The sequence below is a fragment of the Lysinibacillus sp. Y5S-8 genome, assembly GCF_036894365.1.
Classification (GTDB): Bacteria; Bacillota; Bacilli; order Bacillales_A; family Planococcaceae; genus Lysinibacillus; species Lysinibacillus fusiformis_D.
In genome coordinates this window covers 4,272,347-4,387,689 of record NZ_CP145889.1, presented here as the reverse complement: position 1 = coordinate 4,387,689, position 115,343 = coordinate 4,272,347, and the positions used below count along the sequence as shown (strand labels likewise).

At 37.4% G+C, this 115,343-nt stretch carries 120 protein-coding genes, 4 pseudogenes, 2 riboswitches and 2 other annotated features (2 of these 128 running past the window's edge); of the genes and pseudogenes, 86 read left to right on the top strand and 38 right to left on the bottom strand.

Going from position 1 to position 115,343, the window contains the following annotated elements:
* Both V6670_RS21480 and V6670_RS21475 read right to left on the bottom strand, forming a co-directional pair.
* A protein-coding gene (locus V6670_RS21480; RefSeq protein WP_338652088.1) for a hypothetical protein crosses the window boundary here: on the bottom strand, positions 1-192 show its 5' end (the start). Its footprint begins 201 nt before the window's first position; 192 of the gene's 393 nt are visible here — the first part of the coding sequence; the start codon lies at positions 190-192; its stop codon lies off the left edge, out of view.
* A complete protein-coding gene (locus V6670_RS21475) occupies positions 176-859 on the bottom strand; it encodes a DUF2225 domain-containing protein (protein WP_036128736.1) in 684 nt (227 codons plus the stop codon). The genes V6670_RS21480 and V6670_RS21475 overlap by 17 nt, the downstream gene beginning before the upstream one ends.
* Before the next feature lie 335 nt (positions 860-1,194).
* On the opposite strand from V6670_RS21475, the pseudogene V6670_RS21470 reads away from it, so the two are divergent.
* Both V6670_RS21470 and V6670_RS21465 read left to right on the top strand, forming a co-directional pair.
* Positions 1,195-1,967: pseudogene (locus tag V6670_RS21470) on the top strand (Cof-type HAD-IIB family hydrolase).
* A 100-nt stretch (positions 1,968-2,067) separates the two neighbouring features.
* Positions 2,068-2,664: a DedA family protein gene (locus V6670_RS21465; protein ID WP_338652087.1), complete on the top strand. Its 597-nt coding sequence runs from the start codon at positions 2,068-2,070 to the stop codon at positions 2,662-2,664.
* 42 nt (positions 2,665-2,706) lie between these two features.
* On the opposite strand, the gene V6670_RS21460 is transcribed toward V6670_RS21465, so the two are convergent.
* The 5 genes from V6670_RS21460 to V6670_RS21440 all read right to left on the bottom strand — a co-directional run bounded on the left by V6670_RS21460 (position 2,707) and on the right by V6670_RS21440 (position 8,195).
* On the bottom strand, positions 2,707-3,444 hold the full coding sequence (locus tag V6670_RS21460; protein ID WP_036128730.1) for a cyclase family protein: 738 nt from the start codon (positions 3,442-3,444) through the stop codon (positions 2,707-2,709).
* An 88-nt stretch (positions 3,445-3,532) separates the two neighbouring features.
* A riboswitch (SAM riboswitch) is annotated at positions 3,533-3,639 on the bottom strand.
* A 95-nt stretch (positions 3,640-3,734) separates the two neighbouring features.
* A complete protein-coding gene (locus V6670_RS21455) occupies positions 3,735-4,133 on the bottom strand; it encodes a hypothetical protein (protein ID WP_338652086.1) in 399 nt (132 codons plus the stop codon).
* Positions 4,134-4,256: 123 nt separating this feature from the next.
* Positions 4,257-5,825, bottom strand: coding sequence for a helix-turn-helix domain-containing protein (locus tag V6670_RS21450; RefSeq protein WP_338652085.1), 1,569 nt, complete (start codon positions 5,823-5,825; stop codon positions 4,257-4,259).
* A 75-nt stretch (positions 5,826-5,900) separates the two neighbouring features.
* Entirely contained in the window at positions 5,901-6,851 is a 951-nt protein-coding gene (locus V6670_RS21445) for an ABC transporter substrate-binding protein (protein ID WP_338652084.1), read from the bottom strand.
* Positions 6,852-7,010: 159 nt separating this feature from the next.
* The gene (locus tag V6670_RS21440; protein WP_338652083.1) at positions 7,011-8,195 is read right to left on the bottom strand and encodes an MFS transporter; all 1,185 of its coding nucleotides are present in this window, start codon (positions 8,193-8,195) and stop codon (positions 7,011-7,013) included.
* A 109-nt stretch (positions 8,196-8,304) separates the two neighbouring features.
* Between V6670_RS21440 and V6670_RS21435 the strand changes: the two genes are divergently transcribed.
* A complete protein-coding gene (locus tag V6670_RS21435; RefSeq protein WP_036128717.1) occupies positions 8,305-8,688 on the top strand; it encodes a helix-turn-helix domain-containing protein in 384 nt (127 codons plus the stop codon).
* Between the two features lie 55 nt (positions 8,689-8,743).
* Here V6670_RS21435 and V6670_RS21430 read toward each other — a convergent pair whose 3' ends face one another.
* Complete coding sequence (locus V6670_RS21430; protein WP_338652082.1) at positions 8,744-9,589, bottom strand: aldo/keto reductase; 846 nt, start codon at positions 9,587-9,589, stop codon at positions 8,744-8,746.
* A 123-nt stretch (positions 9,590-9,712) separates the two neighbouring features.
* Between V6670_RS21430 and V6670_RS21425 the strand changes: the two genes are divergently transcribed.
* The 10 genes and pseudogenes from V6670_RS21425 to V6670_RS21380 all read left to right on the top strand — a co-directional run bounded on the left by V6670_RS21425 (position 9,713) and on the right by V6670_RS21380 (position 17,736).
* Complete coding sequence (locus V6670_RS21425; protein WP_338652081.1) at positions 9,713-9,856, top strand: hypothetical protein; 144 nt, start codon at positions 9,713-9,715, stop codon at positions 9,854-9,856.
* Between the two features lie 83 nt (positions 9,857-9,939).
* Positions 9,940-10,380, top strand: a complete 441-nt coding sequence (locus tag V6670_RS21420; protein WP_058843868.1) for a VOC family protein — start codon at positions 9,940-9,942, stop codon at positions 10,378-10,380.
* Between the two features lie 295 nt (positions 10,381-10,675).
* The gene (locus tag V6670_RS21415) at positions 10,676-11,344 is read left to right on the top strand and encodes a response regulator transcription factor (protein WP_338652080.1); all 669 of its coding nucleotides are present in this window, start codon (positions 10,676-10,678) and stop codon (positions 11,342-11,344) included.
* Positions 11,341-12,723, top strand: a complete 1,383-nt coding sequence (locus V6670_RS21410; protein ID WP_338652079.1) for a HAMP domain-containing sensor histidine kinase — start codon at positions 11,341-11,343, stop codon at positions 12,721-12,723. Before V6670_RS21415 ends, V6670_RS21410 begins: the two co-directional genes overlap by 4 nt.
* Before the next feature lie 170 nt (positions 12,724-12,893).
* Entirely contained in the window at positions 12,894-13,805 is a 912-nt protein-coding gene (locus V6670_RS21405) for an ABC transporter ATP-binding protein (protein ID WP_338652078.1), read from the top strand.
* A complete protein-coding gene (locus tag V6670_RS21400; RefSeq protein WP_338652077.1) occupies positions 13,802-14,512 on the top strand; it encodes an ABC transporter permease in 711 nt (236 codons plus the stop codon). Before V6670_RS21405 ends, V6670_RS21400 begins: the two co-directional genes overlap by 4 nt.
* Positions 14,512-15,249 (top strand): ABC transporter permease, encoded by a 738-nt coding sequence (locus V6670_RS21395; RefSeq protein WP_338652076.1) that lies wholly within the window; start codon positions 14,512-14,514, stop codon positions 15,247-15,249. The genes V6670_RS21400 and V6670_RS21395 overlap by 1 nt, the downstream gene beginning before the upstream one ends.
* A 20-nt stretch (positions 15,250-15,269) precedes the next feature.
* A complete protein-coding gene (locus V6670_RS21390) occupies positions 15,270-16,532 on the top strand; it encodes an erythromycin esterase family protein (RefSeq protein WP_338652075.1) in 1,263 nt (420 codons plus the stop codon).
* A gap of 69 nt (positions 16,533-16,601) precedes the next feature.
* Positions 16,602-17,487 (top strand): annotated as a pseudogene (locus tag V6670_RS21385) (AraC family transcriptional regulator).
* A gap of 90 nt (positions 17,488-17,577) precedes the next feature.
* Entirely contained in the window at positions 17,578-17,736 is a 159-nt protein-coding gene (locus tag V6670_RS21380) for a DUF1540 domain-containing protein (protein ID WP_004231699.1), read from the top strand.
* A gap of 48 nt (positions 17,737-17,784) precedes the next feature.
* Here the strand turns inward: V6670_RS21380 and V6670_RS21375 are convergent, their stop codons facing one another.
* Positions 17,785-18,030: a hypothetical protein gene (locus tag V6670_RS21375; protein WP_036128699.1), complete on the bottom strand. Its 246-nt coding sequence runs from the start codon at positions 18,028-18,030 to the stop codon at positions 17,785-17,787.
* A 73-nt stretch (positions 18,031-18,103) separates the two neighbouring features.
* Positions 18,104-19,440 (bottom strand): annotated as a pseudogene (locus V6670_RS21370) (PLP-dependent aminotransferase family protein).
* 118 nt (positions 19,441-19,558) lie between these two features.
* Between V6670_RS21370 and V6670_RS21365 the strand changes: the two are divergent.
* Positions 19,559-20,470 carry a DMT family transporter gene (locus V6670_RS21365; protein ID WP_338652074.1) on the top strand — a complete coding sequence of 304 codons (912 nt, stop codon included), beginning with the start codon at positions 19,559-19,561 and terminating at the stop codon, positions 20,468-20,470.
* 14 nt (positions 20,471-20,484) lie between these two features.
* Positions 20,485-21,366 (top strand): DMT family transporter, encoded by an 882-nt coding sequence (locus V6670_RS21360; protein ID WP_338652073.1) that lies wholly within the window; start codon positions 20,485-20,487, stop codon positions 21,364-21,366.
* Positions 21,367-21,457: 91 nt separating this feature from the next.
* Here the strand turns inward: V6670_RS21360 and V6670_RS21355 are convergent, their stop codons facing one another.
* The 4 genes from V6670_RS21355 to V6670_RS21340 are packed head-to-tail and all read right to left on the bottom strand — an operon-like array spanning position 21,458 to position 25,799.
* On the bottom strand, positions 21,458-22,912 hold the full coding sequence (locus V6670_RS21355) for an MFS transporter (protein ID WP_338652072.1): 1,455 nt from the start codon (positions 22,910-22,912) through the stop codon (positions 21,458-21,460).
* 44 nt (positions 22,913-22,956) lie between these two features.
* On the bottom strand, positions 22,957-23,733 hold the full coding sequence (locus V6670_RS21350) for an ABC transporter ATP-binding protein (RefSeq protein WP_338652071.1): 777 nt from the start codon (positions 23,731-23,733) through the stop codon (positions 22,957-22,959).
* 1 nt (position 23,734) lies between these two features.
* Positions 23,735-24,793, bottom strand: coding sequence for an iron ABC transporter permease (locus V6670_RS21345; RefSeq protein WP_141904211.1), 1,059 nt, complete (start codon positions 24,791-24,793; stop codon positions 23,735-23,737).
* The gene (locus V6670_RS21340) at positions 24,780-25,799 is read right to left on the bottom strand and encodes an ABC transporter substrate-binding protein (RefSeq protein ID WP_338652070.1); all 1,020 of its coding nucleotides are present in this window, start codon (positions 25,797-25,799) and stop codon (positions 24,780-24,782) included. The genes V6670_RS21345 and V6670_RS21340 overlap by 14 nt, the downstream gene beginning before the upstream one ends.
* Before the next feature lie 130 nt (positions 25,800-25,929).
* On the opposite strand from V6670_RS21340, the gene V6670_RS21335 reads away from it, so the two are divergent.
* Positions 25,930-26,577, top strand: a complete 648-nt coding sequence (locus tag V6670_RS21335) for a TetR/AcrR family transcriptional regulator (protein ID WP_036128686.1) — start codon at positions 25,930-25,932, stop codon at positions 26,575-26,577.
* A gap of 238 nt (positions 26,578-26,815) precedes the next feature.
* Positions 26,816-27,463 (top strand): phosphoribulokinase, encoded by a 648-nt coding sequence (locus V6670_RS21330; RefSeq protein WP_338652069.1) that lies wholly within the window; start codon positions 26,816-26,818, stop codon positions 27,461-27,463.
* A 42-nt stretch (positions 27,464-27,505) separates the two neighbouring features.
* Here V6670_RS21330 and V6670_RS21325 read toward each other — a convergent pair whose 3' ends face one another.
* From V6670_RS21325 to V6670_RS21310, 4 genes are all read right to left on the bottom strand, one after another.
* On the bottom strand, positions 27,506-28,150 hold the full coding sequence (locus V6670_RS21325) for an SIMPL domain-containing protein (protein WP_338652068.1): 645 nt from the start codon (positions 28,148-28,150) through the stop codon (positions 27,506-27,508).
* A gap of 47 nt (positions 28,151-28,197) precedes the next feature.
* Entirely contained in the window at positions 28,198-28,824 is a 627-nt protein-coding gene (locus tag V6670_RS21320) for a DUF2238 domain-containing protein (RefSeq protein WP_338652067.1), read from the bottom strand.
* A gap of 109 nt (positions 28,825-28,933) precedes the next feature.
* A complete protein-coding gene (locus tag V6670_RS21315; protein WP_036128672.1) occupies positions 28,934-29,236 on the bottom strand; it encodes a DUF1805 domain-containing protein in 303 nt (100 codons plus the stop codon).
* Positions 29,237-29,410: 174 nt separating this feature from the next.
* Positions 29,411-29,542: a hypothetical protein gene (locus V6670_RS21310; protein WP_338654734.1), complete on the bottom strand. Its 132-nt coding sequence runs from the start codon at positions 29,540-29,542 to the stop codon at positions 29,411-29,413.
* Between the two features lie 241 nt (positions 29,543-29,783).
* On the opposite strand from V6670_RS21310, the gene V6670_RS21305 reads away from it, so the two are divergent.
* The gene (locus tag V6670_RS21305) at positions 29,784-30,521 is read left to right on the top strand and encodes a polysaccharide deacetylase family protein (RefSeq protein WP_338652066.1); all 738 of its coding nucleotides are present in this window, start codon (positions 29,784-29,786) and stop codon (positions 30,519-30,521) included.
* A gap of 65 nt (positions 30,522-30,586) precedes the next feature.
* On the opposite strand, the gene V6670_RS21300 is transcribed toward V6670_RS21305, so the two are convergent.
* The gene (locus V6670_RS21300; RefSeq protein ID WP_036128668.1) at positions 30,587-30,847 is read right to left on the bottom strand and encodes a hypothetical protein; all 261 of its coding nucleotides are present in this window, start codon (positions 30,845-30,847) and stop codon (positions 30,587-30,589) included.
* A gap of 105 nt (positions 30,848-30,952) precedes the next feature.
* Here V6670_RS21300 and V6670_RS21295 point away from each other — a divergent pair, with 105 nt between their 5' ends.
* Positions 30,953-31,747, top strand: coding sequence for a DUF2268 domain-containing putative Zn-dependent protease (locus tag V6670_RS21295; RefSeq protein WP_338652065.1), 795 nt, complete (start codon positions 30,953-30,955; stop codon positions 31,745-31,747).
* Between the two features lie 18 nt (positions 31,748-31,765).
* Entirely contained in the window at positions 31,766-32,278 is a 513-nt protein-coding gene (locus V6670_RS21290; RefSeq protein WP_338652064.1) for a DNA-deoxyinosine glycosylase, read from the top strand.
* A gap of 6 nt (positions 32,279-32,284) precedes the next feature.
* On the opposite strand, the gene V6670_RS21285 is transcribed toward V6670_RS21290, so the two are convergent.
* From V6670_RS21285 to V6670_RS21275, 3 genes are all read right to left on the bottom strand, one after another.
* The gene (locus V6670_RS21285; RefSeq protein WP_338652063.1) at positions 32,285-33,079 is read right to left on the bottom strand and encodes a cytochrome c oxidase assembly protein; all 795 of its coding nucleotides are present in this window, start codon (positions 33,077-33,079) and stop codon (positions 32,285-32,287) included.
* A gap of 13 nt (positions 33,080-33,092) precedes the next feature.
* Positions 33,093-33,566 (bottom strand): DUF2243 domain-containing protein, encoded by a 474-nt coding sequence (locus tag V6670_RS21280; protein WP_338654720.1) that lies wholly within the window; start codon positions 33,564-33,566, stop codon positions 33,093-33,095.
* Positions 33,567-33,682: 116 nt separating this feature from the next.
* The gene (locus tag V6670_RS21275) at positions 33,683-34,540 is read right to left on the bottom strand and encodes an endo alpha-1,4 polygalactosaminidase (protein ID WP_338652062.1); all 858 of its coding nucleotides are present in this window, start codon (positions 34,538-34,540) and stop codon (positions 33,683-33,685) included.
* A gap of 132 nt (positions 34,541-34,672) precedes the next feature.
* On the opposite strand from V6670_RS21275, the gene V6670_RS21270 reads away from it, so the two are divergent.
* The 3 genes from V6670_RS21270 to V6670_RS21260 all read left to right on the top strand — a co-directional run bounded on the left by V6670_RS21270 (position 34,673) and on the right by V6670_RS21260 (position 37,841).
* Positions 34,673-35,035 carry a hypothetical protein gene (locus tag V6670_RS21270; RefSeq protein ID WP_080717174.1) on the top strand — a complete coding sequence of 121 codons (363 nt, stop codon included), beginning with the start codon at positions 34,673-34,675 and terminating at the stop codon, positions 35,033-35,035.
* A gap of 345 nt (positions 35,036-35,380) precedes the next feature.
* The gene (abc-f, locus tag V6670_RS21265; RefSeq protein WP_338652061.1) at positions 35,381-37,012 is read left to right on the top strand and encodes an ABC-F type ribosomal protection protein; all 1,632 of its coding nucleotides are present in this window, start codon (positions 35,381-35,383) and stop codon (positions 37,010-37,012) included.
* Between the two features lie 73 nt (positions 37,013-37,085).
* On the top strand, positions 37,086-37,841 hold the full coding sequence (locus V6670_RS21260) for a hypothetical protein (protein WP_338652060.1): 756 nt from the start codon (positions 37,086-37,088) through the stop codon (positions 37,839-37,841).
* A gap of 20 nt (positions 37,842-37,861) precedes the next feature.
* Here the strand turns inward: V6670_RS21260 and V6670_RS21255 are convergent, their stop codons facing one another.
* Complete coding sequence (locus V6670_RS21255; protein ID WP_338652059.1) at positions 37,862-38,359, bottom strand: SRPBCC family protein; 498 nt, start codon at positions 38,357-38,359, stop codon at positions 37,862-37,864.
* A 120-nt stretch (positions 38,360-38,479) separates the two neighbouring features.
* On the opposite strand from V6670_RS21255, the gene V6670_RS21250 reads away from it, so the two are divergent.
* Entirely contained in the window at positions 38,480-38,845 is a 366-nt protein-coding gene (locus V6670_RS21250; protein ID WP_338652058.1) for a nuclear transport factor 2 family protein, read from the top strand.
* Here V6670_RS21250 and V6670_RS21245 read toward each other — a convergent pair.
* Positions 38,842-39,024: pseudogene (locus V6670_RS21245) on the bottom strand (sulfite exporter TauE/SafE family protein); the annotation flags it as partial. The gene V6670_RS21250 and the pseudogene V6670_RS21245 sit on opposite strands and share 4 nt — an antisense overlap.
* 24 nt (positions 39,025-39,048) lie before the next feature.
* Here V6670_RS21245 and V6670_RS21240 point away from each other — a divergent pair.
* The 11 genes from V6670_RS21240 to V6670_RS21190 all read left to right on the top strand — a co-directional run bounded on the left by V6670_RS21240 (position 39,049) and on the right by V6670_RS21190 (position 49,312).
* A complete protein-coding gene (locus V6670_RS21240) occupies positions 39,049-39,618 on the top strand; it encodes a nucleotidyltransferase family protein (protein ID WP_338652057.1) in 570 nt (189 codons plus the stop codon).
* 18 nt (positions 39,619-39,636) lie between these two features.
* Positions 39,637-40,101 (top strand): DinB family protein, encoded by a 465-nt coding sequence (locus tag V6670_RS21235; protein WP_338652056.1) that lies wholly within the window; start codon positions 39,637-39,639, stop codon positions 40,099-40,101.
* A 10-nt stretch (positions 40,102-40,111) separates the two neighbouring features.
* Positions 40,112-40,942, top strand: a complete 831-nt coding sequence (locus V6670_RS21230) for an AraC family transcriptional regulator (protein ID WP_338652055.1) — start codon at positions 40,112-40,114, stop codon at positions 40,940-40,942.
* Between the two features lie 203 nt (positions 40,943-41,145).
* Positions 41,146-42,126: an ABC transporter substrate-binding protein gene (locus V6670_RS21225; protein ID WP_338652054.1), complete on the top strand. Its 981-nt coding sequence runs from the start codon at positions 41,146-41,148 to the stop codon at positions 42,124-42,126.
* Positions 42,127-42,287: 161 nt separating this feature from the next.
* Positions 42,288-43,295, top strand: a complete 1,008-nt coding sequence (locus V6670_RS21220) for an iron ABC transporter permease (RefSeq protein WP_338652053.1) — start codon at positions 42,288-42,290, stop codon at positions 43,293-43,295.
* Positions 43,288-44,319 (top strand): iron ABC transporter permease, encoded by a 1,032-nt coding sequence (locus V6670_RS21215; protein WP_338652052.1) that lies wholly within the window; start codon positions 43,288-43,290, stop codon positions 44,317-44,319. The genes V6670_RS21220 and V6670_RS21215 overlap by 8 nt, the downstream gene beginning before the upstream one ends.
* Positions 44,320-44,348: 29 nt before the next feature.
* A complete protein-coding gene (locus V6670_RS21210; protein ID WP_338654717.1) occupies positions 44,349-45,131 on the top strand; it encodes an ABC transporter ATP-binding protein in 783 nt (260 codons plus the stop codon).
* Complete coding sequence (locus V6670_RS21205) at positions 45,128-45,898, top strand: alpha/beta hydrolase-fold protein (protein ID WP_338652051.1); 771 nt, start codon at positions 45,128-45,130, stop codon at positions 45,896-45,898. Before V6670_RS21210 ends, V6670_RS21205 begins: the two co-directional genes overlap by 4 nt.
* A gap of 117 nt (positions 45,899-46,015) precedes the next feature.
* Entirely contained in the window at positions 46,016-47,581 is a 1,566-nt protein-coding gene (locus V6670_RS21200; protein WP_338652050.1) for a BCCT family transporter, read from the top strand.
* A 482-nt stretch (positions 47,582-48,063) separates the two neighbouring features.
* Positions 48,064-48,720 carry a hypothetical protein gene (locus V6670_RS21195; RefSeq protein ID WP_338652049.1) on the top strand — a complete coding sequence of 219 codons (657 nt, stop codon included), beginning with the start codon at positions 48,064-48,066 and terminating at the stop codon, positions 48,718-48,720.
* Between the two features lie 79 nt (positions 48,721-48,799).
* Positions 48,800-49,312, top strand: a complete 513-nt coding sequence (locus V6670_RS21190) for a YfiT family bacillithiol transferase (protein ID WP_338652048.1) — start codon at positions 48,800-48,802, stop codon at positions 49,310-49,312.
* Between the two features lie 82 nt (positions 49,313-49,394).
* On the opposite strand, the gene V6670_RS21185 is transcribed toward V6670_RS21190, so the two are convergent.
* Positions 49,395-50,009 (bottom strand): exosporium glycoprotein BclB-related protein, encoded by a 615-nt coding sequence (locus V6670_RS21185; protein ID WP_141904227.1) that lies wholly within the window; start codon positions 50,007-50,009, stop codon positions 49,395-49,397.
* Positions 50,010-50,178: 169 nt separating this feature from the next.
* A complete protein-coding gene (locus V6670_RS21180; protein WP_338652047.1) occupies positions 50,179-51,357 on the bottom strand; it encodes a hypothetical protein in 1,179 nt (392 codons plus the stop codon).
* 235 nt (positions 51,358-51,592) lie between these two features.
* Here V6670_RS21180 and V6670_RS21175 point away from each other — a divergent pair, with 235 nt between their 5' ends.
* The 4 genes from V6670_RS21175 (at position 51,593) to V6670_RS21160 (ending at position 53,977) form a co-directional block, all read left to right on the top strand.
* Entirely contained in the window at positions 51,593-52,231 is a 639-nt protein-coding gene (locus V6670_RS21175; protein WP_036128625.1) for a hypothetical protein, read from the top strand.
* A 153-nt stretch (positions 52,232-52,384) separates the two neighbouring features.
* Positions 52,385-52,957: a hypothetical protein gene (locus tag V6670_RS21170; RefSeq protein WP_338652046.1), complete on the top strand. Its 573-nt coding sequence runs from the start codon at positions 52,385-52,387 to the stop codon at positions 52,955-52,957.
* Entirely contained in the window at positions 52,950-53,231 is a 282-nt protein-coding gene (locus V6670_RS21165) for a hypothetical protein (protein ID WP_338652045.1), read from the top strand. The genes V6670_RS21170 and V6670_RS21165 overlap by 8 nt, the downstream gene beginning before the upstream one ends.
* Positions 53,232-53,239: 8 nt before the next feature.
* Entirely contained in the window at positions 53,240-53,977 is a 738-nt protein-coding gene (locus V6670_RS21160) for a hypothetical protein (RefSeq protein ID WP_338652044.1), read from the top strand.
* Positions 53,978-54,302: 325 nt separating this feature from the next.
* Here the strand turns inward: V6670_RS21160 and rpmG are convergent, their stop codons facing one another.
* The gene (gene rpmG, locus V6670_RS21155; RefSeq protein ID WP_036128616.1) at positions 54,303-54,452 is read right to left on the bottom strand and encodes a 50S ribosomal protein L33; all 150 of its coding nucleotides are present in this window, start codon (positions 54,450-54,452) and stop codon (positions 54,303-54,305) included.
* Positions 54,453-54,621: 169 nt separating this feature from the next.
* Between rpmG and V6670_RS21150 the strand changes: the two genes are divergently transcribed.
* A complete protein-coding gene (locus V6670_RS21150) occupies positions 54,622-55,815 on the top strand; it encodes a GTP-binding protein (protein WP_338652043.1) in 1,194 nt (397 codons plus the stop codon).
* A gap of 20 nt (positions 55,816-55,835) precedes the next feature.
* Here the strand turns inward: V6670_RS21150 and V6670_RS21145 are convergent, their stop codons facing one another.
* Both V6670_RS21145 and V6670_RS21140 read right to left on the bottom strand, forming a co-directional pair.
* On the bottom strand, positions 55,836-56,378 hold the full coding sequence (locus tag V6670_RS21145; protein WP_058843897.1) for an isoprenylcysteine carboxyl methyltransferase family protein: 543 nt from the start codon (positions 56,376-56,378) through the stop codon (positions 55,836-55,838).
* Position 56,379: 1 nt separating this feature from the next.
* Positions 56,380-57,462 (bottom strand): 3-oxoacyl-[acyl-carrier-protein] synthase III C-terminal domain-containing protein, encoded by a 1,083-nt coding sequence (locus V6670_RS21140; RefSeq protein ID WP_338652042.1) that lies wholly within the window; start codon positions 57,460-57,462, stop codon positions 56,380-56,382.
* Positions 57,463-57,864: 402 nt separating this feature from the next.
* Here V6670_RS21140 and rsgA point away from each other — a divergent pair, with 402 nt between their 5' ends.
* The 4 genes from rsgA (at position 57,865) to metG (ending at position 62,090) form a co-directional block, all read left to right on the top strand.
* Positions 57,865-58,935 (top strand): ribosome small subunit-dependent GTPase A, encoded by a 1,071-nt coding sequence (gene rsgA, locus V6670_RS21135; RefSeq protein ID WP_338652041.1) that lies wholly within the window; start codon positions 57,865-57,867, stop codon positions 58,933-58,935.
* Between the two features lie 17 nt (positions 58,936-58,952).
* The gene (gene fosM / locus V6670_RS21130) at positions 58,953-59,378 is read left to right on the top strand and encodes a FosM family fosfomycin resistance protein (RefSeq protein ID WP_338652040.1); all 426 of its coding nucleotides are present in this window, start codon (positions 58,953-58,955) and stop codon (positions 59,376-59,378) included.
* A gap of 15 nt (positions 59,379-59,393) precedes the next feature.
* Positions 59,394-60,041: an HAD hydrolase-like protein gene (locus V6670_RS21125; RefSeq protein ID WP_338652039.1), complete on the top strand. Its 648-nt coding sequence runs from the start codon at positions 59,394-59,396 to the stop codon at positions 60,039-60,041.
* Positions 60,042-60,137: 96 nt separating this feature from the next.
* Positions 60,138-60,399, top strand: a binding site (T-box leader).
* Between the two features lie 56 nt (positions 60,400-60,455).
* Positions 60,456-62,090, top strand: a complete 1,635-nt coding sequence (gene metG, locus V6670_RS21120) for a methionine--tRNA ligase (RefSeq protein ID WP_338652038.1) — start codon at positions 60,456-60,458, stop codon at positions 62,088-62,090.
* 107 nt (positions 62,091-62,197) lie between these two features.
* Here the strand turns inward: metG and V6670_RS21115 are convergent, their stop codons facing one another.
* Positions 62,198-63,769 carry a 2-isopropylmalate synthase gene (locus tag V6670_RS21115; RefSeq protein WP_141904235.1) on the bottom strand — a complete coding sequence of 524 codons (1,572 nt, stop codon included), beginning with the start codon at positions 63,767-63,769 and terminating at the stop codon, positions 62,198-62,200.
* 91 nt (positions 63,770-63,860) lie between these two features.
* Positions 63,861-64,099 (bottom strand) — a binding site (T-box leader).
* Positions 64,100-64,297: 198 nt separating this feature from the next.
* Between V6670_RS21115 and V6670_RS21110 the strand changes: the two genes are divergently transcribed.
* Positions 64,298-65,050, top strand: a complete 753-nt coding sequence (locus V6670_RS21110) for an HAD-IIB family hydrolase (protein ID WP_338652037.1) — start codon at positions 64,298-64,300, stop codon at positions 65,048-65,050.
* A gap of 68 nt (positions 65,051-65,118) precedes the next feature.
* Here V6670_RS21110 and V6670_RS21105 read toward each other — a convergent pair whose 3' ends face one another.
* The gene (locus V6670_RS21105) at positions 65,119-66,813 is read right to left on the bottom strand and encodes a methyl-accepting chemotaxis protein (protein WP_036128588.1); all 1,695 of its coding nucleotides are present in this window, start codon (positions 66,811-66,813) and stop codon (positions 65,119-65,121) included.
* Between the two features lie 311 nt (positions 66,814-67,124).
* Between V6670_RS21105 and V6670_RS21100 the strand changes: the two genes are divergently transcribed.
* The 4 genes from V6670_RS21100 (at position 67,125) to V6670_RS21085 (ending at position 69,849) form a co-directional block, all read left to right on the top strand.
* Positions 67,125-67,619, top strand: a complete 495-nt coding sequence (locus V6670_RS21100; RefSeq protein ID WP_036128585.1) for a DUF1648 domain-containing protein — start codon at positions 67,125-67,127, stop codon at positions 67,617-67,619.
* A gap of 374 nt (positions 67,620-67,993) precedes the next feature.
* Positions 67,994-68,428 carry a DUF1801 domain-containing protein gene (locus V6670_RS21095; RefSeq protein WP_338652036.1) on the top strand — a complete coding sequence of 145 codons (435 nt, stop codon included), beginning with the start codon at positions 67,994-67,996 and terminating at the stop codon, positions 68,426-68,428.
* Positions 68,429-68,806, top strand: a complete 378-nt coding sequence (locus V6670_RS21090) for a VOC family protein (RefSeq protein ID WP_036128583.1) — start codon at positions 68,429-68,431, stop codon at positions 68,804-68,806.
* 62 nt (positions 68,807-68,868) lie between these two features.
* A complete protein-coding gene (locus V6670_RS21085; RefSeq protein ID WP_338652035.1) occupies positions 68,869-69,849 on the top strand; it encodes a GNAT family N-acetyltransferase in 981 nt (326 codons plus the stop codon).
* Between the two features lie 48 nt (positions 69,850-69,897).
* Here the strand turns inward: V6670_RS21085 and V6670_RS21080 are convergent, their stop codons facing one another.
* Positions 69,898-70,335, bottom strand: coding sequence for an Rrf2 family transcriptional regulator (locus V6670_RS21080; protein WP_036128579.1), 438 nt, complete (start codon positions 70,333-70,335; stop codon positions 69,898-69,900).
* Positions 70,336-70,525: 190 nt separating this feature from the next.
* On the opposite strand from V6670_RS21080, the gene hmpA reads away from it, so the two are divergent.
* The 11 genes from hmpA (at position 70,526) to V6670_RS21025 (ending at position 78,233) form a co-directional block, all read left to right on the top strand.
* Positions 70,526-71,692: an NO-inducible flavohemoprotein gene (gene hmpA / locus V6670_RS21075; protein WP_338652033.1), complete on the top strand. Its 1,167-nt coding sequence runs from the start codon at positions 70,526-70,528 to the stop codon at positions 71,690-71,692.
* Positions 71,693-71,920: 228 nt separating this feature from the next.
* A complete protein-coding gene (locus V6670_RS21070; RefSeq protein WP_338652031.1) occupies positions 71,921-72,181 on the top strand; it encodes a metal-sensitive transcriptional regulator in 261 nt (86 codons plus the stop codon).
* 42 nt (positions 72,182-72,223) lie between these two features.
* Positions 72,224-72,565 (top strand): rhodanese-like domain-containing protein, encoded by a 342-nt coding sequence (locus V6670_RS21065; RefSeq protein ID WP_338652030.1) that lies wholly within the window; start codon positions 72,224-72,226, stop codon positions 72,563-72,565.
* Positions 72,566-72,576: 11 nt separating this feature from the next.
* Positions 72,577-72,876: a rhodanese-like domain-containing protein gene (locus V6670_RS21060; RefSeq protein WP_338652029.1), complete on the top strand. Its 300-nt coding sequence runs from the start codon at positions 72,577-72,579 to the stop codon at positions 72,874-72,876.
* Positions 72,877-72,939: 63 nt separating this feature from the next.
* Positions 72,940-73,488 (top strand): sulfurtransferase TusA family protein, encoded by a 549-nt coding sequence (locus V6670_RS21055; protein WP_338652028.1) that lies wholly within the window; start codon positions 72,940-72,942, stop codon positions 73,486-73,488.
* A gap of 16 nt (positions 73,489-73,504) precedes the next feature.
* Positions 73,505-73,900, top strand: coding sequence for a DsrE/DsrF/DrsH-like family protein (locus tag V6670_RS21050; protein ID WP_338652027.1), 396 nt, complete (start codon positions 73,505-73,507; stop codon positions 73,898-73,900).
* A gap of 81 nt (positions 73,901-73,981) precedes the next feature.
* Complete coding sequence (locus V6670_RS21045) at positions 73,982-75,109, top strand: MBL fold metallo-hydrolase (RefSeq protein ID WP_338652026.1); 1,128 nt, start codon at positions 73,982-73,984, stop codon at positions 75,107-75,109.
* A gap of 141 nt (positions 75,110-75,250) precedes the next feature.
* On the top strand, positions 75,251-75,478 hold the full coding sequence (locus V6670_RS21040; protein ID WP_036128590.1) for a sulfurtransferase TusA family protein: 228 nt from the start codon (positions 75,251-75,253) through the stop codon (positions 75,476-75,478).
* 85 nt (positions 75,479-75,563) lie between these two features.
* Positions 75,564-76,349, top strand: coding sequence for a sulfite exporter TauE/SafE family protein (locus tag V6670_RS21035; RefSeq protein WP_141904247.1), 786 nt, complete (start codon positions 75,564-75,566; stop codon positions 76,347-76,349).
* Positions 76,350-76,351: 2 nt separating this feature from the next.
* A complete protein-coding gene (locus V6670_RS21030; protein WP_141904248.1) occupies positions 76,352-77,056 on the top strand; it encodes a DsbA family oxidoreductase in 705 nt (234 codons plus the stop codon).
* 226 nt (positions 77,057-77,282) lie between these two features.
* A complete protein-coding gene (locus tag V6670_RS21025) occupies positions 77,283-78,233 on the top strand; it encodes a c-type cytochrome (RefSeq protein WP_141904249.1) in 951 nt (316 codons plus the stop codon).
* A 174-nt stretch (positions 78,234-78,407) separates the two neighbouring features.
* Here the strand turns inward: V6670_RS21025 and V6670_RS21020 are convergent, their stop codons facing one another.
* Positions 78,408-80,102, bottom strand: coding sequence for an FAD-dependent oxidoreductase (locus V6670_RS21020; protein WP_338652025.1), 1,695 nt, complete (start codon positions 80,100-80,102; stop codon positions 78,408-78,410).
* A 245-nt stretch (positions 80,103-80,347) separates the two neighbouring features.
* Between V6670_RS21020 and V6670_RS21015 the strand changes: the two genes are divergently transcribed.
* On the top strand, positions 80,348-82,336 hold the full coding sequence (locus V6670_RS21015) for an AarF/UbiB family protein (protein WP_338652024.1): 1,989 nt from the start codon (positions 80,348-80,350) through the stop codon (positions 82,334-82,336).
* A 345-nt stretch (positions 82,337-82,681) separates the two neighbouring features.
* A complete protein-coding gene (locus tag V6670_RS21010) occupies positions 82,682-83,815 on the top strand; it encodes an NlpC/P60 family protein (protein WP_338652023.1) in 1,134 nt (377 codons plus the stop codon).
* Positions 83,816-84,008: 193 nt separating this feature from the next.
* Here the strand turns inward: V6670_RS21010 and ytvI are convergent, their stop codons facing one another.
* Positions 84,009-85,067, bottom strand: a complete 1,059-nt coding sequence (gene ytvI / locus V6670_RS21005; RefSeq protein ID WP_036128518.1) for a sporulation integral membrane protein YtvI — start codon at positions 85,065-85,067, stop codon at positions 84,009-84,011.
* A 90-nt stretch (positions 85,068-85,157) separates the two neighbouring features.
* Between ytvI and V6670_RS21000 the strand changes: the two genes are divergently transcribed.
* The 20 genes from V6670_RS21000 to V6670_RS20905 all read left to right on the top strand — a co-directional run bounded on the left by V6670_RS21000 (position 85,158) and on the right by V6670_RS20905 (position 104,691).
* Positions 85,158-85,706 (top strand): hypothetical protein, encoded by a 549-nt coding sequence (locus V6670_RS21000; RefSeq protein WP_036128516.1) that lies wholly within the window; start codon positions 85,158-85,160, stop codon positions 85,704-85,706.
* An 84-nt stretch (positions 85,707-85,790) separates the two neighbouring features.
* Positions 85,791-86,336, top strand: coding sequence for a glutathione peroxidase (locus tag V6670_RS20995; protein ID WP_338652022.1), 546 nt, complete (start codon positions 85,791-85,793; stop codon positions 86,334-86,336).
* A 100-nt stretch (positions 86,337-86,436) separates the two neighbouring features.
* Positions 86,437-86,637: riboswitch (cobalamin riboswitch) on the top strand.
* Between the two features lie 152 nt (positions 86,638-86,789).
* Positions 86,790-87,347 (top strand): hypothetical protein, encoded by a 558-nt coding sequence (locus V6670_RS20990; RefSeq protein ID WP_338652021.1) that lies wholly within the window; start codon positions 86,790-86,792, stop codon positions 87,345-87,347.
* The gene (locus tag V6670_RS20985) at positions 87,331-88,281 is read left to right on the top strand and encodes an ABC transporter substrate-binding protein (protein ID WP_141904252.1); all 951 of its coding nucleotides are present in this window, start codon (positions 87,331-87,333) and stop codon (positions 88,279-88,281) included. The genes V6670_RS20990 and V6670_RS20985 overlap by 17 nt, the downstream gene beginning before the upstream one ends.
* A 142-nt stretch (positions 88,282-88,423) precedes the next feature.
* On the top strand, positions 88,424-89,191 hold the full coding sequence (locus tag V6670_RS20980) for a tyrosine-protein phosphatase (protein WP_141904253.1): 768 nt from the start codon (positions 88,424-88,426) through the stop codon (positions 89,189-89,191).
* Between the two features lie 150 nt (positions 89,192-89,341).
* Positions 89,342-90,697 carry an MATE family efflux transporter gene (locus tag V6670_RS20975; protein WP_186436155.1) on the top strand — a complete coding sequence of 452 codons (1,356 nt, stop codon included), beginning with the start codon at positions 89,342-89,344 and terminating at the stop codon, positions 90,695-90,697.
* A 2-nt stretch (positions 90,698-90,699) separates the two neighbouring features.
* The gene (locus tag V6670_RS20970) at positions 90,700-91,533 is read left to right on the top strand and encodes a putative RNA methyltransferase (protein WP_141904255.1); all 834 of its coding nucleotides are present in this window, start codon (positions 90,700-90,702) and stop codon (positions 91,531-91,533) included.
* 79 nt (positions 91,534-91,612) lie between these two features.
* Complete coding sequence (locus V6670_RS20965; protein WP_036128502.1) at positions 91,613-92,215, top strand: 1-acyl-sn-glycerol-3-phosphate acyltransferase; 603 nt, start codon at positions 91,613-91,615, stop codon at positions 92,213-92,215.
* Between the two features lie 58 nt (positions 92,216-92,273).
* Complete coding sequence (locus V6670_RS20960; RefSeq protein WP_141904256.1) at positions 92,274-92,735, top strand: low molecular weight protein-tyrosine-phosphatase; 462 nt, start codon at positions 92,274-92,276, stop codon at positions 92,733-92,735.
* 200 nt (positions 92,736-92,935) lie between these two features.
* Positions 92,936-93,655 (top strand): YebC/PmpR family DNA-binding transcriptional regulator, encoded by a 720-nt coding sequence (locus V6670_RS20955; protein ID WP_141904257.1) that lies wholly within the window; start codon positions 92,936-92,938, stop codon positions 93,653-93,655.
* Positions 93,656-93,721: 66 nt separating this feature from the next.
* The gene (locus V6670_RS20950) at positions 93,722-95,017 is read left to right on the top strand and encodes an arsenic transporter (RefSeq protein ID WP_141904258.1); all 1,296 of its coding nucleotides are present in this window, start codon (positions 93,722-93,724) and stop codon (positions 95,015-95,017) included.
* 82 nt (positions 95,018-95,099) lie between these two features.
* On the top strand, positions 95,100-96,848 hold the full coding sequence (locus V6670_RS20945) for a methyl-accepting chemotaxis protein (RefSeq protein WP_141904259.1): 1,749 nt from the start codon (positions 95,100-95,102) through the stop codon (positions 96,846-96,848).
* Between the two features lie 200 nt (positions 96,849-97,048).
* Complete coding sequence (locus V6670_RS20940; RefSeq protein WP_141904260.1) at positions 97,049-98,791, top strand: methyl-accepting chemotaxis protein; 1,743 nt, start codon at positions 97,049-97,051, stop codon at positions 98,789-98,791.
* 90 nt (positions 98,792-98,881) lie between these two features.
* Positions 98,882-99,442: a YdcF family protein gene (locus V6670_RS20935; protein WP_141904325.1), complete on the top strand. Its 561-nt coding sequence runs from the start codon at positions 98,882-98,884 to the stop codon at positions 99,440-99,442.
* 142 nt (positions 99,443-99,584) lie between these two features.
* A complete protein-coding gene (locus V6670_RS20930; protein WP_141904261.1) occupies positions 99,585-101,282 on the top strand; it encodes a M3 family oligoendopeptidase in 1,698 nt (565 codons plus the stop codon).
* Positions 101,283-101,524: 242 nt separating this feature from the next.
* Positions 101,525-102,616 (top strand): AI-2E family transporter, encoded by a 1,092-nt coding sequence (locus tag V6670_RS20925; protein WP_141904262.1) that lies wholly within the window; start codon positions 101,525-101,527, stop codon positions 102,614-102,616.
* Positions 102,617-102,627: 11 nt separating this feature from the next.
* Positions 102,628-103,251: an NUDIX domain-containing protein gene (locus tag V6670_RS20920; RefSeq protein ID WP_141904263.1), complete on the top strand. Its 624-nt coding sequence runs from the start codon at positions 102,628-102,630 to the stop codon at positions 103,249-103,251.
* 136 nt (positions 103,252-103,387) lie between these two features.
* Positions 103,388-103,852, top strand: a complete 465-nt coding sequence (locus V6670_RS20915) for a hypothetical protein (RefSeq protein ID WP_036128470.1) — start codon at positions 103,388-103,390, stop codon at positions 103,850-103,852.
* A 21-nt stretch (positions 103,853-103,873) separates the two neighbouring features.
* Positions 103,874-104,065 (top strand): hypothetical protein, encoded by a 192-nt coding sequence (locus V6670_RS20910; RefSeq protein ID WP_036128468.1) that lies wholly within the window; start codon positions 103,874-103,876, stop codon positions 104,063-104,065.
* Between the two features lie 17 nt (positions 104,066-104,082).
* Entirely contained in the window at positions 104,083-104,691 is a 609-nt protein-coding gene (locus V6670_RS20905; RefSeq protein ID WP_036128466.1) for an alpha/beta hydrolase, read from the top strand.
* A 46-nt stretch (positions 104,692-104,737) separates the two neighbouring features.
* Here the strand turns inward: V6670_RS20905 and V6670_RS20900 are convergent, their stop codons facing one another.
* The 3 genes from V6670_RS20900 to V6670_RS20890 all read right to left on the bottom strand — a co-directional run bounded on the left by V6670_RS20900 (position 104,738) and on the right by V6670_RS20890 (position 109,172).
* The gene (locus V6670_RS20900; protein ID WP_338652020.1) at positions 104,738-106,849 is read right to left on the bottom strand and encodes an MMPL family transporter; all 2,112 of its coding nucleotides are present in this window, start codon (positions 106,847-106,849) and stop codon (positions 104,738-104,740) included.
* Positions 106,850-107,513: 664 nt separating this feature from the next.
* Positions 107,514-108,530, bottom strand: coding sequence for an inorganic phosphate transporter (locus V6670_RS20895; RefSeq protein WP_058844748.1), 1,017 nt, complete (start codon positions 108,528-108,530; stop codon positions 107,514-107,516).
* A 21-nt stretch (positions 108,531-108,551) separates the two neighbouring features.
* Entirely contained in the window at positions 108,552-109,172 is a 621-nt protein-coding gene (locus V6670_RS20890) for a DUF47 domain-containing protein (RefSeq protein WP_036128422.1), read from the bottom strand.
* 423 nt (positions 109,173-109,595) lie between these two features.
* Here V6670_RS20890 and V6670_RS20885 point away from each other — a divergent pair, with 423 nt between their 5' ends.
* Both V6670_RS20885 and V6670_RS20880 read left to right on the top strand, forming a co-directional pair.
* Complete coding sequence (locus tag V6670_RS20885) at positions 109,596-110,282, top strand: ABC transporter ATP-binding protein (protein ID WP_141904265.1); 687 nt, start codon at positions 109,596-109,598, stop codon at positions 110,280-110,282.
* Between the two features lies 1 nt (position 110,283).
* Positions 110,284-111,603: an FtsX-like permease family protein gene (locus V6670_RS20880; RefSeq protein WP_338652019.1), complete on the top strand. Its 1,320-nt coding sequence runs from the start codon at positions 110,284-110,286 to the stop codon at positions 111,601-111,603.
* A gap of 62 nt (positions 111,604-111,665) precedes the next feature.
* Here V6670_RS20880 and V6670_RS20875 read toward each other — a convergent pair whose 3' ends face one another.
* Positions 111,666-112,826, bottom strand: a complete 1,161-nt coding sequence (locus tag V6670_RS20875; protein ID WP_141904267.1) for an SAM-dependent methyltransferase — start codon at positions 112,824-112,826, stop codon at positions 111,666-111,668.
* A 199-nt stretch (positions 112,827-113,025) separates the two neighbouring features.
* Between V6670_RS20875 and putP the strand changes: the two genes are divergently transcribed.
* Entirely contained in the window at positions 113,026-114,513 is a 1,488-nt protein-coding gene (putP, locus tag V6670_RS20870; protein WP_036128414.1) for a sodium/proline symporter PutP, read from the top strand.
* Positions 114,514-114,648: 135 nt separating this feature from the next.
* Positions 114,649-115,343 carry the 5' portion of a GTPase HflX gene (gene hflX / locus V6670_RS20865; protein ID WP_338652018.1) on the top strand. 592 nt of this gene lie beyond the right edge of the window, so the window shows 695 of its 1,287 coding nt (coding positions 1-695); the start codon lies at positions 114,649-114,651; its stop codon lies beyond the right edge, outside the window.

The following is a 115,343-nucleotide window of genomic DNA, read 5'->3' as shown; positions in this document are numbered from 1 at the left end:
TACCCATTTATAGAGGAGCTCGGGTGACACTCCTGTTAAAGCGACTATCTCATCGTTTGTTAAGTAGCGATTATTTTTTCTTAATAAAAAATGATGTAACTCTGAAAATATATCCTCTTCTCTCACATCAATTCTTTTATGGAATAGCAACATAACTAGTCCTCTCCTCGTCAAATCAATTAATGATTTCATTAACTGTTATAGGTTGTTCGTCATATTTATAATTTTCCCAACGATTACGCGCAAGCTTTCGATATTTTGGTGATACATTTCGATCGGCAATTAAGCGTGAGAATCCTTTTTTAGCTTCTACAATATCACCGAGTCGAAGGCTTAATTCAGCATGTAAAAACTGGATTCTTTCTCCACCCTCCTGATTGGATGCAAAGGATTTACTATAAAAGTCTCTAGCTGCAAAAAGGTAACGCTTTTCGGATTCCTCATCGGTTTTTAAACGATAAAGCCAAGCAATTTTCAAGGCGAAATTCGCCATTAAAAGGGATTCCTCCATGGAAGCACGTGATACCAAATAAGCAAGCTTAAAACTGACAATGGCATCATCGATTGTACGTTCCTGACAAATATCCATCGGCTTCTGGAGCTCTTTAATGTAAATTTCATCAATGAGCTGCATGAAAGGTCCATATGTCCGTGTCATAGACTTATGGTAGGCATAGCCGCAATGGGGACAAACAGCAACCTCATACAGCAAAGGATTTAAGCCATCATAAACAGGCATGAAATCTGTTTGCTCCTCGATGATTTTATATCGATTAGGGCGTACTTTATAAGTTGTAAAATGCTTTTTGCAAAATTTACAATCTACACTACTTTCATAGTAGTAAATGTTAAATGCCATAAGAATCAACTCCTTTGCAGGCTCTAAAATTTTGTTTCTTTTGCTCTATTTATACGTAAATGCTTATCGTTCAATGTGTTTAAGTGGATATCTTTTATTTTAACAATTCTGTGTTCTTTGGTATACTCCTTTAGAATTATTAAAATAAAAATATTCATCTATTTTATAGTTAATTGTCATTAAATCTATGCTTGTAATAGTATTTATCGGTGCTGTTAATGTAAGTTATAGAGTTTGCTGAAAGTTTGTCAAAATACTTTCATACTTTTCATTGAGTATAAGGAATGAATTAAATGTTTGTGATTCTAAAGTACTGTTTTATAAAGGGGCTTAAGATGAATTATAATATCATATTTTTTGATGTGGATGGAACACTGATTAATTACGAGGATGGCTGTGTGGAAGAAAGCACAAAGCAGGCCATTCAACTTTTGCAGGAGAGAGGAATTCACCTTGAGCAGCTACAGGAAGACCTTTATCGATGTGTCAGGAGATACAAGCGCTGGGAATTGAAACCTTTATAACAGCAAATGGGGCATATGTGAAACACAAGGATTTAATCATACATAAAACACCTATTGCTAAAGATATTGTTCAAAATGTACAAGCTTTTGCTCGTGAACAGCAGCATAGCCTCACATTTTTTACAGAGCAACTATCGATGAATGGCATCCAGCATCCAGCTGCTTTCAATGCGATGCAGGCAACTCTATCTTTACGAGATTTTCCGGTTGTGAATGAAAAAATTGTGGATGAAGAAGTTTTTCTCATGTGTCTATATGCAGATGAGGAGGCTGAAAAAAGATATGCTAGCCAATTTCCGCATATATTTTGGCAGCGATGGCATCCTTATATTGTGAATGTATTACAGCAGGATGTTGCCAAATCTATAGCTGTTAAAGCGGTACTAGACCATTTTAACATTGGTCCTGAGAATGCTATTGCTTTTGGAGATGGGAATAATGATATTGATATGTTAGAGCATGTAGGACTAGGTATTGCTATGGGAAATGGTAGCGCAGCTCTAAAAGCGGTTGCGAATTTTGTTACAAAGAGTTCCACTGAAGGTGGTATTGACTTTGCTTTACGGCAGTTTCAAATGATATAAAGCTGCTGAAGGTCTTAAAGTCGATGCTTCAGGTTCTCTTAGATATATTGAAGGAACTTGTTAATCAATGAGTTTTAATAAATTTTGGGTGGGATGTTATATGGCACATCATGTGCAATCTCTAATTGAACATTACGGGTATTTGGGTATTATCGTGATCCTAATTGGAGGCGTTGTTGGGTTGCCACTTCCTGATGAAGTCTTTCTAACATATGTTGGCTACAGTGTTTATATAGAAAGCCTTGAACACATTCCCGCTTTAGTAAGTGCAATGATTGGTGCAGTTGGCGGTATTACCTTAAGCTACTATATCGGCTATCGTTTTGGCTTACCATTATTGCAGAAATATGGACCCAAAATTCATATTACGGAGCAAAAAATTGATTTTACAAAACAACTGTTTACTAAAATTGGGCCAACTTTATTATTAATAGGCTATTTTATACCTGGTGTACGGCATCTGACAGCCTATATTGCGGCAATTAATAATTATCCATATAGAAAGTTTGCTTTTTTTGCCTATACAGGGGCATTTATCTGGACTTTCACATTTATAACGTTAGGGAGGATGCTTGGGGAGAAGTGGCGGTTTGTTGGTTATTATTTATCCCATTATAGTATTTATCTCATCCTATTGTTTGGCCTCGTAATGCTCATCGTTTACTATCTATTCAAAAAAAGAAATATACGAAAATAAAGGTCTGTATGATTCAACACATGAATCGTACAGACCTTTGTGTTATGGCAAAATAGCAAATGAGCGTACAGGGAATCCAGATGCCTTTTCAGGCTTAGGGACGATATTGAAGATAATTGCCCCCTTCGCAGGTAGCTTGTCCAAGTTAGTCATCAACTCAATTTGATAGATGTTTTGTTCAAGCACGAAGTATTCGCCATCTAGCTTACCATTTTTGTGAAAATCAGCGGCTGAATCAGTATCAAATGTTTCATGGCCAAGTGCACTTATTTGACGTTCCTTCAATAAAAATTGTAAAGCCTCTAAGCCCCAGCCTGGTATATGGTTATGTCCATCCATATCTTGGTTACTAAATGCCTCTTTATCTGGCCAGCGCTTACTCCAATCCGTACGTAGCGCTACAAAGGTACCTGCTTCAATTACTCCATGTTGTGCTTCAAAATCAAAAATATCTTGCACACTTAGCGAGAAGTCATGATTGCTAGCAGCTTCTCGTGATTTATCAATGACGACAAGAGGAAGAACTAGTTCTTTTAGTTCTAATTCTTCTAGATAGCGGGAGTCTCGCACAAAATGAATGGGTGGGTCGATATGTGTGCCATATTGTCCTGGGAACGTGAATTGTTGTGCGAAGAACCCGTCATCATGAGAGAATAATGTTTCAAATTTAGCATCTTCAAACATAAAAAAATGTGGGGAATTAGGGCCGAATGTATGTGTTAAATCAACCCATTGTTTTGATTTTAATAATTGTAATGCTTGTAAAAGTTGGTTTGACATTGATTTCACTGCTTTCTGTTAAAATTAGTAGAAAATAAAAAAGAGTCCCCTTAGAAGAGGACTCCAAAATAAGCAACGGTAGTTCTTCTTCTCATCTTTAAGGCTTAAAATTTTGCCAATTGGAATTAGCACCATACTGTTGAGCTGGTTGCTGAGACTTCATCGGGCCAATCCCTCCGTCTCTCTCGATAAGAAAAGTGATATAAGAATTTTCAGAAATAATAATAAAAACACTTTAGCATAGAATTTTATAGTTTACAAGTTCGATAGAGATATAAGGGTAAATTTTTTTACCAACTTAAATTTATGGTTATGCCACAACAACCATTATCCATAAGACGTATTCTGAAATTGTCTGGTGTATAATTTGCATCAAATTTCATCGTAATGCCTGTTGATGTGATTAATTTATCAACCTCTGTTTTATTTGAAAGCTGTGCAGCATTCATTAGATCATGTGCAAATTGTTGGGAGCTATCAATTTTATCCGTAAGCAATTGAGCCTGTTGCATTATCGCCTTTATCCGTGTAGCTGAAATTTTTAATTTATGTGTGTCGACAGGTGGAAAGGGGTTAGTGTTCGGCATTGCTAAATGTTGAGGAATAGGTCTAACGGCAAGCTGCTGGGCAAGTGGCGACGTTGGGTAATGATAAGGATGAACAAAGTACGGATAAGGATTGTAATACAATGTAATTCCTCCTATCCTATAGCTGATATCTTATCTTATGTAGCTAGACGTCTTTAGGTGTTATTTTGCAGTGCAATGTCTGTCCTAATCATTTAAAAAGGAAGCCAAAGTGAGCTTCCTCTTTTAGCCGAGAACATGTAAGACATCATCAATTTTTTTACTATGAGACAGTATACCGTAATTCATCCATGTTAAAAAATCCACTTCATATACACAGTTGGTTTTGACTGCAGCTAGATTTTTCCACATAGAAGTTTTTAAAATCGTACGCTCCTCGTTCTCGTAAATGGAATGTTGTTTATCAAAAGTAATAAATAAATGATCCGCATCTAATTGCAGCAATTGATCAAATGTCAGTGGTGCTTTACGTTGATTGTGCGGAATACTCCAGACAAGTGGATGTGGCATTAAACCTAGGTCACGATATAAAATTGGCCCCGTATAGCCACATTCAGGACCCGCATATAGAGTAATGCCAATAGCTGAAATGCGGAGAAATGCCACACTTTGCCCATAAACGGATTTACTAAGAATTCCTTTTGCTTGCCGTACCTTATCCTCATATTGTAGGATCACATCTTGCATCAAGGAGGTTTTTCCCGTTAAATCAGCAATCTTAAACAAAGTAGACTGCCAGTTCTCTCCAGGATGTGAGATATGACAGATGGGAGCTACTTCATTTAAATGATGACAGGATTCCCATCGCTCTATACCTGCATCTAGCATAATTAATGTTGGTTTATAGTGAAGGAGTCGATCCATTTCTCCATTTTGTACATCGATATCAGGCACTTCTTGTAGACCTAAATAGTCTTGTTTTCCCCATTTTGGATGACTGAATTGAGCAATTGGTGTAATCCCAAGGGCGACAAAGAAATCTTCTAAGAATGGTGCAAATACACGTAGATTGCTGCTTTGGTTTCTTCGGTATTGTCCTGGAGAGATGCCGACATGTTCTTTAAAACGACGATTGAAATAATACTCATTATTAAATCCGATAGACTGACTAATTTCAAATACCCGATCATTTGTTGTCATTAATAATTGCTTGGCTTTTTCAATGCGAATATTATTTAAATAGTGAAGAGGGATTTGCCCTGTAATCTCTTTGAACATACGGGTATAATTCCATCTTGGAACATCAGCTAGCTCTGCCAACTGCTCGACAGTCCACTCTTTTTCAAAATGTTTATGCAAATAGTTAATGGATTGCTCAACTGATTGACGATCATTTTTTTGCACCAGCTTGGGTATTGTTTGATGTAAGAGCAATAACATCAGCTCTTGAAAGTGTACATGCTGCTCAAAGATGGTGTGCTCATCCTCCGCTAGACGGTTCTGATAAATGGCTTCTAACAGTCTACGACATTGCGAAAAGGGGAGGAGACGTTGCTCTTTGACACGCTTAAAAGGGCTAGTAGTCTGTTTATTGCTAAGATGGACAATGTTGAACTGTAATTGATAAAAACAAAGGTGCTCGTTTTGAATGTGTATACTAACCGTGTTATTAGGAGGAATCGATATGCACTTTTCTTCACTAAGATGAATGGTGTTATGATCTATTTCTAGCTTTCCGCTGCCACTCATTACGATGAAAAGTGTATAGAAATCACTATTAAACTGTTGCTTGTTCGTTGATTGAATCACATAAGAAATAGTTTGTAACGTATAGACATGTGTTAAGTTACCCATTGATGATTCCCCCTTTTATAATTGAATTTGGAGAACAACACAAAGAAAGCTCTCTGAAGAGCTTTCTTTTGAAAATTATTTCACGAACCATTTCTCAAGATCATCATATTTCAGCAGGTTAGCTGTGATAGCTCCAGACTGCCAATATGTTCGATCTGCAATATAGACATGCCCATTTTTAACAGCAGGTACTGTTTTCCATAGTGTACTATCTAACCATTTAATCGCTTCTTGATTTTCTTCCGAATCCCAAGTGCCATTTGAAGGGAAAAGGATGATATGATCCGCATCTAGCTCTGGAATAGCCTCTTCTGATAAGACCTCTTGGAACTCTGTCATATCACGTGCTAACGGATGCGGTGTTAAGCCAGTTTCTGTGTAGATATAACCAGTATAGCGATTTTTGATACCGAATAATGCTAATGTTTGATCTGCTGTATTTAGACGTACAACAGCAACTGTTTCGTCTCCAATTGATTCATCTAATTTTGCTTTTAAATCGGATACACGTTGCTCATATTTATCAACGATTTCCTTTGCTTTATCAGGAATATTTAAAACATCCGCTATTGTTTTTACAATTTCACGTGGGTCTTGTAGAATATCTTCTTTTATGCGGTAAGTAGGTGCAATCTTTGAGTATTCTTCATATTTTGCCTTATCAGCAGCGCCATCCACAATGATTAAATCAGGCTTAGCTTGTAGTAATGTTTCCATACTACCAGTAATGTCGAACTCAGGAACATCTAATCCTAAATAGTCCTGTTTACCCCAGGATGGGTGATACCATTGCACAACAGGTTTTACATCCAAGGCAGTTAAATAATCTTCCATATAGATAGCAGCTACACGCTGTGGGTTTGTAGGGATTTCTACCTTTCCAAACTCATCTTCTACAATTCTTGTATCTTTAGTTGATTGATCTTCTTTCGCTGTATCCTCTTTTACTTCATTTGAGCCACAGGCACCTAACACGAACATTAGTGCAAGTAAAAGGACAAATGAAAAATATCGACCTCTACGCATTGCTATTCACTCCTATTAATTTACTAAAACAGTAAGAATGTCACCTTAACCTAGAATGATAATCATTCTCGTTTGATTCTAGTAAATTATAGGACACAACATATCAACAAACAATACACATTCTCTACTTCTTTTTTATACAAAATGAAATTTGACTTCCTATTGTTTTTTATTATCGAAAATGTACCAGACTAATGTAACAATTGCTGCAAGCATAACCATTAAAAATCCATACAAGGGAGTATGCGCTAATGATTGATGGCGAATAATGAAGCCCCCAATATAGGACCCTAAAAATATACCAATGTTGAAGGCAGAAATATTTAATGCTGAGGCCATAGAAATAGCTGAAGGTACATATTTTTCAGACAGTAGAACAGCATATAGCTGCAATCCTGGGACATTCATAAACATAAATAAGCCCATTACTAATACCATGATTAATCCGATAATAGGTGATTCGAGCATGAAGCCAATGCCGAGCAACGCCAAGGCAAGTCCTACAAAAATAATAAAGATAGAACGTAGCGGATTATGATTAGCAAAATGACCACCTAATGTATTACCGATCGCAACGCAAATACCATAGACCACTAAAATAATGACTACTGCATGAGGAGAATACCCCATATATTGCTCTAAAATAGGTGAAATATATGTGTAGACAACAAAGGCACCACCGTATCCAATTGCGGTAATGAACAATATTAAAATCATGCGAATATTGCCTAATACTTTGCCAATATCACGAATAGAAATAGGATTGCCTTTCGACAATTGGTTAGGTACTAAGATCGCATTACTAATTAAACCGATAATCCCAATGACGACGATAAAGATGAACGACATCCGCCAGTCTGTTACTTGACCAATAAATGTACCAAGTGGAACACCTGTTACAGTAGCCAAAGTTAAGCCTGTAAACATAAAGGCAATAGCACTGGCACGTTTATTTGGTTCCACTACATCAGCCGCTATAACGGAAGCGATGGACATAAACACACCATGTGCTAATGCTGAAATAATACGTCCGATTAATAATAAAGAGAAATTAGGTGCTAAAGCGACTGCTAAGTTACCTACTATAAAGATGGTCATGACAAGCAATAATACGGTTTTTCGACTAAGGCGTGATGTTAAGGCTGTTAATAATGGAGCTCCAACAGTTACCCCTAGTGCATATATAGAAACGGTTAAGCCAGCTGTGCTTAGAGAGATACCAAAGTCATCTGTAATTAATGGTAGAAGTCCAACGCTGATAAATTCAGTGGAACCTATACCGAATGCACTGATTGCAAGAGCTAGTAAGGTTAATTTAGCACTTGGCTCTTTTGATTTTGACATACTATTAAAATCTCCTTTGATTTTTTTTAGTGTGTGTAGTACTATTCATACATACCTAAAAGATATGTACGGTACTTTTAGTTACTTTTGAATATTACAGGGGGTCACAATGCAAAAAGTTTATAATATTGGTGTTGAAGCTACGCTTGAAGTTATCGGTGGTAAATGGAAACCAGTCATTCTTTGTCATTTAAACCACCATGGTAAAATTCGAACAAATGAGTTTCGCCGATTAATTCCGGGTATTTCTCAAAAAATGCTTACAAGTCAGTTAAGAGAGTTAGAGCAGGCTGGATTAATTCATCGAAAGGTCTTCAATCAAGTACCACCAAAAGTCGAATATTCATTAACGACCTATGGACAAGGGATGGAACCTATTCTGAACATGCTTTGCACTTGGGGCGAAAAGCATGTTGAATTATTACAGGATAAAGGTGAAGATGTACTGTTAAAACAACGTGATGAAGATATCGCAATGCAGCAAACATCGTAATGAGGGGAGAAAGAGACTGTCACATGCAAGACAGTCTCTTTTCCTCTTTTTATGCTTATAGAGCAAAGTCGAATTCATTTGGATTCGGTCCGACACGCTGTTCAAGATTCATCGCATTGATTGTAGCCATTTCTTCGTCTGTTAGATGGAAGTCGAAGATATCAGCATTTTGTATCATGCGTTCTCGACGCACCGATTTTGGAATCGTAATAATGCCGTTTTGTACATCCCAGCGCAAAATAACTTGAGCATTAGATTTTCCATATTTTATGGCGATTTTCGAAATCGTTTCATCTTTAAGAAGCCCACCTTGCATTAAAGGTGCCCAAGCCTCCAGTTGAATTTGGTGGTTATTACAGAATGAATGAAGCTCAGCTTGCTGTAAGCGTGGATGAAATTCCACTTGATTGATAACAGGCTTAATGCGAGCAAATGATAGTAAGTTTTGTAAGTGTGAGGCTGTGAAATTACATACGCCAATTGCTTTTATCTTACCTTGATCATATAAGTCTTCTAGAGCTTTCCAAGAGTCAGTATATTTATCTTTACCTGGCCAATGAATAAGATAAAGATCTATATAATCTAAACCAAGTTTTTCTAAACTCTTTTCATAGGCTGTAACAGTTTCCTCATAGCTTAATCCATCGTTCCACACTTTTGATGTAATAAACAGGTCTTCACGTTGTAAACTAGTGGATGTTAGTGCCTGTTTAATACCTTCTCCTACACCTTCTTCATTGCCATAAATAGCAGCTGTATCGATGCTTCGATAGCCGACCTCGATGGCGTTTTTGACCATTTCTGCAGTAGCGCCATTCTCTACTTGGAAAACACCTAAACCCATACCAGGCATTTGTAAGCCGTTATTTAATGTGATTGTATCTTGTAAATGAGTAATCATTTTTATTCCTCCAATATGTGTGTTTGCTAGATTGCTTTTTCATTATGATGTTCCGATAAGCTAAAAAAAAGTACGCACATTTTTGTTTCATAGAAACGTCGAGGTAACTTTTGTGAGCTGACAATGGTTAGAGGAATAAAAAATTTTGCTATTAAACAAAATGGTAAGCCCCTAATTGGTCACGCATCTTCTAATCAGAAAAATATGGGGCGCTATGGAATGACAATTGCCTGCACAAAAAGTATTTGGACTGAAGTAAACGAATGACTTTTTTCTGTAATAAAGGGAATTTTTGTTGGATAGCGAATTTAAATTAAAAATAGTAAAACTTTATAAAGGGGAATTGGAAGATGAATCGGTTAAATTTAATCACATTAGGTGTTATAGATATGGTGGAATCACTAGCATTTTATCGAGAGGGGCTTGGCTTTGAGATAGTCGTGTACGGAGACGAAACGAATCCAGATGTGATGTTCTTTAATAATGGAGGAACGAAAATATCGCTTTTTCCAATTGAACGCTTAGTCAAAGACATCAATGAAGCCAACCCACCAGAAATTGGCCGTGGCTTTGGCGGAATTACACTTGCCTATAATGGTAAAACAAAAGAAGAAGTGGATCGTGTATTTGCATTAGCAAAAGAGGCTGGAGCGACAATTGTGAAAGAGCCAGAAACTGTGTTTTGGGGAGGCTATAGTGGCTATTTCCAAGATCCAAATGGCTACTACTGGGAAGTAGCCTATGGTGACATGTGGCAGTTTGATGAAAATGATATGCTGATTATTCAATAATGATCCAAAAAGAGAGCAAACTAGAAACATTAGTTTGCTCTCTTTTGCATGAACTGTTAAATATCCTAAGTTTTGAGCAGCTTTAGACAAGTAAAGAGTTTTTTCATCCACGGGGCAGTAGAAAATTATGTTGTTGGGATTTTGTATGTATACCTGCCTATTCCCACAATTAATAAGATTTTACCCTATAATAACCATGTATGGGATTTATATTGTTTTTAATTTCTAATTAAATGTATAATGCAAAATATGGTATTTTAATATAATTTTTAATTAGTAATAAGGAGGGTGACCATTGATTCGTATATTGTACATAGAAGATGAAAAAGAAATAGGGCAATGGGTCAGTAAGGAATTAACTGAAAGAGGCTATGAAGTAACCTGGTTAGAGTCTGGAGAAGGTCTTGAGCAACATATTGCCGCAAAGGATATTGCTATATTGGATGTGATGCTACCTGGCTTAGATGGTTTTTCCATTGGTAAAAGAATTAAACGAGAAAATAAGGACTTACCAATATTAATGTTATCAGCTCGAACGGCTATTGAGGATAAAATTGAAGGGCTCCACTTCGCTGATGATTATGTAACAAAGCCATTCCACCCCGATGAACTAGTAGCAAGGCTTGAAGTATTACTGAGAAGATATCAAAAAAATGATGATGTCCTAGCATTGCAGCACCTAAAAATTTATACGAAAGATATGCGAATTATCAATACATTGGATGAAGAAGAAATTCTTTTGACTGGTAAACAATTTTATTTATTGCAGTATTTTATACGTCACCTCAATCAAATTTTAACGAAGGAACAACTCTATGAGGGTGTTTGGGGTGAGAGTTATATAGAAGGTGATAAAACATTGATGGTACATATCCGTTACTTAAGAGAAAAGATTGAAGTAAATCCTGCAAAGCCTCTGATTATCGAAACAATTCGAGGTATAGGCTATAGGGTGAAGCTATGAAATTTTTCCGATCACTATTAGCAAAATATATGCTAATTATTTTATTAGCCATATCAATTGTGCAAATATCCTATCTGGGTGTTGCGATTTTCGTGTTAGGCATTACAAAAACAGCATCCGGAGAATTTTCAAGTGATGTTCTTCTGGAAAGTGAAATCGAGGAGCAATGGCATACAGAGGCCAACAGCATAAAACAAGCTTCAGATAATACTATTGCCGAGTTTTTTCAAAAATGGCAAGAGCAATATCCTACAGCCTCTATGTTTTGGGTAAGTGAAGAAGGCAATTTCCTGACTTCTGTCAATGTGAAGGAGCAGTTACCAACAAAATGGACACCAGCCTATACAACTCAATTTATAAAGGAACGCTATGGAGGTAATCCATTTACTGTTATTGCTTTCTTAGGCGGTGATGTATCAAATGGCTTTATTGTATTAGAGATTTCAAGGGAAGCCTTTAATCCACCGCTTATTAAGGTCTATGATAACTATGGTAGCTTCTTACTTTTTGGTGTAATTGCCGTTATTTTATTTTTTATTGTCGTTTCGCTTTTATTTTTCAAAGGAATCCGAAAAAGATTATTACATCTCCAAGAGGCCATGGAGATACGTGATGTGGACGGTCTACCTATTGAGATTCATGTGAAAAAGCGGGATGAAATTGGGCAATTAGAGTATAGCTTTAACAGAATGGTTTGCGAGCTGAGAGATAGTAAACAGCGTCAACAGAAGGAAGAACAGCTAAGACGGGAACTGATTGCCAATTTATCACATGATTTACGGACACCGTTAACAAAAGTAAGAGCCCAGTCCTATACGATTAGCAAAGAAACCTTGTCAGAGGAAGGCAAACAAGCTTTGAAGGCAATGGAAACATCGATAGTGAATATTGATGCTTTAATCGAAAATCTAATGTCCTATACATTGTTAATGGCAAGTAAATATAATTTCGAACCGAAAAACATCAATGTTATTCGGTTTGTGCGGGAACATCTAACAACCTGGTATCCAGTTTTTGAGAGAGAAGGTTTTACGATCGACATTGAACTGCAAGCATTTGAACCTAATGAATGGCGTGTTGATCCATTATGGTTAGGACGAATATTTGATAATATATTCCAAAATGTATTGCGTCACGCTAACAGTGGGAAGTATATAAAGGTGACAACGGAATCAACGGAGAGCTACAGAGCATTTCTGATTGAGGACCATGGTCAAGGGATGAAAAATGAATCGAATGCTAAGGGGGCAGGAGTTGGTTTATCCATTGTCGATGTAATGGTAAAGGGTATGGGCTTAGAATGGGACATAAACTCCAATCACTTGGGCACAAAAATTATTATAAAAAATGTGATTCAATCTGCGAAGCTTGGGAAGTAAAAGCTCGCAGATTTTTTTATGTTGATGCAACAATTTTTTTGTATCGAAAGCGTTACGGCAGAAAAAGAAAGGCTCTTATAAAAAGGTAGAAGTTTTTTAAACAAAATTTAAACTTGGTCCATACCTGTTTTTAACCTTTTCTTCTTATGATAGTAAATGAGGTGAGAACATTGGAATATATCGTACAAACACAAAACTTATCAAAACACTTTGGGAAAGAGCAAGCTGTATCAAATATGAATTTACAAATACAAAAAGGTGAAATATACGGATTTTTAGGGCCAAATGGAGCAGGGAAAACGACTACGATTCGTATGCTTCTTGGTTTAATGAAGCCTTCCACAGGTACCATTAAAATTTTTCAAAAAGACATTACGAAGGAGCGTATTCAAATCTTAGCCAATGTAGGTTCATTAGTAGAGAATCCTTCCTACTACCCACACTTAACGGCATACGAGAATTTGGAGGCACTAAGAAAAATAGTAGGTGTACCGAAATCTCGAATCGATGAAGTTCTCGAAATTGTCCGTTTGAAGGAAGCTGCTAATAAAAAGGTAAAGGGCTTTTCGTTAGGGATGAAGCAACGTCTAGGTATTGCTGCTTCTCTACTGCATAATCCTGAATTACTTATTTTAGATGAACCAACGAATGGTCTAGATCCTTCAGGAATTATTGAAATTCGCAATTTAATTAAAAGGCTACCAAAGGAATACGGCATGACCATTATTATTTCCAGCCATTTATTATCAGAGATCGATCAAATGGCGACTCAAGTAGGGATTGTTTCTAAGGGGAAATTGATTTTCCAAGATTCTATTGAGGCGATGCGTAGATTTGCTCAACCAAAAGTTCTATTTAAAGTGAACAATGGTGAAAAAGGATGGCGCTCTCTATTAGCCCATGGCATTAAAGCAGATTATCAAGATAGGGTTATTTTCTTAGAGGAATGCTCAGATGAAAAAGTCGCTCATATTGTCCATGTTCTTGTTCAGGAGGGTATTTCAGTATTCCGAGTGGAGGAAGAGAAACGCTCATTGGAGGATATATTCCTGCAAATGACGATGGGAGAGCAGGCGATATGATGGGCAAGCTGTTAACTGCTGATTTTTTAAAAATCAAACGCAAAGGATTATGGTTTTTAACGCTCTTAGGTCCTTTAGGTGTTGTCGCTCTACAAATGGGCAATTATGGAGTAAGAAAGGATTACCTCTTACAGCAAAGTGAAGATGATTGGGGCTATTATTTACTAAATGTTCATTCATTTACACCGCTTGCCATTGTGTTGGGCATTGCCATTTTAACGTCCTTCATGGCGAGTATTGAAAACGAGACTAACGCTTGGAAGCAGCTTATCGCATTACCTGTATCCAAATTAACCGTGTATTTATCTAAATATACTGTGTTAGCTATCCTACTATTTTTGTCTTCAACACTACTCATGATTTTTACGCTGAGTTATGGGCTGTTTTTAAATCTAGATGAACCTATTCCTTATATGGAGTTAGTTAAATTTAGTTACTTTCCTGCACTTGCAGCATTGCCTATTTTGGCACTTCAATTGTGGATTGCGAGTGTAAGCCATAATCAAGGGATTCCTATTACAATAGGCATTTTTGGGGTGATATTTGCTTATTCCTCCTATGTTCTACCTGACTGGATGATATGGAAATGGCCATCATTGATGAACCACTGGGATGAGCCGATAATCAATGTCATGCTAGGTGTAGGGATTGGTATTTTACTCTATATTGCTGGCATGGTCGATTTTGCAAGAAGGGACGTGAAATAATGAACGCTTTACTGCAAGCTGAATGGTTTAAATTGCGTAAATCAAAAATGGTACCTATTATTTTGGCGGGGCCCATGATTGGGCTTTTCATTGGACTATCAGCAAATTTAGAGGACAATATGCAGGGAATGGAAATAAATGAATGGTATATTGCCTTATTTTCAATGAATTTAACATACGCATTATTATTTTTACCTCTTATTACGGGTGTTTTTGCGAGTCTCATCTGTAGATATGAACATCAGTCTGGCGGATGGAAGCAGCTTTTAGCATTACCAATAACGAGGGGGAAAGTATTTGTAGCCAAGTATGTATTAATTATGCTGCTCGTTCTAGCGATGCAGCTCTTGTATTTAGGCTCCATCTTTGCTGTAGGTATGCTGAAGGGCTATACAGACCCTTTTCCAATGGGAATCATATGGAAAAGTATTGTTGGAGGCTGGGTAGCAACATTGCCTTTAGTGGCCCTTCAATTATGGTTATCTATAATGTTTAAAAGCTTTGCTGCTCCATTTGCTGTCAATGTCATATTTACGTTGCCATCAATTTTAGCGGTGAACTCTGAACGAATTGGTCCATATTATCCCTGGGCACAGCCTTTTTCAATGATGTACATAGGTGGCAATACAGAGGATATATTCTTTGTGCCATGGGAGCAATTATTAACAGTAGTAGGTGGTGGGTTCATCCTATTTTTCCTCGGAGGATATTACTATTTCCAACGAAAAGCCATTTAACACCTTAAAGGAGAATTGACATGAGAATAATGAAACGAAGCTTCCGATTTTTAACTGCATCAATGCTATTAGTAGCTTTAGCTGGATGTGGGCAGGGGGAGTCTATAAAAGTTGCCTCGCAGTATACTAGTGAAATAAAAGATATCAATATCCCTGATGATGTAAAAATTATTGGGTTTGGAGAAGCAACACATGGCAATATCGAATTTCAAACATTAAAAAAAGACCTATTTGAAGCGATGATTAAGAATGAAAATGTCCATGTTTTTGTCTTAGAAGGAGATTTTGGTGGAGCCCAGCAGATTAATCAATTTATTTTAAACGGTGTTGGAACGGCGGAGGAAGCTATAAAGGCTCTTGATTATGGCATCTATAAAACAGAACAAATGATTGAACTTGTACAATGGATGCATGATTATAACTTAACAGTCGATGAACAAGATAAAATTTATTTTTACGGAAATGATATGCAACGCTATGATTATAGCAAAAAGGGATTGCTTGATTATTACGCACAGGTACATGCTGACAATGCTAAGAAATTTACGACTGAGCTAGAGCATGTTTCCAACAAAACGATGAGAGATTTATCGAATAATCAGCTAATAGAGCTTGATAAAACGATTGATACAATAATCAACGATTTACAATCAAACAAGGCGATATATGAGAAAAAATCATCAAAGGATGCCTTCTCCTTTGCTGCTCAATATGCACAAATTATGAAGCAACGTACGCAATTATTTTTAAATGATGGCAACTATATGAATTTACGGGATGAATATTTGGCTGAAAATTTACAATGGATTGTGGAGTACGAAGCAACGCAAGGGCATGATAAAGTGTTAATGTCTGCTCATAATGGTCATATTGAGAAAACCTCTGCTTCGATGGCAGGCTATCAATCAATGGGACATTACTTAAATGAGCAATATAAAGAACACTATTTTGCGATTGGTACAGACTTTGTCAATAATACATTTCAAGCACAAAACGGGTCTGGTGAACGAAAGGAATATTCGATTGAACATCATAATGTGTTAGTGGATGCTTTTAGTAACATCGATAGCAACATCTTTTATGTGGATTTTGAAACGGCCAAACAATCGAAGGAGCTGGCGGATATCCTTTCCCAAAAGCAAAGAATGGGCAATATTGGTGATGATTTCCGTCCGTGGTATAAGCTAACACAAATGCTGTATACCATTAAAATGACACCTGAAGAGGCTTATGATGGTCTCATTGTTGTGCAAGAAGCAACACCAACAAAAATAATTGATTAAGTTAAATTTAGCAACCTCCATCAAAAAATCTCTTTCCTTCTCCAGTATGATAAAGATGAGGTGAGTAACATGGAGTATAGTCAGGCAACACAAAGAACTATTGCCTACATCGAGGAGCAATTGATGGAAGAAATTTCACTTGAATGTCTTCCTAATACTGCTGGCTACTCGAAGTACCATCTAAGTCGTATTTTTAAGCAGGAAACGGGGATTACGATTGGTGAATATATTCGTATACGTCGACTAGCCATGGCTGCGAGTTATTTGATGTACTCTAATGTATCGATACTAACCATTGCATTTACACTTCAGTTTCAATCACAAGAAGCTTTTACAAGAGCCTTTAAAGAAGTTTATGCTTTACCACCAGGGAAATATCGAAAATTGATGCAAACACTTAAATATGTTGGAGGAGGAAAATTACATGGAAACAGTTGAACAGGTTAAAGGTTGGATGTTGAGTGGAGCGAATCCAGAATTATATAAATGTCATACAGATGACAAGGTGTTTCATTCAGGGAAGCGTTCAGGCGTATTGTATTCCACAGCTGCATCAGCAAATCAGGGACAATTTGCTACGATGATGCAGGGCTTTCAGGCTACTGACTATAAAGGAAAGCGTTTGAAAATGTCTTGCTATTTAAAGACGGCAGATGCCATAAAGTGTGGTGCATGGATGCGTATTGACAATGGTACGGGTGATACTATTCAATTTGATAATATGAATCAGCGTTCTGTGACTGGTTCTATTGAATGGAATCATTATTCGATTGTCTTAGACGTACCTGAAGAAGGTGACTCCATTTATTTTGGTGTGTTATTAATTGGTTATGGGAAAGTATGGGCAGATGGTTTCCGATTTGAAGAGGTAGATGACAAAGTTCCAACAACGAATATGCTTTCACAGGAGCATTTACCAACCCATCCAGCCAATCTAGACTTTAGTATGGCTTAATGGAGGCAATGTAATCATCGATTGACTTTGTTTAACAACGTATTGTTTACCTCTAATTTGTTAAAACTAACAAAGAGGAGGTGTGAGACAATGGCACAAGAAATTCTTTGTGAAGTCAATAACTGCACATTTTGGGATTCTGGTAACAAATGTACAGCCGAAAAAATTTATGTTGTCAGCCAAAAGGGACAACATGCTTCCAACAGCGAGGAAACAGACTGTAAAACATTCGAACCTGAAACGCATTAATGCCAAAAGGGTAGCCATGTATATGGTTACCCTTTTTCCCTGTCTTTATTAATAAAAAATATCCACCTTTTCTTTACTAAATAAAAGTGCATGTGCATTGCTCACTTTTTCTTCCACATAATCTAACGAGTATTTACCAACGGAATCTGTTAAATCACCAATGGCCCGAGATAAATTATCGATAATTGGAATGAGTTTGTGCAATTCAGTACGGTCTTTGTCTTTGTGCATCTCATCCATGATTTCATATGCAAGACGCTGAATTTTCCTTAATCGCAATTTTTCAGATTGCATTGAATCCTCCTTATTAAGCAATTTAAGATGTCTCATTATATGAGCTACAATAAGGTTTCATGAATTTTTTTCTTTAGAAGTAATTGCTAGGACTTTGAAGGGCTGATGCAATTTCCCTTATGCCAACGTCGATTTTAGATTCCTCCACATTGGACACATTTAGCTTTAATATTCGCTCATGATCAAATGCATCTAAATAATTGCGGTTAATCGTATCTAGATAAATTTTATGTTGCATCAAATGCTGAATAAGCTTTTGAGTATTGACCTGTCTTGGTAGAACGATATGGCTATGCATACAGACTTCTGTTGATGCCTGATATTGGGCTAAATGCGTTGCTATGGATTGCTGAAGGCTATTCGCTCGGCTTGCATAAGCTTCGGTGACTTTCTTTTGATAACGCTCAAACATACCACTTTTCAAGTAAAGCTCTAAGGCAGCCTGTGAAATCATGGAGCTATCAATATCAGTGGTATTTTTGTACTGCTGAAATGTGTCAGTAAAGACATCTGGTAAACGGCAAGTCCAATACGTAAGCCAGGAAACATGATTTTAGAAAAGCTTTTTAAATAGATAACATACTGCTGTGTATCATCTGTATAAATAGGATCTATTTTCGAATTTTGCTCAAAATCTGCCAAATAATCATCTTCAACAATGTAAACATTATATTGATAAGCAAGTTTACGGATTAGATCTTTTGTCTTTTTACTATAAGAAGTACCTAGAGGATTGTGCAGACGTGGCATCGTGTAAAAAAACTTTATGTCATGTTTACTAAAAATGCTTTCTAATTCATGTAAATCAATGCCATCCGTTGTTCTTTTGATGCCGATTGCCGAAACTCCATAGGTTTTTAAATAATCCATATATAAATGGTAACTAGGTTGTTCCACTAAAATGGTTGAACGACCATTTGGAAATGGCATAATACTTAGCAAAGACAGGGATTGCTGGACGCCAGAAGTAATAAAAATATTTTCTTTTTTTGCGAATACTTGATAGTTTGCTAATAATTTTTTCGCTTCTGTTATTAAAGATGGTAAGCCTTTTGGTGTTCCATATCTAAATAGATCTGTTTGGTATGTATCAATAGCTTTGTTTATACAATGTTGAAAATCCTGATATGGGAAAGCATGCCAACTGGGTGAAGATGTAGCAAAATCTATGTGATCTCTTTCCTGAGGTTGTAAGGGTAACTGATGGTCAACTACATAGTAACCGCTTTTCGGTAATGCATAGATAAGATGCTGATCCTCAAGTTTTTTTAAAGCAGTTAAAATAGTACTTTTACTACAGGAAAATTGCTGTGATAACTGGCGGATAGAAGGTAGCTTTGCCCCTGATTGAAGAGTACCTGCTTGTATTTGAGTCAGCAACTGAGAATAAATCCATTCATATTTAAGCATAGACAGCCTCCAGCACATCTGTATCGGTACAGATGTGTTTTTTTCATATCGTCAATAGGTTCTCTTTTTAATACGATAACTATACCGGCCGGAATGATTTGAGAAGGAGCATTATCGTATGTCAGAAAAAAGAAAAGCCTATATAGCAGCGATTTCGTATGCATTTATCATTGGCCTTTCATTCATGTTTGTGAAAGTTACATTAACGGTGGCGAGTCCAACTGATATATTAGCCCATCGCTTTACGTTTGCCTTCATCGGTATTGTTATTTTAATGGTATTTACGAAAAATAAGCTAACAATAAAAAAATATGATTTACTAAAAATTTTACCGTTAGCCATATTGTATCCCATTGTTTTTTTCACTTTTCAAGTGCTTGGGCTTGCTAAAATTTCCTCTTCAGAAGCTGGAATTATTCAAGCAACGATTCCTATTTTTACATTAGCACTAGCAGGTTTATTGTTAAAGGAAAAAGCTACTCGTGGACAGCTCGTCTTCATTAGTTTATCTGTACTTGGAGTTATCTACATGCTAATTATGAATGGAGCCAATGCAACTACAGGAAATATCATCGGCAGTGGACTTATTTTACTTTCAGCCCTTGCTGCGTCGCTTTATAATGTGTTTGCACGAAGGCTTACAAAGCAATATTCATTACTGATTTTAACGTATGTGATGACATTATGTGGATTTGTCATTTTTAATGGGGTGGCTCTTGGAAATCATCTGATGAATGGTACAATCAATGAATTTTTTCAGCCATTAACACATGTTGATTTTGTCATCGCGATTTTATATTTAGGGCTATTATCCTCGCTCGGTACGTCCTATTTATCCAATTATGCGTTATCTAAATTAGAGGCTTCCAAAATGAGTGTTTTTAGTAACTTTGCTACGCTCATTACAATACTTGCAGGCGTTTTGTTTTTACAGGAAGTCTTTCACCTTTATCACTTTATTGGTGGAATCATCATCATTATTGGCGTCATAGGAACAAATTATTTTGGGCAGAGGCAGGTAGTGCAATGAGAAAATACAGCCTTTTGCTATTAATAAGTTGTATATGGGGCTCTCAATTTTTCTTCGTAGCATTAGTTACGAATGATGTGGGAGCTGTCACTTTATCTTTGTTAAAAGCTTTAATCGGTGCAATCTGCTTAAGTATTATGAGCTTATTTTTGAAAAAGGAAAACTACTTAGCAAATAGTAAATTATACATTGGGATTGCCATTTTTGAAGTAGTGATTCCCTTCGTCCTCATTGCGCAAGGTCAAAAATATGTATCCAGTAGTATTGCGTCTATGCTCATAGCAATGGTCCCGATTATCACGTTAGTTCTCTTTGTTTTTTTCTTTAATAAAAAAGTTAGTTCGTTTCAAACGATTAGCATTCTATTAGGCTTTTTGGGGATCATCATTCTTTCTTGGCCAATACAAGGGGTGAGTGGTTCAGGGACAGTATTAGGGAATGTGCTGCTACTATTAGCAGCACTGAGCTTTGCATTTTCGTTAATTTTAATGGAGAAGTTAGAGGGTGGTTCACCAATCGTTCATATGAGAAATGTTTTAGGAATGGCCACTGTGATTTTATTACCAATGGCATTTATCCTTGAACAACCATTACGATTAAGCATAAATGGGATTCAGGTCGTCTCCATTGTTATATTAGGCATTTTCCACGCAGGGATTGTGTATATGCTTTATAATCTTTTAATTAAAAGTGAGGGTGCTTTATTTGCCTCTTTTAGTAATTATATCGTTCCTGTAGTAGGTGTTCTACTTGGGTATTTGATATTGAAAGAACCATTATTAATCAAACATTTCATAGGGATATGTATTATTCTTTGTGCTCTTTTGTTGTCGAAAGAGCGGGTTGTTGAAAAGAAACACGAAGTGAACGTTGGTTATAAAAAATCACCTCGATAGTGTACGAGGTGATTTCAGACTGTAGACAAGCTCGAAATAATGAAGAGCTTGTCATACATTATTTGAAAAATCTATAAATCAAAATAGTAATTTATTGTTGCTTTATTTTTATTCTTAAAATCATTTTATGATAAAGTGACAAAATCATATAGGCTATCATAGAAAACAGTCCAATGACAATTAAACTTACAGTAAAAGCATGTATATAATTGAACAAAGAAGCGCTCTCTAAACTTGTTCCTAAATAATAAGAAAATAGTATACTAATACCTGCGACTGCTAAGGAATTTGCTAAGTACATAAAGGTTGTAAATAGACCAGCAGCAACCCCCATATGAATCTTTGGAATGTTACCCAATATGGCATTTGCTAAAGGTGTTGTAGCAAGACCAAGTCCAAGACCATAGACGAATAAAAGGATTATCGCATCAGTTCTGAGTAAATTATATTGCTTCATCCATAAAAAGAAGACAAGTAAAAAAGTACACATACTCATACATAATGCACCCATTTTTAAAACAATAAAACCATACTTATTAATAATTTTTGAAGAAATAATAGACGTTAAAAAAAATCCAATTCCTATTGGTAGAAAAACTAAACTCGTTTCTCCTGTATCATACTTTAGACCATATTGTAAAAAGTAACTAAGGATAAAGAAAAAGGCAAACATACTTAAGTAAATAGCTAGCACAGAACAAATGCCAAATACAAAAGGGCGATGCTTAAATAAACTTAGGTCTACCAGAGGTGATTGTTGAAGTTTTTGCTTAAATCGCTCAAGATAAATGAACAGAATAAGTACAACAAATGAAAGCAGTAGACAGCTAAAAATCCATGTTTGCCATCCCTGTTGTTGGACTTCGGATAAAGGATAAATAAGTAGAAATATACTAACCATTAATAAAATTGAACCCATCCAATCAATATGATTGGATTTCTTATCCGTTGACTCCGGTATAAAAGGGAGCAAAAGGAGTACTAGTATGCCAATTGGAACATTGAAAAAAAATACAGTTCGCCAACCGCCGTTAAATATATTCCATTGAACTAATAACCCCCCTAATATTAAGCCAAAGGTAAAGGCTATTCCAATGACAGCACCATACAAGCCGAAAGCTAAATTTTTTTCTCTAGGCGGAAAAATTTCCTGGATTGTTGATAAAACTTGAGGCTGAATAAGGGCTGCGGCTAAGCCTTGAACAAATCGAATCCCAACTAATAGCAATGGGCTTGAAAGTATTCCTCCTAAGAAAGCAGTAAGGGTAAAGAACAATACGCCAATCCATAATACTTTTTTCCTACCGTAAATATCGCCTAGTTTACCCCCAATTATTAGAGCAGTTGCAAGCCCAACCGAATATCCTGAAAATAGTAATTGAGCGTGAGAAAAGGATATATGCAAGTCGTTTTGAATGGCAGGTAATGCAATTTGTATCATGTAAGTATTTAAGGAGATTAATAATGTTGGAAGTAATATCACCGCTAATGCCAACCATCTATATGAATAGAACGTACTTGATTTTTCTGATGAAATTGGATTCATAGATACTCCTCCTTTTATTGATTGGTTGTCAGTCAAAAATAGCTTTAGTGATTAGGTAAAGCTGGATGATACGCAACGACTATATTATTCGTATCATTATTTTGATAGATACAACAGTCAACTTCATAAACCTCTTTTACTAATGAAGGTGTTAGTAGCTTCTCAGGCTTGCCATGTGTTAGTATGCGACCATTTTTTAGTACATATAAATATTCACAATACATGGCAGCAATAGATAGATCATGCAATGCGGCTAGTGTACCAATCTGTAATGATTGCACTAGTGATAAAATTTGAATTTGATATTTAATATCTAGGTGATTTGTAGGTTCATCTAAAATTAAAAACTGTGGTTCTTGAGCTAAGGCACGTGCGAGAATGACACGTTGCTTTTCACCACCAGAAAGATAAGAGAAATGTTTTGAAGCATAATGCTCTAAGTTTACTTTTCGTAATATGTTATCCACAAGTTCACTATCATTTTTTGTATCTGATTCTAATATTCTTTTATGTGGTGTTCTTCCCATCATCACCATATCACGGACAGTAAAGTCAAAATTCGAGTTGTTAAATTGTCCAACAACCCCCATTTTTTTTGCGATTTCTTTTGCAGAGGATTTAACAATATCTATATCATCTAAAAAAATCTTGCCACTAGTGGGTTTTATGACTTTATAAATGTTTTTTAATAGTGTCGATTTTCCACAACCATTCGGTCCAATAATGCCAACAAATTGTCCTTCTTTCACCTTTAGCGAAATACTTTTGATAATTTCAATATCTGATACTGCGAATGAAACATTTTCTACATCTAATTCCATATTAGTTACCCCCAAAACCATATTTCTTTTTTATTAACATGTGCATAAATACTGGGGCACCTAATAATGAGGTTACGATGCCAATTGGTAATTCGCTGTTAGGAATGATTGACCTTGCTAATAAATCTGTCCAGATTAAAAAGATAGCCCCTACTAAAATAACAATAGGTAATAGTTGTTGATGATTTGACCCTGTAAAGATGCGTACAATATGTGGAATGATAAGCCCAACAAAGCCAATGATTCCACATGTTGAAACTATAATGCCTGTCAAAGCGGCAGAAATAACTAAAAATACTTTCCGATAAGTATTTATATTAATACCTAATGTCATAGCAGCATCATCTCCCATAAGCATTGCATTCATAATCCGCCATTGGGAGAGGAAAAATACAGCTATAATAATAATAGTAGTAGCGATTAAAGGCAGGTCATCCCAATCAGCAGTGGCCAAACTCCCCATTGTCCAAAATGATACTGAACGTACACCTTCCGCATCTTTCGCAAAATATATAAATAGATTAGATAGAGCTGTAAATAGTGCATTGACAACAGTTCCGGCTAGAATAAGTTTAATAACAGACATTTTTTCCCCAATACTTGATAGCAACAATACTAGAAATGTTGCCAATAACGCACCTAGAAATGCCCAAATCATTAAATTTGATTCTCCAAAAAGGCTGAGCTGATATCCTAATATGATAGAGAATGTTGCACCTAGTGAAGCACCTGAGGAGATACCAAGTAAATAAGGATCTGCAAGTGGATTCTGAATGGTTGCTTGCATCACACTACCACAAAGTGCCAAACCACTCCCAACGAATAGTGCTAATAAAACTCTGGGAAAACGAATTTGCCATATGATTTCAAGTGTCATGTTAGAAATAGTTGTATCTATATGACCTATATTTATTCCTGTAATTTGATATAAAATAATTTTGCAAGAATCAAGAAAGGGTATACTGACTTGTCCTATGGAAACAGAAGCAATTATAGAAATGAAAACTAGCACTATCAAAAATAGAAGTAGGGTAAAAAAAGAAAATTTACTTTTGAGCATTTTTTTTCACTCCATTAACTATTTCAGGGTTGATAAATGCAGCTACTTCCTCATATAAATCAGCAATCTCAATACCACCATTTATAGCTCCTGTATATTCTACGGCCATAACTTCATTATTTTGAATGGCTTTTACAGTTCGAAGCTTTTTATCATTCATTAAATTATTTTTTGTTTTTTCTTGATCAGGCTCTTGGAATTCTGTGATGATAATTTTATCTGGATTTGCTGCAATAATTGCCTCTGTTGAAAGCTCAATATAGTCTTCTTTCGAAAGTTCTAAATATGTAGCGCCTGCACCTTCAATCATCTCGTCAATCATGGCCCATTTTGGTGAGAAGTAGAAATACTTTCCTCTAGCTCCACTTATCAATAGAACAGTAGGCTTTTCTTTAGAATCCTTAACTTTAGAAGTAATGGCATCTATGCGTGTTTGTTGTTCAGTTAGATATTTGTTCGTTTTATCTTCTATATTAAAAACCTTCCCAAATGTTTGAAGTTCCTCAAAGTAAATATCTATGCTACGTCCTATTGTAAAGTTGGTGGAAGAAACAACAGGCAGTCCACGGTTGTTCCAAGAAGGAATACTTCCAATTAACTCCTCTCTAAATGCAGAAGCAATAGAGTAGATTAAATCAGGTTCTAGAGCCATGATAGCCTCCTTAGCTGGCCACATTTCACTAACTAAAGGTAGTTTTTCAATGTCATCTTTGTAGTCTGAATTTGTTAAATCACTATATGCAAATCCAACGACTTTTTCTTGCTGTCCAAACTTAACTATTAACTCTGCGACAGCTGAACCGATGACCATCACTTTCTCGGGAGCATTGGGGATAGTCTGAGAGATTTTCTGTCCTTCATAAGTGTAGGTATCTAGTGTTAATGGATAGTTTCCATTAATAGTTGTATTGTCTTTTTTCTCAGAAATAGTTTCCTGTGATTGTGCACAACCTAAAATCAGCAATAGAAGTGTGAAACCTAATAGAGAAAGGGTTTTTTTTAACATTTAAATCCTCCTAAAAATTAATATTTGACTGACAGTCACTCAATAATGTTTCGCAATATTTCTTCTCACTCTGATCATTTGACTAGTTATTAGTCAAATGCTTAAATGAAAAAAGGGGGTAGTTCAGAAAATGATTAGAGTAACAAAAAGTGCATCAGAACGACGAAATGAGATTTTAGATACAGCAGAGTCTCTTTTTAGTGAAAAAGGTTATGAAAAAACCTCAACTACTGATATAACTAAAAAGATGGGAGTAGCACAGGGAACGCTGTACTATTACTTTAAATCCAAAGAAGCATTGGCAAATGCATTAATTGATAGGCAACTTAAAGGAATAAAGCAAGAATTTACAGAAGTCATCTATAATGAGACACTTACGGCGTATGAGAAAATTGCATGGATTTTTGTTTATGAGCTTGATGATCCAACAGGCCATGTCGAAATCTTTAAATATTTACAACATGATAGTAATGCTACTCTGCGTCAAATATTACATGTACAAACCATTTGTCAGTTTACGCCACTGCTAACAGATTTAAATATACAAGGCAATAAAGAGGGGCTCTTTCACATTGAAAATCCAACGCTAGTGGCAGAATTTTTCCTATCGACAATCCACCATTGGGTAGATTCATCGTTATTTAAATGGAATAAAGATGAACGTATTGCTAGAATTAAAGCCATTCAATCTACGTTCGAACATTTATTCGGAGTCCCTCATGGAAAATTTGATTTATCCCTCCTAAGACAAACTGTGAAAGTTAAATTTAATTATTGAGTGAAGGCATCTTAAATGATAATCAATATCAATTAAGATGCTTTTATTATAATTATTGACTGACAACCTGTCAAATTGTTTTTATTAGATCGAAGCTAGAAATGATATGGAGTTAACACATAAAAATTTGGAAAACGAACTTCTATGTATTGTAACTGTTTGTTATCATTTTTAAAGTACAGCGAGTATGGTGCAAATTTTCCATCATACCTTTTTAATTAGGGAGGACAACAATACTATGGAGAAGATTTTTCAAGAAATATTGGAATTGATCAGATTTGCTGATAAAAGGATTATTATTGGCATTTCAGGTCATGGAGCTGCAGGAAAAACAACATTTGCTGAAAAGCTTTTAAAAGTTTTAAATCAAGCTGAAGTGAATTATTTGAATACTGATCCTTATATTGTTAGTTCAGATATTCGCAAACAGACAATGATTAGTTATACATATCAAAATGTAAATCATCGTTTTAAAATGACCGCTTGTCATCCCGCTGCCCATCACCTTCCTTCATTGGAAAGAGATATTCAGATGATAAGAGCAGGGCTGGATTTATTGACAATCGATACACATTATATGAAAAGCACATTAATTTCCTCAAAAAAACAGATCACGATAGTAGAAGGAATGAGTGTAGCATTTATAGATCCAGAGTTATTCGATTTCAAAATTTATTTTTATACAGATGGGGCTACAGAGCTTAAGCAAAGATCAGATCGTGATGTACTTGAAAGAGGGATAGATATAAATTATTTAAAACAATCACATGATGAACGACGTATTCAATATGAATTATTTATGCATCCATATTGCCAACATTTTGATATGGTTATTAAAACAGAGGGTGATGAAATCCTTATTGAAAAAAATACACTTGTAAAATAAATGAGAGCCTTCTACTAATCAATTAGTGGAAGGCGCCTGTCTTTAGTATTGAAATTTTACGCGGACAGTAGCATCAATAGCAATTTGTCCCTGTTCTATAGGCGTAACTCCTGAGGAAACAGCCATAGAGCGGTAAAGGATCGGTGTGTTAGCTTGCTCTTCCACAATTTCTATAGGGAGTGGCTGTAAAGGAAGATGCATGGTTTCTGCTATTGTTTTCGCCTTCAACTGTGCATTCTGAAGAGCAAAATTTAATGCTTGCTGATAGTAAGCGTCTGTATGGTCCAATTTGAACTGAATGTTGGCAATACGATTTGCTCCATTTTCTATGGCTGTATCAATGACTAAGCCCAAATTATCGATGTTTGATACATTGACGGTAATGGCATTGACCACTTCATAGCCATTAAAAATTTGTTTGCCATCTTCAAAATGATACTGTGGTGTAACCGTATAACTAGCTGTTTGTATTTGTTCTCTTGGAATACCGAGGGCTACTAGTGATTGAATGACTTGATTCATGATCCTTGCATTTTCCTGCTGAGGACCTTGTACATTATTGCCTTGTGTTTGGACTTCTATTTGTATTTGTACAGAGCTTGGAGTAGCCATTACCTGGCCATTGCCAGTTACTGTAATAACGCGTGATAGATGGGGTACTTGTTGATTGACTTGTGCATAGTACATACAAAACCACCTTTCGTAAGGTATATAATAATGCTATGCAAAGAAATTTATTCCTTATTTAGTCTTTTTAAATATTTATCATGAAGCTTTGTGAAGAAAAGTAAAGTTAAAATAGTTCCCAACAAGGCTAAAAACATGTCCCATTGTGCATCCCAGCGATCTCCCTGCATGCCTAAAAAATCTTTCGTCCCTTTACTGCCCTTCGAGATTCTTGTACTTAACCATTCGATGATTTCATAAAAAGCAGCAATTGCGAGCAAAATACTAATTGTAATACCTGTTAGCCAAACTCCTTTAGTAAGCTGCGTCTTTCGAAGTAATATTTCCCTTATCACGATGGCTAATAAACCTTTTAAAAAATGACCGAAGCGATCATAGTGATTGCGTTGTAAATGAAATTCTTCTTTTAGCCAATTAAAAAGAGGAACCTCTGAATAGGTATAATGCCCACCTATAAAAGTAAGGATCGACAATAGGGCAATGATGATATAAGAAAATGTGGTGAAGCGAAATTTATGATAGATACAAACTACGACCGTTATTGCCACAACTCCTGGGCTAACCTCAGCCAGCCAATCTAAATAGGAGGATGGTTTAATGACTGACCAGGTAAATACAATTAAGACGATAGCAAGTAAGGTTAGATGTATCTTAAAATGTTGACCATTATTCATAACAACAACTCCCTTTGTCCCACAGTATGTGGAAGGGGATATTTGCTTATTCAACTATCGGTTGGCAAACAAAAAAGAAAAGCGTCTAGTTGACGCTTTTTATAGCCAATTAGATCATTTTTAAAAGTGCCTCTACGCCAGTCATTCCTTCAGTAATGCCAAGTTGTTCTGCTTCATACGTTACCGATTCTAATGGGGCTGTTAATAGCTCATCAATTGTTTTAACACCTACTGCACGACCAGCAACAATTTTTCGATCAACTAAGCGACTATTTAATAGGCCAACATCTAAAGCTCCACACATAATGTAGCCTGTCGTATTAGAAATGGTCAGTAGCGTTGTTTTAGGTAATTGAACAACTACTGCAGTGAAGAAATGCCCTTTAATCATAATAGGTTCAATTGTCACCATCGAAATCACTCCTTTTCTCTATATACATATGGTGATGACTAGCAAGGTGTTCAACATTTCCTTGAAAAAAGTCATCAGATGAATAATGCTGAAAACGAATGAGACGATTGATGAAGTTAATGGAAGCAATTAAAAAGGGAATCTACTCCTGATGAATAGATTCCTTGTATCTCTTTACCTTGTATAAGAAAGCAGAGCAGTTTGTTTAAATTTATGTAATGTAGTTGTTGCCTCACTTTTAGAACGATATTCGAACATTCGATAAGTGTTTTCTTCAAATACTGTAATAACCCACATATATTTCATCCCTTCTATTGTGTTACATAACATTATTTTTTTATCGAATTGTTATATATCAGTTGTGATTTTATTTTACATCAATACAGAAAAAAATAAAGCACTAACCCTTGTTTTTCACATATCGTTCAAAATTGTTATGAAATAATTAAAAGGAGAAAACAGACAATCCTTCATAAGTATATTTCATTGCAATTCGTAAATAGTAAGTTGACGGAGTTCTGTGAATTCGGACTTGGGAGGTGATGCTATGACACGTATACATGTATTGTTTTTTACAGTTTGCTTTTTAATCATCTCGGGATTTTTAGGGGAGAAAGGCTATGCTGATAAGGGTCGCCCTTATTATGAGGAAACAGGAGAAGTGGTATGGGATATCAACACAGAGGATAAAATTGTCGCCCTCACCTTTGATGACGGCCCACATCCCAAGTACACTGCGGCAGTGCTTGATTTATTAGCAAAATATGATGCCAAAGCAACCTTTTTTATTATTGGAAAGAATGCAGAAAAATATCCAGAGCTTGTTTTACGTTCTTATACAGAAGGCCATGAATTAGCCAATCATACGTATACACATCCGTTTAAAGTTTCCATCAAAAAATTGCAAGAGGAGCTTCAAAAGACAAATGACACGATTTATAGTATTACTGGTTTTTCCCCAGTTTTATTCCGTCCTGTAGGTGGAAATTATACGGATGCTATGATTAATGCTGCTGTAAAGGATGGCTACAAGGTTGTGATGTGGTCTTGGCATCAGGATACGCAAGATTGGAAAGAGCCTGGTGTAAAGAAAATTGTGCAAAAGGTGATGAAGGGAACGAGGCCTGGAGATGTCATTTTATTTCATGATGGTGGTGGGAATCGTACACAAACCATTAAGGCATTAGAAGAAATCATCCCTGCATTAAAAAAACAGGGCTACACATTTGTCACAATATCCGAGATGATTGAAAGTAAACAACAGCAACAAGAGCAAGTTCAATAATGAAAAATGAGCCATCTCAACAAGGTTTGAAATGGCTTATTTTTCACATATATTAAAAGTTTGAGTTAGAAGAATATGATTGGAGCTAGTGCAATCCCTAAGATTGTTCCTAAAGCAATTCCATAGCCAAAACCTTCTCCACCAAATCCTCCAAATCCCCAAAAACCTAAACCATAACCACTATGTCTTCTATCAGGTAGAATCCATACCTGTCTTCTGTCTACCTTTGTGATTTCCCCAACATGTACCCTACCAGATGAATCCGAGATTCGAACGCGTTTGCCATGATATTTACAGCAAAGATTATAAGCATCAGCTGGATTCAATATTATCCCCCCTTTCGATGTCATTACAAGCTAATATATGCGATCCGAAGCATTTATCACTAGCCGATTGTCTATTCACGACATATGCTGTGAAGAGGTGATGACATGGCAGTTGTGCCAACAGATAAGTGGTTAGATGAATTTGTTTATGCCAGAAAATCCACAAAAAAAGATGAGTTACATAGCTTGCAATGCTCCATTCTTTGTGATCATTTAGTCGAATTATTTCAAGATGGCTTGTCAGAAGAAATACACTATTCTTTACAACAACAGGGACTTTTTCTACCATATGAGACAGTCGATGTAGAGCAATTAAAGCAGCATAATGTGTGGGATTGCGTACAGCAAGAATTTATATACTTGCAAAAGAAATGGAATGGCCCGACTATACCGATTTATATTTTCCCAATTACCCAACAGCAAACGATGACCAATAAAAACGGTGTGGCTTATCCTCAGGCTCTTTTTTTATTTATCGGAGAAGTAGAGACACAGGAACTGCAAGCATTGTTCGCACATGAATATAATCATGTTTGCCGTTTACACAATTTAAAAAAATCCCTCGATGAGATGACTTTGTTGGATGCTCTTATTTTAGAGGGCTTAGCAGAAAGTGCAGTGAAAGACTTATACGGAGAAAAGTGGCTTGCACCATGGTTAAAAAAATATTCAGCTACAGAGCTTTTAGTTTTATGGAAAAGTCATTTTTTACAGAATTTACAGGTTGAAGGAGTAGAAAAACATCTGCCGTTTTTATACGGTGGTGAGCTACCACCTTGGATAGGCTACTGTATAGGCTATAAAATTGTTCAGTCGTATAGTAAGAAGTATTCTTCCCGCCATCTCCTATTTACGTCAAGCAAAGATATACTTGCTGGTTCAGATTTTCCGCTACAATAGAGGAAAGGAGTGATTGTTGTGTCCAGTGAAATAAAAAATGTATTATTACCAGTCGTAGATTCAGCAACAAAGGTGCTCATCGTAGGCTCAATGCCAGGAAAGCAATCATTAGAAAAGCAACAGTATTATGGCAATCCACGCAATCACTTTTGGCCCATTATGGGTGAGCTGTTAGAGACGGAGGTTCCTGACAATTATGTAAAGAGAATCGCATTGTTAAAACACAATGCAATCGGTCTTTGGGACACGATTGAAACTTGTGAGCGTGAAGGAAGCTTAGACGCAGCGATTCGCAATGAAAAACCAAATGATTTTCAAACCCTATTTGAAAAATACCCCAATATCCAGTTAGTACTCTTTAATGGAGCGAAAGCATTTGAGGTTTTTAAAAAGCATATAGGTCTAGAGCTTTTAGAAGAACGAGCCTATAAAAAAATGCCATCAACCAGTCCGATCCCAGGAAAAAATATAAAATCTTTTGCTGAAAAGCTAGAGGACTGGCGGATTATTCAATCCTATTTATCCTCTTAGGTAGAATTAGCTTGATGAAATGGTTGTCTTTGTGTGAATAGAATTTCTTGTGCTTTTAAACCATTGATAAAAAAGGATATAAACAAGGATGATTTCAATTGCATCGCCACCATAGTACATGATCTTGGCACCTAGCTCTGCTTGTGTGACAGGTACATGCTGAGGAGGATTTGCATAAATATATTTTGCCAATATAGAATGAGCTGCTAGTGCTACTACTAATATAAGTGATCGAAAGACATAAGGGTATGGATGGGGTGTAGGATCAATATAAATAAAGGCAATGGTAAATACATAGCCTGCTAGAAAAATGTGAAGATGCATGAAAATATATAGAAGTATATGTTCATGCATAAGATTGAAAAGTAATGTCGTATAGAGTAACCATAAGCCACCTACATTTAAAATAGACGCATTAATTGGGTGAGAAATAAAACGAACATAAGGATTCTTCATTGTACGAGAAAGAGTACGAGCCGTGTTCACTGGTAATGTCCTTAAAAGGAGTGCCATGGGAGCTGCTAATGCCATAAGTAGGGGGGCAAGCATGCCAAGCAATAGATGCCCTATCATATGTGCTGCGAAATGGATATGACTTAGAGAAGCCAATGGACCGACTAGTGTCACGATGGCACTAACATTTCCCACAAGCCAACAGATAGTACGAAAATGTGGCCATTGTTTTTTATGTAGATTCGAAACAATGACAGCTACGATATAAAAAATAATGGCTATAAAAAATGGCAAAGCTATTAGTAGCTGTACTATAATGGGAGAGCTTTGAACATGAGCTAAATGCAAAACGGGCAACCTCCTAACGTCCCTTTTGATTGGTTTGGAGTAACAAGACCACACCAATAACAATTAATAGAGCCGCTAATATGTTCCAAACCACATCATATGGGAGAATATTAACATGATAACGAATTTGATGCAGTTTCATGAATTTATGTTGAATAATCCCGTCGTATAATTGAAATATGCCAGCTCCTAGAAAAATACCACCAAGCCATCTTTTTAGCCAAAATCCATGCTTTCTATGTAGGTCAGCCAATAAAAAAGCAGAACCAATCGTCGCGAAAAAGCTGAATGCATGAAATAAACCATCTGACACTAACCCAATAGCAGCTGTAGATTTATCATAAAAATGATGCCAATGTAATAATTGATGGAAAATGACCTCATCTATAAATGCCACAACCCCAAGGCCGAATAATATGCCTGTCCACATATTACGTTGTTTATATTGAAAGCGGTTTTCGTGTTTATGATTTTGTTCCTCGTACATCTTTGTCATACCCAATCGTATCACCTCAAGCTGAATTTCTTTTAGTCTACCCATGAGGTGAGCACTTAAACAAAATCCCCCCACAAAAACAGTAGTGTTTTAGAGGGGGGATATCGTCACTGCCAGGTGTTATAGTATGAACCAGCAGGGCTATAAAAGAATTTAAAATCAAACTTCTCAGCTAATGCACGGCTTTCTGTTTCATCTTCAAAACTAATTGCCATAACCTGTGTACCAAATTCATCTCGTATATGGACGAGTTTTTGCATCATATCGAGTGACCATTCGTCTTTTCCTACCACTGGGTAAGAAAAGTCTTCCCACATAATAAAGTCGACATAGGGTGCTGTATAATCAGCTAATGTTTGAAACCCCCAATTCTGAGCAACAGATAGATCAGGATTGTGTTTTTTAATTTGTTGGAGAAATGATAGCATGGCTTCATTTTGCCGTGTTTGCTCGTCTTGGGGTAAATAAGAATTAATATTACCAACCGTATCTAAAAACACACCGTCTAAGCCTTTTTGTACAATTTGCTTCTGGATTTCCGTTAGTAAAAGTTCTTGATAATGACTCGAAGTCATATCCATTAAATAGGAATCCCATTCAACAAAATACACTTTTTCACCTTGTTTGTTTCGATAAAAGTCTTCTTCGTTTAATTGATGGTAGAGGGCTTTGTTCCATTTATCTGCCTCCATTGCATTAATATAGCCATACACTAAAGTACCGCTTTTTTGAGCATTGTCGATATACTTCTGCTGCATTTCAATAGGTTCTACAATCACTAAATCAAGCTTCGTCATGTCCTTACCAATGGCAGCATTGCCTTTATCTAAGTAGTATTTGTAATCTTTCACGTCAGCAATTTTTGCTTGGATACTAATGGAAGAAGATACTGGATTTTGAGCAAGCAGTAACCACATACTTCCTGCGATAAGAATGGCTAGTAAGAGTAACAGTAATTTTCTCATAAGGACTCCTTTTAGAAAAATATCCCTTTCATTATACATTAATAGGAAACAGATTACCTTCGATAGATGGGCAATGGCTCAACGGTTAATCGCCCTTTTACATATATTGAATAATGTAAAAGGAGGGTTTGTGTGTACAATAATCCATTTAGAGAAGATAATTTTAGAAGACCTGGCTGGGGAGATTATGATGATTTTGAAACAACGTCATTTGGGCCAACTCATTTCGGACCTCCTCCGGCAGGACAAATGCCCATGAGCACACCACCAGGTTTTTCGCCACCGATTCCTGCATGGCGAGTAGGATCAAGTGGTATACGTTCTTGTTTGTTTAGAAATACGTATATTTGGATGAACACTGGTCGGAGTTTTTGGTTTTTTCCAACTGCTATAGGAAGGGAAATCATTGCGGGTTTCCGCTGGAGCCGCAGATATGGCTGGTATTTCCGTACCATTTCAAGAAATCAAATTCGCTCCTACGAATGTTTTAGATAAACCTACTCTAGATTAGAGATTTTTATTTTTTAATAAAAGGTGTTACAATGACGGTAACTAAAAATGAAGGGAAGATGGGTGGCTAATGAATAACTAATCTTATTTTTTGCACATGAAATTTTATATTTCACGAAAAACAAAAATAGGATTAGTCTGCCCATTTTCCATAATAATAGCTAAATATTGGCCCATAGTTGCTAATCTTTAGCTACTCCAAAACTTGCTTTTGGAGTGATAAATATAGCTATTACAATAGCTTATTTATGCATGATATTGTAGCGACTAATCCTTCCAAAATAATTGGAGGGATTTTTTTGTCCGTCCAACTGGAGAGGGTCGATAGTTATGAAGGAACTTTTAAAATTACAGGATGTACGTTATGAAATAAAGGATACTTTACTATTTGAACATGTGACAGGCACCGTAAAACAAGGTGAGGTTATCGGCATTATTGGAAGAAATGGTGCTGGGAAATCGACATTGTTACAGTTGATTCAAGGTGCATTATTGCCAACTGCGGGAGTAATACAAGGGTTATCAGCTGTAAAAATCACAATCGTTGAACAGGAGCTAGCTCATTTTGACAAACCAGCAATATCTGCAAGAGAGGCTGATTTGCTGGCAAAATGGCAGGTACCCAATAGATCATTTGCAGCTTTAAGCGGTGGAGAGAAACTTAAAATGCGTCTTGCAGAAGGTTTTGCTCAGAATGCTCAAATTCTATTGCTTGATGAACCGACGAATCATTTAGATGAGCAAAGTACCGCTTTTCTTATAAAACAAGTACAAAACTATAAGGGAACGATTATTGTGGTCTCACATGACCGTTATTTTTTAGATAAGGTTGCCACAAAAATTTGGTCTATTGAGGAACAGAGCTTAATTGAACATTATGGCAATTATACAAGCTATATGGCTGAAAGAGAGCACCGAAGATTGACGCAGCAACGTGCCTACGAGAAACAGCAAAAAAACATTGATCGGATTGAGGCCCAAATGCAGGAACTCACATCTTGGTCACAAAAGGGTCATGCACAGTCAACAAAACTAGAAGGCTTTAAGGAGTATCATCGTGTGAAGGCAAAGCGGCTAGACGCACAAGTGAAATCTAAGAAGAGGCGATTAGAGGCAGAGCTTGCGAAGGCAAGGATGGAAGCGGTGGAGCCTGAAGCAGACATTCGTTTTTCTTTAAACACGAATCAACGTGTTGGCAAGCGATTATTGGAGAGCAAGCGTTTATCTTTATCTTTTGGTGATCGTACGTTATTGAAAGATGTCAGCATCACTGCTCAATTTGGAGATAAAATTGCTATTACAGGAAAGAATGGTAGCGGAAAAACAAGCTTTTTAAAAGTTCTTTTAGGGAAGCTAGAAGCTGAGGGAGAGGTGTGGCTATCCCCTGCGGCAACCATAGGTTATTTAACACAGGAAGTATTTGATTTACCACTAGATCAGACACCAGAGCAATATTTTTATCAAGAAACATTTGAAGAGCGTGGGAAAGTTCGCAATCTGATGAAGAATCTAGGATTTACACCAACACATTGGACATCTGCGATAGGCAAGATGAGCATGGGCGAGCGTGTCAAGTGTAAACTGATGGCTTATATTTTAGAGGACAAAAACGTTCTTCTTTTAGATGAACCAACGAATCATCTTGACCTACCTTCGCGTGAACAGTTAGAGCGAACACTTGCGCAATATAATGGGACATTACTTGTCGTCTCCCATGATCGATACTTTCTAGAAAAAGTAACGAATAGCGTTTGGGAGATTGACAATCAGCACATAAAGAAAAAATGGAGAAAAGATGCTCCGAAGCAAGTAGATGACACAGTCGCACTTCGTTTAAAGCTTGAAACAGAACGACAAGAGATACTAGGTAAATTGAGCTTTTTGACAGCTAAGGATAAGGATTACCCAATGCTTGACCAAAAGTTTAACGAGCTGACGAAGCAAATCAATGAGCTTAAATAGCTAAGCGTTTAAATAAACTGTTGCCAGGGAAAAATATGGATTATAGGTAAACTGGTAAATGGAGGTTTAAGCGATGAAAAAAATAATATTTCTCTTTTTGTTGTTAAGTATGACTATAGCAGGTGCTTGTGCTGATCAAGCTACTAATCATCAAGCACATGACAATAAGAACGATACATCTGTAAGACAATCTAATACTGATACATCTATGACACAGACTGAGGCTCTACAACAAATAAAGGAGCAAATACATGTGAATGTACCAATAAAAATGCCAACCGCTTTACCCATTGCTAAAGGAAGCTTTTTAACAGCTACAACAAGGACTGATGATGACCTAGTTGAAATTATCTTTTATGAAAGCAAAGAGAATATGCCAATTAATGATATTCGATTAAAGAATTCAGCGACGGTCATTGGAAGATTGTTGGTCAAACAATATAAAAGCGCAGAAGGGGCAAGCACACAGATTGCATTTGATAACTTTAGTCAAAATGGCGGGCAAAAAATTGACCTAGGGTATAATATAAAAGGTTATCAAGATGCGGGTGCTGGCTCATTATGGACTGGTTGGAATGAGGGACGATGGTCCATTGCCTCGCATACACGAACTGATAATCCTGAAGCAGGAGTAAAACTTGCTAAGCAGGCAGTAGAATATTTAGAGAGTCATATGCTGCCTATTCCCAAGCAATATGGCATGGCTCAGCTGGATGTTTATCAAACAGGCAATTTAATCGTGTGGCAGGATGAAAAGCTTGTCTACACACTCGATTCGATCAAAGATCCTTTAAAAGCATTGGAAATAGCCACTGCCTTTTATCAATAATAGTGATCCTAGAGTAATGGTTACTCTAGGATTTTTTTATAGCTATCCAGCAGTTCTTTGTATTCGTTGAATCGCTGTTGCCACTCCTCCATTGGAAGGCTATGATGTTCAATGCCATCCAACAAATCTGTTAACAGATCAAGACATATATGCCACCCTGCTAAATCCCTTGAAGTGTGCCCCGTTAGCTCGTGCAAGGTCTCTGCTAAAAGCAATAACGAGCCATTGTCAGTAGAAGATAATTCAAATCTTACGGAATCTGTTCCCCAATCAAATTCGAGTACCTTTTTCTCTGTATAATCTGTTATAGCTATTTCCTCATAGGTATTTGTTCCATCGTTCATATTAAAACGCATTTTACCATTCTTACGTAGATCAATGATTTCAAGATTGCTCATCCATTTTTGCAGTTTTTCATTGGTAGTAATCACTTCCCAAACTGCGTTTACTGAATGTGGTAGCGGTCGTTTGTACTTTACGACATGACGATTAGATTGTTTTTCAATAGTCGCTAACATCAGCTTCCTCCTCAATTCTTCGCCTTTAGAGTTTTATCTTCATTATAGGCTGTTAGAGCAAAAAATCACACGACAATCATGAAATTTTAGGATAATATTGTTAAAAAAGGGGGAGAAATAATGACACATCAACAGGCATTAGAACGTTATATACAAGCAACAAATACGCATGATTTTAAAGAAGTAAAGGCAATTTTGCATCCACAAGCGGTTTATTGGTTTTCTGATAAAACATGCACAACTATAGAAGAGATTGAGGCATACTTCAAGCATGCGTGGCATGTCATTAAAGAAGAGGTTTACTCGGCTACTAATGTAAAATGGTTAACAATTGATGAAAAGACGGCTACCTGTCTTTATACATATCACTATGAAGGTTATCATAACGAAAAATTTGTATCAGGTAGTGGTAGAGCAACAAATATTTTTACTTTGGTGAACGATGAATGGAAGTTAATTCATGAACATTTGAGTGGTGCCTATTAAATTATTTTCAATGCGACTTGGACAAACAACAATGAAATAATGAGTGTTAGTAGTATTTTAGCTACTTTTAACGGAATATTTGGCAGCGCTAGGAAACCTAACTGGGAGCCAATAAATGCACCTGTACAGCTTCCAAAGATGAGGACACATGTGAGCTGAACAGCCCTTATATAACTGTGGTATATAAATTGGAGGCTAATGGAGTGAGATTACTACAAACGGAGGAAGAACTAAGAAATTTAATAGTAGCAGATGATTGGATGATGAATATTTTATCAACAATCAATACATTGCAACTCCCCGATTGGTGGGTATGTGCTGGGGTCATTCGTTCCATGGTATGGGATTATCTTCATGAAAAAGAAGAAAGAACACCAATTGCTGATATTGATGTGATATATTTTGATAAAATCAATTTAGCAGAAGACATAGAAAAACAGTATGAACAGAAACTTAGAAAGATATCTCCTAATGAGCCGTGGTCTGTGAAAAATCAGGCAAGAATGCATGTGCTAAATGGTAGTAAGCCGTATCAATCTGCTGTGGATGGAATCGCTCATTTTCCTGAAATCCCAACGGCAATTGGTGTAAAATTAATAGATGATTCACTAGAAATTGCTGCACCATATGGCATTAGGCATTTAGGAGCTGGTATTGTAGAGCCGACACCATTTTTCCTCGAAAGTAAGGATTATTATACAATTTATCGCCAAAGAATTCTTCAAAAGAAATGGCATGTAAGTTGGCCAAAATTAGAAATCAATCTTCAGTAAAAAAAGAAGGGGAGTCTATTGCAACGAGATAAAATCTATATCATCAAACATTATGAAAGATCAATTGACTGGATAAATGATTTGAGGAGACTATCGGAGAATCAATGGCGTATGGCGATCGAACCTGAAAAATGGTCAGTTGCTGAGGTCATCGGACATCTTCCGCCATGGGATGAATTTGTCTTGAATCATCGACTTCCTTTTCTTTTTACAGAGGAACCTTTACCAAAAGGACCTGATGCAGCACAGTTGAATAAGATGGCGGCTAAAAAAAGCCGTGAACAGCCTATGCTTGCAACATTGACAGATTTTATTTCCACGAGGAGTCGATTACTTCAGGCCATACAACAATTGACAGATGAGCAATGGCAGCAATCGTTTAAAATTGGGCAGTCGGAGCTAACAATTGTCGACTATTTTGTAGGATTAATTAATCACGATGCACATCATTTTTCACAGCTTCAGAAAGTTATACAGGTATAGGAGTTAGCCAATGGATATCAAATATTTAATTGATTATTTTGCACATGCTTCTGTAAAATTTACAGATGTTTTTACTAAAAAAATGGAACCTGGTGAAGTTGATAGAGGCAGAACAACAGCACCAGAAAAGTGTGGATTAGTTGTACCCCTTGCAGGTAGTGCGATCTTTAACTTTAATGGTACTCCCTATGTGATGGAGCCAGGAATGATTGTCCATGCAGGACCTCAAATGCCAATCGAAGTGAAAGCAATCGGTCACAAAGGTTGGGAGTATGCAGTCGTTCACTATAGTCTACCTATAGAGGAGGTAGCTCTTTTTCCGCTAGCAGAGCAACATTTCCCAATCAATACAGGCTTTAATTCGCAAATCATTAGCCATGTTCAGCAATTAATAGAAAGCTATTCCTTTCCGGGGAATATGGCTATATTTAAGTCTAAGGCTTTATTTATGAATTTGCTGGAGAATATTCTTTTAGCGGCAAAAATGAAGGTTTTAGATAGTGCCAGTGAGTTAATGGAACAGGCACTACAGTATATACATGAAAATTATGCGGAGCAGCTTTCTGTATCAAATATCTCTAGAGAATTTGGGATTGAACGTCGCCGCTTTGCTTATTTGTTTGAGCAGCATACAGGCATGAATCCGAGCACATATATAACAGAGTACCGTATACGACGAGCCAAGGAATTGCTCGAATATGATGTGATTCCTGTAGCAGAAGTAGCTGAATGTGTCGGATATGTAGATTGCTTTTATTTCAGTAGAGTTTTCAAAAAATGTACAGGCTTGTCTCCTTCAGCATATCGAAAGGAAAAAATGGAGGAAGCTAACTATATATAAAAACTGTTTCTTCATAAAAAAGAAGCGGTTTTTTTTTGATGAAATCGGCAAAAATCCATGTCATTTTCGAAATCGTCCATTCACAATCTTTTTTCACTTTGTTAGGATAGTATCCGTAAATGATAATGAGTATCAATTATGTATTGACATACATATGAAAACGATTATCATTATCAATATGAGCTCGTTAGGGGAGAATATCTATGAATAAATATTTTAAAATGTGTGCTCCAGCACTTTTAGCACTATCTTTGGCTGCATGTGGAACGGATAAGGCAGAGGAGTCTACGTCAACTACTAATACAGCAGAAACTAGTACTACAGAATCACAGACTGAGCAATCTAAAACACAGACAATTACGTACTTAGGTGAGAAATATGAGCTTCCAGCAGAAGTGAAAAATATTGTCGCTGCGAGTCTTGAATCTATGGAAGATGCTGCAATGCTTGGTATTAAGCCAGTCGGTGTACTTGAAGTTGGTGGTAAAATCCCTGCTTATCTAGCATCAGATTTTGAAGGTGCTACACTTGTAGGAAATAAAATGGAGCCAAATGCAGAAGCCATTCTTAATCTGGATCCTGATGTAATCGTGGGTACTTCGAAATTCCCTGAAGAAATGGCTGAAAAACTGAAAAAAATTCAAACAATGATTCCATACTCACATATTTCAACAAACTGGAAGGAAAATCTAACATTGCTTGCACAGTTAGCTGATAAAGAAGATGATGCTAAGAAAATCATCTCTGACTACGAAGCAAAAGTTGCTGATGCACAGGTGAAAACCAAAGAGCAATTAGCAGATAAGCAAGTGTTAATCATTCGTGTTCGCGGTGGCGTGATGTACATCTATCCAGCAGGTGTGTATTTAAACCCTGTACTATATGAAGATTTAGGAGCACCAGTTCCAGAAGTTTTAACTACTGCAAAGGCACAAGCTGAATTATCACTTGAAACATTAGCGCAAGTAAATCCAGATGCCATTTTCCTACAATTTGAGGAATCTGAAAATACGGATTCTCCAAAAGCGTTAGAGGAGTTACAAAAGAATCCAATTTTCAATAGCTTAAAGGCAGCACAAAATAATCAAGTTTTCGTTAACACAATTGAGCCATTAGCACAAGGTGGTACTGCTTGGTCTAAGGTGAAATTCTTAGATGCCGCAGCTGAAAAATTACTTAAATAGTATAAACAGGCTGGTAGTAGATTTGGTGATATCACCGGGCTATTACCAGCCTTTTGTAAAATATCGTATTTTTCATTGGGGGCAGTTGTTTTCCAAAGGGTATATCACCTAAATAATCGACATTGTGTTTCGCAAAATGGATAAAGAAAAAGGTGTGAAAGTTGAAAAAAACAAACATCGTGTCATTTTCAATATTAGCGGTATCTCCTTTCCTTATTGCCCTTATAGCACTCGTTTCCGTTCTATATGGAACAAAAGATATTAGTGCAATGACAGTGTGGCAGTCGATGACAGCATTCGATCCATCTAATGTTGATCATCAAATTATACGGACAGGACGTATTCCTAGAGTAGCCGCTGTATTGCTAGTTGGGGGATTTTTAGCAGTGGCCGGAGCAGTCATGCAGGGGATTACACGAAATTATTTAGCATCTCCTTCGTTGATGGGTGTCAATGATGGCTCTGCATTTGTCATCACATTAGCCATTGTTTTTTTTCCAGGGCTACCAAATTATCAAATGATTCTATTATCAATGCTAGGCTCTGCATTAGGGGCAGGGATTGTCTTTGGCTTTGGCTCGTTAATTCGCAATGGTCTATCACCAGTAAGGCTAGCCATTATAGGAACGGTCATTGGTACATTTTTAAGTAGTATTGCTACAGCGATTGCTATGTATTTCCAAGTATCACAAACAGTAAGTGCTTGGTATAACACAAAGGTACATATGGTAGATATGGATATGCTTCTCCTTTCTATTCCGTTTGGTTTAACTGGATTAGTCTTGGCTTTATTATCAGCAAAAGCGATTACCATTACTTCACTAGGTGAAGATATTGCCATGGGACTAGGGCAGAAAACAAAAGCAGTGCGTATTATTAGCATGCTAGCTGTAGTATGTTTGACAGGGACAGCAGTTGCCCTAGTAGGAAAAATTGCCTTTGTAGGGTTAGTCATACCACATATTACACGCTTCCTTGTTGGTGTTGATTATCGCTATATTATTCCTTGTGCGGCTGTCATTGGTGCCTTTTTCTTAGCGCTCTGTGACGTTTTAAGTCGTGTTGTCAATTATCCATTTGAAACGCCAATTGGTGTCCTAACAGCATTAGTTGGTGTACCATTCTTCTTATATCTAGTTCGTAAGCACGGAGGTGAAAAACGTGCGTAAAAATACCTCAAGTGTATTCTTTTTGACTATGTCGATGCTTGTTTTACTGATTTTAGTTGCGAGCTACCTACATATTACAAATGGTGTTTTCGATATGTCTGTAATGGATGTTATCAAAACACTATTGCGTATTGAGCCAAATTCTAAATTTGACCTTGTTATTTTTGAATTTCGCTTACCTCGAATCGTCATTGCCGGACTCGTTGGTATTGGCTTAGGAATGGCAGGGGTTGTTTTACAAGGTATTACACGTAATGGACTAGCAGACCCAGGTATTTTAGGGATAAATGCAGGAGCAGGTGCAGCAGTCGTAATATTTATGTTCTTCTTTCAAGTAAAGCTAGTGAGTGCAGATATGAGCAGCTGGCTGTCTATTTTAATGATGCCATTGTTCGGCTTTATCGGTGGAACAATTGCGGCTATCCTGATTTTTTCTTTTGCTTTGAAAAATGGTCATCTCGATATGCAACGATTAATATTAACGGGTATAGCTATTAACAGTGGATTCGGAGCTTTATCCCTGTTCTTATCCTTAAAAATGAGTGCACAAGATTTTGAATCAGCAGCCATTTGGATGGCAGGTTCTATTTATAATGCGAATTGGATTTTTGTACTAACGATGATTCCTTGGCTTGTCATCTTAGGCATTTATGTGCATAGAAAATCGTATTTACTGGATTATTTTCAGCTTGAAGAGGATAGCATCACGAGTTTAGGGATCGCAGTTGAAAAGGAGAAAATGAAGCTTTTATTAGCCAGTGTCGGTCTTGTTAGTGCTTGTGTATCCGTATCAGGAAGTATTGGTTTCATCGGTTTAATGGCACCACATATTGCGAAGCAACTTGTTGGTATTCAGCATCGTTATGTCATGCCAGTGAGTGCGTTAATTGGTGCAGGCTTGTTAATTTTAGCTGATTTTATCGGCAAAACCGTATTTGCACCATCGGAACTGGCTGTTGGGATTGTTGTTTCAATTATTGGGATTCCATATTTCTTGTATTTATTGGTGAAATCTAAGGCATAGGAGGAAAAGATGTGCAAACTGCATTTAGAATGGAAAACTTGGCTTCTGGTTATGAGCAGGTTCGTGTCTTTGAGGGATTAAATTTAACGATAGAGGAGGGCAAAGTGACAACAATCATTGGCCCGAATGGCTGCGGTAAATCAACCCTCCTTAAGACGATTGGACGTATTTTAAAAAAGCAACAAGGGACGGTTTATTTGCAGGAGCAAAACATGCAAAATTTATCGACGAAAGATATCGCCAAGAAATTAGCCATATTATCTCAAACACCTGTTGCTCCAGGTCAATTAAAAGTGGAGGAGTTAATTGCGTATGGACGCTATCCACATCGAAACAATGTCAATCGTTTAACGAATAAGGATGAGGAAATGGTTGAGTGGGCGTTAACGGTTACGAATACGATGGAGTATCGGAATCGGGAACTTGCACAGCTTTCTGGGGGACAGCGTCAGCGTGTATGGCTAGCTATGGCATTAGCACAAGAAACAAATATTTTGTTGTTGGACGAACCTACTACTTATTTAGATATGGCACATCAGTTAGAAGTATTGGATATTGTCAAAAGTTTAAATGAGCAGCACAACTGTACAATTGTGATGGTTCTACATGATATTAACCACGCTGCCAGATATTCAGATCATCTTATTGCGATGCGCAAAGGTGTTATTATGCAATCCGGAACGCCACAGGATATATTAAGTGCAGAAGTGATGCGAAAAGTATTTAATATTGATGCTCGCATTATGGAAGATCCTGTAACGAATACACCTGTATGCTATGGCTATGATATTTTGAAGGAGGATAACAAATGAGTACAGCTAAACTAGAGTATGCTACACAACAAATAACTTCAAAATTGACAGATTATACGTACACGATTAACATCTTTGTACCAAATGAGGAAGCACCAGAAGAAGGTTTTCCAGTGTTGTATGTACTGGATGGCTCATCTTATTTTAATCTTGTAAAGGAAGCGGTACGTCTACAAAGTCGTAATGCACCGAAAACAGGAATTCAACCAGCCATTGTTGTTGGCATTGAACATGGTGATGATATGCGTGAAAGAAGGTTTTATGATTTTACAGCGCCAGCAGAGACGTATATTTATCCTGCACGATTTAAAGGAAAAGGTCATGAAAAGCTTGGAGGAGCAGTGGATTTTAGCCGCTTTATAGAGGAAGAGTTAAAGCCAATAATTGAGGCTCATTATCCAGTAAATAAAGCTCAGCAAGCATTATTTGGTCACTCCTTAGGCGGTTATTTTACGCTTTGGCAACTATTTCACCATCAATCTAGCTTCCAACGCTATCTAGCTATTAGCCCTTCTATTTGGTGGAATGAGCATGAATTAGTACAATGTGCGTCAGTATTTTTGAACGAGCATCAAGATATGAATGAAACATTGTTTATTAGCGCTGGTGAACTTGAAACCTTTATGGTGGATGATGCACGACAAATGGCGACGGTGTTAGAAAAAATAATGGATGTTGATTTTTATGAGGCATTAGATGAAAATCATGCCTCTATCGTACCAACTGTTATGAGTAGAGCAATTCGTTTTATGCATAAATCACAATAATAGGTAGACCGCATTGTCTTTTGATAATGCGGTTTCTTTTTTCATTAATAAAATACTTGAATTATACGCATAATAAAGGAAATTTGGTCATCTGTCTGGGATAAATGGAGGCGCTGTATGCAAAATAAAATTTTAAAGAACCCAGTATTTCTTATTTCTAGTGGGGCAATTTTACTTTTAGTCATTATCGGAGCAACGATACCGGAAAAATTTAAGAACGTAGCAAACAGCGTATTTCATATGACAACGGATTATTTTGGTTGGTTTTATTTAATGGCAGTCTTTATTATCGTTATTTTTCTATTTGGCTTGGCAATTAGCAAATATGGCACCATTCGCTTAGGATCGGAAGATGGTCGTCCCGAATTTAGTTTTCTAACATGGATTTCCATGCTCTTTTCAGCTGGACTAGGTGTCGGACTGGTTTTTTGGGGAGTGGCTGAGCCTATGAGTCATTACTTTTCACCACCTTTTAGTGACACAGAACCTCTTTCAACGGATGCAGCCAGATTGGCGATGGGTTATTCCTTCTTTCATTGGGGATTAAGCCAATGGTCTGTTTATGCTATATTGGGGCTTGTTATGGCCTATGTTCAATTCAATAAAAAAAGAAACATGCTCATCTCTACCGCTTTAGAGCCTATAACGGGAACAAATCGAGTCGTTAAAGGAACGATTGATATTCTTGCGGTTATTGCTACAGTTATGGGGGTAGCCACATCCATAGGGCTTGGCGTGCTACAAACGAACGGAGGTTTGACTTTCGTCTTTGGTTTGCCGGATACATTTATCTTGCAAGTAGCCATTATTCTTATCATGTTTATTGGCTATATGTTGTCTGCAACGACAGGACTTCAAAAGGGCATGAAGATTTTGAGTAATGTCAATATGACCTTAGCGATTGTCTTACTGTTATTCGTTTTTATTACAGGTCCAACGATTTTCATACTTGAGACGTTTACATTAGCGATAGGTGATTACATTTCTAACTTTATTCAATACAGTTTAAGAATGCAGCCATATGTTGGGGGAACTTGGGTGAAGGATTGGACGATTTTTTACTGGGCCTGGGCAATCGCTTGGTCACCCTTTGTTGGCTCCTTTATTGCCCGTGTATCCAAGGGGAGGACCATTCGAGAATTCATTATAGGAGTATTAATTATTCCGCCTATTATTGCTTGCTTTTGGATTGCCACATTCGGTGGAACAGCTATGTGGTTTGATTTACATCAAGATGCAGAAATCGCTCAATCTGTTCATAATGATGTAACTGTTGCCCTATTCCAGTTGTTAGAACACTTGCCAGTTTCAACGCTTGCCTCTGTGATTGGAATACTGTTAATCGTTATATTTTTAATTACCTCTGCCGATTCGGCCACATTCATTATGGCAAGTATGACAACAAAAGGTTCTTTAAATCCGACAATATTATCGAAGCTAGTATGGGGTATTTTAATGGCTGCAATTTCAGGTGTTTTATTGTATACAGGAGGGCTTGAAGCATTGCAAACCGCCTCGTTAATTGCCGCTTTGCCCTTTACCGTGATTTTACTGTTACTCATGTTTTCATACATTAAAATGATGAAGGATGAAGTTATTCCTCTGAAGAAAAAGGACATTCAACGTTTAAAAATAGCAAGAAAGCATATTGAAAAGGAAGCAAAAAATAAAGAAAAAAATTAAAGCAGTAAACCGTATTCGTGAATAATACGGTTTCTTTTTGTTTAAATATATGAAGAAAGGTGATTGAAGAGTTGTTGAGCTATGAAGGTAATTTTAGCAGAGATAAAGGATGCACCAATGAATATATAAGTTGATGCTACAGGTTTTGCAAGAGTACTAAAAAGCTCTAGAACACTAAGTGCAACGACAGAGTTAATTGAACAGGCTTTTCTTGGGTATATAGAGAGGTTTACTTTTAGTACACAGAGGTTTATTTCTTTAGGCTATCGGTTATTCCTGAGAAACAAGGACTGGGACAAGCAAAAGCATTGATCGCTAAACTTGAACAATATGCACTAATATAATAAGAAAAGGAATTTAGTGTAAAGTATGTATAAGTGTTCTACGAAATATTGAATTATACTGCTCGTTGGGTAATGTTGTAACGAATGAAGAAATGGGAGAGCAGCTAGCTATAGCTACAATGGAAAGAGGGGGGACTATTGATGAAAAAACTTGGCTGCTTGCATGCTCATCATTCAAATATAGAGTACATAGAGCAAGCTTTTCAAAGTGAGGAAGATTTAGAGCTGCTTCATTTTGTAGATCCTGGCGTTTTACAGCATGTGTCGAAAGGTAGTGATGGTGTAGCATATAAGGTTAAGGAGCAAATAGAATGGATTATTAGCTGTGATGTGGATGCCATCTTAATAACGTGTACAAATTATATTGCTTTATTAGAGAATGAGGCTGTGTTCAATGCCTCGATACCCATTATAAAGATTGACGAGCCTTTTTTTGAAAGCATATGTAATGCGCAACAGCCTCAAATTATTCTTTTTACAAATCCTGCAACAGTAGAAGGAACGATGGCAAGACTTCACCAATATGCTGGGCAGCATGGTAAATCAGTAAATGTTGAGGCAAAAATCATCAAAGGGACATTTGATCTCATTATGCAAGGGAAAAAGAAAGCTTATAATGATGCTATTTCACAAGCTCTACATAAGTTAATGAGTGAGCAAAAGGCCATCTCCGTAGCTCAGCTCTCAATGATGGATGCGGCAAGACAATTTGAAGAGCACACCGCTCAAGCAATTATTCATCCACTAAGGGCTTTGGTTGAGGTCGTAAAGAAGCAAATGGAAGTAACGTTATAAAACAATGTCTATTTTAATAGGCAATACAGTTAATGGTATTATGAAAAAGTAAGAGAATAGAAACGGAGGAGATAGCACTATGACAGATTTACGATACCCTATTGGACAATTTCAATTCCCAAAAGAAATGACTCCACAGCAAGTACAGGAATGGATTGTAGACATTCGTTTATTACCAAAACAACTGGCGGAAGCATTAAGTGGTGCAAGCGAGCAAGCATTGGCAAAATCCTATCGTGAGAATGGCTGGACAGTTACGCAGCTAGTCCATCATATTGCCGATAGTCATATGAATAGCTATATCCGTTTTAAGCTAGCACTAACAGAGGATGTCCCTACCATTAAGCCATATAATGAAGTGGAATGGGCACAATTACCAGATTCTGAAATGCCAGTAGCAACTTCTTTTAATTTAATTGAACATTTACATGAACGTTGGGTTTATTTACTGACAAGCTTAACGGATGAACAATTACAAAGAGCCTTTCACCATCCTGATTCAGGGCTAACAACATTGGAACATGCAATTGGTCTTTATGCATGGCACGGTAAGCATCATTTGGCACATATTCAGAATGCTTTGACGAACTAAAGAATAGTATTTTGTGAAAGAAATAAGTGATTTCCTGGTTACTGGAAATCACTTATTTGCTTTCTTAACTTTATAGTATATTTTATACGATAGTAATGCCTGCACTAGCGTTACCAGTAAGAGTTGTAAGTACTCCTGTTGAAGTAACGGAGAACACCATTAATAAACGGTCACCTGCAGATACTGGCACTGGAGTAACATTCGCTGTACCACTTGCTAGAGTACCTAGAACTACTGTTGAAAGAGCTGGTGCTAAGTCAACAAATGCTGTTGTAGGAGTGAAGACATTGCTTCCTGCTACCGCGTGATAAACTTGTGCTCTAACTGTTGCCGAGCCTATTATAGTTACACCAACAGTTGCAGAGAATGTAGCTGAAATAGATGTAATGGAACCTGCTCTAGAAACAGAAAAAGCTTCTGTTCCAACTAATGCTGATAAATCAATATTAGTACCTACAAGGGATACGCCTGGAATAGATGTACCGAATCCCACAAGGCTTACTGTATCCACTAAACCTGTAGCAAGTGATACTAATATAACTGGAACTGTTCCAGAAGCGAATGGGATGAGTGAGCCTGTTGCTACTGGTGGAGTAATACATGCTGCATCAATCGCTACAAATGGTCCAAGTGCGCTACATTCACCATTCCCATGACCGTTACCTGAACAGCCACACATTGAATTATTAAAACACATTTTTACACCCCCTTTCTTCATTATTCTATTCATTTCAGATTGGGGGTTAAGGGCAATTATCTTCTAAACCTACAAATTCGATAATTTCTTAAAGACAGCTTTTATTGGAAACAAAAAGACATCCACTATGTATGAAAATACATGGTGGATGCTTAAAAAAATGAATAAGTTAACTCCATCTTTTAAAGAAATCGAAAAATGAGTTCTTGCCCTTCTTATTTTCTTCTTCAATCGGCTTATTGACAGATTCAGGATGCTTATTCTCTTCTTCAAGGGACGAATGAACCTCATAGGCTGCTCCAGTATGATACACTTCAACAAACTCTTCGGTTTCTAAAGAAGGAGAATGATAAGTGTCAACAGGGTCAGCTATTGTTTCTGACATGACTTGGTCGAGAGGTTCTTTAACTATTGCTGTCATATCTTGACTAACAGGCTCGCTAGGTAATTCCGAAATAACTTGTTCAAACGATTCTTTAGATATTTGGGGAAACTCTAGATTGTTATCCTCTTTTTCAATATGCATAGCCTCGATAGGATCGTCTACTATTTCCGTTCCAATGCTAACCGATTCATGAACAATAGAAGAATTATTCTCGATGTTTTCATCACTTGAAGTAGGCTGTACAGCAGATGGGTCATAAACACTTACTGGAACTTCCTTTGCATCCGTAGCATTTTTAAAATGGAAGGTGGATTCAACTGTCGTGTTTCTGTATAAACCATTGTATATTTGGCTTGGGTGAGTATTAATTGATTGAAAATATTGTTGATTAAAATGCCGCTCTTCAGGCTTAGCTGCATCTAGATCATTGCGAGGAGAAGGAGTGCCATTATTTACATTTAGTTGGTGGTTTGTAGCTTTACCTGCCAAACTTTGCAGTAGTCTATAAGAGGGCTGTGCTGATGTAATCGTCGTTTGATCTGTTGTCTGAGTCATTCTAGGTTGTCTAGGTAAAAGAGTAGCCGAAGTTTGAGAAGGCAATTCAATGGAGGAAGGAATGGTTGTTGTATCATTTTCTTCAACTGTTAATAATTTGTTTAAAACCGCTAAAATCTCTTGATTCATTCCTTCAATGGTTTGATTCAAAGACTCAATTTGTGTTGAAAGAAGCTTTATTTGGTCATCATAGCCTTTTATATACGAATTTTGTTTACTATCTAATGTCTCTGTGATCCCTTCTAAATGGACCATCTGTGTTTTCAGTCCATCAAACTCCTGCTTCATATAAAGGAAATCTTCAATTGATGTCCCCATCTTTAATGAAGTTAACGATTCTCTGTAGGCTTCAATTTTTTGTTTTAATGTTTCAATTTCTTGAGTGGTATACAATTTTGACTCTTCCATTGTAGTTCACCCCTTTCAGTCCATTATTAGTTTATTAAAAATATTGGCTTTCTGTTACAAATATACCGGTCCTTCCAACATTTTAGTCTTCCAATAAAGAAGAAAGTGTGTGAAAAGATGATCCTTTGCTGATTTTAACAAATATCATAAGGAACTATTTGTTAGCCCATGCACTTATAGCTGAAAAACATATGCTACAAACGAAAGATAAAAATTTTATGGAGGTGTCAAAAGGATGCAAGAGCATATGCCATCCCAGGCGCAGGAACTAATTTGTATAAATGTCGATAAGGTATATGACTGGATTGTAAAAGAAATGTCATTTGATATTTCTCCTACTGGAGCAATTACATTCCCAGGCGTAACACCAACGACTGACTTAACTGGTGCAATTGTTACATGTAGAGTAATTCCAGCTGCTACAAACCCAATTGTGATCCTGAACCGTGAGAATCGTCAATTCTCTATTGATGGATCAACTGTTTGTCTGCAACATTTAAATATTCAAAAGAACTTCATTCTAACGATTGTCGTTACTTTACCTAATGGTACTGTTTTCACAAGCGCTGAAATTCCAGTTTCTCGCTGTGAGCAAGTGACATTATGTGCTCCTAAAGGTACAGATGTTGAAATCTTATACACAGATTTAGATTGCTTCGTATGTACAACTGGAACACTTGCAGCTGGAACAGGTACAATTACGTTTTCTGCGTTAACAATTACTGTTGCCGTTTGTCAAAGCATTCAGTCTACATTCCCAGTTACTGTGGAATTTTTAGCAACTTTCTGCGAACCAAGAGCAGACTTACCATTCTCATGTCCAACTGCAGTTCGTCCACAACAGTGCCCTATTATTTTCCCAACTTTAGGTTAACGGTGCTAACAAATAGAGGAAAGTCATATCATGAAGAGAGGATAATCCTCTCTTTTTTTTTATTTTAATTCAGCAGATGTCGCAGATTTCCAAAATAATCTGGATACCGTTACGCCTAGGCACAATTGATGGAAAATAGTAAGGAGGTACAGAGTGAACAATCGTGTAGAAGACAAGATACAGGCACTAAAAGAACAAACAAACGCTTATGTTTATGAAATTAAACAGCTGGTCGAGGAGCTGACCATTCCAAACAGGGTCAACCTCATTAGTTATTTTACAACCTCGTTCAATATTTCTTATGATCCTGAACAAGAAAGTTTATGTTTAGGCTCCTATCATATTCGCAATATCGGTAGTACTGCTATTACAAACCCCTATCTGTGTATAACATTACCGAAGGAATCGCCATTTTACTTTTCTGGGAGATATGTTCATGAAAATTTCACGCCAAATTTTAAGACACAGGGACAGAGCAACTGGGAACGTTTTAACGATAAATTAAGCAAAGAGGAGTACTGGCTGAAACCCATAGGAAAATCAACAATCGAACCGAATGAAACTATTTCATTTACTAATTTTCAGGTAAAATGGTCACATAATTTGCCATATTCAGGCACTATTATGGGTTTTACATATTGCGATCAGCTCACAGATGGTATTGTCGTTTTAAATCCGATTAATCTCAATGGAATGGGCCAAACACAGGAGGAAGACAATGAGTGAAAATGAAAAACAAGAGTTTGGTAGTGTACTCCATCAATTATTGAAGGAGCAACTAAGTCGTCGTAATGAACAGGATAATAGCTTTGCATTTCTTGAAAAAAGTACATTACATTTATTAATCGCCTCTCTTGTCTTAGGCGAAAAGAGTGATGCTGAACAATTACAACATCCACAACAAGAAGCGGAGTGGATAAAGCAGTTGGATGAAATACTAGAGGAAAGTAGAATGCAGTTTGAAGAGGTGGTTGATTTACTAAAAAGGTATTCTGGCTAGGGGGTGTGATGATGGACAATGATATTGTGAAAAACAATGATCCGATACAGCTCCAACAAATGATTATTTTTTTAAGGGCCGAATTAGCCAAGTATAAAAATGAAGTGAAAAGGCTTAGAGATAGTGATTATTATGCTTTAGTTCTGCGGCTCGAAAGAGAAAATATACAATTAACAAGACTAAGAAAAGATCTTTCGATGGAGCTATTAAAGTTGAAAAGAGACTTTGACAAAGAGCTTCAAGTCTATGATGAAGAAATTCAAAAACGAGAAGGACAAAGAAAAAAACAAATTGCATCCATAGAAGCGTTATTAAAGGAAGTTGCCGAATTGCGAGCTGAAAATAAGTCATTGAAGAACAGTGTTCAAGTCTCACATAAAGCTTCGATTGAGACAAATGATAAAGCTATTATTGAAGGTCTAGATAAAAAAATAAGCGACTATACAACAGTAACAGGTAAACAAATGAAGCATATTATAGAGGCACTAGAAACATATCATAGGGATAAAGTAGAAGCGGACAGCCTTCAACAGCAACTATTAAGAGAGTTGGAGATGAAAAATTTAGAAATTGAAAGATTAAAACATGAATTAGTTGAATTCAAAAATCAATCTGATGGTAGTAGCTCATCGATAAAGCAGCAAGTCCAGATAGATGAACAAATAAATTTCAGATTAAGGATGCTCGATGAATTAGATCAAAAATTGAACGAGCTAGCTTTAGAAATCAATAGAAGGCAAGTATAGCTGAGAATTTTATAATGACTGTTTCAAAATGTATACCTTTGAAACAGTCATTTTTTAGTTGCTCGATTGGAAGGGATGTTGGAGGTGCTACGTTTGATGGAAGGGAAAGCTGCTTTAGCTCCGCTCGAAGAAGAGCTAAACCTCGTTCTCAAAATAGAGTAGGTCGCTCAAAGGTTTGCCAACAGCGCTCTCAAAGTGTGGAAACTGGCCCCACCTGCTCCAAAATTAGATAACCTCGCTCAAACGGTATCGCCCCTGCTCCAACAATAGAGAAATCCACTCAATAAATGCATCAGCACTACTCCAAATTTATCCCATTGCAAAATTATTTTGTTTCTCTATGCACGGTTACGCGTTTCAGGCGAGGGGAGTATTTTTTAAGCTCCAATCTTTCTGGGTGATTGCGTTTATTTTTAGTCGTTATATAGTTTTTATCACCTGTTTCAGTGCAGGCTAGTGTTATTTGAACACGCATGTATGATCCTCCTTATAAATAGTAATTGTTACGATTTAAACGATATATTTCTCACCGAATATTGTCAAGTTTATTTTTGTAAGTAATAAAAAGCTTTGCATTTTCCAATGTTGTATGATTTAATTACAAATTGTAAATAGTAATGATTACGATTTAAGGAGTTGTAATAATGACAAAGAGAATTCCCGTTACAGTATTGAGTGGTTATTTAGGTTCTGGTAAAACAACTATGATGAATCATGTATTGCAAAACAACAAGGATTTACGTGTCGCGGTTATTGTGAATGATATGAGTGAAATTAATATTGATGCGGAGCTGATTGCTAATGGCAGCGGTATATCGCGTACAGAGGAAAAATTTGTAGAGCTATCCAATGGCTGTATTTGTTGTACATTAAGAGAGGATTTATTGCAGGAGGTGGAACGTCTTGCGAAGCTTGGCAATATTGATTATATTTTGATTGAATCGACGGGGATTAGTGAGCCAATTCCAGTTGCACAAACATTTAGTTATTTAGATGAGGAGCTTGGCATCGATTTAACGAAGTTTTGCCAATTAGATACGATGGTTACTGTCGTGGATGCACATCGCTTTTGGCATGATTTTCAGTCGGGGGAAAGCTTATTAGAGCGTAAGGAAGCGGTTGGTGAATTAGATGAACGTGATGTTGCGGATCTGCTCATTGATCAAATTGAATTTTGTGACGTTCTGGTTTTAAATAAGTGTGATTTAGTATCGGCAGAGGAGCTTGAACGGTTAGAACGTATTTTGCGTGCATTGCAACCAGAAGCGAAACTTATTCGTACAACAAACGGTGTGATTGATCCAGCAGATATTTTAAATACAGGTCGCTTTGACTTTGAACGGGTTTCAGAGTCGGCTGGTTGGTTAAAGGAATTAGAGCTTGGTCATGAAAATCATACACCAGAGACAGAGGAGTACGGGATATCTTCATTCACCTATAAAAGCAAAAGACCCTTCCATCCGATGCGTTTTGTCGAGTGGTGTGATCAAATGCCAGAATCGATTGTACGAGCAAAGGGAATTGTTTGGAGTGCAAGACATCAGGATGTTGCACTATTATTATCTCAGGCGGGGTCATCTGCAAAAATTGAACCTGTTTCTTATTGGGTAGCAGCCCTACCTAAAGCACAGCAGCAGGATGTATTTCAGCAAAGTCCTGAAGTATTGGAGGATTGGGATGAAGAATTTGGAGATCGAATGACACAGCTTGTTATTATTGGGGTTGATTTAAATCGAGAAGATATTATCAAACAATTGGACAACTGTTTATTAACGGATGAAGAGTTCCATAATCCTTGGGAGCGTCTACAGGACCCATTCAACTGGGAATGGCATTAAGAAGAAAAAGAAGATTTCGGTTAAGACTCCGAAATCTTCTTTTGAAACACACGATTATAATTAGTAGCATCTCGTAATGCTTTTTCTTCTATAGGAATTCGTACAGAAAGCATTGTAATATTTAATAATGTAAAACAAAATGCTGTAAAGTAAGCCTGAAACATGAGAGGTAGTAAAAGGATTTCCAAACAAACTACCGCATAATTGGGATGACGCATATATTCATATGGCCCTTTACGGACAACTTGAGCATCAGGTAATATAAGAATTTTTGTATTCCAAAAGGAGCCCAAAGAGCGAATACACCAAATCCTTAAGGCCTGCACAGCTATAAATAATATAAAAAATAATGGGAATAAGGGCGAGATACCATTGTTATTTGTGACGATTTCTACAATTAAAAACAGAAAAAAACTAACATGCATTGTGACCATATAGGGATAATGAGAGGCACCTACTTCATAGGCTCCTTGTGAAAACATCCATTTCTCATTGCGTTTGGCAATGACAACCTCTGTCAGTCTTTGTAGAATGACAATAGTTAAAATAAGATAGAAGATCATGTTACTCCCTCCAGTTTAATAATACAGCTTCTGCACAAAAACCAGGGCCAAGAGCGACGAGTAAACCTGTATCCTCCACTTGTCCTTCATGTAGCATAAATTGCTCTAATACATACAACACAGTTGGTGATGACATATTGCCATGTTGGCGCAATATTTCCCGAGAAATGTCGGTTTTTTGGGGAGACAAATAAAGTGTATCTTCATAAGCTTTTAAAACCTTTTTCCCTCCAGGATGAGCGATGAAATGAGTAAGTTGCTCACTATACAGTCCTTGTTCCATTAAAAATTTTTCAATGAATGGACCGAGCCAATTAGTAATAATGGCAGGAATACTTTTTTGAAAAATAACATGAAGTCCATTGTTTTTTACATTCCAACCCATCACATTTTCTGAATCTGGCATCCATTTAGAGCCTGTTGCCAAAATAGAAGGTGTTGTTTTTTTTGTATCGATGGTTAAATCGTCTCCGCAAACGAGAATACAAGCAGCACCATCTGCAAAAAGAGAAGCACCGATTAAATTACTTTTAGAAAAATCATTTGGCTGAAAAGTGAGGCTACATAACTCGACACAAACGACAAGCACCTTCGCATGTGGATGGGCTTTACAAAAATCAAAGGCTCTACTTACACCTGCTGCTCCGCCAGCACATCCTAACCCCCATAGTGGAATACGTTTCAGTCGATCTGAAAAGGGAAGTTTATTCATCACACGCGCATCAATGCTTGGTGTTGAAATGCCAGTACTACTGACAAAAATGATGGCATCAATCTCTTCGGGAGAAATGGGTGAAGATAAAAAAGCTTCATTTTCTAAACATGCCTGGATGACGTTCACGCTGTATTGTGTAGCTAATTCAATATATAAATCATTGCGTTCCTCAAAGGAGTGATTCGTACGATGCCATTCTGATGGAACACAAAAATGGCGGGTGTCGATGCCACCATTTTCAAAAACCTTTAAGTAGCGCTCTAGTTTTGGGATTTTTGCATAGAAAAGCTCTTTTGTTAGTTCCTCTGCATTTGATTGCTGTAATGTGTAAGGTGGTTGATGTGTGCTAATAGAAATGATTTTAGGCAATTCAACATCTCCTCGCATTTAGTGGTCTTGTTCATTCTATGCGTCGAGGATTAGAATAAATGCTTATAAGATCATAATTGACAATTTCTGAAAATTTAGCTATATTGATAACAACTAAATGGAAAGAAGGTGATGTGACATGATGAATAGATCTATTTTTAGCGAACTGCAATTCGGTTTGTTCCATTTCACACGCCTAAAATATACAAAATAACGCCGTGCTATAGCTCGGGTATTTGTATATCTTTTAAACGTGCTTGTGAACCTTGTAACTGCCGAATTGCAGCTACAAGGTTTTTTTATCGTGGTTCAAAAAATGCTGAATGACGATAGAGTCTCTGGCGGATATTACAGACATTACGCTGAGGCATCAAGGATATGTACGTTTAGGAGGAAAATAAATTGAATTTAACAACAGTAGGTTTTACAACGTATTTTGAAGAGCAAATGATGGAGATGAAAAAACAGCCTAAATTGAAGAATTGTGTACCTGCAAGGGTTACATTGGAGCATAAGCATTCTTACCGAGTGTTAGCCGAAGAGGGCGAATGGCTTGCGACAATTGCTGGTCATTATGCTTATACATCTTTAGCAAGAGAGGATTATCCAGCTGTAGGTGACTGGGTGCTAGTAGAGAAAATGCCTGGTGAGGAACGTGCAATTATTCATCAATTATTTCAACGGAAATCTGTCTTTTCACGCAAAGTTGCAGGTTTGGAAATTCAAGAACAAATTGTTGCATCGAATGTAGATATTGTGTTACTTGTCATGAGCTTAAATGCTGATTTTAATATTCGTCGTTTGGAGCGATATTTAGTAGCTGCCTGGAATTCAGGGGCAAGGCCAGTGATTGTCCTGACGAAGGCAGATTTATGTGAGGATACTGCAAGCTTGGTACAAGAAGTTGAGTCTGTAGCATTTGGTGTAGATATTTTTGTGACGAGTGCAATATCGGGCGAAGGTTTAATGGAAATTAAGACATTGTTCAAGGAGGGAGTAACAGGGGCATTGCTAGGCTCTTCAGGGGCAGGGAAGTCGACCTTAACAAATGCTTTGTGTGGAGAGATGCTGATGAAGGTTGCTGGTATTCGTGAGGAGGATGCTAAGGGCCGTCATACAACCACTCATCGAGAGTTAGTCATATTACCAGATGGGGGCTGTTTAATCGATACACCAGGGATGCGTGAGCTTCAATTATGGGATCAAGGTGATAGTTTAGCTTCAAGCTTTCAAGATATTGAGGAACTAGCAACGGTTTGTCGCTATCGTGATTGTACCCATCAAAAAGAGCCGTATTGCGCAGTCCAACAAGCTATTGTTGATGGGGAGTTGGATCAATATCGTCTCCAAAGCTACTTTAAGCTCCAAAGAGAATTAGCTTATATGGAACGCAAAACCAATGCACAGGCGAAACTTGAGGAGCAACGTAAATGGAAGCAGATTTCTAAAGGGATAAAAAAAGGCAAAAAATAAGCATTAGGAGCTCAGTTATGACCATTCAACATATTAATCATTTACTATTTTCTGTATCCAATTTAGAGGAATCCATCGCATTCTATGAAAGTGTTTTCGATGCTAAATTGCTAGTAAAGGGGAAAAGCACAGCCTATTTTGATGTAAATGGGCTGTGGCTCGCCCTGAATGTAGAGAAGGATATACCACGGAATGAAATCCATCATTCCTATACCCACATCGCCTTTACTATCTGTGAGGATGACTATAATAAAATGTATGATAAATTGCTACAATTAAAGGTCAATATTTTAACGGGTCGTCAAAGAGATGAGAAGGACAAAAAATCGATTTACTTTACAGACCCTGATGGCCATAAATTTGAATTTCATACAGGAACTTTGCAAGATCGTTTGGCTTATTATAAGCAGGAAAAGCACCACATGACGTTTTTTGATAATTAATCTGGGAGTGATTCTATGAACAAAGCTTTTATTTTTGATATGGATGGCACATTATTTCAAACAAATCTTATTTTAGAGCCTGCGCTCGACGCAACATTTGATGTGCTACGGACAAGTGGCTTGTGGCAAGGAGAAACACCGATAGAAAAATACCGAGAAATAATGGGCGTTCCTTTACCTGTTGTGTGGGAAACATTATGTCCTATGCATACAATAGAGATACGTGAAGAGAGCAATGTTTTATTCCATGTAAAGCTGATTGAGCAAATACGCAATCATCAGGGAGCTTTATATCCACATGCTGAACAAACTCTTGCAGCATTATCAGAGAATTATCCGTTATACATAGCGAGTAATGGACAGGTTGACTATTTACGGGCGATTGTTGAAACCTATCAATTAGAGCGTTTTATAAAGGGAATCTACAGCATTCAATCTATTGCAAGTGGGCATAAATCAGATCTAGTAAAACGAGTTGTAGAAGAAAATGAAATCCAGAACGGGGTAGTGGTGGGAGATCGTTCGTCGGATATTCAGGCTGCACATGACAATCAACTACAGTCGATAGGCGTTCGTTTTGACTTTGCACAGGATAACGAATTGCAAAAGGCAGACATTATAATAGATGATTTAACAGCGTTATTAAACATCACATTCAATTAATCGCTTAAATTTTAATCTTTATCGAAAAATAGAGTTGATTTAACGACAATCATTGCATTTCATCACTAGAAAGCGTAAAATAGTGCCAATCCTATAGGAAAAGCATTGAAAAGGAAAAGTAAATTGGATCAGCATTTTGTAGAGAGCCTCTGTTGGTGGAAATGAGGTAAATGAACCCTTTTGAAAATGACCTTTGAGCTTCGTACCGAAAGCTTTTTAGCCAGTAGATTACGACGAGATGGGCACTCGTTACAACAGCGGCAGTATCTCTCATTTTGAATGGAGACGTACTGATGGAGACAAATAGTGTGAGCTATTTGTAAATATAGGTGGTAACACGGGTATACTCGTCCTAATCAGATTTGATTAGGACGATTTTTTTTACCATTTTTTTAGTGAGGGGAGCAAACTAGAATGACAATTGTTATTGGAGGCGCTTGGCCATATGCAAATGGTTCTTTGCATTTAGGGCATGTTGCCGCACTATTACCAGGTGATATTTTGGCTAGATATTACCGACAAAAAGGTGAGCAGGTTTTATATGTATCAGGCAGTGATTGTAATGGTACACCTATTTCTATTCGTGCAGCACAAGAAAATACAACAACAGAGGCCATTGCCAATCACTACCATGCTGAATTTACGCAGTGCTTTCGTGATTTAGGATTTACCTATGATTTATACACTAGAACAGATGCAGAACACCATCATGAATCCGTAAAGGGCCTATTTTTACAGCTACTAGCAAACAATTTTTTATACAAAAAGAAAATTGAACAGGCTTACTGTGAGACAGATCAACAATTTCTACCCGATCGATTTGTTGAGGGAATTTGCCCAAATTGTGGTGCAAAAGCAAGGGGAGATCAATGTGATAACTGCTCAGAAATTTTAGACCCACTGGATTTAATAGATAAACGTTGCAAAATATGTGGAAATGAGCCTGTTATTCGTGAGACAGAGCATTTTTATTTTACCTTTAGTCAATTTCAAGGTAGATTGGAGTCTTATGTGGCAGAAGCGAAGACCAATAAACGTTGGCGAGATAATGCTTTAGGTTTAACGGAGCGTTACTTGGCAGAAGGGGTTCCTGACCGAGCAGTAACAAGAGATTTACCAAACGGTATAGATGTCCCAGTGCCAGGCTTTGAAGGAAAAAAAATATATGTATGGATTGAAGCAGTAGCCGGTTATCTATCAGCAAGTCTAGAGTGGGCAAAAGAGCATCAAATAGCGATTGAGGATTTATGGAATGAAGAGACCATTTCGTATTACGTCCATGGGAAGGATAATATTCCTTTCCATACGGTTATTTGGCCAGCTATTTTAATGGGAATTGGGGTGCAAGCATTACCAACACATATCGTATCGAACGAATATTTAACATTAGAAAAACGAAAATTATCAACTAGTCAAAATTGGGCTGTGTGGGTTCCGTATATTTTAAGTCGTTATGACGCAGACGCCATTCGCTACTTCTTAACGATGAATGCGCCAGAAAACCGTGATACAGATTTTTCATGGCGAGAATTTATTTACAGTCATAATAGTGAATTACTCGGTGCCTATGGTAATTTTGTCAATCGTACATTGAAGTTTATTGAGAAATCCTTTGCTAGTCAGGTGCCACAGGCTGAAGTAGATAACAATATTCGTAAACAAACAGTTCAGCTGTTTAATGAAGCGGGCAGGTTGATTGAAGGAGGGCATTTTAAACAAGCGTTAGAAGCCATTTTTGAGTATATTCGAGGGGCTAATCGCTATTTTGACGAACAACAGCCATGGCAACAAGTAAAAGAAAATGTGGAGGCTGGTAATCGTACACTAGCAACCTGTGTCTATATTATTGCTAATTTAGGACAGCTACTGCATCCTTTCTTACCATTTTCAGCAGAGAAGGTAAGGAATATGTTAGGCATACAGGGAATGATGTGGCATGAACAAGTAGAATTGCCTCAAATGATTCAAGCAGTAGCTCCTTTGTTTGACCGTCTTGACATTGAACGAATTGAAGAAGAGTATCAAAAATTAGTGAGGGACAGTCGTTAGATTTGAAAAAGCGGTATGACTCATATGATCTGACCCCAAAAAGTTAGATTGATGTCTAACTTTTACGGGGCAGTTCACATACGCCATACTGCTTTTTTCAATTCAATTTAATTCATAACAGGTGTTAATTTTGCCACAACAATGCTATTGATAGCATTAATATAGGCTAAGGCACTTGCCTTTAGAATATCTGTATCAGCTGCTTTGGCAATATACTTTTCGCCATCATACTCAATCGTAATTTTCACCTTACCTAAAGCCTCTTTGCCTCGTGAAACACTATTGATATTGTATTCCACTAGTTTTATATCTATGTTTGTAATTTCTGCAATGGCTGAATATAAGGCATCGATTGGGCCAGAGCCTACTGCACTTGCTTTAAAGACTTCGCCGCCTTTACGAACTTTCACACTTGCAGAAGGGAAGCTTGTATTGCTGACGACTTGTAGATCGTCGATATCAAAGAATTGGTCACTATAATGTGTGGCATTTTTATTATTGGCATCATGTTTTTCATAATAGCTTTCCACAATAACGTATAAGTCGTGATCATATACTTCCTTTTTCGCATCCGCTAGCTTTAAGAAGCCTTCAAAAATGCCTTCAAATTCATCTGTAGAAAGATTAGTAAACCCTAATTTTTCAAGGGCATTTTTTACTGCATGGCGACCAGAGCGAGCTGTCAGTACTAGCTCCATATCATCAAGACCTACGTCTTCAGGATGGACAATTTCATAAGCATCACGGGATTTTAGCAAACCATCCTGATGAATACCAGAAGAATGAGCAAACGCATTATCTCCCGTAATAGCTTTATTGACCTGGACATCTAGGCCCATAAAGCTAGAAACAAGGCGTGAAGTATTAATAATCTCTTTTGTATTGATACGTGTCTCAGCATTGTAGACAGAGCTACGAGTTTTTAGCGCCATGACAACTTCCTCTAATGCAGCATTACCTGCACGTTCACCGATACCATTGATTGTACATTCCACTTTATCCGCCCCATTTTTAATGGCAGCAAGCGTATTAGCCGTTGCCATCCCTAGGTCATTGTGACAATGAACGCTTAGAAGAACGCTGTCGTTTAAATTTTTCATACGGTCATTTAATTTAAAAATCATCTCTCCAAATTCTTCTGGTTCTGCAAAGCCAACCGTATCAGGAACATTAATCATAGTTGCGCCAGCTCTCATAACAGCTTCGATTGTTTTCCAAAGATATTCAAAATCTGAACGAGACGCATCCTCTGTGGAATATTGAACTTGCGGCAATAATGATTTAGCGTACTTCACAGCATCTACACCAATTTGTAGAATTTGATCCTTTGATTTGCTGAATTTTTTCTCCACATGAATGTCGGATGTTCCAAGTACCATGTGAATCATTGGATTTTCTGCATATTTTACAGCGTTGTAGACGGCATCAATATCTGCTTTCACTGCACGTGCTAATGCTGTAATCATGATGTCGTTCGTGTTGCCGACCTTTTCAGCTACGGCCCTGACAGCATCAAAATCACCTTGTGATGAAGCAGGGAATCCAGCTTCGATAATATCAACCCCTAGTTTTTTCAGTTGCTGTGCAATCTCTACCTTTTCATACAGATTTAGCTTTGCACCAGGCACTTGCTCGCCATCACGTAAAGTTGTATCAAACACCCAAATTTTTCTTCCCATTCTCAAACACTCCTTTTGTCGTAATTAGTATCTAAAATCTACACGTAGGCCAAAGTCATTAAAAAAATAAAAAAACCCATCTCTATATAAAAATAGAGACGAGTTTATGCTCGCGGTACCACTCTAATTGACCTTCTCATTACAGAAAAAGTCCACTTATCGACAGCTATCACTGTCTATCCTGTTAACGGGGGAAACCGACATCCCTTACTACTATGTTCAGGGAGTAGCTCATGGACGAGTTCAAAATGTGTGTCTACCGATTTACACCAACCATCGGCTCTCTACAAGTACACAATCACTTTTACTATTTCCAATCTTGGCCTGCAATGTGTTGTTGAAAGCAATAATACTTGGATATTAACTTCCTGTCAATAATATTCTAAAAATTTTTTTAATTCTGTCTTAAGTAATGTATATCTTATTAATCATTTGATATTTAGTGAAATGTATAGAAAACCACTAAAAATAGTAATTTCTGTGAGATAATAATGGAGTAATTGAACACCATGAAAGGAAGGAAACACCATGAAATTTATCTTTGATTTAGATGGGACTATTTGTTTTAAAGGGAAACCGTTAAGTGAAGGAATCATCAATGCTATAGAAGCGTGTAGACGGCATGGACATGAAGTGATGTTTGCCTCTGCAAGACCAATACGTGATCTATTACCGGTATTACCAGAACCAATGAGAGCATATCCAATGGTAGGTGGTAACGGGGCATTTGTTGCTCGTGATGGAGAAACAATTGAGGTGACAGCTTTTCCTTCAAAAATAGTGGAGAGTATTCGGCAGATTATTACCGCTTTTCAATTACCATATCTAGTAGATAGTCATTGGGATTATGCTTATACAGGAAGTGAGGATCATCCAATTTATCGAAATCTAGATCCTTTAAAAGCGGCAAAAAAAGTAGCATTGCAGGATATTCATGACATTGTAAAGGTAGTGTTATTTCCAGGGGAGCAGCGAGAAGCTGTATTGTCTGAACTACAAAGGCTTCCAGTGAGCCTGTATGAGCATGCTTCAGAAAATATTGTGGATATAAGCCCTAATGGTATTGATAAATGGAACGGCTTATCTAAATTGGGTGTTGCTGCAGGGGAGTTTATTGCTTTTGGAAATGATGCAAATGATGCTTCTATGTTTTTGAAGGCGAAGGAAAGTGTCTGTGTAGGAGAGCATCAGGTACGTGACATGGCTACATTACAAGTTCCTAGCGAGGAAGCTGCCGTCATTGAAATGCTTCTTATGCTAAGTGTAAAGTACAGTACATAGAAATATATAACTAAAAAACTGCTCATTTTCTAGAGGCAATACACCTTCAGAAAATGAGCAACTTTTATTTAATCTAATTTAAAACGAGAAACTTGCGTGTGAAGCTCTTCTGCCATATTTGAAAGGGTAGCTGCTGAAGCTGCCACTTCTTCAATAGTAGCCAATTGTTCTTCTGAGGCAGAAGCGACATTTTGTAAATTAGATGAGGACATTTGTGCAATCGTTGCTATTTCATCAAAGGAAGCATAAATTTGCTCTGCACTAGATGACATCTCCTCCGACACGGTTGTAGCTTCTTGGATTTGCATGGAAACTTGTTCAATAAGCTCGACAATTTTAGAGAAGCCTTCTTCTGCTACTTTTACAACTTTCATACCAATTTGAACCTCTTGCGTACCAGTATCCATCACGGTCACAGCACGGTTTGTATCTTGCTGAATTTCAGAAATTAAAGTAGCAATTTGCTCCGCGGATTTTTTCGATTGCTCTGCTAACTTTTTCACTTCATCAGCAACAACGGCAAAACCACGCCCATGATCGCCTGCACGAGCTGCTTCAATTGCAGCATTAAGTGCTAATAAATTTGTTTGTTCAGCAATATCCGTAATAATCCCAATAATATTGCCAATTTCAATAGAATGTTCATCTAAATTTTTCACAACACTTGCCGACTCTAAGACGGCTGTATTAATTGTTGTCATCTGAGAAATGACACGATGTAATGAATCATTGCCTTTCTTAGCTTCTGAATTCGTTTCGATTGCCAGTTCAGAAACCGCAGCCGTCGTAGAAGCTAATTGCTGTATGCCCTTTGTCATATTTTTCATCGCTTCAGAGCTTTCTGAGGCATTTTTTCCTTGGGCTTCAGAGCCACTAGCAACCTCTTGAATAGAAGAAGTGATTTGTTCTGTAGCCTGTATAGTTTGGTCTGCACTTGCTGTTAACTCAGCAGCAGAGCCACTAACTTGCACTGTGTTTTGACGTACATTTGTAATTAAATCCTTTAAATTTGCAGCCATTTGATTAAAGGCAAGGGCTAAGTCACCCACCTCATCACGGTTTTTAATACGAATTTGTTCGGCTGTTAAGTCGCCTTCCGCTATTTTTTTAGCAGCTTTAGCCATGCCGTTAATAGGGCGGGACATTAGGCTTCCTACAACCATTGCAATTATCAGACTTATGACAACAGCAAAGACCCCAAGTAGAAGCATTTGGAGTTTAATATCTTGAATTTGTTTTGATGTAGCAGCCATTTTTTTATCAATATAGTCACTTTGATAATTTGAAAGGTTTTCAACGCGTTCATCAAACTGTTTAATGATTAGGCGTCCTTGGGTACTATCAAGTTTTTCATACTTTTCAGTTTCTCCTTCAGCCTTTAACGCAAACATACGGTCAGCGAATTGTTGGACACTTTGCTCACTTTTGTTAATAGCCTCTAAGAATTTTATTGATTCATCAGAATCTAAAGTGGCCATCAGCTCTTCAGATTTTTGCTTAAATTCCTCGCGAGAGTCTTGATTGCTTTGATAATTTTGCTTGTCTCCAAGCAGTAAATAGCCACGCATACTAACAATTTCTTGTTTTGCAATAACTCGTAATTCCTGAATACTGATTGATTTAGTTGTTTGTTCCTCCAGTAATGTACGATAGGTCTTGTTCACAGAATCTAGCTGTTTTATATTTAAACCAATTGTCGTAACAAGCACTAAAATCACTATAAAAAAACCGAGTAATAATTTCTTGTAGATAGTAAATCGCATAGTTGAAATGTCCTTTCTCAGTAATTAGTAGAAATGTTACAAAATAATGAAATATGTATATATATCATTTATATCAGATTATACGGATTTTACAAAGTATTATGAGTATTTTTACTGTAATTAATAGTTTGAAGATAATATCAATTTATATGTGATGTGATAAAAAAAGGAGATTTTATAGATAAAATATTAATAATAATAGAGATGATTAATGATATCTATTGAATATTAAGCCAATTTTCATAAATTTTGAAACTTTATTTATAGTAGTTACGTAGAAGGAGTAATGGAAATGAACAGAGGTGAAGGAAATGTATAGACCAATTTTAAAATTACCCAAAACAAAATCAGAGAAAATATGGAATTATATTGGCGGAGGTATATTTGTTGTATCCATCATCTATATTATATTTGCATGGTTCGAATTGCCTAATGAAATTCCTGCGCACTTTAATGGTGTAGGCGAGGTAGATCGATGGGGCTCAAAGGTAGAGTTATTTATTCTTCCATTCATTGGTTTATTTTTATGGATTGTCATGGGACTACTAGAAAGAGCCCCACATATGCATAACTATCCAGCACGCTTGAATGAAAACAATGTAGAAGCATTCTATTTAAATAGCAGAAAAATACTAAATGAAGTGAAAAACCTCTGTCTTATTTTCTTCGCATTTATATCATTCCAAATGGTTCGTATTGGTCTTGGTGAAACAAATTCGTTAGGTTGGTGGGTCTTACCTGTCATCCTATTAGGAACTGCTATTCCGATCATTAAAGGGATAATTGCGACTGCAAAAATAAAATAATAGGTAATAACGTAAACGCTTGAAATTTTTCAGGCGTTTATTTTTTATACCCAAGTTTTCAATAATTCAGTATACTAACAAAACTAAGATGAAAATGTATCAGCACATTATTAGCTGCCAAAAAGGAGATACAGGTACAGTAAAATGGTGTTAAAGCTAGGCAAAAGGAATTTAAACTGAAGGCATAATTAGCAGTTGTTATAATCAATAAACCTCGTGATTTGTTAGTTAGAAGTTATGGTAAAGCCCCATTTAATCGAATTATTTCATTTGTGTTCTCTAGTGATAAGATGGTAAATTATTTACAAAAAGTGTTAAAGAGGACCATGCTAGGAGTGAAGGTAGTAAACTACATGATAAAAGTGAGGCAAAATATGAAAAGTGTATATATGGAGCAAGTCGAAGAAAAATGGCGTGATGCTTTTAGTGAGCTTGTTGCTGTCGTAGGAACGAATGTACCAGATGGATTTGAACAAACAATGCAATATGGAATGGTCAGTTATGTGGTACCATTAACATCCTATCCTGAGGGCTACCATGTGACACCGAATACGCCATTACCTTTTATTAGCCTTGCTGCACAGAAGCGTCATATTGCACTCTACCACATGGGTATTTATGCAGATCCAGCATTGCTTTCTTGGTTCCAAGAGGAGTATGCAAAGCGAGTGCCCACAAAATTAAATATGGGGAAAAGCTGTATTCGATTTACAAATGCGAAAAATATTCCATTTGATTTAATCGGTGAGCTTGTGTCAAAAATAACCCCTACGCAATGGATTTCACATTATAAAGGAGTGAAAAAATAGATGAAAAGCGCGACTCCATTTTTAATGTTTCAAGGGCAGGCCAATGAGGCGATTGAACAATATAAGCAGTGGTTTCCAGATTTAGAAGTTGTTAGCTTAGCGTATATGGATAATTCACAACAGGTAGCAATGGCAGTCCTCCATTTAAAGGGATTAAAATTGCTGGTGAATGATAGTGCCATTCAACACGAGTTTACGTTTACTCCATCAACATCAGTCTTTATAGAGTGTGATTCGGAGGAGGAAATAAACCGTTTTGTTGCCCAAATGCTAGAAGGCGGCCAAGCGTTAATGCCACTTAATCATTATGGTTTTTCTAAACAGTTTGCATGGATTCAAGATCGTTTCGGCATGTCCTGGCAACTATCGTATGATTGATGAATTAGGAATATAAATAATGAAAAGAAAACAAAAAAATAGTAGTAAAAGGGGAATTGAGGATGGCGGTAACTTTAGTGAAGCATGATATTAAATATGCTGAGGCGATGCATGAGTTATCTTCTATGCCGCAGGTGCGAGATGCTCTCGGGTTACCTGCTGGTAAGGTAGAAGATACCATTAATTTTATCAAACGTGAATGTGTGGACGAGGAAGAGGGGAAGACGGTTCCTCGTGTAGTTTTGAATGAGGAAGGGCAACTGATTGGTGTAACATCCTTAATGTTTATAGATCATGATAAAAAGAGCTGTCATATTGGCTCTTGGCTAGGTCACCAATTTTGGGGGAAGGACTATAATCTTGAAGCCAAAACAGCTATCTTAGACATTGCATTTTTCGAGCTAGGACTAGCACGGGTTTTTGCTGGGGCTCGTAAGGTAAATATCCGATCACAAAAAGCACAAGAAAAACTGCCTTTTATTCGCTTAGGGGTGGAAAGTAAATATCCAGAGGAGCATTCATGGTTGGAGGTGAAGGAAAAACAACCGTGTGTGTTAAATGTCTTTGAACGTGAAGATTTTGTCCGCTATCGAATATCCCTACAGAAGGTAGATGGCAATCGTGAAGATTTTTTACCACAATTAATGCTAGCTGATGAAAGTGAAATGGTAGTTCGAGAATACTTAGATAAAGGCACTTTATTTGAAATTAAGTGTGGAGAGCTGCTGGTGGGGGTGGCGTTAGTCATTCCGCAATCTGATACAACGATCGAATTGAAGAATATTGCTATTGTGCCAAAGTACCAAGGGAAGGGAATGGGCAAAGAGGTATTACGACAACTCACTGAAATATGCCAGAAGGAAGGCTATCAAACAGTGCTTGTTGGAACAGCCAATTCAAGTATTGATAATATTGCCTTTTATCAAAAAGCAGGCTTTCGCATGGAGGCTATTGAAAAAGATTTCTTCCGCCATTATCCGGAGCCTATTTATGAAAACGGCATTCGCGCATTAGATATGATTTTCTTTTCAAAGACATTATAAGTATCTTCATAAAGAAATACCCGTTCAACAAAGGTTGAGCGGGTATTTTTATTTCCCAAGCAGAAGAGCCATTAACTTTTCTTTGGAATGTAAGAAATCGTCTAATGTATAGCGATCTAATACGTTCAAATAGGCTTGTAAAGCTTCATACAGAACACCTTTCAGTTGACATTCTGGGGCTATTTTACATAGATTATTTTCTTTATCGAAACATTCTACAAGATGAAAATCTTCTTCTGTATGACGAACAATTTCACCGATGGTAATGGTTTTTGGATCGATGGCTAAGCGAATGCCACCACCACGTCCACGAATCGTTTCGATATACCCTAATAATCCAAGCTGATGTGTCACCTTCATTAAATGGTTTTTCGATATATTATAAGCATCTGAAATCTCTTGAATAGTTGATAATTGACCATCTTCCTTCGCACCTAGATAAATAAGAGTACGCAGAGAATAGTCTGTGTATAAAGTTAAGCGCATCAGAACACCCTACTTTCTATTATTCAAAATAATTATAGCATTTTTACATTGAAGTATAATATTTTCAAACCATTTTTAAAGATGTATTTAAAATACATTAATTATGTCCATTTTGTTAAAGATGTATTTAAAATATTGCTTTAAGAAAATGAAAGCGTTATATTGTAATCACGAAAGGATGGTAAGCGATATGTTAAAACAAGAAACAATTCAAATTATTAAAGCAACAGTACCTGTATTAGAAGTTCACGGTGTAGAGATCACGAAGACGTTTTACAAAAATATGTTTCAAGCTCATCCAGAATTATTAAATATTTTTAATCACACGAACCAAGAACAAGGTCGTCAGCAAACAGCATTAGCCAACACTGTTTATGCTGCTGCAGTTCATATTGAAAATTTAGAAGCAATTTTACCGGCAGTAATGCTTATAGCACATAAACACCGTAGTTTAGGTATTTTACCTGAACATTACCCAATCGTTGGGGAAAACTTATTAAAAGCTATTAAGGAAGTACTTGGTGACGCAGCAACCGATGACATTATTAATGCATGGGCTGAGGCATATGGCGTTATAGCAGATATTTTCATTCAAGTAGAAGAAGAGTTATACCAGAAAACTGAGAATAACGGTGGATGGCGTTTATTTAAACCATTAAAAGTGGCGAAGAAAGTTGTTGAAAGTGACTTAGTTACATCCGTTTACTTTGTCAATGAAGATGGCTCACCACTACCAGCTTATGAACCGGGTCAATATATTAGCATCCGTGTGAAAGTGCCAGGCGAAGAGTATTTGATGAACCGTCAATACACACTTTCACAAGCGAATGCAGAAGACGGCTATCGTATTTCTGTAAAACGAGAAAGCGATCATACGCCAAATGGTAAAGTTTCAAACTATATTCATGATGACCTACAAGTAGGAGATTTAGTTGATGTAAGTGCTCCAGCTGGGTTATTTGTTTTAGAAGAAACGGCTGCACCAATTACATTTGTAAGTGGTGGTATCGGTGTAACACCTTTAAACAGTATGTTGCAATCTTTACATGATGATACAGTGAATGAAGTAAACTTTATCCAATGTGCTCGTAATGAGAAAGTCGTAGCATTCAGCGATGACATTCAGGAGAAAGTAAAGGTACTACCGAATGCATCCTATACAGCTTTATTCTCTGAAGAAGATAAGCTTATTACAAAAGAGTTATTAGCAGAAAAAGTTGCTAATAATGCAGATGTTTATGTATGTGGGCCTGTAGGCTTTATGGAAGCTGTTATTAAAAACTTACAGGAAATTGGCGTGAAAGATGAAAAAATTCACTATGAATTCTTCGGGCCAGCCATGCAATTAGCTAAATAATATAATGTGTAGGTCCCTGTTATGAGTTACAACTCGTAACAGGGATTTTTTGCGGGACAATCCTGAGAGATGGATTAAATCTGAAAAGAGATGAGTGAAGCGGTATGATGGAAAGAGCGAAACTATGAAAAAAAGTAGGGACTTTCCCGTTGACAATATACCTTAAGGGGTATATCATAAATCACGTAAGCAAGTTCAATCAATCGTTATGGAGGGGGCGCAAACAGCATGGCTTATGGTTCTAACACAGCAAATCGTGTGAAACGTATGGAAGGCCAATTACGAGGTATTTTACGTATGATGGAAGACGGTCAAAACTGTAAGGATGTGATAACTCAGCTATCTGCCGTACGTTCTGCGGTTGATAAGACGATAGGTGTTATAGTTAGTGAAAATTTATTGGATTGTGTATCTACAGCTGAAGGTGATACAGAAAAAGTGAATTTCGCTATTCAAGAGGCAATGGATTTAGTTGTGAAAAGTCGATAGCTTTGATATACCCCTAAATGTATACAGAGGGAGGGCGATCACATGGAAACATGGATTGTTATTGCGCTTATCGCAGCATTTTTCATTTGGCGAATGAAGCCTACTAAAGGTATTCATTCAATTTCTGCTGCACAATTAAAAAATATGCTTCATGATAAAGATAAGGTATTTATTGATGTGCGTACACCAGCTGAGTATAAGGGACGTAACATTCCGCAATTTAAAAATGTTCCGCTTGGATCAAGCTTTGACAAACTACCAAAGGACAAAGAAATTATTGTCATTTGTCAAAGTGGAATGCGAAGTAGTCAGGCTTGTAAGAAACTAAAAAAACAAGGCTTTGAGCATGTTACCAATGTTCGTGGCGGAATGAGTGCATACTAGGAGGAGGAAAAATGAAGGAAATTACAGCAAAAGAAGTTCAACAAGCTATGGAGCAGGGAAGCAAGATGAATCTTATTGATGTACGGGAGGTAGATGAGGTAGAGACTGGTCACATTCCAGGTGTTATTCATATCCCGCTCGGATTATTAGAGTTTCGACTACATGAATTAAATAAGAATGAGCCGTATATTATGGTTTGTCGATCAGGTGGACGTAGTGGTCGTGCTACTCAAATACTAGAAAGTAATGGCTTTATTGTATCCAACATGGCTGGTGGTATGCTTGCTTGGGAGGGAGCGGTAAAAATATAGAGCATAGCTATATTTTTTTAGTAAAAATAATACCCGTGCAGGTATATGGAGGTTGTTAGGTGTATGAAGTCTGATTTTCAGCTAGATGCTAAAGGACTATCTTGTCCAATGCCGATAGTGAAAACGAAGAAGGCGATGGCTGATTTACTGGATGGTCAAATTTTAGAAGTTTCTGCGACAGATAAAGGATCAAAAGCGGATATTGCTGCATGGGCTGAAACGGTCGGTCATCAATACATTGGTACGTTAGAGACAGACGGTGTGCTAAAGCATTATATTCGCAAATGTACAAATGAACAAATAGTAGAGATGACATTTGGTCAAACAATTGATCTAGAGCAGATTACCAATCGTGAGGGATTGATTCTTGATGTACGTGAGGAGGCAGAATTCGCTTTCGGACATATTGAGGGAGCAAAATCTATTCCGATGGGTGAACTAGTGACACGTCTTACGGAGCTTGATAAAGAGCAGGAGATTTATGTCATCTGTCGTACAGGAACACGCAGTGATATGGCTGCACAAAAGCTCGCTTCACATGGTTTTACAAAGGTATTTAATGTCTTGCCAGGGATGACATCCTGGACGGGCAATTTAACAAAAAGCATTTAATTAGGAGGGATTTAAGATGTCAAACAAGGTAGCAATCATTGCAAGTAATGGTGGTTTATTTGATGCATATAAAGTGTTTAATATCGCAACGGCTGGTGCAGCTTCTGAGAAGGAGGTAGCCATCTTCTTTACGTTTGAAGGGCTGAATCTCATTCATAAACAAGGGATGCATGTACTACCGATGCCTGCTGGCGCGGAGCATTATGCAAAAGGTTTTTCAAAAGCAAATGTACCAACCATCCCACAACTGGTGGAAATGGCACAAGAACTAGGGGTGAAATTTCTTGCTTGTCAAATGACTATGGATGTCATGGGTTTATCAACAGATGATTTTATTGACGGTATTGAAGTAGGTGGAGCTGTAACTTTCCTTGAGTTTGCCAAAGATGCAGCGCCATCACTAACTTTCTAGTAATTTGTTCCTGAGAGTGGAGAGTGACTATAGCTCTCCGCTATAAAAAACATTGAAATCATACCTATGGGGGTAAAACGTATGTCTATTCAAAAGTGGAGTGCATCACAAGTTGCTAAAAAGGTCATTAACAATGAAGCGCTGTTTATTTTAGATGTTCGTAATGCAGAGGCATTTGAAGATTGGAAAATGGAGGGACATCGATTTGAGTACCTAAATATCCCGTACTTTGAGTTGTTAGATGGGATTGAAGATATTTTACCTAAAATTCCAGCTGAACAAACAGTATTAGTTGTCTGTGCCAAAGAAGGCTCATCATTGATGGTTGCTGAAATGTTGTCTGAGGTAGGGCGTGATGTTGCCTATTTAGCAGGAGGCATGAAATCTTGGAGTGAATATTTAGAGCCGATTAAAGTTGGTAATTTAACAGGTGGTGGAGAGCTGTATCAATTCGTCCGTTTAGGAAAGGGCTGCCTTTCATATATGGTTATTTCTGAAGGTGAGGCAGCTATTATTGATGCTGTGAGATTTACAGATGTATTTACAAGCTTCGCTGAACAGAAGAACGTTACAATTAAATATGTTTTTGATACACATTTACATGCCGACCATATTTCAGGTGGGCGCCATATAGCAGAAGAAACTGGTGCAGCTTACTACTTACCACCAAAAGATGCTGAAGAGGTTGTCTTTCCCTATACACCTCTAGTTGATGGAGCCACTGTTCAAATCGGTGCTTCTAAAATAGATGTAGGTGCTATCTATTCACCTGGTCATACAATTGGCTCTACATCTTTTGTCATCGACGGCAGCTATTTATTAACGGGTGATATTTTATTTATTGATTCAATTGGTCGACCTGATTTAGCTGGACTTGCTGAAGACTGGGTTGGAGATTTACGAGAAACACTTTATAAGCGTTATCGCAAATTGCCTGAAGAATTAATAGTGCTACCAGCACATTTCATGATTATTGATGAGCTTAATGCAGATGGAACGGTTGCGAAACGATTAGGAGAGTTATTGGCGCAGAACCATGGTTTAAATATTCAAAGTGACGAGGAATTTAGACGTGTTGTCACGGATCAGTTACCTCCACAGCCAAATGCATATCAAGAGATTCGTCAGGTAAATATGGGGAAAATAACACCTGCACCAGATGAACAGACAGAAATGGAAATTGGACCAAATCGCTGTGCTGTCCGATAGTGTATGCTAAAGTGCAATGAGTACGCATGCATGCTTGTAGCGTGTAAATTCCGTGAAAGGAAGGCACTCTTCCTTCCTGAAGTTAATAAAGTGGAACCGGCAAAATCGCTTACACCCTTTGTCGGATCAAAGGAGATTACTATGATGTCAAATTTACAACTAGATGCAAAAGGCTTGTCATGTCCGATGCCTATTGTGAAAACAAAGAAGGCAATGGATACATTAGTTACGGGGGAAATCTTAGAAGTTCAAGTAACAGATAAAGGAGCTTTAGCGGATATTCCTGCTTGGGCTAAAGCGGGAGGGCATGTGATTTTAGATCAATCCGAGGTTGCTGGTGTCATTACATTTTTAATTCAGAAAGCATAGAGCTTATTGAGGGTTGTCTATTAACTTAGCACAACCTTCTTTCTCTTTATCTTGATAGATGGGAGCTAGAAAGAAGGAAAAATAAATGGATATTACATGGGTTTTTACCATATTTTTGATTGGTTTTGTCGGTTCGTTTGTTTCGGGGATGCTCGGCATTGGTGGTGCTATTATTAATTTCCCAATGCTACTGTATGTTCCGTCATTATTAGGCTTTGTGGCTTTCTCAGCGCATGAAGTTTCAGGAATTAGCGCAATTCAAGTGCTTTTTGCTTCCTTTGCTGGTGTATGGGTATATCGGAAAGGTGGGTATTTAAATAAAACACTTATTATCTACATGGGTAGTGCTATTTTAATCGGTAGCTTTGTAGGGAGCTTCGGTTCAAAGTTCTTATCAGAATCAGGCATTAACATTGTCTATGGTATCCTGGCATTGATTGCAGCTGTCATGATGTTTATCCCGAAAAAGCAAATTGATGATAAGCCGATGGAGGAAGTGACATTTCGTAAACCGCTAGCGATTATTTTGGCCTGGATTGTTGGTATTGGTTCAGGAATTGTGGGGGCAGCAGGTGGCTTTTTATTAGTACCGATTATGCTAGTTGTCTTGGGAATTCCAACACGTATGACCATAGCGACAAGCCTTGCCGTTACTTTCCTTTCTTCAATAGGAGGCACCATTGGAAAATTAATAACGGGACAAGTTGAATATTATCCAGCTTCCATCTTAATTGTAGCTAGTCTGCTAGCGGCTCCTCTTGGTGCAAGAGCGGGGGAAAAATTGAATACAAAAGTGTTACAAGTCATTTTAGCGGTGCTGATCGTTGCAACGGCTATTAAAATTTGGGCGGATATAATAGGGGGAGTGTAGCGATGAAAATTGAAGTTTTTTCTGATTTCACATGTCCATTTTGTTATATTGGTAAGCGTGAATTGGAGCGTGCTATTGATGTTGCAGGCTATACAGAGCAAGTAGAAATAGAATATAAAGCATACCAAATAGGGCCAGATACGCCGAAAGTGAATGCCCCCTCTTTTTACGAGGGGATGGCTAAAAAATATGATATCTCGCTAGAAGCTGCGAAAGACATGACGAAGGGCATCTCCGTGAGAGCAGCAGAGATTGGATTGCATTATGATTTTGATAAGATGACAACAGCTCATACAGAAAAGGCTCATCGTTTAGCGAAGTGGACTCAGCAGTTTGACAAGGCGGCGGCTTATACTGAAGCTCTCATGGCAGGGTATTTTACAGCTGGAGAAGATGTCAACGAAGATGCTTTTTTATTAAAAGTGATAGCACAATTAGATTTAGATATAGAAGAGGCAAAGGTTATTTTAGCAACGAATGATTTTAGCGAGGCCTTAGATCGAGATCGTTATGATGCACAGCAACTTGGTGTGCAAAGTGTCCCGTTCTTCGTGTTTGAAAACCGTTATGGCATTAAAGGGGCAGAGCCAAATGAAGTGTTTGTGCGAACTTTACATCAGGCGGCAGCATTAGCAGGAAACCAACCGACGATAAAGTTGGTGGGAAATGATGGAGCTGCCTGTAATGATGGTGTATGTAAACTATAAAAAAGTGTCGAGTACTTGGGTGCTCGACATTTTTTATTCAGAATGAGCAATATACTACAAGAGGTATTAAGTCTAGTTTTTTGTGTTATAGAACAAAAATAAATGTATAATATATCCATTTTTATCATCTTAACGGTGCTATTTTAAGGAGATGTGAGAAAAATCACATCCAATTAATTGCTATGTTGCTAAAATATAAGAGAGGATACAAAGGGGGGTATTATAGATGAAACCTATAGTAGCAGGAGTAGCAGGGACAGTACTGTTAGCAGGCGCAATTTTTGTTGGAACAATTGTCAGCGATAAAATATCAGTTGATTCGAATGTTGGCGAGCAAGAAGCGACAGTGCAGACGCAATTACCAACAACAGCAGCTGCTCAGTCAGTGGTCTATGCTCCGCCAAGTATTGAAGAAGTACCAGATGGACCTATGAAAGAGGCGATCTTATACGGTTATGAGCTTGTCAATAACACGCATGTAGCGGCAGATGAATATGTAGGAAACCAATTATCTTGCACAAGTTGCCACGCAGGTGCAGGCTATGATGAGCAAACATCGTCGTTAGTGGGAGTAATGGCAAATTATCCACAATATATCGGACGCTCAGGTAGTATAGTTACGATTGAAGAACGTATTAATGGTTGTATGGTTCGTAGTATGAATGGTAAAAAATTTGAAATGAATAGTGATGAGCTAGAGGCTATGGTGGCGTATTTTGCTTATATTTCTGAAGGTGTACCTATCGGTGCAAAACGTGAATGGGCAGGCACTAGTGATATGAAGAATGTTCCGATTCCAAATGTTGCTGATGGCGAGGAGCTTTATGCACAGTCTTGTATTGCTTGTCATGCTGCTGACGGCTCTGGTACTGATGCCAATACTGGTCCAGCGTTATGGGGAGAAAATTCCTTTAATGATGGAGCTGGCATGGCGCGTATGTCGAAGATGGCAGGTTATATTCAAAATAATATGCCGATAGGTACGGCGGGTACTTTAACTGACCAGGAAGCTTCTGATTTAGCTGCCTTTATTTTATCGCAAGATCGTCCAGAGTGGGCAAACCATGATAAAGACTGGCCAAAAGGCGGACGTCCAAATGACATTATGGATAAAGAAAAACGTGAACAAATTAAAAACGGTACGATTGATTGGGAAAAAGTACTGTCAACAAATTAACAACAAGAGGCTGGGACAAAAGTGTTTTTAGCCAACAAAAAACCGAACTATCCAATGAAACGCTCATGAAGTGTTTCGAAATAGTTCGGTTTTTCTATTTATCATGTTTTGTTAATTTAGAGTTCATTCGGCTTTAGGAAGGAACCATTTAGTTATGTCCCAACCTCTTTTAGATTAGTTAAAGTTATAGGTAGTTACAATTTTTTCCCTGTTAGTTGTTATATCTGTAAAGTATTCATATAAGCAAATACCAAGGAATGATCCACTGACATTCATGACATTAGAATAGCCATTATTTTGTAGAGTCATGACCGCATTATAGCTTCGTTGACCAGATCGGCAATGTACATAAACAGGCTGATCCTTTGGTATCTCATCCATTCGTTCTCGAAGTTCGCTTAAAGGTATATGATGGGCGCCAATGAGATGACCAGATTCGAATTCATTCTTTTCACGCACATCTAAGAAAAAGGCTTGCTTTTCAATGAGTGGCCTAACTTCATCCACTTTTATTTGTTTGAAGTTCCCGTGTAATTGGTTTTGTGCTACAAGTGCTGCCAAATTTACAATATCACGTGCAGTGTTAAACATTGGAGAATAGGATAATTCTAGTTCCTTTAAATCTTCTAAAGTACCGCCCATTGTGATGAGAGTGGCTATAACGTCTATTCGTTTATCAGCATTCCCTTTACCAATCGCCTGTGCACCAAGAACCTTCCCAGTTGGTGTTTCGTAAATGAGTTTAAAGTGAAGCGGATTACTATTTGGCATTAATCCTACTTTGTCTGGTGCAATTAAATAAACACTTTTTGCTTGAAAGCCATTTGCTAGAGCTGTTTTTTCGTTCAAACCTGTTGAAGCACATACAAGGTCGAAAATTTGTACGCTCGAAGAACCAATAACCCCTTTGTTATGCTGTGGGATACTATACATATGGTTAGCTGCGGTACGTGCTTGTCGTTGAGCAGGACCAGCTAAAGCTAGACGCGTTTGTTTATGAGTAAGCTGATGGAATACTTCAATAGCATCTCCTACAGCATAGATGGAAGGGTCAGATGTCACATAATTAGCGTCCATTCGGATACCCCCTAGTTCACCAATAGCTAGGCCAGCTTCTTTAGCTAATTTGGTTTCAGGGCGAACGCCAATGGCTAATACAACTGCTTGTGCTTTTAATTGCTTGCCTGAATTTAATACCACATATTCGGGTACAACTTGCGCGAGGCCGTCGTTCACAATGACTTGAACCCCTTTGTCAGCCATTTCCTTGTGCAATATTTGAGCCATGTCATAATCGAACGGTGCCATAATTTGTTGACCAAATTCGACTAGTGATACATTAAAGCCTGCAAGCTTTAGATTTTCTGCTACCTCTACACCAATGAAGCCTCCGCCAATTACAGCAATATCTTGCACATTACCCGTTTGTAGATAACGGTTTAAACGGTCAATATCCACCACATTTCGAATAGTAAAGACATGTTCAGAATGAATACCTTCTAAGTTTGGAACGATAGGACTTGCACCAGGCGACAGAACTAACGTATCGTAACTTTCCTCATAATCAGCACCAGTTTTCAAATCCGTAATCGTGACAGTTTTTTGCGCGCGGTTAATGCGTATAACTTCTTGCTGAACGCGAGCTTCAATATTGTATTTTGTTTGAAAGGCTTGAGGTGTCATTAAAATCAATTTATCGCTATTTTCAACAATCCCGCTCAAATGGAATGGTAGGGAACAATTAGAGAAAGAAACATTCGGGCCTTTCTCAAACATGATAATTTCTGCTTTTTCATCGAGACGACGTATACGTGCCGCTGTAGACGCACCGCCTGCAACGCCACCAACTACTATAAATTTTTTACTCAATGTAAACACTCCTTTTCAAAATACATATTAGGGTATTTGGATGCTTTTAAATAAGGATTTAATTTCTAGTGATTGATTATTTATATAGAATGAATACTACAAATCAATAATATACCTATAAGGGTATATTATCAAGCAGTACATAGTACAAAATTTCAGAGATATTCCTTGTAAAAGAAAGTTAGGGCATAAATTTGCTATACTAGCGGTAGTAGGAATTGGAAATGACACAGGGGGTGACACTGTTGATTTTTTTGAAATTTTTAATTCAAATCCTCATTGTATCGGGTTTGATTTATATTGTGAGCGGACGATTAATTGGTTCAAATATTAATTTTGTTCGCAGAGTGCTATCGGTCGTCATTAGTGTGACACTAACTTCTTTTGTTTACTGGTATTCTTATTTACGCCATACAGATTTTTTGTCTGAAACGATGATGCAGACAGTGACAGAGGTTAGCACACTTATTTGGATTGGTAGTATGCTACTTATCTCGATGTTGCTTTATTTGGTTTTTGAGTTATTTGATCCAAGCGGTATTACGGCTGGAGATCGTCGTAACGGTCAAAAGTCCTTGCTATTACGTCTGCGAAGCTATTGGCGACAGCAGAAACGTTTGCGACAGGTATTAAAAATTGCTGTTACAAACGGTGTTGTGCAAACAATTAAATATGCAAGGCAGCGGGAAAATGAAAAAGAGCTTGCGATTGCACTACGAGCAACTTTAGAGCAGTGTGGTGGGATTTTTATTAAATTTGGACAGGTCCTCTCCACACGTAAAGAATTATTTTCACCTATTTTTATTGATGAGTTAGCAAGATTGCAACATAGTGTGAAGCCTTTACCAGCAGAGCAAGTTACACAAATTTTAGAGGGTTCACTTCCACAACCTATGGATGAGATCTTTAGTCATTTTCAAATGGAGCCCATTGCAGCAGCGTCAATTGGCCAAGTGCATAAGGCACGACTCAAAAATTATGAAGAGGTTGTCGTCAAGCTATTGCGCCCAGAAGTAAAAGGGATTATGCGTGATGATCTTGAAATTTTAGAGGAATTTGCTAATTGGCTTTCAACAAAATCGACTTGGGCAGAGTCATTAGGCTTTCGGGAGTTAGCGGGTGGGTTTGCCGATGGACTACGTGAGGAAATTCATTTAGATATTGAAGTGCGTAACACATTACAGGTGAAGAATGCGCTAGCCAAAAGTGATTATAAGGTACGAATTCCTAAAATTTATACAGCGTATAGTAATGAGAATATCATTGTGATGGAATATATTCGTGGACAAAGTGTGGCGGATGGGGCATCAGAATTCAAACGTTTATCTATTGATCGTAGGCACTTTGCCAAAACGGTATTGTATTCTTTTTTTGAGCAAATGCTATTCTCAGGTATTTTTCATGCAGACCCACATCCAGGTAATATTCATATTGATGAATCGGATGGCACACCCGTTTTGCTCGATTTTGGAGCCGTTGGACGATTAGGAGCTACACAGCAAGAAGGCTTAAAGCTATTTTTGATGGGCATTCAGCTTAATGATTCAAGCGTGTTATATGATGGCTTAACATTATTAGTGGAAAATGCTGATCATGCAGAACGCGCAAGAATGGAGCAGGCCATCGATCAAATTTTATTGAAAATCTCCTATGTTGATCGTATACCAACTGAAGAATTGATCCATGCGCTCTTTACAGTGGTAAGAGATTTTGGACTTGCATTTTATCCTGCTGTAGGATTGGCTCTCCGGTCCTTGGTGACGCTAGATGGCACATTACGGGTCATTGATCAACGTTTCGATATATTTACAGAGGCAAAGGATTTTTCTGCTACATATATGCGTGCGTCTTTCCTAAAGCCATTTAAAGAACCGATGGCAACAAAAGAGCGACTGCAAGAAGAACTATCCATGCTGATTCCCACTTTGCGAAAAATGCCAAGAAGGGTAGATCAACTCATTCAACGTGTTGAAAGTGGGAAAATCATTTTACATCATGATATATTCTCAGATGAACATAATGCACGTTTTATCACAAATCTATTTTCTCGATTTGTACTGCTTCTAGTAGGGATAACATTTGGCATTATATCTGTTGCTCTTTTAGCTATCTCACAATTTATTCATGATTCGTATGCGGTATATTTAAACACAGCCGCCTATTTAGGCTTATTTTTATGTGCAATTTTGTTAGTGAGATTATCTATACAAGCGCTGAGATCGATGAAGCAGTAGGTAGGGATTGATTCCCTACCTTTTTCATTGAAATATTTGAATAAAATATTACAAAAACATTACAAAGTGATGCGTAGGTCTAATGTCGAATCAGCTAATAGTAGCGATAGGCAGAATAAAGTGGCGTTTTGTAGAATAAAGTAGTTTTCTTGCAAATATTACAGAAATATTTCGAGTTTTACTAATGTATTAAATAGACATGAAATAGTATAAAAGTTATGCCGAAAATGCTAAACTTTAAAAGGCTAAAATAAATATAAGAACATTTGATTAAAATAGAATCGTTCAAGTGATTACATAAGAATATCTAGAGCGAAATTGACAAATGAAGGGGAATGAAGATCAGTGGGTAAGCGCAATAAATGGCGTAAGTCGATGGTGCTAGCATTAGCACTAGCTGGCGGCTTATTATTTAATACAATTCAACCAACAGAAGTACATGCCGAAGAAACTTCTCAACAAATGATTGAGAAAAAGGCTGAAATTGATGCACAAGTTAAAAAATTACAAGAAGAACTACAGAAGTTACAACAAGAGATCGACGCAAAGGTGAAAGTATTTAAACAGGTGCAAGCTGATATTAAAGAAGTGGATGCTAGTATTGTTGAAACACAAAAACGTATCGAGCAACGTTCTAAAATTTTAAGTGAGCGTATGGCTGCATACCAAGCACAAGATAATACTGTAGGCGTTTATTTAAATGTCGTTCTTGAAGCAAAAAGCTTTGCCGATTTAATGGATCGTGTCGTAGCGGTCAAAACATTAATGGATGCTGACCAAGAATTGGTAGATCAACAGGAAGCAGATAAAGCAAGCTTAGAGCAACAAAAAGCTACATTAGATGAAAAACAAAAAGAGCTTCAAAAGCAGTTCCAAGAGCTTCAACAAAAGGAAAGCGAAATGGAAGTGAAAAAGGCTGAAAATGAAGCGAAATCACTTGCATTAAAAGCTCAAATTGCAACGAAACAAGAAGAAGAACGTTTAGAGGCAGAGCGTAAAGCAGCTGAGGAAGAAGCAGCCCGTTTACGTGCGCTACAAGCAGCAACTCCAGTTGTACAAGCAACTCAAAATAATGATGGCGGCGTGCCACAAAAAATTGTTATGGGCTCAGGAGCTGGTACGGCTTCTTCAGGAGATGCTATTTCAACAGCTAAACAATTCCTAGGACGTCCATATGTCTGGGGTGGTAGTAACCCATCGACAGGCTTTGACTGTTCAGGTCTTGTACAGTGGTCATACAAACAAGCAGGTGTTTCTTTACCACGTACAGCATCCCAGCAGTATTTAGTAACTCAACGTATCTCAGCAAGTGAAGCACGTGTTGGAGACTTAGTATTCTTCAGCTATGGTTCTGGTGTAGCTCACGTAGGCATTTACTTAGGGAACAACACAATGATCGATGCTCAAAACAATGGTATCGTAATTGAATCACTTGATTGGTGGAATCAATACTTAGTAGGCTTTGGTCGTATTCAATAAGCCTCTATATTTAATAGACGATTGACATGATGAAAAGGTCATCTTTGTAGAGAAAAAATATACAAAGATGACCTTTTTTATTTTGCTTTAGTGTTCATCTACCTCCTTTGTCGAGGAGAGATGAACACTTATTTTGCATTTCCAGTGCTTAAGAGGAGCATTAGAGGTAAGCTCGAAGCGTAATGACTTTGCATTAAATTTTAAAATTTAGCTTAATGACACCTGTCTCTTTTAAGGCAATAAAGAAAATGATAACAAATGGGCCAACGAGTAAACCGATGATACCAAATAACTGTAGACCGATGAACATGGCAATTAATGTTGGTAAAGTGGATAAGCCAATGTGGTCGCCCATTAGTTTAGGCTCGACGACACGACGAATAATAAGTAAAATAGCAGCTAAGATGAATAATTTTACAGCGATAGCTGTGTTTCCCATTAATAGATGGTATAGTCCCCATGGGGCTAATATAATAATGGACCCTAGGAAAGGAACGATATCTATTAACCAAATAATAATGGTCATCGTAACTGCATATTTCGGTTGGATTAATAGTAATCCAATAAGTGTGACGCCACCTATGATAAAGCTTACAAATAAGTGTGCCTTCATATAACCGAATGTTGCATCTTTTAAACGATTTAAGATGATTTTTATTTTCTTTGCTGTGTTAGGCTTTAAATATTTATAAGTGATTTCCTTTAATTTGGGCAAATCAAGCATAAATAGGAATAAAGCAATCATATAAACGAGAAGACTGATAAATAGGCTTGGAATCTCTGAAAAGAATGCTGAAACTTTGTTATAATTAAAGAAGCTTAAAAAGGATTCTTCAACTTTCTTTATGAAATCCATAGTGGTTTTTTGAAGCGAAGCACTTACTTCAGGTGGAAAGTCCTCTGTGTATTTAGAAATATTTTCTTGCATATGAAGCCACATATCTGATAGCTTGGAAATATAATAGGGAGCTTGCTTTGACAATATAATTATTTGCGACATAATTTGTGTAATGGATATATAGCAAATAATAGAGATAACAATAACACTCACTATGTATATAAAAGCAACTACAATTTTCCTTGACATTTTCCATCGCCTTTTAAAGAACATAACAATGGGTTCTAAGAAAAATGCACTGACACCAGCAAGTATTATAGGCATGGATACAGGGATTACAAAATAGGCAGCTACAAGTAGAGAAAGAATCACAATCAATCGGAAAATCATTTTCCTAGCATTAAATTTATTCATAAACTCACCTTCTTTGAGAAAAAAATTAAGTTAAGTGTACCATAAATCAAATTTTATTACGTTCTGAAACAATAAAGGTAGGGATAAATTATGGAGAAAGAGATTTTGCAACTTTTTAATAATCTAACAGAGCATGACCGCGATATTGAATCTTACGAGGAACTAATAAAAATTCTGCAGGAACCCGTAGATTGGACATATGCAGTCTGGGAACAGCTTGTACAAGCACTTACATACAAAGATGGTCATGCACGTGCACGTGCTGCACAAATTTTATGCGCCTTAGCCGCAAAAAGTGACCCAGAAGAAAGGGTATTGGAGGATTTTTTAAAGATTTGGGCTGTGACTTATGATGAACGATCCGTTACAGCTAGAAATGCATTACAAGCTATTTGGAAAATTGGGCTAGCAGGTCAAGTACAAAGTGACTTAGTGGTGTCTTATTTAGCAAAGAGATTTCAAACTTGTTTAGATGAGAAGCATCCGACTCACATTCGCCATGATATTATTGTATCTTTTAAAAAGCTATATGACGAGACAAGTGACATAAAGTTATTAGACATTGCCCATCGTTTAATTAATGAAGAGCAGGACGTTAAATCTAAGCAGAAGTATAAGTCAGCCATCCGTTCAACGTAACGAGATGGTGTTTTTTGTGCAAATTATTTGGTAAATTATTGAATAGTCAACTATAATAAATGAAAAAATAAAAGGGGCTAGGACATGAGCATTTATAATTATTTAGTACGAAAACCTAATGGTGAAATTTTATCGATGGAAACTTATCGTGGAAAAACGATGCTAATTGTCAACACGGCGAATCAATGCCGATTTACATATCAATTTGATGACTTACAAAAAATGTATGATAAATATGGGAAAGATAATTTTGTCGTTCTAGGATTTCCTTGCGATCAATTTGGTCATCAAAATCCTGAAGATGGCGAGGAAACTACGCATCTTTGTAAAGTGAATTATGGAGTTACCTTCCCGATTTTTGAGCTTGTACAAGTAAATGGAGAGACTACCCACCCATTATTCAATTATTTAAAACATGAAGTAGATTTTCGAAAGTTTGGCAAGGCGAGCATGCAGGAAAAAATGCTTGCTGAAGCAATTGTTCAACTTGCCCCAAACTTTTTAGATGGTCGTAATATTCGCTGGAACTTTACAAAGTTTTTAGTAGATGCTAACGGCAAGACCGTTGCACGCTTTGAACCAACAGATTCACAACTTGATATTGAACAGGCAATTGAAACTATACTATAAAACAGTTTTGTTTATCTTATTCTTTAGAAATAGTGACGATCCATTCAAAGCACAGCTATTTTTTCCTATTAATATATGATAAACTGCTTTACAAGTGAATTATTCTTGCAGAATAAAAGGTGCTAACAAGCATAATCGGGAATTCGGTGAAAAACCGAAGCTGTTTCCGCAACTGTAAGTACAGCTAGTATAAAGGTTTGCCACTGTCTCAAAAGAGATGGGAAGGTACTTTATCACACATTCGTTTTTTATGTAATGAACTGTACAAGCCAGGAGACCGACCTTTGTTTGAACGTATAAAAACTTCTCGGAAGCTAGGAGGATATACGGCAAATACATAGGCTATGTCATGTTAATTTGGCCATTATTATGTTATTTTCGTCGTTCCTTTGCGTAAAGGAGCGGCGTTTTTTTATGCAAGAATTTTCATAATGGAAAGTGGGGGGATCGCAAGTGAAAAAAGATGCACGTTATTCTTGTTATCCATTTATGCGTGAGAAAGCTTCGACGGTTGATTTTGAGATTCGAACAGACAGTCTGACTACGCATTTGGGAGTTGCTTTAGCTGCAGTTAAGAAAGAGGATGTACAAGCTGTTGTAGAAGATTTAATGGTTATTTTACCTATGGCCTACCATGTCAATGGCTCGGTTCGTGGAAAACTAGCTGTAACAGAAGAGGATCTTGCTTGGTTAAGTGAGCGCTATGATTTTTATGTTCGTCATGTGAAGGAAGAGATACAAAACTTTGTCTTACCTCAAGGTACGGAGGCTGCTGCTGCTCTACATCTTTGCCGTAGTGAAGCCAAAAAATCATATCGTACATTACACAAAGTATCGGAGGAACGAGAGGTTCCAGCTATTCTTTTTGATTATTTAGGCCTATTAGCCAATGTGTGCTTCGTTATGGCTGTCTTTATGAATCAACAAGCAGGGATAGCTGAAATACCATTTATTAGTAAATCATATCCGATGAAAAAGAAAAAGGAGAATAATAATGAAGAAATTATTTAATGTTCAATGGCTAACAGTACTCTTCCTTGCAATGATTTTAGCAGGTTGTGGTACTTCAGTAGATACTAAAAATAAAGACGCTTTACAGGATACACAACAAACAGAGCAAACAAACTACAAAGTGACAGATGATCGCGGTGTAGAAATAGAGTTTAAAGAAGTACCAAAAACAGTTGTATCATTGCAACCAAGTAATACAGAAATTTTGTTTGCTCTAGGTGTTGGTGATAAAATCGTAGGAGCAACTGAGTACGATACTTACCCAGAGGAAGCACAGAAAATTGAACGGGTTTCTGATTCTGTGAATTTTAACAGTGAACGAATCATAGCGTTGAAGCCAGATGTTGTTATAGCTTATACGATTGGTGATAAGGATGCAATGAAATCACTTGAAGATGCTGGAATCAAAGTGTTTGTTATTAAATCAGCAGCTACATTCGATGATGTTTATGGTGACATCGAACAGATTGCAGCTGTAATGGGTGTTGCAGATAAAGGAAATGAAGTAAACGAAGAGATTAAAGCGAAATTAGCTGACGTTAAAACAAAGGTGAAGGAAGTAAAAGCACCGAAAAATGTTTATTTAGAAGTTAGTCCTAAGCCAGATATTTATACAGCAGGCTCTGGTACTTTCCAGCAAGAAATACTAGATGCAGCCAATGTTAAAAATATTTTTTCTGACTTGAGCAGCTGGGCACAAGTTTCTGAGGAAGATGTCATAGTGAAAAACCCAGATGTTATTTTAACGACAGTAAGCTACACAGAAGATCCAATAGGGGAAATACTTGCACGTGATGGATGGAACACAGTGACAGCAGTTCAAAATAAAGCAGTACAGACTCTTGATACAGATATCTCTAATCGACCTGGCCCACGTATTGGGGAAGCCGTAGAACTAGTAGCAAAGGCTGTCTATCCAGAGTTATTTAAATAAGAAACCATTCAAGGCTAGCTGTATACTGACAGCTAGCCATTTTTATGTGGGTTGTTATTTCCTAGTGTGAAAATTGGAATTAATTGAGTTAGTTCTATAAAATAAAAGTAAGAATGCTCGATAATTTTAGGAGGTGTAGTAATTGGAACAGTTAGAGACAAAGATAATTCCATTTGAGGCAGTTTATAATTTTCGAGATATGGGGGGATATAGGACAAGGGATGGGCGCATTGTAAAGAACGGTTTATTTTACCGCTCAGCGGCTCTTGGGAAAATGACGCTGGCGGATAAAGAGCTATTTGAAACATTAGGGATTAAAACCATTTTTGATTATCGTGATCATAATGAGGCACACCATAATCCTAACCCTGTGTTCTCGCACGCTCAATATATTCAAATACCAGCGAAGGGGAATCATACATTTGAAATGCCTACAAATGCTGGTGGTAGAGATTTTTATAAAGCAGTAAGCCCCGAAATGTTCCGAGATTTTTATGCACAGATGCCGTTTAATAATCCTTCCTTTAAAGAGTTAATGAAAACCATACAAAATCCTGACAATTTGGGTCTTGTCCACCATTGTGCAGTTGGTAAGGATCGCACAGGTATAGGGGGAGCTCTTATTTTGCTAGCCTTAGATGTACCTGAGGAGACGATTATGGAAGACTATTTAAATACGAATATCCATTTACGTCCAATGGTAGAAAGAATGGCACAGGCTATTCAACATCAATATAATGAGCAAGAATTACAGCAATTTTATGCATTAATGTCTGCTCGAGAAGACTATTTACAAGCAGCATTGGATGCTATGGATTACCATTATGGCTCAAAGACTAAGTTTTTAGAGCAGGAGTTTGGCCTAACTATTGCTAGACGAGAGCAATTGCAAGCCTACTGCTTAACATAACAATGACCCCTTTCACATAACTGTGTGAGAGGGATTTTTTATGTGGAAGCGCTGTCTTCCTATAAACCTCTTTACAGTCTGAAAATTTATGATAAGATACAATAGATTTTTAAGAAAAATATAGGAGAAGTGAAAGTATTGGCAGAGACAATGAAAGAGACAAATAAGTTAAGTCTATTCCATTTAACATGGCCTATTTTCTTAGAAGTATTTCTATTTATGTTAATGGGATTAGCCGATACTTTTATGCTCAGTGCTTTATCAGATAATGCTGTATCCGGAGTAGGTGCAGCCAATCAATATATCCATATTGCGATCTTGATTCTTGAAGTGGTAGGGAATGGTGCGTCCATTGTCGTTTCACAGTATTTAGGTTCAAGACGTTTTTTTGAAGCAGCGAAAATATCGGCTTTAGCTGTCACAATGAATTTGGTTGTTGGACTGTTAATGAGTATTCTATTTTTCTTCTTTGCAAAACATTTAATGACTATGATGAACTTGCAGGGAGAAGTACTTCACTATGCACAAAGTTATTTAGTTATCATCGGGAGTTTTATTTTTCTACAGGCTATTATTAATGCACTTGCTGCAATTATTCGTGTACATGGTTGGACGAAGCAAACGATGTATGTATCACTTGGCATGAATATCTTGCATGTTGTGCTAAACTACGGTCTGATTTTTGGGAATTTAGGTTTACCAGAGCTTGGTGTAAAAGGAGCGGCTATTTCTTCGGTCATTAGTCGAGGATTAGCTGTACTAGTGTTTTTCTGGTTGCTCTATCAAGTGATGGAAGTACGCGTGAAGCTACACTATTATTTTGATTATTCTAAGGAATATGTAAGGAAAATATTAAACATTGGTTTACCTTCTGCATTTGAGCAGGTACTTTATCAGTTTTGTCAGATTGTCTTTTTATATTATGCGACATATTTAGGAGCAGAAACACTGGCAGCACGACAATATGCTATGAATATTTCGATGTTTACGTATTTATTTGCGATTGCCATTGGTACAGGAACAGCTATTATTATCGGACGTCATGTGGGGGCAGGGAAGAAGGATGAGGCATACCATCAACTATGGATAAGTGTCCGTGCGGCATTTGTTTTTACGATTATTATGGTTGCAGTCGTTACGATTTTCCGCAAACCACTCATGCATGTTTTTACCGATAATCCAGATGTCATCACTATTGGAGCATCTGTGTTAGCCCTCAGTATTTTGCTAGAGACTGGCCGTACAATGAATATCGTTGTCATTAACTCTTTACGTGCTTCTGGAGATGCCAGATTTCCTGTGAAGATTGGTTTTCTATCGATGGTTTGTATGAGTCTTCCGCTTGGTTATTTATTTGTATTTGTATTGGATTGGGGCTTGGTTGGAATATGGCTAGCTATTTCAGCAGATGAATGGGTACGTGCAATTATCGTATACTTTAGATGGAAAAGCCGTAAATGGGAGCGATTTGCCCTCGTTTCACCGAATGAACAGAAGGAGGCATAGAAATGGGAGCATTATCTAAACGTGCGATAGCGGCAGCATTAATGGAGCAATCTATCACACTTTTTGCTTGTCCTGTATGTCAGCAATCGATGCATGTCTATGAGCAGGGAAGATTGGTTTGTCCTGCTAACCATTCTTTTGATATAGCTAAGCAGGGCTATGTCAACATGCTGACACATAGCGCTGCTTCTAAATATAGCAAAAGTCTTTTTGAATCTCGTAAGGCAGTGATTGATAGTGGGATTTATGATGCTGTAGAAGAAAAAATTAGTAAGCTTATAGCCTCTGCAAAAACAGTGCTTGATACTGGCTGTGGAGAAGGGTCACATTTAGCTCGTATTATGAAAGACATAGACAATGGTATCGGTGTTGGTATCGATATAGCAAAAGAGGGCATATTGGCAGCAACACGTCATTATCCACAACAAATTTGGTGTGTAGGTGATTTAGCCAAAAGTCCATTTGCGCAAGAAAGCTTTGATGCAATATTAAATATTTTATCGCCCGCAAATTATGAGGAATTTAAGCGTCTTCTTGCCCCAGATGGCTGTCTTGTAAAGGTTGTACCACAAAGCGGCTATTTACAGGAACTGCGTGCCCAATTATATGCAGATTCGAGCAAGGAAACATACTCTAATGAACAAATTGTTGCCCGTTTTAAAGATAGCTTTAGTGAAGTTATAGTAGAACGTGTAACCTATACTTTACCGCTTGCAGAAGAGCTTGTGCCGGCGTTATTAGAGATGACACCGATGGGCTGGCATAAAAAAGAGGAAACGGCCATTGTATTAAATGAAATTACGATTGATGTAGATCTATTAGTAGGGAAAGTTTAAGAGGGCCACCTGCAATTGCAGTATACTGGTCTTTTCGATTACAATGGGAATAACTATTGAATAAGGTAGGAATGTAACAGTGTATAAATTAGCAGCTAATGTTGTCAAAGTAATATTAAAATTAATGGGTTCAAAGGCTCGTGTATATGGAGAAGAAAACTTGCCGAAAGATGGTGGGTATATTATAGCCTGTACACATACAGGCTACGTCGATATTTTAAACCTTGGTGTAGCCATGTACCCTCGTGAAATTCACTTTATGGCGAAGAAGCAATTATTTGAAATGAAAGGGCTTGGCTGGCTTATTGAGCGTTTAAATGCCTTTCCGGTGGATCGTGATAATCCTGGACCAAGCGTGATTAAAATTCCTTCACAGTTATTGAAAGAAGGTAAAATTGTAGGGATTTTTCCCTCTGGTACTCGTAGCTCAGAAGGAACGGATTTGAAGCAAGGAGCGATTACGATTGCACAGCTAGCAAAGGCGCAAATTGTTCCAGCTGCATATGTTGGCGCGCGTAATGCTGGCGATGTAATGAAGCGTGGCAAAGGCTACTTAATCTATGGTGAGCCATTTTATGTAACAGGGAAAGGGAAAGAAGGTCGTGAGCAATTTACACAACATCTTGAACATGAGCTAATTTCTTTAACGGAAGAATTACAAAAACGTATTGCAGTCAAATAAAGAGAAACGGCACTCAGAGTCACATAGATTTTGAGTGCTTTGTTGTAGGAGGAGAAACATGATTCGAGTACTTTTCGTTTGCTTAGGTAATATTTGTCGCTCTCCCATGGCAGAAGCCGTCATGCGAGATTTAGTAGAAAAAGAGCATTTAGGAGATAAAATTGAAGTGGATTCTGCTGCCACAAGTTCATGGCATATTGGTGAACCTCCACATCAAGGTACACTGGATAAGCTTAGAGAATATGGTATTTCCACAACAGGCATGCAAGGTCGGCAATTACAAAGGGCTGATTTTGAAAAATTCGCTTATATTATCGGTATGGATGAAAGCAATATTTGCAATATCCGAACGATGCTAGGCGATCCGCGCTCACCAAAGATTTTTCGTTTTCTAGATTTAACGGAACATCGCAAAGACGTCCCTGATCCGTATTATACGGGTGATTTTCAAGAAACCTATGATTTAGTGCAAGAAGGCTGTCAGGCATTACTAGCAAAAATAAAACAAGAGCTGTTGTAAAGTGACACTAAAAAACGAAAATTTTAACAGCTATTTCTTCAGAAAATATTAGCTTAAACATTGGTATATATAGCTTTGTAAGCATCATTGTGTTATTATTTGCAGAGTAAAGATACGATAAGTATTTAATTACCATTTACAGATGTGCAACTGCGTATCTATCATTTTTATAAACTTATATTTGAAAGAGAGTGGAAACAATGGGTCGTAAGTGGAACAACATTAAAGAAAAGAAAGCGTCTAAAGATCAAAGCACAAGCCGTATTAATGCAAAATTCGGGCGAGAAATTTATGTGGCAGCTAAATCAGGCGAACCAGATCCAGAGTCAAACCGTGCACTTAAAGTAGTGCTCGAACGCGCAAAAACATACAGTGTTCCAAAACATATTATAGAAAAAGCCATCGATAAAGCAAAAGGTGGCGGCGATGAAAACTTTGATGAATTACGTTATGAAGGCTTTGGACCAGCAGGCACAATGATTATTGTGGATGCTTTAACAAACAATGTGAATCGTACAGCATCAGATGTTCGTGCGGCATTTGGTAAAAATAACGGGAATATGGGTGTCAGTGGATCTGTCGCTTATATGTTCGATTCAACAGCAGTTATTGGCTTAGAAGGTAAAACGGCTGATGAAGTACTTGAAATTTTAATGGAAGCAGATATTGATGCTCGCGATATTTTAGAAGAGGATGACGCGGTTATTATTTATGCGGAGCCAGATCAATTCTTTGCGACACAAGAAGCGTTAAAGGCTGCAGGGGTTGCAGAATTTACAGTAGCAGAGCTTTCTATGCTGCCTCAAACAGAAGTTGCATTAACTGGCGACGATGTAGCTAAGTTTGAAAAACTAATCGATGCATTAGAAGATTTAGAGGATGTACAAAATGTCTTCCACAATGCAGATTTAGGCGAATAAATCGATAAATGAAGTGAGTAAACCAGTAGCTAATTAGCTACTGGTTTTTAATTAGGGAGGAAAACGATGCAGAGTTTTTTAGCCATTAGCTTATTTTTAGTCACATTATTTTTTGTCATAGTGCAACCACGTAAACTATCTATCGGCTGGTCAGCCTGTATAGGGGCGGCGATTGCCTTACTAATGGGTGTAGTTACCTGGCACGATGTGTTAGAAGTAACTGGAATTGTTTGGAATGCGACGTTATCATTTATTGGCATTATTTTAATTTCGCTAATCTTAGATGAAATTGGTTTTTTCGAATGGGCAGCTCTGCACATGGCACGACTTGCGAAGGGGAGCGGAATTCGCTTATTTGTTTATATTGCTTGCCTAGGGGCAGTTGTGTCGGCCCTATTTGCTAATGATGGAGCGGCTTTAATACTCACTCCCATTGTGTTAGCAATGGTAAGAAAACTGAATTTAACTGAAAAAATGATTTTCCCGTTTATCATGGCAAGTGGTTTTATAGCAGATACAACTTCCTTACCATTTGTAATAAGTAATTTAACTAATATTGTATCAGCTGATTTTTTTGAAATCGGCTTTATAGAGTATGCAATTCATATGGTTGTACCGAATTTCTTTTCTTTAGTGGCCAGTATTGTTGTACTATATATTGTTTTTCGACGGTCCATTCCACAGCATTATTCTCTTGAGGCTGTTGAGCATCCAAAGCAGGCAATTCGAGATCCTCGCTTATTTTCGATAGCTTGGTATGTGATCGCCATCCTATTAGTAGGGTTCGTGGTCGGTGAAGTTCTACACATTCCTGTATCCTTCGTTTTATGCGGTGTTGCTTCTATTTTCTTATGGCTTGCACAGCGTAGTAAGGTTGTAGATACGAAGAGAGTCATAAAAGGAGCGCCGTGGAATATAGTGTTCTTTTCCATCGGTATGTATGTGGTGGTCTATGGATTAAAAAATGTAGGGATGACAGGATTGCTAGCCAGTTTACTAGAGCAAGCGGTACAGCAAGGTTTTGTAGTGGCAACCATGACGATGGGCTTTGTTGCGGCAATTTTGTCTGCAGTGATGAATAATTTACCTACTGTTATGATTGATGCCTTAGCCATTTCTGAAACAAGTGCAACTGGTATGATGAAGGAAGGGCTCATTTATGCAAATGTCATTGGCACAAATTTAGGTCCGAAAATGACACCGATTGGCTCACTTGCGACATTATTATGGCTTCATATATTGGCTCAAAAGGGCATTAAAATTAGCTGGGGACAGTATTTTAGAATCGGCATCATTCTTACAATTCCAACACTGCTCGCTACTTTACTAGCATTAGTTTTTTGGATAAGTATAATAGCATAGTTATATTGTCGAAATAATGAAATAAATAGTACAATAAGTAATATTAAGATATTAATATATCAGCGTATTAAAGGAGGAAAGTATGCGAGCGACAGGTAAATTAAGTAATAAAATTGTGCTAATGTCATTTGTTATGCTATTAGCTTTGTTAGCCTTTTTCATTGTAACAACGATCTATACAGCGAAATCATCTGTTAATAAAACAATGGGAACGCAGGCAGTTGCAGTTGCTGAGAATATTGCAAAACGTCTGAATGCAGATGAATACGAACAACTCTCACAGGACCCAAAGGAATCTGAATTATATTGGCAGCTAAGGCAAGAACTCAATGAATTGCGTGAAATAAATGGGGTTCTGTATGCCTATACTTTCGCAGTCCCAAAGGAAGATAAAAAGGTTCGATTTTTAGTGGATGGTATGCCAGTAGATGATCAAGAAAATGCTGGCGTTATAGGAGATGAATCTGCTTCCACCTATTATAAAGATTTAAAAAGAGTAATGGATACGGGGAACTACTACTCCGATATTTTACATAGCGATTTTGGCGATTATTTATCAGGTACTGTGCCATTAAAAGATGCGTCAGGAAATATTGTTGCCTTTGTAGGCGTAGATATAGGGGCAACAGAGGTAAGTGGTGTGACAAATGCTGTGCTAACAGCCATTTTGCCTGCTTTAATTGTCGGTATATTAGCTTTAACAGGACTTGTTATGTTTATTATGTATCGTTATATCAATCGAGCATTAAAGCCTTTAACAAATTTAGGTGTTGCCGCACAAAACTTTGCACAAGGAGATATTGCTAAGGCAACGATGGCAGTAGAGGAAATTCAATTGACAGGAAAAAATGAAATTACTATTTTTGCTCAATCCTTTAAGGAATCTCTACAAAGATTAAAAGAAACATTCCACACGATTCAACAACGAACATTAGCTTTACAAAGTGTCGTTCAAAAGATTGATGAGACAACTCATCATGTGGAAACATCAAACGCTCAAATTGCGGATCGTATTATCGAAATTGCTGCGGGGAGTGAGCAGCAGCAGCAAAACAATCAAGAGGTTGTATTAACGATGAACGAAATGTCGATTGGTATTCAACGTCTAGCTGATACTACGTCTGAAATTGCCGAGTCATCTTCAGCTATGACTAATCTAGTTGAAACAAGTGTTGGTCATTCACAAGAAGTCGTATCACAAATTCAAAATGTAGAAGCCTCGGTTTTACGTACAGCTAATCATGTCGAGGAGATGGGCGAGAAGTTCCGTTCTATTGAAGAGATGGTGATGATCATTACGAGTATTGCCGATCAAACAAACTTACTTGCTTTGAATGCGGCGATTGAAGCAGCGAGGGCCGGGGAAGCAGGTAAAGGATTTGCGGTTGTTGCGGACGAAGTACGTAAACTTGCAGAGATGTCTAAATCATCAGCTGACGAAATACACATGCATTTAGAAAGCTTTAAGAAAATAACAGATCGAGCATTGCAAGAGATGTCGAGCAGTACAGTAGACGTACAAGCAGGCAATAAAGCGGTGCAATATATTGGTGTAAGCTTAGAGCAAATATTGCAATCAGTCATTGAGGTAAATAACAAAATTCAAGATGATTCAGCTGTGATCGAGGAAATGTCAGCTGGCTCTGAGGAAATATTAGCTACTATAGAGCAAATGAATGATATTGCGAAGCATAGTGTGCTAGGAACAAAGGAAGTTGCCACTTCCTCTGACTTACAAGTATCAATGGTTTCGGAATTAAATGAAGTTGTAACCATTTTAGATCAGACATCTAAAGAAGTTATCGATACGATTAATACATTCAAATTATGATGACCTTGAAACTATTTTTCTATAAGCATAGGTCTTGTAGAAAAATAGTTTTTTTAATAGGAGATAGTAGTGTGTAAATGTCGAAAAAAACCAAATTAAGGGAAATTAGAAAATAATTTGTGTTTTACCCATTGTGAAAACTTTCAAACCATAACATAATATAAAGTAATATTTGTTGAACGAAATAGGGGGGCTAAAGTATGAGGTTTTTACGTTCAATACAGGGGAAATTGATTATTATTTCATTAGCAATACTGGTTATTCCAAGTTTAATAATTGGTATAGTTAGCTACGGTAAGGCTAAGAATGGCATGGAGGAAATTGGTGAGCAAGTACTTTACAATAGCGTAGAATCAGCTTTGCAAATAATTGAGCTTGCCAATGAGAGTGTTGAAAAAGGTGACATTCCTTTAGAAGTTGCACAGGAGCGAGTACGTGAGGCGTTTCTTGGACCTAAAGATAGCGAAGGGAAACGCCCTATTAATTATCCTGGTGATTTAGGAGAATATGGCTATATTTATGTATTGGATGATAAGGGGACATTAACAACACACCCAACTCGAGAAGGGGATAATCTTTGGAATGACCAGGATAGTAGCGGAAATTATTTTATTCGGGAAGTTACTGAAAAGGCTCTTGCTGGCGGTGGTTTTACAATATATGAATTTGAGCTACCAGGTCAGGATGTCTTAGCAGATAAAATTATTTATTCGGAGAAAGATCCACATTGGGGATGGGTAATCGCATCAGGTACATATATGCAAGATTTTAACGAAGGGGCAAATTCTTTATTGTTAGTGATTGGTGTGACATTAGTGGGTGCCATTATTATCGGGACAATCGTAGTCATTTTAGTATCTAGACATCTGGCATTACCAGTTAAAAAATTATCGATGCGTGTGCGAGAAGTAGCGCAGGGGAATTTAACTGTAGAGATTGACCATTTACAGCGTTCAGATGAAATTGGACAGTTAAATGAGGGCTTTAATGAAATGGTAAATCAACTCAAAACGCTTATTTCAGATGTGGAGGAAGCGATTGTAGAAATACAATCGACATCAGCGAACCTAACAGCAGTGGCTGAAGAGACGGATGCCTATGGTGACGAAATCGTCAAAGCCATCAATGAAGTATCTAAAGGTGCAGTCAAGCAAGCATCAGATGCGGAGGATACAAATCGAACAGCTATTGAGTTTGCTCAACAAATTGAAGGATTGCACGATAAAAATGATTTAATGTTGGATGCATCACAGCATATGAAAAAATCAAATGAAGAAGGTCTCGTTAATCTAGATAGTTTAAAAGAGACATCACAGGAATCTTCTGATATTATTCAGAGCATTCAAGCTGTTTTTGGCAGTTTAATAGTCAAAGTGCATGAAATTGAAGGTATTGTAGAGACAATTACGGAAATTTCCGACCAAACAAACCTACTGGCTCTTAATGCCTCTATTGAAGCCGCAAGAGCGGGAGAACATGGTAAAGGATTTGCAGTTGTTGCAGAAGAAGTACGTAAGCTTGCGGATCAAACATCAGTCGCGACAGAGCTCGTCCGCACCACTATAAAGGGGATTGAAAGTGAAACGAAGTTAGTCAATGATGAGATGCAGAAAACGCATGCTATTGTGCATCAGCAAAATGATTCGGTTCAGGTGACAGCGTTATCCTTTAAAGAAATTAAATTGGCTGTTGAAAAAATAATAGCCATTATAGGAGATATGGCAGAGGGTGTAGAATATTTAAATAGCTCCAAGAATGTTATTATGCAGTCGATTGAAAGCATTGCAATGATTAGTGAAAAGAATGCTGCTGCATCTGAAGAGGTAACAGCGTCTGTAGATGAGCAGCAACGAGCAATTCAGCTTGTTAGTGAGTCTTCCAATGATCTAACTGATGAAATATCAGCCTTACAGGAGTCTATTAAACGCTTTATATTGAGATAATTATGCAGGATGCTTGGTCAACAAGCATCCTTTTTTCTTTAGCTGCGTTAATAAAAGGTAAAGGAGGGGTGATTTGTGAAAAAATGGGTAATTGGAGGAAGTGTTCTTCTGGTAAGCATTGGAATGGTTCTTTATATTTGGTTGGGAAAACAAATAGAGCAGGGTGTTGAACCAAGTGCAAAAGGCTCTGCTGACTATATGATTATACTAGGGGCAAAAGTAAAGGCGGGTGGTGTACCATCACTTTCATTAAAAAGTAGATTAGAGGTGGCAGTTCCATACTTAACAAAATACCCTCATGTTAAGGTCATTGTGTCAGGGGGGCAAGGACCTGATGAAGATCAAACAGAGGCATCTGTTATGCAAGAATATTTAGAACAGAACGGTATCGAGGCTACAAGGATTATCGTCGAGGACAAGTCTACGTCCACTTATGAAAATTTAGTATTTTCCAAAAAACTATTACCGAAAGATACAAAGAAAATCACCATCGTTTCAAATGACTTTCATTTGAAACGCGCCAAGTATTTAGCAGAAACTTTAGATTTCGAAGTGGATGTCGTCGCAGCCGAAACACCAAAGTCAGTAGAAGCTAAACTAAGATTGAGAGAAAGAGCTGCTTTATTAAAAACGTATATTGTTGGCTATTAAAGTACTTTCATTGAGGCGTAATTATTTCTAGTGCTTTCTCGTAAAAAACACCACTACAAAAATAGATAATTGTTTCTTAATAGGTTTCATTTGGCATATAATAGAAATATCACGGGGTATAGGACAGAAAGAGGGGACTTCAATGACAACGTTTAAAGATTATCAATATAGCCGTCCAAATGTGGCAGCGATGAAAGAACAGCAATTAGCACTTATCGAGCAATTTAAACATGCACAATCAATAGATGAGCAAAGTGGTGTAATTGAGAAGCTAAATGCCATCAGTAATGACTTTGCGACAATGGCTAACTTAGTATACATTCGCGCTTCAATCGATACGAATGATGAATTTTATCAAGCAGAACGCGATTACTTCGATGAAGTAGGACCAGAGCTAGAAGAAATAACAACTGAATATTATAAAGCATTAATTGATTCACCATTCCGTGAGCAATTAGAAGAGAAGTGGGGTCAACAATTATTTGACCTTGCAAGCTATCAAATTAAAGGTTTTTCACCAGCAGTTATCGATTTAATGCAAAAAGAAAACAAGCTTGTTTCTGAGTATAATAAGCTTGTAGCTTCTGCACAAATTGACTTTAATGGGGAGACATTAACACTTGCTCAGCTTGGTCCGTTTGCAGAATCAACTGATCGAGAAACACGTAAGGCAGCAACTGATGCCCGTTTTGGTTTCTTTGCGAAGCATGAAGATGATTTCGATCGTTTATATGATGAGCTTGTAAAAGTACGTCATGAAATTGCGATTAAACTAGGCTATAACAACTATGTTGAGCTAGGATATGTTCGTATGAATCGTATTGATTATAATGCGGAAATGGTTCAAAAATTCCGTGATCAGGTTCGTGATTTAATTGTACCTGTGGCAACGAAGCTATATGAGCGTCAGGCAAAGCGTATTGGAATTGAAGATTTTAAATTCTATGATGAAGCATTCAACTTCTTATCAGGTAATGCTGCTCCAAAAGGAGATCCAGAGTGGATCGTGGCGAACGGTAAGAAAATGTATGAGGAATTATCACCTGAAACAGGAGAATTCTTCAATTTCATGATTGACCATGACTTAATGGACCTAGTAGCGAAGAAAGGGAAAGAGAGTGGTGGTTATTGTACATTTATTGAAAACTATCATTCTCCATTTATTTTCTCGAATTTTAACGGTACGTCAGGTGATATCGATGTATTAACACATGAAGCAGGACATGCCTTCCAAGTTTATTCAAGCCGTAACATTGGCATTCCTGAGTATCTATGGCCGACCTATGAATCTTGTGAAATTCACTCGATGAGTATGGAATTCTTCACATGGCCTTGGATGGAGTTGTTCTTTAAAGAGGATACAGAGAAATATAAATTTACGCATTTAAGTAGTGGTCTTTTATTCTTACCATATGGTGTTGCAGTAGATGAGTTCCAACATGTTATTTATGAAAATCCAACAATGACGCCGGCTGAACGAAAAGCAGCATGGAAAAAAATTGAGGAAACATATTTACCACACCGCGACTATGATCATAACAGCTACCTAGAGGCTGGAGGCATATGGCAACGTCAGGGTCATATTTATGCAAGTCCATTTTATTATATTGATTACACGTTAGCCCAAATTTGTGCATTCCAGTTCTGGAAACGCTCACGTGAAGAATTTGAATCGGCTTGGAAAGACTATATTCATCTATGTGGCTTAGGTGGTTCTATGTCCTTTACAAAGCTGGTAAAAGAGGCAGGTTTAATTTCACCATTTGAAGATGGCTGTGTTGAATCGGTTATCGGGGAAATTGAGGAATACTTAAATTCAGTAGACGATTCTTCACTATAATTGATTACGTAAATTCGCTACACTTCCATGCTAAGAGTTGTGGAAGTGAGCGAATTTTTTAGTTTGTCAAAGTTGATTTTTCAAGCAAATTCGAAAAATCTGGATGCATTGCTTAGCTGTGCGCATATAGCAATGTCGCCCCGTAGCATCATTGATTTTGTTTAAAAATACTAGGATACTTGCGAAATGGGTAATATATCAGTAGTATTTTCAGTAACTGTGAAAAAAGGAAGTGAATAAAAGTGACGAGGAAAGTTTGGTTTCAAGTAGGTGTAGGGATATTAATTACACTACTAATCATTAAATATTTTATAGAGATTCATTGGATTTTTTCACCATTAGTCATCATATTAAAAGCCATTTTTGTCCCTTTACTACTTGGCGGTGTCCTCTATTATGTGACAGAACCGATTCAGAGATTTTTAGAAAAACGTAGATTTCCTAGATGGGGAAGTATTTTGACGATTGTGTTCGGGCTAATAGCCATTGTAGGGATTTTTGGCTGGATTATTGGTAATCCGATTGCTGAGCAGGTCAATAAATTAGTGAAGAATGCCCCTATGATTAGTACGAGCATTAGCACAAGCATTCAGCAACTAACAGACTATGTAACGCAAAATAAAGATAACTTCCCACAGCAATTAAATGATGTTATTGAAAAAATGGCAAATTCAGTACAAGATGTTGCAGTAGTGGCGAGTAAAGGATTTATGTCTTTTTTACAATCCATAGTGTCCGTATCGTTATTAGCCATATTAATTCCATTTTTCTTTATTTTTATGCTGAAGGATCATGAGAAGTTTGCCCCATCCATCTATAAGTATTTCAGTGGTGAACGTCAGCAATGGGTAAAGAAAACTTTAAGCGAAATTGATGATGTATTACGTACTTATATTCAGGGACAACTGCAAATTAGTTTTTTATTAGCACTTATTATGTATGTCGGCTATTTAATTATTGGGTTAGACTATTCGTTGCTGCTAGTAATCTTCGCGTTCTTTATGAACATGATTCCATTTATCGGACCTTGGATCGCCTTTGCGCCAGCGCTGATCGTAGCAGTTATTCAGGATCCTATTTTAGTTGTTTGGGTATCCGTTGTGACGCTTGTTGCTCAGCAAATTGATAGTAACTTTATCACACCTAATGTTATGGGGAAATCCCTTGATATCCACCCATTAACCGTGATTACAATTATTCTAGCAGCAGGTAATATAGCAGGTTTTATTGGAATTATTATCGCTGTACCATTTTATGCAGTATTAAAGGTTATCGTATCCAATATTTATGATCAACGTAATGCGATTAAGAAAAAAGCGACGAAGTCAGTATAGGAGTCGAAACAATGGAACGAGAAATTGTAAAGGTATTTAATGAGCAGCATGAGCAAATAGGGACAGCTACGAGAGCAGAAGTACATGAAAAAGGGCTTTGGCATGAGACTTTTCATTGCTGGCTTGTCAATGAAGACTATATTTATTTTCAAATACGTAGCTCACAGAAAAAAGATTATCCAGGCTTACTCGATATTACAGCAGCAGGACATCTTTTAGCGATTGAGACTGTGGAGTCAGGCATCAGAGAAGTAAAAGAAGAATTAGGGCTCCAGATAGATGTCCATGAAGTTGTCAAAATGGGCATGACCTCTTGTAGTATCGTTTCCGAAAATATGATTGACAATGAATTTTGCCATGTCTACATATACCCTTTCGAGCACGATTGGGATTCCTTTGATTTACAGTACGAGGAAGTATCAGGTGTAGTGAGAGCAAGGCTAAATGAGGCTGAGGCTTTCTTCTTGGGAGAAACAACAACACTTAATATTGAAGGGTACGAGTATTTCCCTGATGGTCAACGAGTGAAAATAGTCAGACCAGTTGGCACCACGCAATTTGTTCCTTATCGAGAATTGTATGTAGCACAAGTGATAAAATTTACACGCGAAAAGATATTTAACCAAACATCATAAGAGGGAAAGTAGGACAAGCTATCAATGCAAGCTTGTCCTACTTTTTTGGCAAAAATGATTTAGAAACTACACGATATAACAGTAAAAAATACGTTATACTGTAAGATAGATTGTAAAGAAAAGGAGCATTTTTAATATGCTAACATTTGAACAAAAACAAGCGATTATTGAATCGTTTTCTGGACTAACAAAAAAGGAGATTTCATTGAAACGCTTAAATTATCACTATATGGATAGTCTTTATGAAAAGACGATTGTAGTGGAAAAGCTACACCCAAATGGCAATGGCTTTGTCTTTGTTGGGGATTTATTACGCTATGAGCAAGAGGCTACTGATAAAGGATTAGTGAATATCCGTGATTACGATGAGCAACAGCTACGTGAGATTATTGAGGATTCTATCCAGTATTTATCAGAAGAAGTAGAAGAGCAGGAGCCGATTGTAGAGATTTGGCATAGCCGAGACGGTGTGAAATTACAGCTAGCGTTTGAGCAACGTTCTTGGAATGTGTATCATGGAGAAAATCTTGAAGAGGCATTTGGTACGTATGATGCAGCAAAGGAATATTTACTAGAAGAAGGCTTTCGTACAAAGAAATAAACATACGGGGGATCATCATAAATGAACGGAAAAAAATTAGTGGGAATTGTAATTGTTGTTTTAATCGTGGCATGCTTATTCTCAGTTTTTACCATTACTAATTTTTATAAAAACCATGAGGAACAGCCAAATCGAGAAAATCGAGAAATTAATAAGTCAAAGAGCTTGAATTTAATTTTGCCACAGGCTACAATTATCTCGAATTCAAGATAATCGAGAGGTGATTGTTAGTGCAACACATTTTTTATAAAGGTACAGATGAAACAAAACCGACGTTACTATTGTTACATGGCACAGGCGGTAATGAAGAAAGTTTAATTGGGTTGGCAAAAGAAATAGATGAAACAGCCAATATTTTAAGTGTACGTGGAAATGTTCTTGAGCATGGGATGCCGCGATTTTTCCGTCGATTAGCAGAAGGTGTCTTTGATATAGAGGATTTAATCTTTCGTACTAAAGAGCTTCATGACTTTTTACAGGAGGCGGCACAGCAATATGGCTTTGATCGTCAACGAATTGTAGCGATTGGCTATTCAAATGGCGCTAATATTGCAGCAAGCCTATTATTTCATTATGCTGATGCGTTAGCGGGAGCTATTTTACATCATCCAATGGTACCAAGACGTGGAATAGAATTACCTCAACTTTCTTCTACGCCTGTTTTTATCGGTGCTGGAACGAATGATCCGATGTGTACAGCACAGGAGTCTGAGGATTTAGAAGCGCTTTTAACGTCTTCAGGTGCAATGGTCACGACAGCTTGGTTTAATTTTGGTCATCAGCTAACAATGCCGGAAGTACAAGCAGCAAAAGAATGGTATAACAGTATCTATGTTTAATTGAAAAATCCGCCTCTTTTCCTAAAGGAGGCGGATTTTAATGATTTTATTTACTTTTCTTTGAAAAAGGTAGCCACCAGTTCCAATCACCAAATAATTTCATGAGACTTGGCACAAGCATAAGACGAATAATCGTCGCATCAATAGCGACGGCAATGGCTATACCAACACCAATTTGTTTTACAGGCATCACGTCTGTGAAGGCAAATGCCCCTGTAATAACAATCATAATAAGCGCCGCCGATGTAATAATACGGCTAGTGGATGTTAACCCATCAATTGTTGCGTGTGTATTATCTGCCCCTTTTAAATATTCTTCTTGGATACGAGAGATTAAGAAGACTTCGTAGTCCATACTTAAGCCGAACACCAGACAGAAAACAATGACTGGAATAATTAGTACAATCGGGCCTGCTTCAATACCAAAATGTCCATATTGGAAAATATAAACGAGTATACCGAACGCAGATGAAAGCCCAATAATGTTCATAATAATCGCCTTTAATGGGATTAAAATCGAACGGAATGCCAGCATTAAAATAAAGAATGTGGAAACGATGATAATGGCTATAGCCAAAACTATTTTATTCGCAATTTCATCAAAAATCTCTTGGTTGAATTTAGCGGGTCCTCCAAGCGCGAAATCTACACCTAAATCTTGATCCATCCAAGATCGGGCAAATTTTTGAGCAGTAGTGGAAGAGCCCGCTGCATCGATGGTAATAGGGATAAATAATTGAGTATCTTTTGAAAAAGTATTCATTACAGATTTTAACTGTTCCGCAATCTGTGGAATTGCTAAAGAAGTAGAAAGCTCCTCAGGTGTTTGAATGTTAGCAGCTGTATAGACTGTTGAAATATTTGTTACTAGGGAGTCCTTTAATAGCTTTCCTTGAATAGCATAAATGAGCTCTCTTCCTTCAGCATCCTCCCAGCCTTCTTTTCGTTCAGCTAATAAATATAACGTAGATGATTCACCCAGTCCAAACGTTTCATCTAATTTATCATATGCTGCACGTGCATCATATTTAGTTGGCAAGGAGTCAACCTGTGGAATCGTTAGTTGTATGTCCTTTAATGGGAGCATACCAATGCCAAGTAATAATAAAGCAGAGATTACAATGGCTATTGGATGTTTCATGACAAAGCCTGCAAAGCCACGCCAACGATTGGCACCACCTTGTTTAATGCGTATTAGACGCCATTTATTGAGTTTATCTCCTAATAGCATCATAGTGGCAGGGAGTAGTGTTAAGCCAGAAAGAACGGCTAACAGGACGACTATGGTACCTCCTAGAGCGATATTGTGAAAAATCTCTACATCAATAACGATCATAGCGCCTAAGCCTATCATGACACAAACGGCAGAGAAAATGATGGAACGTCCTGCTGTTTGTATAGCAGTTTGAATAGCTTGGACTATAGAGGTGTGCATGCGCTCTTCTCGGTAACGATTAATAAACAACAATGCAAAATCAATGCTTAAAGCAAGCCCGAGCATTGGGACAATATTTAAGACGAAAATGGATAGATTCACACTACCACTAAGGAGCGTCATTATACCGAACGCAGTAACAACCGTTACAACACCAATGATGATTGGCAAAATGGAAGCAATCACTGTACCAAAAGCCAATAAGAGAACAACGATGGCAATGGGTAACCCAATGGCTTCAGCGGAAGCTAAATCTTTTTGACTGGCTGTATTAATGTCAGCAGAAATAACGGGTCCTCCCGTAATGCTAACGCCATCTTCTTCAATTAATGATCGAAAATTTTCTACAATTTCAGAAAGGTTCTCCACATCATTTTTTAAATGAACCATTGCATAGGCAATGTCATCTTTACGTAAAGAGGAGTCTTCTAAAGGTGATTGGATTGAATGTATGTCTTTTATGCTATCTAGTTTTTTTAAAGTGTTTTTGATTTGTTGATCTTCAGCTGGATCAAAGACAATTAAAATCGTATCAGATGGTAGATCAAAGTTTTCTGCTAGCTCATTTGTCACATAGGTATGGTCGGCTTCAACAAAAAAGCCATCACCCTGAAGTTTACCTGGAAGCTGTAGAGCAAAATAAGCCATTGCTAGAAAAATAATAAGCCATATCGCTACGATTGCTTTTGCATGTGCTGTAATAAATGCCGAAAAAGTTTTCATAGTTGTTAATGCATCCCCCTTTTCAAATAGTGTAAAGGATGTGTCACATTTTGTCGTGTGACAAAGTAAAGACTCCTGTCCATCTATTGGACAGGAGTCTTTCATAGTGTTGAAAAACAAAACCATCCATAGAATTTATGTGAAAGGTGAAAAAGGATTTCCGTTGCAGGCTACTTGCTTTCCTGTGGGCGAGCGCCGAGCCGCTTCCTCTGCTACCGCTCCGTGCAGGGGCTCGCCTGTCTCGCTATTCCCACGGGAGTCAAGTAGCCTTCCACTCCAACCCACAAAAATATTACCTTTTTTAGCAAAGGTCTTTACTACTCTTTATGGAGGGGTGTTGTCACACATCACTTCTCCACATTGAAAATAAGAGGCTATCCTCTCTTATAATATAAATAATGGGCTATTTTGTTCAGGAAAAGACACTTTTGCAGAATGGTTGATTGGAGTGGAGCCAGCGTCACTCCTAGGGGATTTAGCGTCACAGAGGAGACCCTGGAGCGAACGCAGTGAGTGAAGCGGCTCATCGGACGCCCCCTGGAAAGGACACTGGCGGAACGGAAATCAACCCCTCGCCTTACAAAATTGCTTATTATGCCGTTGACATTACCTTTTTTCAACAACATGAAAGACTCCTGTCCATCTATTGGACAGGAGCCTTTTATTAAAAGAATAATGATAAGAGGAAATAAATAACAGATGCCATCACGGCTGAAATTGGCATTGTAATAATCCAAGTAGTGACAATCTTACGGGCCATACCCCAGTTTACACCACGTACACGCTGTGCAGAACCAACACCCATTATAGATGAAGAAATAACATGTGTGGTTGATACTGGTAAGTGGACTAACGTAGCCCCAAAAATGACAGTAGCGGAAGCTAAATCTGCTGCAACACCGTTAACAGGACGAATTTTCATAATTTTACCGCCAACGGTTTTGATGATTTTATAACCACCTATCGATGTACCTAGACCCATTGCTGCAGCTGCTGCAGCACGTACCCAGAACGGTATTTCATCTCCTGTATGCAAACCACCAGCAATTAACGCCATTGTCATAATCCCCATTGCTTTTTGTGCATCGTTTGTCCCGTGGGTAAATGATTGAATGGCCGCAGTGAAAATTTGCATAGTACGGAAACCTTTATTTGTTCGATATAAGTTTAAATTTTTAAACCATATTTTAAATAGCGTCATCATAATAAAACCTGCGCAAATAGCAAGTATTGGAGAAAAAACTAACGCCATAATAATTTTAGTAAAGCCACCATAGTTTAGCACATTAAAGCCAGCAGAAGCGATAGCAGCGCCGGCAATAGAGCCAATCAATGTGTGAGAAGAACTAGATGGAATACCAAAATACCATGTCAATAAATTCCAAATTATAGCTGAAATTAACGCAGCTAAAATAACGACTGAACCAGTTGTGTCACCTTCAAAAGCATTTAAAGAGAAAGGGTCTACAATATCTTTTGTTAGAGCTTTTGCAACCCCTACAAAGGTAATAGCACCGATAAAGTTCATGGTTGCTGCCATGATGATTGCTACTCGAGGTGGCAATGCTCTAGTGGAAACCGAAGTTGCGATAGCATTTGCTGTATCATGGAAGCCATTGATAAAGTCAAATGTAAGGGCAAAGATGACGACCAGTACGGTTAGTATAATGATTGTGTTCATTGTAAAGTGCCCATCTCCTAATTATGCGTTGCGCATGATAATTGTTTCCATAGTATTTGCTACGTTTTGACAATGATCAGCGATATCTTCAAGTTGTTCATATATATCTTTAAATTTAATGAGGCGAATTGGATCTTTTTCATTTAAAAATAATTTCTTAATGGAAGAACGCTGTACCTCATCACATTCACGTTCATAGTCTTTAATAAGAATTGCGTGTGGACGCATGCCAATTAGATTCTTTTTCTTTAACTCTTCAGTCGCTTTAACAATTTCATCAGCACTTTTAGAAATAAACCCTAAGAACGTACGCATGGATTCATCGATTTCTGTCAGGGAAAACATTTCAAAGTGTGCAATACAGTGTTCTGTTCCATCTAAAATATCATCCATACGAATGGCAAACTCTAAAATATCCTCACGTTCAATAGGTGTCATAAATGATTTGTTTAGCATTACGATCAGTTCATGAATGAGCTTATCGCCAGCAGTTTCGTAATTTTTCATTGTAATGCTAATCTCTTTTAGGTCAGCTACACTGTTAATACGAAAATCATTTGCGTAATGTACAGCCTCTCTCATATTTTCAGCAATTTTATGCAATGCAATAAAGAAAGGGTCTTGTTTTTTTGAGTTAAGCATGTAAATCGAATCCTCCTGGATATAAATAAAATTAATCGACCTCTAAACTTTATTATCATAACAAAATCTTTAATTTATCTACATAAAAACTTTATATTCGACATGAAAATTTACATTCCTGTAATATTTATTTCGTTCACAAAATGAAAGGGGAACAAACTGTATTTACTTTTATAGATACAGGAAAAGTCTTTATTTAATAAGGAATTATCTTATAGTTTTTTCTGTTTGGTACAGATTTCAACGGAAAATAGGATGAATAACAAGAGAAATAGCATGATGAATTGTAAAGCTAATGTAAATACGTTTGAACTATGAGGAAGTCTTCTTATTCTTAAGAATTTCTTCATTTTTATCCTTCCTCTTTATTAAGAATTGTTTTCTACAATGGGAAATGAATGAGAAAGGAGCGTTTATAAACAAATGATTCAAGTTGAAAACTTACAGCATACATTTTTAATTGGTAAAAGAGGGAAGGAAAAACAGGTTCCAGTATTGAAAGGTGTGAACTTTGAAGTTAATAAAGGAGAGATTGTTGCCATTGTAGGAAAAAGTGGTTCTGGCAAATCGACCTTATTACAAGTTCTTGCTGGTTTTATGAAAGCTGAACAGGGATCTATTAAAGTAAATGGTAAGGAAACAGCCCATCTGACTGAAACAGAAAGTGCTGCTTTTCGCTTACGTCAATTTGGCTTTATTTTTCAAAACTTTCAGTTGATGCCGGGTTTAACGGCTTTCGAAAATATTGAATTACCTTTAAAACTACAGGGCTTACGTAAGGCTGTACGGAAAGAAAAGGTAAAGAAATTAATGGACAAAGTTGGTCTGACAGAAGTGGCAGATCATTATCCTAATGAATTATCTGGTGGACAACAACAACGTGTCAGTATTGCGCGTGCCCTTATCACAAATCCTCCGATATTGCTTGCTGATGAGCCTACAGGAAGTCTCGATTCAGAAACCGAGCAAGATATTTTATTGCTTATCCAGAGCCTAAACCGTGAGTTAGGGCTAACCTTTGTCATTATTACGCATGATGAAGAAGTGGCTACGATAGCACATAGACGTTTTCGCATGTATGATGGCGAACTTGTAAAGGAGGAGGCTTAACATGTTATTTAAAGATCAACTAGATTTTGTAACACAACATATTAAGAAAAATAAGCTGCGCGTGTTTATGACGATACTAGCTGCAACGATGGGCTGTGCTTTTCTGATTGTGCTAGCATCCGTTGGTTTTGGATTACAGGAATCTTTACGCAATGAAATTCTTTCGAATGAAACAGTTACGAAAATTCAAGTATATGGCGATAAGCAATTGACAGAAGAGCAAGTACAAGAAATTAAAAATTTAGACCATGTAGAAACGGTGCTTGAAACGATAAGTGTGAATGCTTCTGCACATTCCTTTTTTGGTGATCGTGATACAACCTCTAATTTAATTTTGTCGGATATGCAGGACTTTGAGCAGGTGAACGGCAAGCTTGCAAAAGGACACTATCCAACAAAGCCAAATGAAATTGTTGTAGGCTATCATTTTGGTCAAACATTATTGAATGAGGCAGAACGCAATATTATTGGAGAAAAGAGTAAAAAGGCTGAAGCAGAAGGAACATACTATGATGGTAGTGAAGAAGGCTATAAAGAATCATTAATTGGAAAAAATATAGAGTTTTCCTTAGTGGCTCATACTGGCACAAATAATGAAACGCAAAAAATGGTCTATACAATTGTTGGTGTGATGGAGAAGCCTTCTTATGATTGGATGGTTGATAACGCCATTCATATGGATAAAGCACAAAAGTCAGTGTTAGCTGAAAATATACCTGCCAATAGTGATATCAAAGAAGAGGAGCTATTTTACTCAGAATTTAATATTTATGCGGATACTTTAGAAAATGTAAAGCCGATTTTGGAGAAGTTAAAGGGTAAAGGCTATAGTGTCTATTCAGTGACCGAACAATTAGATCAAATGAATGTATTTTTCCTTGTACTAAAAATTGGCTTAATCTTTGTAGGAACGATTGCGGTGCTGATTGCTTCTATTGGTATTTTTAATACAATGACAATGGCAGTCACAGAGCGTACACGTGAAATCGGTGTGTTAAAGGCGATTGGTGCAAGTCCGAAGCTTATTCAACGACTATTCTTAATGGAGAGCACGTTTATTGGTATTTTTGGAACGTTTATTGCGGTTGTTATTTCGTATGCCATCAGCTTTGGGGCTAACGCAGCATTACCATTGATTCTTAAGGCAGCGACAGGAGAGGAGGCTTTTGCAACAAATGATATAATATTCTCTCTTATACCATGGCAATTAGTCATTATTGCAGCCGCGATTAGTATCGGAGTAGCGATGATTTCAGGCTATCGTCCAGCACGCAAAGCGACTAAAATAGATGTGATTCAAGCTTTACGACAAGAGCTATAAAATAAAAGGCGGTCCATTCAAAGATGGATCGCCTTTCTATTAGGGAAGGGGGACCCCGTAGATTATAAATAATCTTTTAACTCTTTGGCTAAAAATGGTGTGGCATTGAGTAATTTTAAGAAGGCATCGTAGCTGGCGCGTTGCTCTTCACTAGGTTTTTTACCTGTTTGATATGCTCGAATTAAAATGTTTTTAGGGGTATTTTCCATATCAATAAACTCTAAAAGCTGTGCCTCATAGCCAACCAAGGATAATATTTCAGCACGAATAGCATCTGTGGCTAGTGCTGCAAAACGTTCTCGAACAAGACCGTGTTGCAACATAATATCAAGAGCTGGCGTATTTAATTGACGATTTAACTCATGCTGACAACAAGGGACACTTAATATGACACGGGCCCCCCATTTCACAGCACGAGCTAGTGCCATGTCTGTCGCAACATCACATGCATGTAGTGTTACCACCATGTCCACAGCAGATTCATCATTATAATCATTAATATCTCCTACAAGAAATTCGAGCTGGTCATAGCCTAGATCCTGTGCGATTCTTGAACATTCTTCAATAACCTCTTTTTTCAAATCTAAACCAGTAACACGAATGTCTAAGCCCTTTTCGATTTTTAAATAATGATACAAAGCGAAGGTTAAGTAAGATTTACCCGAACCAAAATCTAAAATACGCACTTGTCGATCCTGAGGTAAGTAAGTTAAAGCATCATCAATAAATTCAATGAAACGATTAATTTGCTTAAACTTATCGTATTTTTGTTTCTTTACTTTCCCTTCTTCTGTTTGTACCCCAAGCCGAATTAAAAATGGATAGGGCTGGTCATCAGATAGTAAATAATTTTTTTTTCGATTATGGGCTAAATTGACTTGTTTAGGGGAGGTCGATTTATCAGATTTCCAAAGGACCTTATTCTTTTTGGATAATTGCACTTGTACTTTTTCATCTACAAAATCGATATGTGCTTGACGATAATCCTCAAAAATGGCTTCAAGCTTGTAAGGGAAATCGGCCAATTCAATATTTTCATGTTTTAAAATGCGTTCATATTGGTATTCAATTTGTATATGATAATGATTTTTTAACATTAATGGCTTTAATTTTATACGTTTGATTTCGTTCGATTTCATGCGTGGTTGACTGATTGTAGCAGTCACAAGCTGTTGCTGCAAAATTTGCTCAATGAGCAGAGCTTTCATTTCTTCAAATGTCATACATTTTCGCCTACTTTATTGTGTAATAGATGGCACTAGTTTAACACATTTTATAATAGACAATGGCTACTTTGACATTCGGAAAAATTTTAATAAAAATTCTGAGTATTTATAGGTGGAATTGTATATTCATGGTATCTTAAATATAGTAATTCTTTTTGAATTGGAGATACTAAAGAGGAAAATAGGAGGAGAAAATATGTCAGATAACATGTATCAATTATTAGCAATTATTATTTACATGGTCGCCATGCTAGCAATAGGTTGGTATGCATTTGTGAAAACATCCAATTTAACAGACTATATGCTTGGCGGTCGTTCCTTAGGTCCAGCGGTTACTGCGCTAAGTGCAGGTGCTGCGGATATGTCTGGCTGGCTCCTTATGGGCTTACCAGGTGCGATATTTTTATCAGGTCTTGTGGAAGCTTGGATTGCGATTGGACTCACAATAGGGGCTTATTTAAACTGGCTGCTTGTTGCACCACGTTTACGGGTTTACACACAAGTTACGAATGATTCCATTACCATTCCAAGTTATTTGGATAATCGATTACGTGATAATACTAAGCTTATTAGGATTGCTTCAGGTATTATCATCCTATTATTTTTCACGTTTTATGTATCGTCAGGAATGGTAGCAGGAGGCAAGTTTTTCGAGAGTTCATTTGGTTATGATTATCACACAGGGTTATTAATCGTTTCAGGGGTAACAGTTGCCTATACCCTATTTGGTGGGTTTTTAGCGGTTAGTTATACAGATTTTTTACAAGGTCTTATTATGTTTTTAGCACTTATAATGGTACCGGTATTTGGCTTATTTGTAACAGGAGGTATAGGTGATACAATTACATCCATTAAAGCTGTTGATCCAGATCTTCTAAATTTATTACCAGCCACTGCGACAGCGGCAGGAATTATTTCTTCAGTTGCTTGGGGTTTAGGTTATTTTGGACAGCCACATATCATTGTTCGCTTTATGGCAATTAGCTCTGTGAAGGAAACGAAGCAGGCTCGACGTATTGGTATTGGCTGGATGATGTTAAGTTTATTTGGTGCTATTGGAACGGCTTTGGTAGGGGTAGCCTATTATGAGCAAAACGCTGGTGAGCTGAAAGACGCTGAAACAGTATTTATTGTACTTGGACAAATTTTATTCCATCCATTTATAGCGGGTATTATGCTGGCGGCTATTTTAGCAGCTGTTATGAGTACCATTTCCTCACAGCTTATTGTGACTTCTTCAGCGCTTGTAGAGGATATTTATAAAGCTTTATTTAATAAAACAGCAGATGATAAACATTATGTTTTTGTTGGACGTATGGCTGTATTAGTTGTAGCAATTATTGCAGCAATCCTAGCGTGGAATCCTGATAGTTCCATTTTAAGCTTAGTTGGCTTTGCTTGGGCAGGATTTGGTGCAGCGTTTGGACCTATTATTTTACTCTCTTTATATTGGAGAAAGCTCACGAATTATGGAGCACTTAGCGGAATGGTAACAGGGGCTGCAACTGCGTTTATTTGGGGTAAAGTAGATGCTTTATCAAGTGCACTATATGAAATAGTTCCTGGCTTCTTTGTTTGTTTAATTGTTGCGGTTGTTGTCAGTATGCTGACATATAGACCAAATAAAGAAATCGAAGAAGAGTTCACTCGCTCAGAAATATTACTAAAAGAAGAAAGAAAATAGTTAAAATGCGCCTTTTCTTAAGAGGCGCATTTTTTAGAAAAATAGCTGAATATCAAGAGATACGAAAAAGAGTTATATATGGTAAAATGAAGAAAATTTGTCGTAGAGACACCAAGCTTTGGTGGGAGGTTTCTAATGGATAGAATTAAGGAAGTCGATGTATTACTTGAAAAGGCCATATTAGTTGGCGTAAATTTACGAAATGATGAGCATTTTGATTATTCTATGGAAGAGCTCCAAAATTTAGCAGAGGCCTTGCATGTGGAAGTAGTAGGCGTTGTCACGCAAAATTTGGAGCGTGTTACACCGTCTCATTATGTGGGGACAGGTAAAATAGAAGAAATCAAAAATTTTTATGAAGAAGCGCAAGCAAATCTTGTTATTTTTAATGATGAATTGTCGCCTTCTCAAATTCGTAATTTAGAGCGTGATTTAGCAACGAAGGTTATTGATCGAACAATGCTTATTTTAGATATTTTTGGAAGACGTGCAAAAACACGAGAAGCACAAATGCAGGTGGAATTAGCTCAGTTACAATACATGCTACCTCGCTTAGTGGGTTTACATGCCTCTCTAAGTCGTCAGGGCGGTGGTACTGGAGGCGGCTTTAAAAACCGTGGTGCTGGTGAAACGAAGCTTGAATTGGATCGACGAAAAATTGAAGATCAAATTGCTAAAATTAAAAAGGATCTTGAGCACGTTAAAGAGCAACGAGAAACACAACGTAAACAGCGTCGAAAAAATGCACTCCCAGTTGTATCAATTGTCGGCTATACAAATGCGGGTAAATCAACCATTATGAATCAGTTGCTTACCCAAATAGGGCAAGA

Bases quoted from the DNA above. Each gene is read 5' to 3' on its own strand.
- V6670_RS21475 (WP_036128736.1), bottom strand. From the start codon at position 859: ATGGCATTTAACATTTACTACTATGAAAGTAGTGTAGATTGTAAATTT.
- V6670_RS21465 (WP_338652087.1), top strand. From the start codon at position 2,068: ATGGCACATCATGTGCAATCTCTAATTGAACATTACGGGTATTTGGGT.
- V6670_RS21460 (WP_036128730.1), bottom strand. From the start codon at position 3,444: ATGTCAAACCAACTTTTACAAGCATTACAATTATTAAAATCAAAACAA.
- V6670_RS21450 (WP_338652085.1), bottom strand. From the start codon at position 5,825: ATGGGTAACTTAACACATGTCTATACGTTACAAACTATTTCTTATGTG.
- V6670_RS21445 (WP_338652084.1), bottom strand. From the start codon at position 6,851: ATGCGTAGAGGTCGATATTTTTCATTTGTCCTTTTACTTGCACTAATG.
- V6670_RS21440 (WP_338652083.1), bottom strand. From the start codon at position 8,195: ATGTCAAAATCAAAAGAGCCAAGTGCTAAATTAACCTTACTAGCTCTT.
- V6670_RS21435 (WP_036128717.1), top strand. From the start codon at position 8,305: ATGCAAAAAGTTTATAATATTGGTGTTGAAGCTACGCTTGAAGTTATC.
- V6670_RS21430 (WP_338652082.1), bottom strand. From the start codon at position 9,589: ATGATTACTCATTTACAAGATACAATCACATTAAATAACGGCTTACAA.
- V6670_RS21425 (WP_338652081.1), top strand. From the start codon at position 9,713: ATGGTTAGAGGAATAAAAAATTTTGCTATTAAACAAAATGGTAAGCCC.
- V6670_RS21420 (WP_058843868.1), top strand. From the start codon at position 9,940: ATGAATCGGTTAAATTTAATCACATTAGGTGTTATAGATATGGTGGAA.
- V6670_RS21410 (WP_338652079.1), top strand. From the start codon at position 11,341: ATGAAATTTTTCCGATCACTATTAGCAAAATATATGCTAATTATTTTA.
- V6670_RS21400 (WP_338652077.1), top strand. From the start codon at position 13,802: ATGATGGGCAAGCTGTTAACTGCTGATTTTTTAAAAATCAAACGCAAA.
- V6670_RS21395 (WP_338652076.1), top strand. From the start codon at position 14,512: ATGAACGCTTTACTGCAAGCTGAATGGTTTAAATTGCGTAAATCAAAA.
- V6670_RS21390 (WP_338652075.1), top strand. From the start codon at position 15,270: ATGAGAATAATGAAACGAAGCTTCCGATTTTTAACTGCATCAATGCTA.
- V6670_RS21380 (WP_004231699.1), top strand. From the start codon at position 17,578: ATGGCACAAGAAATTCTTTGTGAAGTCAATAACTGCACATTTTGGGAT.
- V6670_RS21375 (WP_036128699.1), bottom strand. From the start codon at position 18,030: ATGCAATCTGAAAAATTGCGATTAAGGAAAATTCAGCGTCTTGCATAT.
- V6670_RS21365 (WP_338652074.1), top strand. From the start codon at position 19,559: ATGTCAGAAAAAAGAAAAGCCTATATAGCAGCGATTTCGTATGCATTT.
- V6670_RS21355 (WP_338652072.1), bottom strand. From the start codon at position 22,912: ATGAATCCAATTTCATCAGAAAAATCAAGTACGTTCTATTCATATAGA.
- V6670_RS21350 (WP_338652071.1), bottom strand. From the start codon at position 23,733: ATGGAATTAGATGTAGAAAATGTTTCATTCGCAGTATCAGATATTGAA.
- V6670_RS21345 (WP_141904211.1), bottom strand. From the start codon at position 24,793: ATGCTCAAAAGTAAATTTTCTTTTTTTACCCTACTTCTATTTTTGATA.
- V6670_RS21340 (WP_338652070.1), bottom strand. From the start codon at position 25,799: ATGTTAAAAAAAACCCTTTCTCTATTAGGTTTCACACTTCTATTGCTG.
- V6670_RS21335 (WP_036128686.1), top strand. From the start codon at position 25,930: ATGATTAGAGTAACAAAAAGTGCATCAGAACGACGAAATGAGATTTTA.
- V6670_RS21330 (WP_338652069.1), top strand. From the start codon at position 26,816: ATGGAGAAGATTTTTCAAGAAATATTGGAATTGATCAGATTTGCTGAT.
- V6670_RS21325 (WP_338652068.1), bottom strand. From the start codon at position 28,150: ATGTACTATGCACAAGTCAATCAACAAGTACCCCATCTATCACGCGTT.
- V6670_RS21320 (WP_338652067.1), bottom strand. From the start codon at position 28,824: ATGAATAATGGTCAACATTTTAAGATACATCTAACCTTACTTGCTATC.
- V6670_RS21315 (WP_036128672.1), bottom strand. From the start codon at position 29,236: ATGGTGACAATTGAACCTATTATGATTAAAGGGCATTTCTTCACTGCA.
- V6670_RS21310 (WP_338654734.1), bottom strand. From the start codon at position 29,542: ATGAAATATATGTGGGTTATTACAGTATTTGAAGAAAACACTTATCGA.
- V6670_RS21305 (WP_338652066.1), top strand. From the start codon at position 29,784: ATGACACGTATACATGTATTGTTTTTTACAGTTTGCTTTTTAATCATC.
- V6670_RS21295 (WP_338652065.1), top strand. From the start codon at position 30,953: ATGGCAGTTGTGCCAACAGATAAGTGGTTAGATGAATTTGTTTATGCC.
- V6670_RS21280 (WP_338654720.1), bottom strand. From the start codon at position 33,566: ATGTACGAGGAACAAAATCATAAACACGAAAACCGCTTTCAATATAAA.
- V6670_RS21275 (WP_338652062.1), bottom strand. From the start codon at position 34,540: ATGAGAAAATTACTGTTACTCTTACTAGCCATTCTTATCGCAGGAAGT.
- abc-f (WP_338652061.1), top strand. From the start codon at position 35,381: ATGAAGGAACTTTTAAAATTACAGGATGTACGTTATGAAATAAAGGAT.
- V6670_RS21260 (WP_338652060.1), top strand. From the start codon at position 37,086: ATGAAAAAAATAATATTTCTCTTTTTGTTGTTAAGTATGACTATAGCA.
- V6670_RS21255 (WP_338652059.1), bottom strand. From the start codon at position 38,359: ATGTTAGCGACTATTGAAAAACAATCTAATCGTCATGTCGTAAAGTAC.
- V6670_RS21250 (WP_338652058.1), top strand. From the start codon at position 38,480: ATGACACATCAACAGGCATTAGAACGTTATATACAAGCAACAAATACG.
- V6670_RS21230 (WP_338652055.1), top strand. From the start codon at position 40,112: ATGGATATCAAATATTTAATTGATTATTTTGCACATGCTTCTGTAAAA.
- V6670_RS21225 (WP_338652054.1), top strand. From the start codon at position 41,146: ATGAATAAATATTTTAAAATGTGTGCTCCAGCACTTTTAGCACTATCT.
- V6670_RS21210 (WP_338654717.1), top strand. From the start codon at position 44,349: ATGGAAAACTTGGCTTCTGGTTATGAGCAGGTTCGTGTCTTTGAGGGA.
- V6670_RS21205 (WP_338652051.1), top strand. From the start codon at position 45,128: ATGAGTACAGCTAAACTAGAGTATGCTACACAACAAATAACTTCAAAA.
- V6670_RS21200 (WP_338652050.1), top strand. From the start codon at position 46,016: ATGCAAAATAAAATTTTAAAGAACCCAGTATTTCTTATTTCTAGTGGG.
- V6670_RS21190 (WP_338652048.1), top strand. From the start codon at position 48,800: ATGACAGATTTACGATACCCTATTGGACAATTTCAATTCCCAAAAGAA.
- V6670_RS21185 (WP_141904227.1), bottom strand. From the start codon at position 50,009: ATGTGTTTTAATAATTCAATGTGTGGCTGTTCAGGTAACGGTCATGGG.
- V6670_RS21180 (WP_338652047.1), bottom strand. From the start codon at position 51,357: ATGGAAGAGTCAAAATTGTATACCACTCAAGAAATTGAAACATTAAAA.
- V6670_RS21175 (WP_036128625.1), top strand. From the start codon at position 51,593: ATGCAAGAGCATATGCCATCCCAGGCGCAGGAACTAATTTGTATAAAT.
- V6670_RS21165 (WP_338652045.1), top strand. From the start codon at position 52,950: ATGAGTGAAAATGAAAAACAAGAGTTTGGTAGTGTACTCCATCAATTA.
- V6670_RS21160 (WP_338652044.1), top strand. From the start codon at position 53,240: ATGATGGACAATGATATTGTGAAAAACAATGATCCGATACAGCTCCAA.
- rpmG (WP_036128616.1), bottom strand. From the start codon at position 54,452: ATGCGTGTTCAAATAACACTAGCCTGCACTGAAACAGGTGATAAAAAC.
- V6670_RS21150 (WP_338652043.1), top strand. From the start codon at position 54,622: ATGACAAAGAGAATTCCCGTTACAGTATTGAGTGGTTATTTAGGTTCT.
- V6670_RS21145 (WP_058843897.1), bottom strand. From the start codon at position 56,378: ATGATCTTCTATCTTATTTTAACTATTGTCATTCTACAAAGACTGACA.
- fosM (WP_338652040.1), top strand. From the start codon at position 58,953: ATGACCATTCAACATATTAATCATTTACTATTTTCTGTATCCAATTTA.
- V6670_RS21125 (WP_338652039.1), top strand. From the start codon at position 59,394: ATGAACAAAGCTTTTATTTTTGATATGGATGGCACATTATTTCAAACA.
- metG (WP_338652038.1), top strand. From the start codon at position 60,456: ATGACAATTGTTATTGGAGGCGCTTGGCCATATGCAAATGGTTCTTTG.
- V6670_RS21115 (WP_141904235.1), bottom strand. From the start codon at position 63,769: ATGGGAAGAAAAATTTGGGTGTTTGATACAACTTTACGTGATGGCGAG.
- V6670_RS21110 (WP_338652037.1), top strand. From the start codon at position 64,298: ATGAAATTTATCTTTGATTTAGATGGGACTATTTGTTTTAAAGGGAAA.
- V6670_RS21105 (WP_036128588.1), bottom strand. From the start codon at position 66,813: ATGCGATTTACTATCTACAAGAAATTATTACTCGGTTTTTTTATAGTG.
- V6670_RS21100 (WP_036128585.1), top strand. From the start codon at position 67,125: ATGTATAGACCAATTTTAAAATTACCCAAAACAAAATCAGAGAAAATA.
- V6670_RS21095 (WP_338652036.1), top strand. From the start codon at position 67,994: ATGAAAAGTGTATATATGGAGCAAGTCGAAGAAAAATGGCGTGATGCT.
- V6670_RS21090 (WP_036128583.1), top strand. From the start codon at position 68,429: ATGAAAAGCGCGACTCCATTTTTAATGTTTCAAGGGCAGGCCAATGAG.
- V6670_RS21085 (WP_338652035.1), top strand. From the start codon at position 68,869: ATGGCGGTAACTTTAGTGAAGCATGATATTAAATATGCTGAGGCGATG.
- V6670_RS21080 (WP_036128579.1), bottom strand. From the start codon at position 70,335: ATGCGCTTAACTTTATACACAGACTATTCTCTGCGTACTCTTATTTAT.
- hmpA (WP_338652033.1), top strand. From the start codon at position 70,526: ATGTTAAAACAAGAAACAATTCAAATTATTAAAGCAACAGTACCTGTA.
- V6670_RS21070 (WP_338652031.1), top strand. From the start codon at position 71,921: ATGGCTTATGGTTCTAACACAGCAAATCGTGTGAAACGTATGGAAGGC.
- V6670_RS21065 (WP_338652030.1), top strand. From the start codon at position 72,224: ATGGAAACATGGATTGTTATTGCGCTTATCGCAGCATTTTTCATTTGG.
- V6670_RS21060 (WP_338652029.1), top strand. From the start codon at position 72,577: ATGAAGGAAATTACAGCAAAAGAAGTTCAACAAGCTATGGAGCAGGGA.
- V6670_RS21055 (WP_338652028.1), top strand. From the start codon at position 72,940: ATGAAGTCTGATTTTCAGCTAGATGCTAAAGGACTATCTTGTCCAATG.
- V6670_RS21050 (WP_338652027.1), top strand. From the start codon at position 73,505: ATGTCAAACAAGGTAGCAATCATTGCAAGTAATGGTGGTTTATTTGAT.
- V6670_RS21045 (WP_338652026.1), top strand. From the start codon at position 73,982: ATGTCTATTCAAAAGTGGAGTGCATCACAAGTTGCTAAAAAGGTCATT.
- V6670_RS21040 (WP_036128590.1), top strand. From the start codon at position 75,251: ATGATGTCAAATTTACAACTAGATGCAAAAGGCTTGTCATGTCCGATG.
- V6670_RS21035 (WP_141904247.1), top strand. From the start codon at position 75,564: ATGGATATTACATGGGTTTTTACCATATTTTTGATTGGTTTTGTCGGT.
- V6670_RS21030 (WP_141904248.1), top strand. From the start codon at position 76,352: ATGAAAATTGAAGTTTTTTCTGATTTCACATGTCCATTTTGTTATATT.
- V6670_RS21025 (WP_141904249.1), top strand. From the start codon at position 77,283: ATGAAACCTATAGTAGCAGGAGTAGCAGGGACAGTACTGTTAGCAGGC.
- ytvI (WP_036128518.1), bottom strand. From the start codon at position 85,067: ATGAATAAATTTAATGCTAGGAAAATGATTTTCCGATTGATTGTGATT.
- V6670_RS21000 (WP_036128516.1), top strand. From the start codon at position 85,158: ATGGAGAAAGAGATTTTGCAACTTTTTAATAATCTAACAGAGCATGAC.
- V6670_RS20995 (WP_338652022.1), top strand. From the start codon at position 85,791: ATGAGCATTTATAATTATTTAGTACGAAAACCTAATGGTGAAATTTTA.
- V6670_RS20985 (WP_141904252.1), top strand. From the start codon at position 87,331: ATGAAGAAATTATTTAATGTTCAATGGCTAACAGTACTCTTCCTTGCA.
- V6670_RS20975 (WP_186436155.1), top strand. From the start codon at position 89,342: ATGAAAGAGACAAATAAGTTAAGTCTATTCCATTTAACATGGCCTATT.
- V6670_RS20970 (WP_141904255.1), top strand. From the start codon at position 90,700: ATGGGAGCATTATCTAAACGTGCGATAGCGGCAGCATTAATGGAGCAA.
- V6670_RS20960 (WP_141904256.1), top strand. From the start codon at position 92,274: ATGATTCGAGTACTTTTCGTTTGCTTAGGTAATATTTGTCGCTCTCCC.
- V6670_RS20955 (WP_141904257.1), top strand. From the start codon at position 92,936: ATGGGTCGTAAGTGGAACAACATTAAAGAAAAGAAAGCGTCTAAAGAT.
- V6670_RS20950 (WP_141904258.1), top strand. From the start codon at position 93,722: ATGCAGAGTTTTTTAGCCATTAGCTTATTTTTAGTCACATTATTTTTT.
- V6670_RS20945 (WP_141904259.1), top strand. From the start codon at position 95,100: ATGCGAGCGACAGGTAAATTAAGTAATAAAATTGTGCTAATGTCATTT.
- V6670_RS20940 (WP_141904260.1), top strand. From the start codon at position 97,049: ATGAGGTTTTTACGTTCAATACAGGGGAAATTGATTATTATTTCATTA.
- V6670_RS20930 (WP_141904261.1), top strand. From the start codon at position 99,585: ATGACAACGTTTAAAGATTATCAATATAGCCGTCCAAATGTGGCAGCG.
- V6670_RS20920 (WP_141904263.1), top strand. From the start codon at position 102,628: ATGGAACGAGAAATTGTAAAGGTATTTAATGAGCAGCATGAGCAAATA.
- V6670_RS20915 (WP_036128470.1), top strand. From the start codon at position 103,388: ATGCTAACATTTGAACAAAAACAAGCGATTATTGAATCGTTTTCTGGA.
- V6670_RS20910 (WP_036128468.1), top strand. From the start codon at position 103,874: ATGAACGGAAAAAAATTAGTGGGAATTGTAATTGTTGTTTTAATCGTG.
- V6670_RS20900 (WP_338652020.1), bottom strand. From the start codon at position 106,849: ATGAAAACTTTTTCGGCATTTATTACAGCACATGCAAAAGCAATCGTA.
- V6670_RS20895 (WP_058844748.1), bottom strand. From the start codon at position 108,530: ATGAACACAATCATTATACTAACCGTACTGGTCGTCATCTTTGCCCTT.
- V6670_RS20890 (WP_036128422.1), bottom strand. From the start codon at position 109,172: ATGCTTAACTCAAAAAAACAAGACCCTTTCTTTATTGCATTGCATAAA.
- V6670_RS20885 (WP_141904265.1), top strand. From the start codon at position 109,596: ATGATTCAAGTTGAAAACTTACAGCATACATTTTTAATTGGTAAAAGA.
- V6670_RS20880 (WP_338652019.1), top strand. From the start codon at position 110,284: ATGTTATTTAAAGATCAACTAGATTTTGTAACACAACATATTAAGAAA.
- V6670_RS20875 (WP_141904267.1), bottom strand. From the start codon at position 112,826: ATGACATTTGAAGAAATGAAAGCTCTGCTCATTGAGCAAATTTTGCAG.
- putP (WP_036128414.1), top strand. From the start codon at position 113,026: ATGTCAGATAACATGTATCAATTATTAGCAATTATTATTTACATGGTC.